Below are 99,995 nucleotides of genomic sequence, written 5' to 3' on the forward strand. Positions count from 1 at the left end.
CGGCCGGGGCAGTCCCGTGCCGCCGCCGACCAGCGCGGCCATCGAGGCGGAATGATGCGGCGCGCAGTACGGCGGCCGTTCGACCAGCGGCTTTCCGGGGGGCAGGGTCCCGCCGACCGAGTGCACGGCGGTGACCTCCAGGGACTCCTGCCGACTGAGCGGGGGCAGCAGCCCCGGCAGCCGCTCGGCCAGCATCGTCTTCCCCGCCCCGGGCGCCCCCTGCAGGAACAGGTGGTGGCGGCCCGCAGCCGCCACCTCCAGCGCCCGGCGCGCGGTGCGCTGGCCGGAGACCTCCGAGAGGTCCGGGGCACGCTCCTGTGCGCTCCCGGCGGAGTACAGCGCGCTGCCGGGCACGGAGAGCCCGGCGAGCAGCGGATCGGGCCGGCCGTCCGCCGCCGTCGGCGCCTCCTCGGGAACCGGTTCACCGGTCAGCACCGCGATCAACTGCCGGAGGCTGCGCACTCCCAGGACCGAGGTGTCCGGCACCAGCGACGCCTCGGCGGCGGTCTGTTCGGCCACGATCACCTGCCGGTAGCCGGCGTCCGCGGCGGCCAGTACGGCCGGCAGCACCCCGCGGACCGGCCGGATCCGCCCGTCCAGACCCAGCTCTCCGATCATCACCAGATCGGCGACCGCCAGGGGGTCGATGCGCTCCGCGGCGGCCAGCACCCCGCAGGCGATGGCCAGGTCGAAGCCGGAGCCCGACTTGGGCACGGCCGCCGGGCTCAGCCCCACGGTCAGCTTCTTCGGGGGCCAGTCCACGCCCGAGTTGACCACTGCGGCCCGTACCCGGTCCCGGCTCTCGCTGAGCGACTTGTCCGCCAGCCCGACAAGCGTGAAGGCGGCCACCCCGGGCTCGAGATCGGCCTGCACCTCGACGAGAACCCCTTCCATCCCGACCAGTGCCACCGAGCAGGTGCGGGCGAACGCCATCAGGCCACCCCCCTGGCATGTTCCACGAGCGGGGCTCCGCGGTGCGGGAGCAGTACCCCGACAAGATCGATGCGCAGGCCGCCCGGTGGAGGTCCGCCGTGCACCGGCAGCCAGCATTCGCTGAGCCACTGCTCCGCGAGCCGGCGCAGCCGCTGTGCCTTGCGGGGGCTCACCGCAGCCATCGGGTGCTGAGGTCCGCCCGCCCGGCGGGTCTTCACCTCGCACACCACCAGCGTCGTCCGCGGCCCGCGGTCCCGGGCCACGATGTCGATCTCGCCGGCCCGGCAGCGCCAGTTGCGCTCCAGAACAGTCATGCCCTGCTCCCGCAGCCGCCGGGCTGCGACCTCCTCGCCGTACCTGCCGAGTGCTCCGCGCTGGTTCATGGCAGCACCACCTCCGCCGACGACTCTGCGGGGGCCGCGCAGCAAGGGCTGCTCCCGGTGGACGGACGGCGGGCTGGGGACAACGCCGTCACGCGTGCGGGGGACCGTCCGCATGTCGCCCGCGGCCCCGGCGGTCCCGTACACTTCAGGTGGCGATTCGGGTCACCGAGTCGACCTCGCATGCCCCGCTGTCCGGTTCTCAGGCCTGGCCTGATGCATCCCGGCGGCCGCGCATCTCGGTCCTCGGAACCACCTGGGTGATCAGGCGGTTCCCGGTACTGCGCGTCGGGGCGTCAGGAGTGTCATCCGGGCAGTCCCCGGGCGGCACTGAAACCGAGCACCATAAGGAGAACGGCCATGGCCGTCGTCACGATGCGGGAGCTGCTGGAAAGCGGCGTCCACTTCGGGCACCAGACCCGTCGCTGGAACCCGAAGATGAAGCGCTTCATCTTCACCGAGCGCAATGGCATCTACATCATCGACCTGCTCCAGTCGCTGTCGTACATCGACCGCGCCTACGAGTTCGTCAAGGAGACCGTCGCACACGGCGGTACCGTCATGTTCGTCGGCACGAAGAAGCAGGCTCAGCAGGCCATCGCCGAGCAGGCGACCCGGGTCGGCATGCCCTATGTGAACCAGCGCTGGCTGGGCGGCATGCTCACCAACTTCTCGACCGTCCACAAGCGTCTGCAGCGCCTCAAGGAGCTCGAGCAGATCGACTTCGACGATGTGGCCGCCTCCGGCCTCACCAAGAAGGAGCTGCTCGTCCTCTCCCGGGAGAAGGCGAAGCTGGAGAAGACCCTGGGCGGTATCCGCGACATGCAGAAGGTGCCCAGCGCCGTCTGGATCGTGGACACCAAGAAGGAGCACATCGCCGTCGGCGAGGCGCGCAAGCTCCGCATCCCGGTGGTCGCGATCCTCGACACCAACTGTGACCCCGACGAGGTCGACTACAAGATCCCGGGCAATGACGACGCCATCCGCTCCGTCACTCTGCTCACCCGGGTGATCGCCGACGGCGTGGCCGAGGGCTTGATGGCCCGCTCCGGCGCGGCCGAGGCGAAGTCCGGGGACAAGGCGGCTGTCGCGGAGCCGCTGCCCGAGTGGGAGCGCGAGCTGCTCCAGGGCGCGGAGGGCAAGGAAGCGGAGGAGAAGCCGGCCGACGAGTCCGCTCCCGCCGCTGAGCCTGCTGCTGCCGAGCCCGCCGCCGAGCCCACTGCCGCTGCTGAGCAGGTTGCCGCTGAGCCTGCCGCCGCCGAACCGGTGGCCGCTGCCGAGCCGGCCGCCGCCGAGGCTGCGGACAAGCCCGCCGAGCAGGTCTGACGTACCACACGTCCAGGGCGACGGCGGGCGGGGAGCACCAGCCCCCGCCCGCCGTCGCCCATAGGTCGCTGCCAGCCCCTCCGACTTCCGGGAAGAGATACACGTAACCATGGCGAACCTCACCGCCGCTGACGTCAAGAAGCTCCGTGAGCTCACCGGCGCCGGCATGATGGACTGCAAGAAGGCCCTCGACGAGGCCGAGGGCGACGTCGACAAGGCTGTCGAGATCCTGCGGGTCAAGGGCCAGAAGGGCGTCGCGAAGCGCGAGAGCCGCACCGCCGAGAACGGCGCCGTGGTCGCGCTCCTGGCCGACGACAATTCCTCCGGTGTGCTGGTCGAGCTCAAGTGCGAGACCGACTTCGTGGCCAAGGGCGACAAGTTCCAGGCCGCTGCCGGTGCCATCGCGGAGCACATCGCGAAGGCCTCCCCGGCCGACATCGGCGCCCTGCTCGCTTCCGAGATCGAGCCGGGCAAGACGGTGCAGGCGTACGTCGACGAGGCCAACGCGAGCCTCGGCGAGAAGATCGTGCTGGACCGTTTCGCCCAGTACACCGGGACCTACGTCGCCTCCTACCTGCACCGGACCAGCCCGGACCTGCCGCCGCAGGTGGGCGTGCTGGTCGAGCTGGACAAGGCGGACGCCGAGGTCGCCAAGGATGTCGCACAGCACATCGCCGCCTTCGCGCCGCGTTTCCTCTCCCGGGACGAGATCCCGGCCGACGTGGTGGAGAGCGAGCGTCGGGTCGCCGAGGCCACCGCGCGCGAGGAGGGCAAGCCCGAGGCTGCTCTGCCCAAGATCGTCGAGGGCCGGGTGAACGGCTTCTTCAAGGAGAACGCCCTCCTGGACCAGCCCTTCGCCAAGGACAACAAGAAGACCGTACGGAAGGTTCTGGAGGGGGCCGGCGTCTCACTGACCGCCTTCGCGCGTTTCCGTGTCGGTGCCTGACACCCGTCTCGCCGCGCCGTCCACGGTGGAACGGGTATCGCACCGCTAGAGTCGGGCGCGAGGCCGTCCGGCGGTGCCGTGCCCGGCCCGGACGACCGCAGTTGTGACGAAGGAGGCCATTGCCGCGCAGGGGACCGCAAGGATCCACCGGCAATGGCCTCCTTCGCATGTGCATGAGGAGATCTCCATGAATCAGGACACCGAAGCCCGGACGCCCGGAAGGGACGGCGCACCCCGTCGCTTCCTCCTCAAGCTCTCGGGGGAGGCATTCGCAGGCGGAGGAGGCCTTGGTGTCGACCCCGATGTGGTGCACAAGGTCGGCCGGGAGATCGCGGCCGTCGTGCGGGACGGCGCCGAGATCGCCGTGGTGCTGGGTGGCGGCAACTTCTTCCGCGGTGCCGAGCTCCAGCAGCGCGGAATGGACCGGGCCCGCTCGGACTACATGGGCATGCTGGGCACGGTGATGAACTGCCTGGCCCTCCAGGATTTCCTGGAGAAGGAAGGCATCGACTCCCGGGTGCAGACCGCCATCACGATGGGGCAGGTCGCGGAGCCCTACATCCCGCTCCGGGCCGTACGGCATCTGGAGAAGGGCCGCGTGGTCATCTTCGGCGCGGGCATGGGGATGCCCTACTTCTCCACCGACACCACGGCCGCCCAGCGGGCCCTGGAGATCCACGCCGAGGCCCTGCTGATGGGCAAGAACGGCGTGGACGGGGTCTACGACTCCGACCCCGCGAAGAACACCGATGCGGTGAAGTTCGATGCCCTCGACTACAGCGAGGTCATCACCCGGGACCTCAAGGTCGCGGACTCCACGGCCATCACCCTGTGCCGGGACAACGGTCTTCCGATACTGGTCTTCGAACTCCTCGTGGAGGGCAATATCGCGCGCGCGGTGAAGGGTGAGAAGATCGGCACGCTGGTGAACACCCAGGGCAGGCGGGCCTGAACAGGTCCGCCCCACACACGAATCAGGAGCACGTGGTGATCGAAGAAGCCCTCCTCGAGGCCGAGGAGAAGATGGAAAAGGCCGTCGTGGTCGCCAAAGAGGATTTCGCCGCGATCCGCACCGGCCGCGCCCACCCGGCGATGTTCAACAAGATCGTCGCCGAGTACTACGGCGCCATGACGCCCATCAATCAGCTCGCGTCGTTCTCGGTGCCGGAGCCCCGGATGGCGGTGGTCACCCCGTTCGACAAGAGCGCGCTGCGGAATATCGAGCAGGCGATCCGTGACTCCGACCTGGGCGTCAACCCCAGCAACGACGGCAATATCATCCGGGTGAACTTCCCGGAGCTGACCGAGGAACGCCGCCGCGAGTTCATCAAGGTGGCCAAGTCCAAGGGTGAGGACGCCAAGATCTCCATCCGGGGCGTCCGCCGGAAGGCCAAGGAAGCGATCGACCGGGCCGTCAAGGAGGGCGAGGTCGGTGAGGACGAGGGGCGCCGGGGTGAGAAGGAGCTCGACGACACCACGGCCAAGTACGTCGCCCAGGTGGACGAGCTGCTCAAGCACAAGGAAGCCGAGCTGCTCGAGGTCTGAGCCGGCCGGGGCGGACGAACGAACGGAACGAATGCGTGAACGAGTCATCCTGGGGTCCGCCTCCGCCTGCCGGTAACCGGGAGGCCCCGGGCACAGGGGAGGGCACGGGGCATACGACTCGGACGCGTCGCGGCCCCGGCGCGCCCGGAGCCGACGGAAGCAGACCGGACGACCAGGAGAGCAGCAGACCCGTGAACCCTCCGTCCGGCAAGAAGCGGGCCGGCCGCGACCTCCGGGCGGCAGTCGGTGTCGGCGCAGGGCTCGGTGCCCTGATCCTCGCGTCGCTCTTCGTCCACAAAGCAGTCTTCGTCGGTGTGATCGCCGTGGCCGTGGCCATCGGCGTGTGGGAGCTCACCACCCGCTTCGCCGAGGCCAAGGGGATCCACGTCCCGCTGGTCCCGCCGGTGGCGGGGGGTGCGGCGACAGTGGTCGCCGGTTACCTGCAAGGGCCGCAGGGCGCCGGCGCGGCTCTGGGGCTCACGGTGCTCGCGCTGCTGGTCTGGCGGATGAGCGCGCCGCCGGAGAACTACCTGCGGGACGTCACCGCCGGAGTCTTCGCGGTGTTCTACGTGCCGTTCCTGGCCACCTTCGTGGCGCTGATACTCACCGCGGACGACGGTCCGCAGCGCGTGCTGACCTTCCTGCTGCTCACCGTCGTCAGCGACACCGGCGCGTACGCGGTCGGCTGGCGCTTCGGCCGGAAGAAGCTCGCCCCCCGCATCAGCCCGGGCAAGACCCGTGAAGGGCTGGCCGGAGCCGTTCTGTTCGCCATGACGGCGGGGGCGCTCTGCATGGAGTTCCTGATCGACCAGGGCACCTGGTGGCAGGGGCTGCTGCTGGGCCTCGCGGTCGCGGTCACCGCGACTCTCGGCGACCTGGGTGAATCCATGATCAAGCGGGACCTGGGCATCAAGGACATGGGAACGCTGCTTCCCGGACACGGCGGGATCATGGACCGGCTGGATTCGGTGCTGCCCACCGCACCCGTCGCCTGGCTGCTGTTCCTGGTGTTCGTCGGCGGGTGACCGGGTGACCGGTGTCTCGGCCGCCGTCCACCACGGAACGGACCGCCGCCGCGGTCTGCGACACTGGTGAGGTTATGCCTGTACCCGGAGAACTCACCTTTGCCGCCCCGCGCGGGGCCAAGAAGCCGCCGCGGCACCTCGCGGACCTCAGCCCTGCTGAGCGCCGCGAAGCGGTCACCGCACTCGGCGAGAAGCCTTTCCGCGCGAAGCAGTTGTCGCAGCACTACTTCGCGCGGTTCGCCGACGATCCCGAATCCTGGTCCGACATCCCGGCCGGCTCCCGGGAACGGCTGGCCGCGGAGCTGATGCCGCGGCTGATGAGTGTGGTGCGGCACATCAGCTGCGACGACGACGCCACCCGCAAGACGCTGTGGCGCCTGCACGACGGGACGCTGGTGGAGTCCGTCCTGATGCGGTACCCGGACCGGGTCACCATGTGCATCTCCTCGCAGGCCGGCTGCGGGATGAACTGCCCGTTCTGTGCGACCGGCCAGGCAGGGCTCGACCGCAACCTCTCCACCGCCGAGATCGTCCACCAGATCGTGGACGGCATGCGGGCGCTGCGTGACGGTGAGGTCCCCGGGGGCGCCACCAGACTTTCCAATATCGTCTTCATGGGGATGGGTGAGCCGCTCGCCAACTACCGGCGGGTGGTCGGCGCCATCCGCCGGCTCACCGACCCGGCGCCGGACGGCCTCGGGCTCTCCCAGCGGGGGATCACCGTGTCCACCGTGGGTCTGGTCCCGGCCGTCAACCGGCTCGCCGACGAAGGGCTGAAGTGCCGGCTCGCGGTGTCGCTGCACGCCCCGGACGACGAGCTGCGCGACACCCTGGTCCCGGTCAACACCCGCTGGAAGGTCCGCGAGGTACTGGACGCCGCCTGGCGTTACGCGGACCTCTCCGGGCGCCGGGTCTCCATCGAGTACGCGCTGATCCGGGACATCAACGACCAGGCATGGCGAGCCGACCTGCTCGGCCGGCTGCTCAAGGGGCACCGGGCGCACGTCAACCTCATCCCGCTGAACCCCACCCCCGGTTCCCGCTGGACCGCCTCCCGTCCGGAGGACGAGCGGGCGTTCGTCGAGGCGCTCCAGGCACGCGGCGTGCCCGTCACGGTGCGGGACACCCGGGGCCAGGAGATCGACGGAGCATGCGGTCAGCTGGCGGCGACCGAGCGCTGACCGGCGTGGAGAGGCCGTGCGCTATCGTGGTGCCGAACATATGAACACTCCGACAGGGGAGCGCTCGCAGCGCTGAGAGTGCGGCAACGTGCCGCAGACCCTCGAACCTCGCCCAGGTCATGCTGGGTAGGAAGTTCGGCGCCACTCTCGTGCTGCCCGCGCACGCCTGGATGAACAAAGGCAGCAGATGAAGCGCACCACGACCACCGCTCTCGCCGCCGCGCTGGGCGTGGTGATGCTTGCCGCCTGTTCCGGCAGCGATGACACCGGCCCGGCCGACGGAGCCGCCGCCCCGGAAGGCGGTGAGACGGTCACCCTCGTCACCCACAACTCCTTCGCGGTCTCGGACGACGCGCTGCAGCAGTTCAGTGACGAGACCGACTACCGAGTGAAGATCCTGCGGGTGGGTGACGGCGGTGTGCTGGTCAACCAGGCGGTGCTGACGGCTGGAAACCCGCAGGGGGACGTGCTGTTCGGCGTGGACAACACCCTCCTCTCCCGGGCTCTCGATGCCGGTCTGTTCGTTCCCCATGAGGCGGCCGGCCTCGACCAGGTTCCCGAGGAGCTTCAGCTGGACTCGGGCGAGCACCGGGTGACCCCCGTCGACACCGGGGACATCTGCGTCAACTACGACCGCGCCTGGTTCGAGGAGCGGGACCTGGCCCCGCCGGAAACCTTCGAGGAGCTGGCCGACCCGGCCTACCGGGATCTGCTCGTCGTCCAGAACCCCGCCACTTCCACTCCCGGTCTGGGCTTCCTGCTGGGGACCGCCGCGGAGTACGGCGACGACGGCTGGCAGGACTACTGGCAGCAGCTCGCCGACAACGGGGTGGAGGTCGTCGAAGGCTGGGAGCAGGCCTATTACGAGCACTTCTCCGGTTCCGGCGGCAGTGAGGGCGACCGGCCGCTGGTCGTTTCCTACGCGTCGAGCCCACCCGCCGAGGTGCTCTACGGCTCGGAGGAGAACCCCGAGCAGGCTCCCACCGGCGTGTCGACCGGTACCTGTTTCCGGCAGATCGAGTTCGCCGGCCTGCTGGACGGCGCCCCGAACCCCGAGGGCGGCAAGCGGCTGCTGGACTTCCTGCTGAGCCCGGCCTTCCAGGAGGACGTGCCGCTGGAGATGTTCGTGAACCCCGCCCGCGCGGACGTCGAGCTGCCCGAGGTCTTCACCACCTACGGGGAGCACATCGAGGAGCCGCGGACCATGGACCCGCAGCGGATCACCGAGAACCGTGAGCAGTGGGTCGACGAGTGGACTTCGCTCGTCGTCGGGTAACCACCGTTGACCACCCGGACCGTGGGTCCGCCCGCCGGCCCGTCCGGGGCCGCCGGATCGGCCCCGTCGCAGCGGCCCGCCAGCGCTCAGCGGACCGCCGCACGACGGAGTGCCGCGGTGCGCCTGGGGCTGACGGTCGTACCGCTCGTCTTCTTCGCGCTGTTCTTCGCCTACCCGGTGAGTGCGATTGTCGGCCGGGGGCTGCGGGAGGACGGAGCCTGGCAGCTCGGCCGGGCCGCCGCAGTGCTGGCCGACCCGGCCATCGGGAAGGTGCTGTGGTTCACCGTCTGGCAGGCGGCGGCCTCCACTGCGCTGACCCTGGCCCTCGCACTGCCCGGTGCCTATGTCCTCGCACGGTTCTCGTTCCCCGGCAGACGGCTGCTGCGGGCGGCGGTCACTGTGCCCTTCGTGCTGCCGACGGTGGTGGTCGGCTCCGCCTTTCTGGCGCTGCTCGGCCGCGGCGGGCTGCTCGACGACCTGTGGGGGGTGCGGCTGGACTCCACGGTCTGGGCGATTCTCCTCGCCCATGTCTTCTTCAATTACGCGGTGGTGGTCCGGACGGTCGGCGGGCTGTGGGCCCAGCTCGACCCCGGGCAGGAGGAGGCCGCTCAGACCCTGGGCGCGAGCCGGTTCGCCGCCTGGCGTCGGGTGACCCTGCCCGCCCTCTTTCCGTCCCTGGCCGCTGCCGCCCTGATGGTGTTCCTGTTCACCTTCACCTCCTTCGGCATCATCAAGATCCTTGGCAGCCCCCGGCACACCACCCTCGAAGTGGAGATCTACCGGCAGACCGCTCAACTGCTCGACCTGCCGACCGCCGCGGTGCTCACCCTCCTTCAGTTCCTGGCCGTCGGCGCCATGCTGGGCGTGCACGCCTGGAGTGCGCGCCGACGGGAGAGTGCGCTGCGGCTGGTGGACGCCGCGCACACTGCCCGCCGGCCGCGGGGTGCGGGGGAGTGGACGCTGCTCGGCGGTGTGCTGGCCTCCATGGCGGTCCTTCTCCTGCTGCCGGCGGCTGTTCTGGTGGAGCGCTCACTTGCCGGGCCGGACGGGTACGGCCTCCAGTACTACCGGGCCCTGGGCTCCACGGAGGGCGGCACCTTCGTGGTGGCGCCCGTGACGGCCATCGTCAACTCCCTTCAGTACGCCGCTGTCGCCACGCTCATCGCCCTGGTGGTCGGAGGGCTGGCCGCCGCCGCGCTGACCCGGCGCGCGGGGCGCTTCCTGCGTGGCTTCGACGCCCTGCTGATGCTTCCGCTCGGTACCTCGGCGGTGACCGTCGGCTTCGGCTTCCTGATTTCCCTCGACGCCCCGCCGCTGGACCTGCGGTCGTCCTGGATGCTGGTGCCCCTGGCACAGGCCCTGGTGGGGGTGCCCTTCGTGGTGCGCGTCATGCTGCCCGTGCTCCGGGCGGTGGACGACCGGCTGCGGCAGGCCGCCGCGGTCCTCGGCGCCTCCCCGCTGCGGGCCTGGCGGGAGGTCGACCTCCCGCTGGTGCGCAGGGCGCTGCTGATGGCTGCCGGTTTCGCGTTCGCGGTGTCCCTCGGCGAATTCGGCGCCACCGTCTTCCTGGCCCGGCCGGACCACCCCACGCTGCCGGTGGCCGTCGCCCGGCTGCTCGGCCGCGCCGGGGAGCTCAACTACGGCCAGGCGATGGCCCTGAGCACGGTGCTCATGCTCGTGTGCGTCGTCACGTTGCTGGCCATCGAACGGATCCGTCCGGTCCGTTCCGGAGAGTTCTAGGAGACGCCCGTGCCGCCATCGGAGGATTCGCTGCTCGAGGTGACCGGAGTCACGGTCCGTTTCCCCGGGCACACCGCCGTCGACTCGGTGGACCTGCGGGTCGCCGAGCGAGAGGTCGTCTGTCTGCTGGGACCCAGCGGCAGCGGCAAGTCCACCCTGCTGCGCGTGGTCGCCGGACTCCAGCCCACCGACAGCGGCCGGGTGCTGCTCGCCGGCCGTGACCAGACGGGGATCCCCGCACACCGCCGGGGGGTCGGGCTGATGTTCCAGGACCACCAGCTGTTCCCGCAGCGGGACGTCGCCGGGAACGTCCGGTTCGGGCTGCGCATGCAGGGCGTCGGCCGGCCCGAGGCGGAGCAGCGGGTGACGCAGCTGCTGTCCCTGGTCGGCCTGCCCGGATCCGGGCGGCGCGCGATCACCTCCCTGTCCGGCGGAGAGCAGCAGCGGGTGGCCCTCGCCCGGGCACTGGCGCCCCGACCGCACCTGCTGATGCTGGACGAGCCGTTGGGCCAGCTGGACCGGTCGCTGCGGGAACGCCTCGTGGTGGAGCTCCGGCAGTTGTTCCGGTCTCTGGGCACCACTGTCCTGGCGGTGACCCACGACCAGGGGGAGGCGTTCGCCCTCGCCGACCGGGTGGTGGTGCTGCGGGACGGCCGGATCGCCCAGAGCGGGAGCCCGGCGGAGGTCTGGCAGCGCCCGGCGTCCGAGTTCGTCGCCCGCTTCCTCGGATTCCACAATGTGGTGCGGTCCCGGACCACCGGTGACACGGCCGACACCGCCTGGGGCGTGGTCCCGGTGCCCGCCGGAGCTCCGCAAGGGCCGGGGCGGCTGCTGATTCGCCCCGGGGGCGTGCGGCTGACTGCGGCGGGGGCCGTCCTGCACTGCACGGTCCGGGCCCGGACCTTCCGCGGCGATCACGTGGTGCTGCTGCTGACCCCGGGAAGAGGGCCGGATCTGGAAGCGTCGTGTTCCCTCCGGGACGCGCCTGCGGAGGGTGAGCGGGTCGGCGTCACCTTCGACCGGGACGAGGTCGTGCCGCTGCCCGGCTGAAAGGCTGCCGGGCAGTGGCTCATCTCCGGCCGTCCCGGCGGCACACCGGGGCAAGTGCAACAAAAAGCCACTCCAAAGGAGTACTGACGGGCTATCAGTTCCGGAAGATGAAAGTTTTCGTCTGGACGGGCCCATCTTGGCGATCTAAATTGTCAGCCGCACGACCGACCGGATTGCCAGCGTCACCTTCCCCCGGAGGGGCCCCCGCATGAGACGGATCCTGCCCACCCTGCTCGCCGGCTTCAGCCTGCTCGTCGGAAGCCTGGTCACCGCCGCACCCGCCCATGCCGCCGCCCCGGACGAACCGCCGGAGCAATGGCGCAGCTACTGGGTGGATGCCTTCAACGAGGGCATCTACCGACCCGACCAGGTCAGCACGCTGATCGAGGACGCGCTGGCCGTCAACGCCAACGCGCTGATCGTCCAGACCGCCCGCCGCTACGACTGCTTCTGCAACCGGGCGCTCTACCCCCGCACCGACGCCGGTATCGACCCCGCGCCCTACGATCCGCTGGATGAGGTCATTGAGCAGGCGCACGCGGCCGGGCTCGAGGTGCACGCCTGGATCAACGTCAACACCATGTGGAACAGCGCGACCCCGCCGCGCTCACCGGACCATGTCTTCAACCAGCACGGACCGTCCGCCGAGGGCACGGACCGCTGGCTGAACAAGAAAGCGGACGGCAGTGAGCTGCAGGGGGCCAACGCGTACATCGACCCCGGGCACCCGGACGCCGCCTCGTACATCGTGGACGCTGTCCGGAGCATCGTGAGCGAGTACGACGTCGACGGCGTCAACCTCGACTACATCCGCTACCCCGACTTCAACGCACAGATCGGCACGAGCGACTGGGGCTACAACGAGGTGTCGCTCGCCCGTTTCCAGCAGGCCACCGGGCGGAGTGACGTGCCCGCTCCGGGTGACGCCGAGTGGACCGAGTGGCGTCGGGACCAGGTCACCAACCTGGTGCGAAGGATCTACCTGGGGGTCTGGGAGACCGACCCGCAGGCCCGGCTCTCGATGGATGCCATCACCTACGGCTTCGGACCGCAGTCCGTCGGAGGCTGGGAAGCCACCCGTACGTACACCGAGGTCCTGCAGGACTGGGCGGGCTGGCTCGACGAAGGAATCATGGACACCGCGGTGACCATGAACTACAAGCGAAACTGGGTCGCCGACCAGGAGCGGATGTTCGCCGAGTGGTCGGAGTTCCTGGCCGACAACCAGGCCGGGCGGCAGGCGGTGAACGGGCCGGCGCTGTACCTCAACTCGGTGGCGGACAGCCGCGCACAGGCCCTGGCCGCGCTGGCTCCCACCTCGGCGGGCAACACGGCAGCCGGGTGGAGCGGCTACTCCTACGCCAACCCGGGCATGACGCACGTGGACGGCTCCTGGGCGGACCGCTCGGCCGAACGCGCCGAGCTGGCAGAGGCGCTGACCACGGGTGAGGACGCGCCGTTCGCCGAGCGGGCGGCCGTGCCGGACATGGCGTGGAAGTCGGCCCCCGCCGAGGGGCATGTCACCGGCCGGCTGGCCCTGCGGGACGGCACGCCGCTCGACCAGGCAGCCGTCACCCTGAAGCCGCTGTCCCACCGGGGTGAGAGCATCACCCGGCCGTCCGACGGGTCCGGCTGGTTCGGATTCGCCCATGTCGAGCCGGGGCTCTACCTCGTCCGGGTGGACCTCCCCCAGGGGGTCGCCGGACCGTCGGTGTCCGCCGTCAAGGTCGGCAAGGGCAGGATCGCCGAGGCGCGGTTCTCCGCGTTCACCGCCCCGCGCTGACCTCTCTGTCGCCGGTCCGGGCCCCCGCTGCCGGGTGGGGCCCGGACCGGTCCCGCGGACCTCTGCCGGGTGGGGCACCGCCACGATGCCTCCGCTACGCCGACAGTGGCCGCGCGCTGACGCGGAGCGGCCGGTCCGGTGACGGGAACGGACCTGCCGGGCACGTCGGACAGATACCGCCGGATGGCCCTGAATCACCGGGGGGAACCGGAAATGATGCGTACGGAAGAGCCTCCGTAGAAGTTTGTTCCAGCATTTACGGTCTGTTGCCGAAAGATTTTTCGCCGCCCGCTCTGTCTCCCGGCGGTGGGGCCGCTTAGGCTGGGAGGCCGTACCCATCGACATGTGCAAGGAGGAGGGGTTACGTGACCACCGAGCTGCGCCGGCTGCGCAACTACATCGACGGTGAGCTCCGGGACGCCCGGGACGGGCGGAGCACGGAGGTGGTCGACCCGACGACCGGGAAGGCGTATGCCACCGCCCCACTGTCCGGTGCCGCCGACGTGGATGCCGCGATGACCGCCGCCGCGACCGCCTTCCCCGCCTGGCGGGACGCCACCCCGGCCACCCGGCAGCTGGCACTGCTGAAGATCGCGGACGCCTTCGAGTCCCATGCAGAGGAGCTGCTCGCCGTCGAGTGCGAGAACACCGGAAAGCCGCTGGAACTCACCCGGCAGGAGGAGCTGCCGATGATGCTCGAGCAGATCCGGTTCTTCGCCGGCGCCGCTCGGATGCTGGAGGGCAAGTCCGCCGGGGAGTACCTGGAGGGCATGACGTCCTTCGTGCGGCGGGAACCGGTCGGTGTCTGTGCCCAGGTGGCCCCCTGGAACTACCCGGTCATGATGGCGGTCTGGAAGTTCGCACCCGCCCTGGCGGCCGGCAACACCGTGGTCCTCAAGCCCTCGGACACCACCCCGGCCTCGGCGGTGTTCGCCGCCGAGCTGATGGGCCGGATCCTGCCCAAGGGGGTTTTCAACGTCCTCTGCGGCGACCGGGACACCGGCCGGCTCATGGTGGAGCACCCGGTCCCGGCCATGGCCTCCATCACGGGCTCCGTCCGGGCGGGGTCCGAGGTGGCCACGAGCGCAGCCAAGGACATCAAGCGGGTCCACCTGGAGCTGGGCGGCAAGGCTCCCTGCCTGGTGTTCGAGGACGCCGACCTCACGGCGGCCGTCGAAGGAATCCGGGACGCGGGCTTTTTCAACGCCGGCCAGGACTGCACCGCCGCCACCCGGGTGCTCGTGCACCAGTCCGTGCACGACGACTTCGTGGACGCCCTCGTCAAGGCAACCGCCGAGGTGCGGACCGGTGACGTCAGCGACCCGGAGTGCACCTACGGGCCGCTGAACAACCCGGCCCACCTGGAGAAGGTCGCCGGCTTCATCGACCGGCTCCCGGCCCACGCCAAGGTCGAGACCGGTGGTCACCGCGTGGGCGAGAAGGGCTACTTCTACGCTCCGACCGTGGTCACCGGGTTGCGGCAGGACGACGAGATCGTCCAGAACGAGGTCTTCGGGCCGGTGATCACGGTCCAGAAGTTCCCCGACGAGGCACAGGCGCTGGAGTGGGCCAACGGCGTGGACTACGCGCTGGCCTCCTCGGTGTGGACCAGGGACCACTCCCGTGCGATGCGCCTGTCGAAGTCCCTGGAGTTCGGCTGCGTGTGGATCAACACCCACATTCCGCTGGTCGGTGAGATGCCGCACGGCGGCTTCAAGAAGTCGGGATACGGCAAGGATCTCTCGGCCTACGGCATGGAGGACTACACCCGCGTCAAGCATGTGATGACGGCGCTCTGACGCCGGCCGCCGCGTGCGGACGCACGAGACCACCGGGTGGGCGGGCTCCTTCCGCGGAGAGGCCCGCCCACCCGGCCCTTGCCGGGCAGGCAGGGGCGCAGTGCGCCCGGGAGAAGAAGTCAGCCCTCCCGGGCGCCGGCCGGCCGGCCGGGAGTGGCGGCCAGCCGGCGCAGCGTTCCGATCCGGTTGGTGGTGATCACGTCCACTCCGAGACCGAGCAGCCGCCGCATGACCCGCGGGCTGTCGACCGTCCAGCCGCCCACCCGGTAGCCCCGCTCCCTCGCCTCCCGCACCGTTCTCTCGTTCAGCAGTCCGAAGCGGTAGTTCAGCAGCCGGGGACGCAGGTCACGCAACAGGGTGGCGCGGATGGGAGCCGTCCGCTTCCAGGTGAGGGCGATCTCCACCGACCCGTCGGCGGCCCGCACCGCGCGCAGCGCCGCGGGATCGCCGGTCCAGCAGACGCGCTCGGCCGAACCGTCCTGCCGGACCGTCTCCACGACGCGGCGCGCGACGGCCGGTGAGGGGGAGGGCAGATCGATCACCAGCCGAGCCGCGAAGGTCTCCGCCAGCACTTCCCGGAGCAGCGGGACGCCACCGCCGGTGAGCGCCCGCACCTCGGCGGTGGTGAGCTCGTCGACCTGCCGGTCGTGCCCCCACAGCCGTTTCAGGGTCGGGTCGTGCAGCAGCACCGGCTCGCCGTCCCGCGTGATGCGTACGTCCACCTCCACCGCGTCGGCTCCCGCTGTGAGCGCCGAGCGGATCGACGGAAGAGTGTTCTCCGTTGCCCGGTAGGGGTCGCCGCGATGGGCGACCACCGTCACTCTGCTCTTCGTAGCCACGAGGACAGGTAACTGTCGATGTCGGCCGAGAGCCGGGATTTCGACGGCGTGTCGAGGAACGAGGCCGTCACCGCGTTCTTCGCCAGGCCGGCCACTCCGGTGGCGTCCAGACCCAGCAGCCTTGCGACGACGGCGTATTCGGTGTTCAGGTCGGTGCCGAACATCGGGGGGTCGTCGCTGCCCACGGTGACCAGCACTCCCGCCTCGACCATGGCTGCGACCGGGTGCTCCTCGAGGGCGGCGACCGCCCGGGTGGCGACGTTGGACGTCGGACAGACCTCCAAGGGGATCTGCCGCTCCGCGAGTTCGGCCAGCAACTCCGGGTCCTGCGCGGAACTCGTGCCGTGGCCGATGCGCTCGGCCCGCAGCGCGGTGAGTGCATCGCGCACCGTCTGAGGTCCGGTGGTCTCACCGGCGTGCGGGACGCTGTGGAGCCCGGTGGCGATGGCCCGGTCGAAGTACGGCTTGAACTGAGGGCGCGGGACCCCGATCTCCGGACCGCCGAGGCCGAACGACACCAGCCCTGCCGGGCCCAGTTCGCAGGCCAGGCGGGCGGTTTCCTCCGCCGCGGGCAGGCCCAGCTCGCCCGGGATGTCGAAGCACCAGCGCAACACGGTGCCGAAGTCGCGTTCCGCAGCCACCCGGGCGTCCTCGATGGCCTCCATGAACGCCAGATCGGGGATGCCGCGGATGACCGACGTGTAGGGCGTGACGGTGAGCTCGGCGTACCGGATCTGCTGCCGCGCCATGTCGCGGGCGATCTCGTAGGTGAGCAACCGCACATCCTCGGCGTCCCGGATCAGCTCGACCACCGAGATGTAGATCTCCACGAAGTGGGCGAAATCCCGGAACGCGAAGTACTTCTCCACCTCCTGAGGGTCCTTCGGCACGGGGGTGTCCGGGTGGCGGGCGGCGAGCTCTGCGACGATCCTGGGGGACGCCGACCCCACGTGATGAACGTGCAGTTCGGCCTTGGGCAGACCCGCGATGAAGGCGGTGAGTTCGGACAAAGGAGCCCTCCGGAAAGAACGGTTGCCCGGACATCGTAAGCAGCGGGCAGGGGGCCGTGCACGGCCCGTAAAGTGTCGCCAACGAGAGTGTGGAGGTCCGGTGACCGCTGAGCAGACCAACCCCTTCCGGCCGCCGGAGGCGGGCGGCCCGGGAATGCCCGTCCTCCGAACGGCTACGCCTCCCGTGCTTGCGGCCCCGTGGGCGAAGGCGTACGCGGGAGCACCGGACTCCCGCGAGTGGTTCCCGGGCCGGGTGCTCCCGGAGCCGCGCAACGGCCTCGGCACGGCCTCGCTGATCGTCGGCGGCCTCGGGATATGGCTGTGCTGGACCTTCGTGCTCGGTCCGGGAGCACTTCTGCTGGGCCTGACCGCGGTGCTTCTCGGGGCCTTCGCCCTGCGGCGGGTGCGCCGAGGGCAGGCCACGAACCGGCACGCCGCGCTCGCCGGGCTGTGGACCGGCGCCGGAGCCGGTGTCGTCGGAGCGGTGCTCAGCGGAGTCCTGGTGTTCCTGTTCACCTGGTTCGTCGATGTCGAGTCGGCCGCCGGCTCGGATCACCTCGCCGAGGAGGGTGATCAAGTCCGTTACGCCGACGGCCTGGTCGTCGTGTTCGACCTCCCGGAGCCGACGGACGGCGGTGGCGCGGTCACCGTGACCGCCCGCGTGGCGAACCAGGGGGAGGACGACCTCGTTCTGCGGGGCGGGAACCTGACCGCGTACGCCGACGGCGAGACGATCACCGCGGGCAGTGTGGAGCGGGACGGACCGGAGCCGGGCCGTCTGGCGGTGGGCGAGGAGGCCACCGTGAGCTGGAGCGTCACCGTGCCCCCCGGCACGGCCTACCTCGGCCTCGACTACGCGCCGGGTCGGGCACACCTACCCGGCTTCTGGGAGCTCGCTCTCAGCGGCGCGCCGCTGTTCGCCGAGGACATCGCCGACGTCTGACGGACTGCCACCGCTCCGCCCGGCGCGAATTCCCCGATATTTCCCCGCGCAAGGGCGTCATGACCCGGGCCCGAGGCGCTCTCCCCTCCTGACGCAACTGGCGCCCCCCAAGGGGCGGATGGAGGAGGACGCACCATGAGTGACCACGCGGGGGCGAGGGCAGCGACGGAGTGGCTGGCGTCGGCGGCGGCGGAGCCGGAGGCGTGCCGGTGGGAGTGGGAGCGGAGCCGGCTGGGGGTGACGCTGCTCCCGGCCGGCCGGGTCTGGGACGTCCTGGTTCTGAGCGGTGCGCTCGGGCTTCCCACACTGGACGTACTGACCCGGTTCACCGGCCGGTTGGGTCCGGTCCTGCGGGAGGCCGAGCAGGACCGGGTCGGCTACTTCGTGCCGCCCGGCACCGTGGCCCGCTGGCTGGGGACGGGCGTCCGCGGGGTGGGTTCCGGGAGCTGGATAGCGGTCCCGCATCCGCTGCGGACCGCCGGCGGCATTCACTGGCTGGTGCCGCCGGACGGCTCAGGCACCTTGAACGACCCGGTGACGCTGGAGCTGGCGATGCACGACGCGGTGGCCCTGGGACGCTGCGACGCCTGAGCCGGTCCGCCCCACCGCCCCGGAGCAAGGGGGAGAGCGCGACACCTGGAGAGGCGAGCTCACCTGTACCAAGGCCGGAACCCCGGCGGTGGGCCACCCACCGCCGGGGTTCCGTGCCGGGGTGGGTTCTCAGAGGCGGGTCAGGGCTCCCTCCAGGATGTCCAGGCCCTCGTGCAGCAGGTCCTCGCCGATGACCAGGGGCGGCAGGAAGCGCATCACATTGCTGTAGGTCCCGGTGGTGAGCACCAGCAGCCCTTCCTGGTGGCAGGCCTTGGCCAGCGCGGCGGTGGCCTTCGTGTCCGGGTTCTTGGTGCCGGGCTCCACCAGCTCGATGGCGAGCATCGCTCCCCGGCCGCGGACCTCACCGATCACCGGGTGGCTCTCGGCCAGCTTCCGTAGCCGCGGCTTCATGATCTCCTCGATGCGCCGGGCCTTCGCGTTGAGGTCCAGCTCACGCATGGTCTCGATCGCGCCCAGTGCGGCCGCGCAGGCCACCGGGTTTCCGCCGTAGGTGCCGCCCAGGCCCCCGGCGTGGGCCGCGTCCATGATCTCGGCCCGGCCGGTGACCGCGGCCAGCGGCAGCCCGCCCGCCATGCCCTTGGCGGTGGTGATCAGGTCCGGGACGATGCCCTCGTCCTCGGAGGCGAACCACTGGCCGGTGCGGCAGAACCCGGACTGGATCTCGTCCGCGATGAAGACGATGCCGTGCTCCCGGGCGAACTCGGCGATGCGCGGCAGGAAGCCCTTCGCCGGCTCGATGAAGCCGCCCTCACCCAGCAGCGGTTCGATCAGAATGGCCGCCGTGTTCCCGGCGCCGACCTGCTTGACGATCTGGTCGATGGCCTGGGCCGCGGCCTCCTCGGCGCAGTGTTCCGGACCGGTGAGCCACCGGAAGGGGTAGGCGACCGGTACCCGGTAGATCTCCGGGGCGAACGGGCCGAAGCCGTGCTTGTACGGCATGCTCTTGGAGGTCAGCGCCATCGTCAGGTTCGTCCGGCCGTGGTAGCCGTGGTCGAAGACCACGATCGCCTGCCGCCCGGTGTGGTAGCGGGCGATCTTCACGGCGTTCTCGACGGCCTCGGCTCCGGAGTTGAACAGCGCCGACTTCTTGGCGTGGTCCCCCGGGGTGAGCTTCGCCAGCTCCTCGCAGACCTCGACGTAGCCCTCGTACGGGGTCACCATCGCGCAGGTGTGAGTGAACTGCGTCAGCTGCGCCGAGGCGCGCCGCACCACGGCCTCGGCGCTGTTGCCGACCGAGGTGACGGCGATGCCGGAACCGAAGTCGATCAGCGAGTTGCCGTCCACGTCCTGCAGCACGCCGCCGCCCGCCCGCTGGGCGAACACCGGCATCACACTGCCGACACCCTGGGCGACGGCGGCCAGCTTGCGGGCCATCAGCTCTTCCGACTTCGGCCCGGGAATGGCGGTGACGAGCTTGCGCTCCTGCGGAAGGCCGGGCCCGCCGGACAGATCGGTCGTCGTGGTCATGGCACGCACTCCTCGGCACGAAACGGACGTTCTTCTTGCTCTGCCTCGCAGGCTAGGGGTCCGTGCCGCCCCCGGGCATGCACCGCCGCGGAGCAGTCGCCGTGTCGTCCTGTACAGCCCGTACACCGGGTGGGTGCCGGTGTGCTCCGACGCGGCTACCGCGCCAGGTCGGGGCGGTGCGCGGGGGCCGGGCACACGCGTGCGCCCTCGCTGTCGAACACGTACAGCTGCTCCAGGTCGAGCAGCAGCGGCACCCGCTCGCCGATGCGCGGCTGCAGCTCCGTTCCGGCTCGCAGCACCAGGTTGTCCGCCGCCTGCGGAATCACCTCCGCCGCGAGCTCGTCCTCCCGCTCCAGAGTGGACACGGCCCGGCCGTGGCGTTCCCCGCCCCGCCCCAGGAGCCGGGCCAGCCCGGACCCGGGGCGGCGGGCGCGTTCCTTGCCGGCCGGCCGGCGCGCGGCCTCCAGACCGGCGACCTCGGCCGACCGGGCGCCGATCCCGACGTGCACCAGCGACTCGTGGCCCTGGAACTCGACGTGTCGCACGATGCCGTTCAGCAGCGCCTCGGAGCCGCGCATCGCCTGCGGGGGCGCGATCCGGACGGCCTCCGAGCGCAGACCGACGGTGATGTCCCGTCCCATCTGGATGCGCAGCATCTGGTGGTCGACGCTCAGCGGCTGCGGCAGCTCCAGCCGCTGAGCGCCGAAGTCGATGCTCATCCGGCCGCCGAGCGGCGCGAGCACCCGGGCCTTCAGCAGGTTGATCCGCGGCGTGCCCACGAAGGCCGCCACGAAGATGTTGTCGGGCAGCCGGTACACGTCGCGCGCGGTACCGGTCTGCTGGAGGACGCCGTCCCGCATCACCGCGACCCGGTCGCCGAGCGACATGGCCTCCGACTGGTCATGAGTGACGTAGACGGTGGTGACGCCCAGCGCTCTGGTCAGGGAGGCGATCTCCGCTCTGAGCCGGTTGCGCAGCTTGGCGTCCAGGTTGGACAGCGGCTCGTCCATCAGGAAGGCGGAGGGCCGCCGGACGATGGCCCGGCCCATCGCGACGCGCTGCCGTTCCCCGCCCGACAACTGGGCCGGGAAGCGGTCGAGCAGGTCCTGGATGCCCAGGATCCGGGCGGCGTTCTCGATCCGCGCCCCGTGGTCCTCCTGCGTGCCCTCCATGCGCAGCGGGAAGCCGATGTTGTTGCGGCCGGTCATGTTGGGGTAGAGCGCGTAGTGCTGGAAGACCATCGCCAGCTGCCGGTCGCCGGGCGCGAGGTCGTTCGCGTACGCGCCGTCGAGGAGGAGGTCACCGGAGGTGGGCTCCTCCAGCCCGGCGATCAGCCGGAGCACGGTCGACTTGCCGCAGCCCGAAGGGCCCAGCAGCACGAGGAACTCGCCCGGGCCGATGTCGAGTGACACCCGGTCCACCGCGGTGACATTCCGCGAGTAGACCTTGGTCACTTCCTGCAGTGAGATGGCGCGGCTCATCAGTCTCCACCGGTTACGCGTCTGCGCGGGAACGAGGAGTCTGGAACGTAGCGCACCCGATGTCCGCGGGGAACGGGTTTGCACCGACTCGTCGATCCGATATCGATTCGATGCGGAAGCCCTGGCAGTGGGCCCGCGCACCGCGGGTCCGGAGTGCGGCAGACGGCCCGGTCCCGGCTCCTCTACATTTGACGGCGACGTGACAGTGAGCCGACGGGCTGTTCAGGGGGCTTGGCACCGATGAGTACGGACGGCACGCAGGACACGCCGCAGGCCCGGGCGGACGGCCCGGCCGGTCCGCCGGCGCGGGCCGTGCCCCCGGCCCCTCGCACACCGCCGGCGGGCGGGGCCGGGGCTTCGCTGACCTCGTGGCTGCACACTCCCCGGCCGCAGGCGGAGCCCGGCATCTGGCGTCCGGGGCACGCTCCGAAGCCGCCGGAGCCGGAGAGCCCGCTCAACGACCGTGAACTGCACGGCGGCGCGTTGCTGGCCCTGCTCGCCGGCCTGCTGGTCTGGTCGCTGTGCTGGAACGGCTACCTCAGGTTCTGGCTGTGGCCGCTGGAGTGGATCACGTTCGACTCGTGGAGCGGCACCCGGTTCCACGTCACCGTCACCTACGCCTACTACGTCCTGTTCGCCGGCCTCCTGGCGTATGTCTTCGGGCGCGTCGGCAACTGGCCGCAGGTGTGGCGGCGCTGGCGCCCCTCGGTCCTGCGGGTGCTGTGCGGGCGCACGGACATCGCTCCGCTGGAGCCCGGGCAGGCCCGGCGGGCCGGAGCGGCCCTGGTGGCCGGGGCCCTGGCGTGGGGGCTCAGCTTCGGCGGGGTCTGGCTGTTCTGGCTGGAGCCGCTCAACGCCGTGGTCCCGGACTCGTGGTGGCGCGAGGGTGACACCACCGCCTATGTGGTCGCCTACAACGTCCACTACCTCCTGTGGACCGTGCTGCTGGCCCTGGTGTCCGGCCTGCTCGGCAACTGGCTCGCGGTGGGCAGACGATACGGCCCCGCCCTGCTGCGCCGGTCCCCGGACAGCACCGGCGGCAGTTCTCCGGCGGATCCGGGCAGGTGGTCCGAGCTGCGGGCCGCGGGTGCGGGGGCCGCGGCCGACCGGCTCGCCGAGGAGGTGCGCTCCGGAACCATGTCGGACCTGGACTACGCCCGGATCGACCGGGCCTGGCGGGAGGTCCGGGCCCGCCCCACCGCGCTGGAGAGGTTCGCCGACGCGGTACTGGCCGACGGTGCCGCGGCCTTCGCGCATCCCTCCGGGGACCGGGACCTGACGGTGCGGGCCGCCCGGCACGACCTGCTCACCCGGCAGGTGCACATCGGACGGGCGCTGGACGACGAGCGCAACCCGTACGAACACCGTGGGGAGGAACTGGCTCTGGACCCGGACGTGCTGGGCACCTCGCTGCTCGCGGTCGGCCCGCCCGGATCCGGCAAGACCGGCCGGATCGTCCGGCCGGTCACCGAGACGATGTGCCTGCAGGCACTCACCGGCCAGGCAGCGGTGGTCGCGGTCGGCCCGCCCAGCAGCTCGCTGGCGCCCGACGACGCCTTCGACGTCATCATCCGGGTCGGTGACCCGGACGCCGTCCACCGGCTCGACCTGTACGGCGGCGCCGAGGGCACCGATGAGGCCGCGGGGCTGGTGGCCGAGGCGCTGATCGGCGGCAGTGCCGCCGACCCCCGGGCCGCGGCGGCCGTGCTCGCCCAGCTGATCGGCCCGTACCGGGCGGCTTACGGGCATTTCCCCGGGGTCCCGGAGCTGCGCGCGCTGCTGGACGGGGCGCCGGCCTTCCTGGCGACCTTGCGGGAAGACCTCGGCCACGCGGGCGCCTGGGACCAGGAGCGGGAGCTGGCGGCCCGGGCCCGGCAGGCGCAGCGTCCCGACGACCTGGGCCCGCAACTCGCCGACCGGCTCGCCCTCCTGGACCGGGCGGGGTTCTCCGCCCCGCCCGCGCGTTCCGCGCGGCGCACCCGGCCGTTCTCCCTGAGCGGGGCTCTGGAGCATCCCCTGCGGGTGCGGGTCGACCTGCCCGGGGGCGGCCACACCGAGGCCGGGCGGATCCTTACCCGGCTGCTCCTCGCCCAGTTCACGGGCGCGGTCACCACCCGGCCCGACCGGTCGCTGTTCGCCTGCCTGGTCCTGGACGACGCGACCGCCGCCCTCACCCCGGAGTCGGTGCGCGGTCTGACCCATCTGCGGCCCGCCAACGCCGGTGCGGTGCTGGCCCTGCGCACGCTGGACGATCTCCCGGAGCCGCTGCGCACCGGCCTGCTGGGGGCGGTGGGCTGCCGGGTCGCGTTCTCCGGAATCACCACCTGGGACGCCGAGCACTTCGCCAGGGCCTGGGGCAAGGACTGGACCGAGGACCGGGACGTCACCAGCACCGCCGACCGCAGCGGGGGCGCGCTCCGGCGCTCGGTGCGCGGGGTGCGCAAACTGTTCACCGGCCGGGACACCACCACCGAGACGGTCACTGTGCGACGTGTGGAGCGGGAACGCTGGTCCGCCTCGGAGCTGGCGCACCGGATCCCGCCGAGACACGCGGTGATCTCCCTGACCACGGTGGCCGGGGAGGCGGGACCGCCGGTGCTGGTCCGGCTGGGCGGGTGAGCCCCCGGCGGACCGCCGTCCGGCTCCCCGCCGTTCGCTGTACGGTGTGCGGGTGCGGGGCCGCGCGCTTCCCCGCGTCGTGTGCTCCGCCCGCTCCACCAGCCCCGGCCTCCAAGGTTGCCCATGCACCCGACGCTTGCCTCGCTCGTGCAGCACACCGCGCTGAAGCTCACTGTGCTCACCGGCGAGGACCGGCTGGGCCGTGAGGTGCGCTGGGCGCACGCCAGCGAACTCGCCGATCCGGCCCCCTACCTGGACGGGGGCGAACTGCTGCTGACCACGGCCCTGAAGCTGGAGGTCGATGATCCGGCGGCGATGGACGACTATGCGGCGCGGCTCAGCGCCGCCGGGGTCGTCGCTCTCGGATTCGCGGTCGGCGTCAACCATTCCGTGGTGCCCGCCGCGCTGCTGGAGGCGGCCCGTGCGCATGGACTGCCGGTGCTCGAAGTGCCCCGCCGCACTCCGTTCATCGCCATCAGCAAGGCGGTGTCGGCCGCGATCGCGGCCGAGCAGTACCGGGCGGTGACCGCGGGCTTCGCCGCCCAGCGTGAACTGACCCGGGCGGCGCTGACCGCGGATGGGCCCGGCGCGCTGCTGGAGAAGCTCGCCGCCCAGATGGACGGCTGGGCGGCGCTCTACGACATCTCCGGGGGTGTCACCGCGGTGGCCCCCGGCTGGGCGGCCCGGCGTGCCGCCAAGCTCGGCGACGAGGTACGCCGGCTGCGCGACCGGCCGGCGCCCGCCACCGCCGTACTCGGTGCCTCCCCGGACGGCGCGCAGGGGGCCGGGGCAGACCGGGTGGAGCTCCAGTCGGTGGGCACCGGCCGGGTGCCGCAGGCTGTGCTGGCCATCGGTACCGGCGTTCCGCCGGGTACCGCCGAGCGCTACACGGTGCAGTCCGCGGTGGCGGTGCTGACCCTCGTCACCGAACGCTCCCGGGCCTTCCACGCCGCGGAGCAGCGGCTGGCCAGAGCGGTGCTGCATCTGCTGCTGAGCGCGGAGCCGGACCACGCGCGCGCGGTCGGCGGCGAGGTCTACGCCGGGCTGCTCGACGCACCGCTGCGGGTCCTGATCGCGGAGGCGGGAGAGGGCTCGGACGCCCTGCGCGACCTTGCGGCGGGCATCGAGACCGCCGCGGCCCGGTCGGGGGAGCCGGTGCTCGCGGTGCCCGACGCCGATCGGCTCGTGCTGCTGGCCGCCGACGGCGGCGCCGTGGTGGCCGCCTGCAGGGAGTACGCCGGCGATGCCCCGGAGGACCGGAGCGACCGGCTGTGCCTGGGGATGTCCGCGCCGTCCGGGCCCACCGCCGTCGACAGCGCCTACCAGCAGGCCCGGCAGGCGCTGCTGGTGGCCCGGCGCCGCGGCCGCCCCGTCGTCGAGCACGACGAGGTCGCCACCGGCTCGGTGCTCCCGCTGCTGGCCGATGAAGCGGTGCGCGCCTTCGCCGAGAGCATGCTGCGGCCGCTGCGCGAGCACGACGCGCACGGCCGGGGCGATCTGCTCGCCTCGCTCCGGGCCTGGCTGTCCCGGCACGGTCAGTGGGACGCGGCGGCGGCCGATCTGGGCGTGCACCGGCACACACTGCGCTACCGGATGCGCCGGGTGGAGGAGATTCTTGACCGTTCGCTCGACGACCCGGACGTGCGCATGGAGCTGTGGCTCGCCCTGAAGACGACCGGCCCCGAGGCCGTCTGACGGGCTGTCGCCAGGCGTTTCCCCGCACGCCTGCGGGTGGGGCGCGGCCCCGGTGGCACGGCAGACGCAGTGAACCGGCCGGAGGGCGCCTTGGCCGCGGAAAAGTATGCAGGTCCCTCTTATCACCCTCTCGGGTACTTCTCCGCGATGGGCCGGTGAGAGGGGACGGGAACGAGCAGGCTTCCCGGGAAACCCACTCCCGAGCGGAAGCGAGAAACGTGTGAGGGGAAAACTCCGGACCAGGATCGGCATGGTCCTGTCCCTGGTGGCGCTGGCCGCGGTCACCCAGTCGGCGGCGGCTGCCCCTGTCGAGAGCCGGCAGGACAGCTGGTCCGACGTCCGCATCATCAACAGCGGCAACGGCGGCCGGCTCGCCGTGTGGGGGGACGCGACCGGCGATCAGGCCACTTCCTGGGCGTCGGTGGAGCGGCGCAACATCCGTTACGCCACTGAGAGGTGGGAGGTCGTCGCCGAGCGCGGTGGCGGATTCTCCCTCTGGAACAGGGGCGGTGGCGGAGACCGCTGCCTCAGCCTGGGAGGGGAGGACGCGGTCTGGGGCACCCTGGTGACGGTCGCTCCCTGCGGCAGGTCGCCGCAGATCTGGAGCATCAGGGCGGTGGGGGACGGCCGGTACCTCATCACCCCGGACCGCACCGGTGACGATACGGCCCTCGCGGTGCACAATCCCGGGCACACGGGCTGGTCGCAGGCGCGCCTCCTCCGGCAGGCGGTGCCGTCCGCCGACCGTACGTGGATGATCAGTCCGCGGTAGTGCGGGTGTTCCTCCGGCGGTGCACAGCCGGAGGAACACCCCCGGTCACCGGCCGGCCCCGGACGGGGGAGCCGGGGCCGGCCGGTGGGTCAGGCGCTGCAGTACTGCTGCTGCTTGCCGATGGAGCGGTACATGCAGTCCGCGTTCTCCATGAGGATCAGCATGGCTTCGCGGTTGCGGGCGGTCTCCCGGTTGATGACGCTGCCCGGCGGATAGAAGCCACCGCCGGCGGCGGAGCGCGGGTACATCTCGAAGGTGTACGAGAAGATCCGCTGCTCGCCCCACATCCAGTCGTTGACCGAGCCGTCCGTCAGGTACAGGTCGCTCGACTGCTGGGGCCGGTAGCCGTTGCTCGCGGCCATCTGCCGGCCGACGGTGGCGAACGCGTCCCGGTCGTCCTGGTTCAGGCCCGGGCCGGTGTCGTTGTAGGTGTAGCCGTAGGGCCACAGGATCAGCTCGCTGTAGCTGTGGAAGTCGATGTGCGCGGCGATCTGCTGCTCGCCGCCGACGATCCGGCTGCGGACGAAGTTCGCGAGGACCCTCGTCTCGGTGCCGGACTCGGGACCGGTGCCGCGGTACACGTCACTGCTCGGGTTGTTCGAGGATCCGCCGCAGCAGCCCCACCGGTAGGCGAAGTTGCGGTTGATGTCCGTGCCGACGGCGGAGGTGGGGGTCGGCTGCCGGTTCTTCCGCCAGTTGCGGAAGCTGCCCGAGCTCATGTCGTAGACCTTGCCGTCCGGGTTGAGGGACGGGATGATCCACAGCTCGCGCTCGTCCAGCATCCGGGTCACCCGGGCGTCCCGCCCGTACTGCGCTCCGAACTCCCGGAGCGTGTAGAGCGCCATCTCGGTGGTGAGGTGCTCCCGGGCGTGCATGTTGTGGGTGAAGAGGATCTCCGGTTTGTTCTCGTCCACCCGCACGTTGGAGCTGACCTTGACCGCCACGATGTCGCGGCCCTGGTAGGACCGGCCGATGACGTGCTTGCGCATCAGGTTCGGGTACTGCCGCACGTAGGAATCGACCGCGGCGTTCATCTGCGCGTAGCTGTGGTACTGCGAGGGGACGTTGGCTGTGCCGAAGTCGCCCTCGTCCGCGTGGCCGTGGTCGTGGTCGTGGGTGCGGGCTTCCCCCGCGGCGGCCGGAACGGCGGTCAGCTGGTAGCCGCGCTTCTCGAGCCGCTCCGCGGTGGCCGCGTCGGCGGTGATGAGCACCGAGTGGTCGAGCACGCTGTCGATGGCCGCGCCGGCCGAAGTGAGCTGGGTCCGCTGTGCCGCGGTGCCCATGCCCGCCACCTCGTACTGGAGGCGCTCGGAGGAGTGTGTGGCCGTTCCGGAACCGGACCGGTCGGAAGAGGAAGGGGGTGCGGCGATGGCCTGCGCCCCGAGGGGCAGGGCAAGCGCCAGGGACAGTAGAGCGGCGGCCGTGGTCCGTCTGCCGCGCCGTGAAGTGCGCATCGCATCTCCTGGGGTGTCCAGTGCGAGCTGGTGGGGGGTGGTGCGTGATCACGCGTGAGCGACATCCTTGCGTACTGGCATGTCCCGGTCAATGGTCAATGCACGGAAAGGCCCTCCTCCAAAGCGGTGCAACTGTTCCGCGCACTGCGCCGCGTCGGACAAGACACCCGCCCGGGACGTGGCCCTACGGTGGGCAGTGCAGGGCAACCACACCATCCCCACCATTTCGGAAGGGCGGGCTGCGCAGTGACGACAGCGACCACCCCTCAGGCGTTCTGGCTCGCCGGCCGGCCGGCCACCGGAGCGCACACCCTCGAAGTGACCTCGCCCTGGGACGGACGAACCGTGGGCGCGGTGAGCGTCCCCACGGCGGAGCAGGTCCAGGAGGCGGTGGCCGCCGCCGAGGCGGTGGCCACCGAGTTCGCCGCGACCCCGGCGCATGTCCGGGCCGCGGCCCTGGACCACGTCTGTGACCGGCTCGCCGAGCGGGCCGAGGAGATCGCCCGGCTCATCTCCGCCGAGAACGGCAAGCCCCTCAAGTGGGCACGCGTGGAGGTCAACCGTTGCCGCTCGGTCTTCCGCTGGGCCGCGGACGAGGCCCGCCGGTTCAACGGAGGAGCAGCGCAGCGTCTCGACACGGACGCGGGCGGCGTCGGCCGGCTCGCCCTGACCCGCCGCTTCCCGTACGGCCCGGTGCTCGGCATCGCTCCGTTCAACTTCCCGCTCAACCTCTGCGCCCACAAGGTCGCACCGGCCCTCGCGGCCGGTGCGCCGATCCTGCTCAAACCGGCTCCGGCCACTCCGCTGTCCGGGCTGCTCATCGGTGAGCTGCTGGCGGGCACCGATCTGCCGGCCGGTTCCTGGAGCGTGCTCCCGGTGCCCAACGAGGACATGCCCGGCCTGGTCCAGGACGAGCGGATTCCGGTCATCTCGTTCACCGGGTCGGCTCCCGTGGGCTGGTCGATCCTGGACTCCGCCCCGCGCAAGCGCGTGACCCTGGAGCTCGGAGGCAACGGAGCGGCCCTGGTGCTCGCCGACTACTCCTCGGAGGCCGACCTGGACTGGGCGGCGCAGCGCATCGCCGCCTTCTCCAACTACCAGGGCGGTCAGTCCTGCATCTCGGTGCAGCGGGTCATCGCCGACGACTCGGTGCACGACCGGCTGCTGCCGAAGCTGATCGCCGCGGTCGAGGCGCTGGGCACCGGGGATCCCTCCGACGAGGCCACCGACGTCGGTCCGCTGGTCAGTGAGGACGCCGCCCGGCGCGTCGAGTCCTGGGTGGAGGAGGCGACCCGGGCGGGAGCCAAGGTGCTCACCGGCGGCACCCGGGACGGCGCGACCTACGCCCCGACCGTGCTGGAAGGTGTTCCCGCCGACACCCAAATCGGCCGCGAGGAGGTCTTCGGTCCCGTCATGTCGGTGACCCGGGTCACCGGCGAGGAGGAGGCATTCGCCGTGGCCAACGACTCGCGGTACGGACTGCAGGCCGGGGTCTTCACGCATGACGTCCAAGCCGCCTTCCGGGCGCACCGGGCACTCGAGGTGGGCGGCGTGATCATCGGTGACGTTCCCTCCTACCGGGCCGACCAGATGCCTTACGGAGGGGTGAAGGACTCCGGGGTGGGCCGGGAGGGCGTGCGGTTCGCCATGGAGGACTACACCTACGAGCGGGTCATGGTCCTCACCGGCCTGGATCTCTGACCGCGGCCGGCCGTCCGCTGAGGCCGGTGGCGGCCGGACCCGCCCAGCGGGGGTCCGGCCGTCATCGGTGCCGGAGAGTCAGCCAGTAGAAAGCGACAATCGTTTTCAGGTACGATGCGCTCATGGCTGTCCCGAAACGCAAGATGTCCCGCAGCAACACCCGACACCGCCGCTCCCAGTGGAAGGCGTCCACCCCCGACCTGGTGCCCGTCACCATCGAGGGCCGGGAGTACCGGGTTCCGCGCCGACTCGTCCGCGCCTACCAGCGCGGCCTGCTCACTCCCGGCGACTGAGGCCGCCGCGGTGGAGCCGGAACTGCTTCCGGATCTGGGGGCCGTCGAGGAGACCATGCTCATCCCGCTCTACGGCCGGGCGCTGGAGTCGCGTGACCCCGAGGGGATCCTGCACGACCCGCTCGCCGTCGAGATGGTCGAACGCATCGACTACGACTTCGCCAGGTTCGACGGTGGCCCGAGTCTGTTCGGCGCCTGCCTGCGGACGGTGCTCATCGATCACTGGGTACGGCGCTTCCTGGACGCACATCCGGACGGCACCGTCATCGAGGTGGGAGCGGGCCTCAACACGCGCTTCGAGCGCGTGGACAACGGCCGCCTGCACTGGGTCGACCTCGACCTGCCCGGTGCCATCGCCCTGCGCCGGCGCTTCATCCCGGACGGCACCGGCCGCCGCACCACCCTCGCCGCCTCCGTTCTGGAGTCCGGCTGGGCGGAAGAGGTGGCGCAGCGCCCCGGGCCGTGGTTCTTCGCCGTCGAAGGCGTGCTGCCGTACCTCGCACCGGAGGAGGTTTCCGAGACGGTGGCCCGGCTGGCCGGGCGCTTCCCGGGCTCCTGGTTCGCCACCGAGACGGTCGCCGCCTCGGTGATCGGCAACCAGCAGGACCATGACGTGATGAGCCGGGTGACCGCGCGCATGCACTGGGCCTGCGACGATCCGCGGATCATCGAGCAGTGGGCCCCGCCCGGCCGCGCGGTGCGGCTTCGGGAGAGTCTGACCCTGGCCCAGCTGCCCCCGGAGCTCCTCGCCGGCTTCTCGGCCGCACGGCAGGAGGCGGTCCGGGCGGCGGCCGTGACCTACGCCGAGCAGCTGGAGACCTTCCGCGTCAACCTCTTCCAGGTCGTGGGCGCCGACTGAGGGCGCCCCAACGTCCCGGGCGGACCGCGGAGCGCATGTCGCGGTCCGCCCGGGGCGCTGCTGCCACGGTCCGGCGCGGGAAGGCGGCAAGGGGCCCGGGCCGTGGCGTGCCCGCCGATGTCAGGACTGTTCCCTGCCCCCTTCTCCGGTGAAGTCCAGACGGGCCAGCCGGAGCGTGCCGCGCAGCAGCAGCTCCAGGTCATGGACGCCCCGCGGCGGCTTCGGCAGCCGGGCGCGGACCGTGCGGTAGCGGTACGGGCCGCCGGTGTCCGGCACGGCCAGCTCGGCGGACGGCAGCCCGCCGGACAGCCGCAGCTCCACCGCGGCCTCTCCCTCACCGGCGACCTCGAGCAGGACCTCCGCAGTCCCCGCCCCGAAGTCGCAGCGGCGGTACAGCAGGCGGGCAGGAGCCGGACCGGCCACGGCGCGCACCGCGTCCCCGCGCTCCTGGTGCCGGTCCACCAGCTCCGTGCCCCGCTGCTCGTCGAAGTCGGCCGCGGCCAGGCCGGCGTCCCGCACCGGCCGGGGGGCCACCGGCTCACCGTCCGTCCGCAGCCGGGCGGCCGCCCGGATGTCCCGGCTGGACGCCCCGGCCTCCAGCACGTGCTCGCCCGGCTCCACCGTCCAGCGTGAGTGCGCGACATCCCAGAAACCGAGTGCCTCGGTGAGCGGCACGGTGAACTCCACCCGGGTCGCCTCGCCGGGCTCCAGGCGCAGGCGGCGGTGTGCCACGAGCACGCGGTGCGGCCGCGGCACGCTCGGGTCCTGGGCCCGGGCGTACAGCTGAACGACCTCGTCGGCGGTGCGGCCGCCGGTGTTGGCCACCGTCAGTTCCGCGGCCAGCGTCCCCGCGTCCCGGCGCACGGTGAGGTCCTGGTACGTGAAGGAGCTGTACGAGAGGCCGTGCCCGAAGGGGTACAGCGGCGTGCCGTCGTAGTAGAGGTAGGTGGAGCGGGAGCCGATGATGTCGTAGTCCCGCAGGTCGGGGAGCTCACTGTCGCCGGTGTACCAGGTCTGCGGAAGTCGCCCGCCGGGGGAGACCTCGCCACTCAGCACCCGTGCGAGAGCGGAGCCGGCGGCCTGCCCGCCGTGCGCGGTCCACAGGAGTGCCGGCAGCATCGCGTCTGCCTCGGGAACCGCGTACGGATAGGAAGACGTCAGCACCAGCACCGTCCGCGGGTTGACGGCGTGGGCGGCGCGCCAGAGCCGGTCCTGCTGCGGGGGCAGCGCCAGTGTGGCGCGGTCCTCGGTCTCCCGGCCGTTGATGTGCGGGTCATTGCCGGCCACCACGATCACCGCGTCGGCACCCGAAGCGGCGGTCCGTACCGCGTCCTCGCCGCGGGCGGTGACCTCCAGGGTGAACGCGTCTCCCCGGTCGTCGACCCGCAGGCCGTCGGCAGTGGCCCGGACGTGCCGGCCGGTGCCCAGGTGGCGCAGCAGGCGCCCGGTGCCGTCCCCCGGCTGGTCCAGGGTGAAGGTCTCCTGGACCACCCAGCCGCCCGGCTGCCGGGCCGAGGCCCGCAGATAGCCGTCGTCCGCGACGGACAGGTACCAGCCGCCGGAGGTCCGCAGCGTCAGAACACCGTCGCCCCAGTCGGCCAGGTGCAGCTCGGTGGCGTCCTCCGCCGCCCCGGTGGTCAGGGGCGGCAGGTCCGTCCGGCCGCGCAGCAGCGCCGGGTCGAGCGCGCCGGTCTCGGCTCCGGCGGGCTCCCCGGGGGCTTCGTCCGGCCCCGGCACCGTCACCCAGCCCGCGGCGCAGCGCAGCCGGACGCGGTCGGTGCCCTCCGCGTAGGTCACCGAGGTGATGCGCGGGTGTGCCCGCAGCGCGTCGAGCGGGCTGGACCGGTGCAGCAGCGCACCGCTGTACCAGTCCAGCTTGCACTCGTCGGCGAGCAGTCCGACAACCGCGATCCGGGAGCCCGCCGGCAGCGGCAGCGTCCCGTCGTTCCGCAGCAGCACCACGGCCTGCTCAGCGGTCTCCCTGGCGAGGCCGCGGTGTTCGGGCGTATCGAAGGCGAGCTCCGCGGGCTGCGCGAACGGGTCGAGCTCCGGGTCGAACTCGCCGAGCCGGAAGCGCATCGCCAGTAGCCTGCGGACCGCTGCGTCGATGTGGTCCGAGGTGATCAGCCCTTTGTCCAGCGCGCGCCGGATCCGGTCCAGGGTGACCGAGGAGTCCTCGCCGTGGTCGGTGAAGCTGTCCACTCCGGCGCGCAGCGCCGCGGCCAGCCCTTCCTCGTGGCTGTCGTAGTAGGCCTCGGAATCCGCGATGTTGCTGGGTGCTCCGGCGTCCGAGCAGACCACCAGCGGCAGCGCGGTCCAGCGGCGCAGCTCCTCCGCCAGCAACGGGGAGAGGTGATTGGGGCGCCCGTTGACCAGGTTGTAGGCCGGCATCACTCCGGCGACGGCCCCGGACCGGACCGGGCCGCGGAACGCGGGTAGCTCGTACTCGTGCAGCACCCGGGGGCGCAGCGAGGTGGAGGCGGTGTCCCGGTCCGTCTCGTGGTTGTGCGCCAGCCAGTGCTTGAGCACCGGCGCGGTACGCCAGTACTCCGGGTGGTCACCGCGCAGCCCGCGGGTGTAGGCGGTGGCCAGAGCGGCGGTGAGCAGCGGGTCCTCCGCGTAACCCTCCTCGTTGCGGCCCCACAGCGGGTGCCGGAGCAGGTTGACGGTGGGGGACCATACGTTCAGGCCGACACGCGGGTCACGGGTGCGCATGGCGCGCACCTCCCGGCCCACCGCCTCACCGACGCGGCGCACCAGGTCGGGGTTCCAGGTGGCACCGAGCCCGACGGCCTGCGGGAAGACGGTGGCCGGCCCCATCCAGGCGACACCGTGCAGCGCTTCCTGACCGGTCCGGAAAGCGGGCAGCCCCAGCCGCTCCACCGCGGGTGCGAACTGGTGCAGCATCGCGATCCGCTCCTCGGGCGTGAGCCTGCCGAGCAGGTCACCGACCCGCTCGGGGACGGATCGCTGCGGATCACGGAAGGGCGGCCGGTCGGCTGTCACAGCAGGGGTCCTCTCGCCGCGACCGGCGGCGCGGGCTGCCGCGGCGGCGCGATTCTCGGTGTCGGATGGGAACGGGTGGAGCAGCTATTGAAGCGCTTCGATGCTGTGTTTCGAAGAGGTCTCCTGTCAAGACCCACCTCGGCAACAACGGCGATTGGCCTAGATCCCCCATGCCTCGTGCGGGTGTGGTGGATGTTGAAGTTTTATGTGGCGAGGTCTTGTGCGGCCCGCTGTGCCGACTTAACCTCAGCGCAACATCGAAGCGCTTCGACCACATGCGTCACAGGTCGCGCGGCGACGGAAGCCTTGCCTCGGGCGCGCACCGAGCTGCACGAGAGTCATCTGCACCAGGAAAGCCTTGAAGGGTTGACGCCATGCCGAACTCCCGATCCGCTCCCTCCCGGAGATCGTTCCTCGCCTCCACCGCCGTAGCCGCGGCGGCCGTGGGCAGCGTGCCCCTGCTGTCCGCGTGCGGCTCGGACAACGGTGGGGGCGGCGGTGGGGGCGGGGGCCGGATCACTGAGGACGAGGCCACCCAGATCCTCCCTTCGTATCAGGCGTCGGACATCGCGGTCGACCCCGACATCCCCAGCGTCAACGGCTCCACTCCGGGGTTCACCAGCTACATCCCGGTCGACGATCTCGGCGTCTCGGTGCCCACTCCGAAGGGCAGCGGGGCCGAGCTCAACATCATGTCGCCGCTGTGGGGCACGCCGCCCAAGAAGGGCAACGGCTACTGGACGATGATGGACGAAGCCATCGGCGTCCGGATGAGCTGGCAGACCCAGGACGGGAACACCTACGGGGAGAAGCTCGGCACCGTCATGGCGGGCAGCGACATCCCCGACCTGGTGTGCATACCGGGATGGAACATGGGCGGGCAGATCCCCCGGGCCATCGAGCAGCGCTTCGCCGACCTCGGCCCCTACTTGTCCGGCGACGCGGTCCTCGACTACCCCAACCTCGCCGCCGTCCCGACCGCCGCCTGGCAGGCGTCCATCTTCGGAGGGGCGCTGCGCGGCCTGCCGATGCCGCAGCCCGTCATCGGCGGCGTGGTGCCCTTCTACCGCGAGGACATCTTCGAGGAGAACGGCTGGTCGCCGCCCACCAGTGCCGACGAGTTCCTGTCCTTCGCCAAGGACATCACCTCCTCCCGCAACCGGGTCTGGGCCTGCGACGACTTCAAGTGGTCCGCCTTCGTCTTCTTCGGGGTGCTGCCGGAGAAGCCGATGTGCTGGCGGGAGGCCGGCGGCAAGCTGGAGCACCGGTACGAGACCGACGAGTACCTCGAGGCGCTGGAGTGGATGCGCCGGATGTACGAGGCGGGCGTCGTCCACCCGGACGCGGTGGCCGGCCAGGGAGACGCCGAGAACCGTTTCACCGCCGGAGAATCGCTGATGTTCAACAGCGGCGACGGTGTGTGGCACGGCATGGTCAGCGAGCAGCGCTCCGGCGGCAACAGCGACTTCCGCATGAACGCCTTCGACTTCTTCCACCATGACGGTGGGGACCCCGTCATCCACGCCGGAAACGGCGCCAACATCTGGACCTTCCTCAACAAGAACCTCTCCGAGGACCGCATCCGGGACGCGCTGGAGCTGGCCAACTTCTGCGCCGCGCCCTACGGGACCCTGGAGAACCGGCTGCGCGGCTTCGGCCTGGAGGGAACGCACTACACCGTCGAGGACGGGATGCCGGTGCGCACCGCGCTGGGCGAGACCGAAGTGGCGCCGGACACCTACGTCTTCATCGCCTCCCCGGAGAAGTCGATCGCCCACCCGGATCAGCCCAAGGTGGTCGAGGACCTCTGCGGATGGCAGCAGCGCATGATGCCGTTCGTGCGGGAGCCGCTGTTCTACGGGCGGCAGATCCAGGAGCCGGACCAGTACGCCAACCTCTCCGACCCCTTCGAGGACCTGGAGGACGACGTGGTGCGCGGGCGCGCCTCGATCAGTGACATGCAGAACGCGGTCACCGAGTGGCGACGCTCCGGTGGCGACGAGCTGCGCGACTGGTACCAGGAGCTGCTGGACGCCGAGGGCGCCTGACCCGTCGGCGGGCAGGCCCTCCGCGTGCCTTCCCGGCACGCGGATCCGGCCGTCGCGGCAGTGAGCACACCGAACAGAGAGGACGCCGTGTCCCAGAGCACGGTCCCGAGTCCACCGCGGACCCGGGAGAACGGCGGTCCGCCGCCCGAGGACAAGAGGGAAGCGCCCCGGCCGCGCACCCGGCGCCGCCGGGACCCGCGGCTCACGGGCGGCATCACCTTCCGGCACCGGCTGCGCCGGGACCGCACGCTGATTCTGATGACGATGCCGGCTGTCGCGCTGCTGCTGGTGTTCGCCTACATCCCGATCGCCGGCAACGTCATCGCGTTCCAGTTCTTCAGCCCGTACGCGGGCGACGGCTTCTTCGACAGCATGGCGAACAGCGCCTGGGTCGGACTCGAGCAGTTCGACCGGATGATCAACGACAGCTATTTCTGGAACGCGGTGCAGAACACGCTGGTGTTCTCCTTCCTCCAGCTGACGCTGTTCTTCCCGCTCCCCATCGCGCTCGCCATTCTGATCAACAGCATCCTGCACAGCAAGGTGCGGGCCTGGTCCCAGGCCGTGCTCTACCTGCCGCACTTCTTCTCCTGGGTGCTGGTCATCACGATCTTCCAGCAGATCTTCGGCGGCGCCGGACTCATCGCGCAGACCGCCCGGAACCACGGATTCGCCGACGGCTTCGACCTGATGACCGACCCGGCCTTCTTCAAGTTCCTCATCACCTTCCAGCTGATCTGGAAGGACGCCGGCTGGGGCATCATCGTCTTCCTCGCCGCGCTTTCCGCGGTCAACCACGAGCTGTACGAGTCCGCCGCGGTGGACGGCGCCAACCGCTGGCGCCGCATCTGGCACATCACCCTGCCCGCCCTGCGGCCGGTGATCGCCCTGCTCCTGGTCCTCCAGGTCGGCAGCGCCCTCACCGTGGGCATGGAGCAGTTCCTGATCCAGCGGACGGCGGTGGGCCCCGGCGCCTCGGAAGTCCTCGACACCTACGTCTGGAACGTCGGTATCCAGAACGGACAGTTCAGTTACGCGGCGGCCGTCGGCATCGTCAAGGGTGTCTTCAGCCTGCTCCTGGTGCTGGCAGCCAACAAGGTCGCCCACGCGATGGGTGAAGCGGGGGTGTACAAGAAGTCATGAGCGTGCTCACACAGGACAAGGACGAGGGCACCAGGCGGCGCCCGCCCTGGGAGGAGGAGCCCGGGAAGGTCGGGCTCACCGCCAAGGGCGTCATTCTGGGCATCGCCCTGCTGGCCATCGTCTTCCCGCTGTGGATCGTGGTGATCACCAGCCTCTCCGACGCGGAGACCATCAGCCGCACCGGCGGCCTGGTGGTCTGGCCGCAGGGCATCACCTTCGACGCCTACCGCGAGCTGCTCAGCGGCGGCCAGGTCGCCCGTTCCATGGTCATCTCCATCTGTCTCACGCTGGTCGGCACGGCGTTCAGCATGACGGTGTCCGTGCTGGCCGCCTACGGGCTCACCCGGATGGGCTCGCTGTGGCACCGCTCGCTCCTGATGACCCTGCTCGCCACCATGTTCTTCGGCGGCGCCGGGCTCATCCCCTCCTACCTGCTGATCCAGACACTGGGGCTGATGAACAGCTACGGCGCGCTGATCCTGCCGATGGCGGTCAGTGTCTTCAACGTCCTGGTGCTCCGGGCCTTCTTCATGAACGTCGGGCAGGAGCTCATGGACAGTGCCCGTATCGACGGGGCGGGGGAGTTCAGGATTCTCTGGCAGATCGTGCTGCCGCTCTCCCGCGCGGTGATCGCGGTGATCTCGCTGTTCTACGCGGTTGCCTACTGGGGCAACTGGTTCAGCGCGTTCATCTACATCACCGACCAGGAGAAGATGCCGCTGCAGAACGTGCTGCAGCAACTGGTCATCGCCGGGGAACGCCCCGCCGGGATGGCCCAGGTGATCGGCACCGGACAGATCCCGTCGATCGCCGTGCAGACGGCGGTCATGGTGCTCGCACTGGTGCCCGTGGCCGTGCTCTCCCCGTTCGTCCAGAAGCACTTCAAGAAGGGCATGCTCATCGGCGCAGTCAAGGGCTGAGCCGCCCACCCCGCACCCCGGGTCCCGCCCCGCCCCCCCAGGGGCGGGGCCCGGCACCACCGCACCCGCCCCCTACCGAGCCGTCAGTGAGGGACCCCAGATGACCGGGCACAGTCACCGCCAGGCCTCCACCACCGCCGTTGCGTCCGCGGACCCGGCCGCTCCGCCGGCCCGGGAAGGCTGCTGATGGCCGCGCTTCCCGACGCCACCCGCGGGCGTCTGCTGTACGGCGGGGACTACAACCCGGAACAGTGGCCGGAGTCGGTCTGGCCGGAGGACATCCGGCTGATGCGGGAGGCCGGCGTCAACCTGGCCACCGTGGGCGTCTTCTCCTGGGCACGCCTGGAACCCCGTCCCGGAGCACGGGAATTCGGCTGGCTGGACCGGGTTCTGGATCTGCTCCACGAAGGCGGCATCGACGTCTGCCTGGCCACTCCCACTGCCTCCCCGCCGCCCTGGATGGGCGCCCGGCACCCCGAGACCCTGCCGCGCGACGAGCACGGCCGGACAGTCTGGTACGGCTCCCGCAATCACTTCTGCGCCTCTTCACGGGTCTACCGCGACTACGCCCGGCGCATCACCGAGGACCTGGCCCGGCGCTACGGCAGCCACCCCGCCCTGCGGCTGTGGCACGTCAACAACGAGTACGGCACGCACTGCTGGTGCGACGGGAGCGCCGCCCACTTCAGGGAGTGGCTGCAGGAGCGTTACGACACCCTCGGTGCCCTCAACGAGGCGTGGGGCACCGCGTTCTGGAGCCAGCGCTACGACTCCTGGGAAGAGATCATCCCGCCCCGCCGGGCGCAGTACCTGAACAACCCCGCCCAGCAGCTGGACTTCCACCGCTTCACCAGTGATGCCCTGCTGGGATGCTTCACCGCCGAACGTGACGTGCTCGCCGCGCACAGCCCCGACATCCCGGTCACCACGAACTTCATGCCGCTGTTCAGCGGCCAGGACGGCTGGGCCTGGGCTTCGGAGGAGGACGTGGTCTCCGTCGACGTGTACCCGGACCCCCGGGCCGGCTGGGAGGACGCCGCCGGTGCCCCGCACGGTGCCCTGGTCCAGGACCTCACCCGCTCCCAGGCCCGCGGCCCGTGGCTGCTCATGGAGCAGGCCGCCGGGCCGGTCAACTGGCGCGGCGTCAACCATCCCAAGCCCGACGGGCTGATGCGGCTGTGGTCCTTGCAGGCCGTCGCCCGCGGGGCCGACGGCATCTGTTTCTTCCAGTGGCGCCAGTCCCGGCAGGGCAGTGAGAAGTTCCACTCCGCGATGCTGCCGCATGCCGGGGAGCACTCCCGGCTGTTCCGGCAGGTGCGGGCGCTCGGCTCCGAACTGACCCGGCTCACCGACGTGGTGGGCGACCAGGTGCCCGCCGGTATCGCCCTGCTGCACGACTGGGAGTCCTGGTGGGCGGACGGACAGGACGGCCGTCCCTCCGCCGGGCTCGACTACCCGGCCACCCTCACCGCCTGGTACCAGGCGCTCTGGGAGCAGAACCTCACCTGCGACTTCGCCCACCCGGAGGCCACCCTCGACGGCTACCGCCTCGTCGTCATCCCGCATCTCTACCTGCTCACCGATGCCGCCCTCGACAACCTCACCGCCTACGTCCGGGCCGGCGGCACCCTGATCTGCGGGTTCTTCACCGGCGTCGCCGACGCGGACGACCGGATCAGGGAGGGCGGGGTGGACAGCCGGCTGCGCCTGCTGCTCGGCCTCACCACCGTCCACGAGTGGTGGCCGCTGGACGAGGACGCCTCGGTACGGCTCGACAACGGCGCGCGCGGCACCGTGTGGAGCGAGGACCTGGAGACGGACACCGCGACCACGCTCGCCGTCTATGCGGAGGGCGAGCTGGCCGGCCGGCCGGCCCTCACCCGTCACACCTTCGGCACCGGCGTCGCCCTGTACGTCTCCACCCTGCTGGAGCGTCCCGCCCTGCGCACCCTGCTCGCCGACGCCGCCGCTGCGGCCGGTGTCCTGCCGGTACTGCCCGGCGCCCCCGCCGGCGTGGAGGCCGTCCGCCGCGGGCCCCTGCTCTTCCTTCTCAACCACAACCGGGAGCCGGTGACCGTCCCGCTGCCACAGCCGGGCACGGACGTCCTCACCGGCACCCGACACGAGGAGGAGGTCACCCTGGACCGCTACGGCGTGGCCGCACTGCGGTCCTGACCCCCACACCGTCCCGTCCCGGACGGGACTTTCGACCGAGCGAGCAGCCCCACCGTGAAACGCACCGCACGCACGCTCTTCCTGACACCGTTCCTCGCCCTGCTGCTGGCCGTGGGCCTCGCGGCTTCCCCCGCACACGCCGCCTCCTGGTCGACCGACGACCGCTGGGGGAACTGGGAGACCGGCGGCTACACCCTGTACAACAACATCTGGGGCTCCGGCTACGGATACCAGGCGATGTGGGCCAACGACCACAACAGCTGGGGTGTGTGGGCCGACCACCCCAACACCGGCGGCATCAAGTCCTACCCCAACGCCAAACGGGTGGTGAACCGGCCGCTGAACCGGATCAACTCGCTCTCCAGCAGTTACGACGTGACCGTCCCCGCGGCCGGTGCCTACAACACCGCCTACGACATCTGGGACGAGCACTACGACCACGAGATCATGCTCTGGATGAACTGGCACGGCCCCGTCGGCCCGCTCGGCTCCTTTCAGACCCGGATCAGCCTGGGCGGTCACACCTGGGACGTCCACCGTGGCAGCAACGGCCACAACCACGTGTACTCGTTCCTGCGCACCGGCCAGTCCACGGCGGGCAGCGTCAACCTGCTGCCCATCCTGCGCTGGATCGCCGATCAGGGCTGGATGAACCACACCGACGTCATCGGTGACGTGCAGTTCGGCTACGAGATCACCTCCTCGGCCGGCGGACTGGACTTCCGTACCAACCGCTTCAGCGTCAGTCACAGCTGACGCGCGGACGCAGAGATCCGGTCAGGAGCCCGGCAGGCAATGCGCCGTTCCGAGGTCAGAAGGCCCGGGCCGGTCCGGTGCTGGCCCGGACGGTCAGCTGCGGAGGCAGCAACTCCACCCGGTCCGCCCCCAGCCCGCCGGGCGCTCCGCCGTTGCCGGCGGTCCGCGAGGGCCGCGCCGCCCGCGCAGTCTTCTCCATCGCCAGCTCCACGGCCCGGCGCCCCATCTCCTGGGCCGGGATGGCCACCGAGGTCAGCGACACGGAGGTCTGCGTCGCCACCTGGTCGGGGCAGACGGCCACCACCGAGACGTCCTCGGGCACGGCTCGGCCCTGCTGGCGCAGCAGGCCGAGCATCGGCCCGATCGCCGCCTCGTTCTGCACGATGAACCCCGTGGTGCCGGGACGCTCGTCGAAGATCCGCGCCAGGGTCCCCGCCATCGATTCGTAGGAGCCGTCACAGGGCCGGTGCAGCAGGCTCAGGCCGAGGCCGGCCGCGCGCTCCCGGACGCCGGCGAGGGTGCGCTCCGCGAAGCCGGTGCGGCGCTCGTACACGGCGGCGGCCTCGCCGACCACGGCGAGCTCCCGGTGGCCGAGCCCGGCCAGGTGCTCCACACACAGCTGCCCGGTGGCGGTGAAGTCCAGATCCACGCAGGTCAGGCCGGTGGTGTCGGCCGGCAGGCCGATGAGCACGGCCGGCCGGGCCGCCTCGTGCAGCAGGGGGAGCCGGTCGTCGTCCAGTTCGACGTCCATGAGGATCATGGCGTCGGCCAGCCCGCTGCCGACCACCCGGCGCACCGCCTCGGGACCTTCCTGGCCGGTGAGCAGCAGGACGTCGTAGCCGTGCTCGCGGGCCGTGGTGGCCACTGCGATGGCGATCTCCATCATCACGGGCACGTACATGTCGGTGCGCAGGGGCATCATCAGCGCGATGATGTTGGACTTGCTGCTGGCAAGGGCCCGGGCTCCGGCGTTGGGGTGGTAGCCCAGCTGCTGGATGCTGTGCTCGACCCGCTCGCGGGTGGGAGCCGAGATGGTCCGCTTGCCACTGAGGACGTAGCTCACCGTGCTGGCGGAGACCCCCGCGTGCCGGGCTACCTCGGCAAGGGTGACCATGGTGCTCTCCAGATGAGTGCCGGGGGCAGAAGGTGAAGCGCTTCGATGCGAGGGTCTCGCGAGCCGGTCCCTACGCGTCTACGGGCTAGGCACAGACCCTAGACCGGACGGGCAGCCCTGTCCAGGGATGCGTCGAAGCGCTTCAACGCCGCCATCGCCCAGACGTCACGCCGTGGAGGAGTCCCCTGTCAGGACTGATACTCCCCGCCCGAATCGGGTACATACGCCCGAGTAGCACCAGCCAGTGGACGTGTCCGCATCTCGACGGCGAGGGAGCGAAGATGACCGCCGCACAAACGGCGTCCGTATCCGAGCAGGAGTCCAGGCAGGTCGCCGAAGCGGCCCGGGACCAGGAGTGGCGCAAGCCGAGCTTCGCCAAGGAGCTGTTCCTCGGCCGCTTCCGGCTCGACCTGCTCCATCCTCATCCGCTGCCCAACGAGGAAGCAGTCCGCACCGGGGAGGAATTCCTCGCCCGGCTGCGGGAGTTCTGCGAGACGAAGATCGACGGGGCGCTGATCGAGCGTGAGGCCCGCATCCCCGACGAGGTGATCCGCGGGCTGAAGGAGCTGGGCGCCCTCGGCATGAAGATCGACCCGGCCTACGGCGGTGTCGGACTCAGCCATCTGTACTACAACCGTGCCCTGGCCCTCGTCGGTTCCGTCAGCCCGGCGGTCGGCGCGCTGCTGTCGGCCCATCAGTCCATCGGCGTGCCGCAGCCGCTGAAGATCTTCGGAACCGAGGAACAGAAGCAGGCCTTCCTGCCGCGCTGCGCCCGCGACGCGATCTCCGCCTTCCTGCTGACCGAGCCGGACGTCGGCTCCGACCCGGCCCGCCTGGGAGCCACGGCCGTACCGGACGGTGACGACTACCTCCTGGACGGTGTGAAGCTGTGGACCACCAACGGGGTCATCGCCGACCTGCTGGTCGTCATGGCAGCTGTGCCCAGCAGCCCCGGCCACCCCGGCGGCATCAGCGCCTTCGTCGTCGAGGCGGACTCCCCTGGGATCACGGTGGAGAACCGCAACGCCTTCATGGGGCTGCGCGGCATCGAGAACGGGGTCACCCGCCTCCACCGCGTGCGGGTCCCCGCGGCCAACCGCATCGGCAAGGAGGGTGAGGGCCTCAAGATCGCTTTGACCACGCTGAACACCGGTCGGCTCTCGCTCCCCGCACTGTGCGTCGGCGCCGGGAAGTGGAGTCTGAAGATCGCCCGCGAGTGGACCGGGGTGCGTGTGCAGTGGGGAAAGCCGGTGGCCAGGCACGAGGCCGTCGGCAGCAAGATGTCCTTCATCGCGGCCACCACCTTCGCGCTGGAGGCACTCCTCGACCTCTCCTGCGAAATGGCCGACGAAGACCGTCGCGACATCCGCATCGAAGCGGCGCTCGCCAAGCTGTACGGCAGCGAGATGGCCTGCCTGATGGCGGATGAGCTGGTCCAGATCCGTGGCGGGCGCGGCTTCGAGACCGCCGAGTCCCTGGCGGCCCGCGGCGAACGCGGCGTCCCTGCCGAACAGGTGCTGCGCGACCTGCGGATCAACCGCATCTTCGAGGGCTCGACCGAGATCATGCACCTGCTCATTGCCCGGGAGGCGGTCGACACCCACCTGAAGGTCGCCGGCGACCTGATCGACCCGGAGAAAGGGCTGGGCGACAAGGGCAAAGCGCTGCTCGCGGCAGGCGGCTTCTACTCCCGCTGGCTGCCGAAGCTGGCCGCCGGCCGGGGCCAGGTCCCCCTGACCTACCGGGACTTCCGGCACTCCGGGCACCCCGACCTCTCACCCCACCTGCGCTACGCGGAGCGCGCCTCCCGGAAGCTCGCCCGCTCCACCTTTTACGCGATGTCCCGGTGGCAGGGGAAGATGGAATCCAAGCAGAGCTTCCTCGGCCGTGTCGTGGACATCGGTGCCGAGCTCTTCGCGATGAGCGCGGCCTGTGTGCGGGCGGAGAGCATGCGCGACCGCGGGGAGAACGGCCGCGAGGCATACCGGCTCGCCGACGCCTTCTGCCGGCAGTCCAGACTGCGGGTCGAGGACCTCTTCACCCGCCTCTGGCACAACACCGATGAGCTCGACCGGAAAGTCGTCCGCGGCATCCTCGACGGCCAGTACACCTGGCTCGAGTACGGCGTCATCGACCCCTCCACCCCCGGGCCCTGGATCGCACCGGCAACCCCCGGCCCCAGCCGGAGGGAGAACGTCCACCGCCGGATCAGCTGAGCGGGCCCCGCCGGGACGGCCCGGTGACCCTGCCCGGAGCCCGGCCGTGTCTGCTGCCCCGTCGGGCCGGGCGGGGTTGTCCGTCCCCTTGCGCGTGGGGGAGGATCGTCCGGTGGCGATCACCGGTGTGCTGTTTGATTTTTCCGGAACGCTCTTCCGCGTCGAGCCGGCCGAGTGCTGGTTGCGCGCGGTGCTGGCGGAAGCGGGCATCGCAGTCCCGGAAGGTGAGCTGCTCCACTGGGCGGACCGGCTGGAGAGGGCCGGCGCGCTTCCGGGCGGGGCAGAGCCGGCTGCCGTCCCGGACCGGCTGCGCCGCCTCTGGGAGCACCGCGACGAGAGCGCCGGGCTGCACCGCTCCGCCTACACCACGCTGTCCCGGGAGACCGGTCTGCCCTGGGACCTGCACGAGGCCCTCTACGCGCGCTCCTCGACGCCGGAAGCCTGGTCGCCGTATCCGGATGCCGCCGAGGTGCTGAGCCTGCTGAAGCAGCGGGGTCTGCGGGTCGGAGTCCTGTCCAACATCGGCTGGGACCTGCGGCCGCTCTTCCGCGCCCACGGCTTCGCCCCGTTCGTGGACAGCTATGTGCTGTCCTTCGAGCACGGCATCCAGAAGCCCGACCCCACGCTCTTCCGCATCGCCTGCGACAAGCTGAACACCGCCCCCGGCGACACCCTGATGGTCGGCGACAGCCGGCGCGCGGACGGTGGCGCTCAGGCGATCGGCTGCGCCTTCCTCCAGGTCCCGCACCTGCCCGTCACGGAACGCCCCGACGCCCTGCGCTCCGTGCTCGGGCTGCTCGACGGGGCGTCGCCGGAGCGGTGACACGGCTCTGAGCCGAGGCGGACAGCCGGGAGCCCGGCGTTGTACCCACCAAGGAGTGGACGCGACGCCGGGCTCCGACGCTCTCAGAGTTTCCGGGTGTCCCGGGGCTCGGCGTAGGGCTCCTCATCGGCGGGCAGGCCCGCCTCGATGGCCCGGCTGCGTTCCAGCTCGGAGTTGAACTCCAGACCGAGAAGGATGGCGATGTTCGAGATCCACAGCCAGACCAGGAAGATGATGATTCCGGCCAGGCTTCCGTAGGTCTCGTTGTAGTTGCCGAAGTTCGCCACGTACAGCGCGAACAGGGCCGAGGCGATGAGCCAGACGACGACGGCCAGCAGTCCGCCCGGGGTCAGCCAGGAGAACTTGCGCTTCACATTGGGCGCGGCCCAGAAGAGCACCGCGAAGATCAAGCTGACCAGCAGTACCATCACCGGCCACTTGGCGATGTCCCACACCATGAGGGCGGTGTCCCCCAGCCCGATGAGGTCTCCCGCACGCTGGGCCAGTCCACCGGTGAAGACCACTCCCACCGCGATGGCGGCCAGCAGGACGACGAGAAGAACGGTGATGCCGAAGCGGACCGGCAGGGTGATCCAGACCGGACGGCCCTCACCGATGTCGTACACGGCATTGGACGCCCGCATGAAGGCGCCGACGTACCTCGATGCCGACCACAGGGCGATCGCAAGACCGATGACCAGCGCGAATCCGGCCGTTGCCCCGGTCTCCTCCAGCTGCTCCAGCATGCTGGTCAGAATGTCCTGGACGGCCCCTGGCGCCAGATCGCCCACGTTGTCGAGAAGCGGGTCGATGACATCGGCGCCCAGCACGCCCAGCACGGACACCAGGGCCAGCAGAGCGGGGAAGATCGACAGCACCCCGTAGTAGGTCAACGCGGCGGCCCAGTCGTTGAGCCCGTCGGCCTTGAACTCCGTCATGGTCCGCTTCAGCGCCTGCCACCAGGACTGCTTGGGCAGATCCGTGGGTCCCTCGGCACGCGCCGGTGCCTCCTCCTCACGGGCCGCGGGTGCGGGCCCCCGGCCGCCTTCCGGCGGTACCGGTGCTGCGGCCGGGCCGGCGGCCCGCTCGGAACCCCGCTCCGGACCCGGCCGGGCGCCCTGCGCGGGCCTCGGCTGCGCCTCCTGACCGGCGGGCGGTGGCCCGGTCCTCCGCCGTGAGCGCTCCTCCGCCTCAGGGCCCGGCGCCGACTCCTGTCCGGGACGCCACCGTGATCCTCCGCCGCGCCGACCACCTCTGCCGCGCTCCGTCGCGTCGTCGCCGTCACCTGTGTGCCGTGCCATGCGATTCCACCACCTGTTCTCTCACCGGCTGTCCCCGGTCCCGGGACGCCTCCCGTACCCGCGTGCGGCCACCGGGTGCGTCCCGGGCCCGGCCCGGGCGCTGACTGCCGTCCGGGTTACCTGAGGGGCGGCTTCCTATTCGCGTGCCTGGTCGGCAACGTTCTTCCCGGCTTCGCGGGCCTCACCGCCGACCTGGCGGGACTGCTCCCGGGCCTCCTCCTTGGTGTGGCGGGCCGTCTGCGTGGCGGTGCCCTTCATGTCCTCCGCCGCCTGCTGCACGGATTCGGTGGCGTCCTCCTTCAGACGCTCGGCCGACTCGGTGGCCTGCGTCCGGAAGGGCGCGGCGAGCTCACCGGCGCTCTCGGAGTGGGCCACCCGCTCCTCGGTCCGGGTTTTCGGCAGGAGCGACGCCGCCAGAAGTCCGGTGCCGAAGGCGATCACACCGGCTGCCATCGGGTTGCCCTGCGTCTGCCGCATGGCCTGATCGGGGGTGTTCTTCACAGCATCACCTGCCTGACGTGCGGAATCCGTGACCTGCCCGGCGCCCTCCTGCAGGGAGTGGGCGGCCTGCCGGGTCCGGTCCTTGGCATGCCCGGTGCTCTCCGACGCCGTTCCCATGACGCGGTTCCGCATCCCGGACATCGCCCTGCCGACCCGGGCGCGGCGCCGGCGTGCCATCTGTTTCGGACTGGCCCGGTCGGCCAGCCGGTTGACATCGGTTGCCAGCTTCTCCCTGGTGGAATCGATATCGGCTCTTACCTGGTCGGGTGACGTGCCCATTCCGCATCCTCCTTCAGCGACTCCACGGTCTGCTCGGGCTTGGGTGAGACCGACTGCATGGTGGAACGGCCCAGCATGTAGAGAACCGCTCCGACAATCGCCCACACCGCGGTGACGATCAGGGCGGCCCAGCCCAGGTCCATCAGGTTGCCGAGGCCCCACATGGCCGCCAGCGACAGGAACAGGGCCACCATGTAGCCGGCGAATCCGGCTCCGCCGTACATACCGGCGGCCTTTCCCGCCTTGACCGCCTCCTCGCGTACTTCCGTCTTGGCAAGCTCCATTTCCTGCCGGAGCAGCTTCTGCACGTCCGAGGTCACCTCGGCCAGCAGCTCACCCACCGAGGCATCCTCCTCGGGGGTCTCCTCCTGACGGGGCCTGGACGACTGCCGCGAAGACATCAGTGCCATGTCACGCCTCCGGAAGGTAGGTCCGCTGTGCTTCGTCGTACGGCTGACTCTCCCGCTCGGCTGCCGGGAGCTGCCGCGGCTGCGCCTGCCCGTCCGGCCCGCCGGAGCCGCTTCCGCCGGCCTTGGCCATCCGGCCGACAGCGAATCCGACGAGCATCGCTCCGCCGAGGAAGGCACCGGGACGCCGGCGCGCGAAGCCCTGCACCTCGTGCAGAGCGCCACGCAGTCCCTGCCGTTCCAGGTAGTCCGCCGCCCGGTGACCGCCGTCGGCGGCCTGCGTGACCAGGTTGCGCGCGGGGGAGTCGCCGGGCGCCTTCTCGGCGAGTGCGGCGAAGTCGTCCGCCCACTGCCGCAGGTTGCCCGCGGTGCGCCGGGTCTGGGTCTGGGCCTCGTCCGTGACGCGCTCGCGCAGTTCCCGCACCACCGACAGGCCGCGCTCCTGTGCCTGTTCCGTCACCGCCTTGGCCTGCTCGGCTGCGGTGGCACCGACCTGGCCGGCCGCCTGCCCCGCCCGGCCGGCCGTGGCGGACGCTTCCTGCTGCGCCGCTTGTCCGGCTTGCTGGGCACGCTCGGCCTTCACGTTCGCTGAGTCACTCATGGGGCCACTCCTCACTCTTCCTTGCGGTCACCGCGGTGCCCCGCGGAGCCGGCGGTGTGCGCTACCGGGTCGGTTCCTCCCCGGCCGACCGGTGCATCGGGCTGGGTGCCTGCAAGCCCGGCGCGCAGTTGCGGTACCGTCCTGCGCTCGCGGGTAGCCAGTCCAAAGGGGTGAAAACCGGAAATGAGCCGCAACAGATCCGCAAATGGAAGAAATCGGGCGGGTGGCGTCTTTGTCCGCGTTGGCAACGGTCCTGCCCGGCCCGGTGCGGCGCACGACCGGGTGTCCGGCGGGCGGGCCGCTTCGCCCGGTCGCGTGGAGCCACGCCGCGGTGTCCAGCCCGGGAGCGGCCGGACTGCCGCGGGCGGCTGGACGGGGGCGCCCGGGGAGGCCCCAGAATAGGGGCCATGACGGAGAGCCCTGCCCCCCTTGCCGACCCGCACCTGCGCCACCCGGAGGCGCTGCCGCCCGACGGCCCGCGGGAGGTGGTGATCCTCGGCTCCACCGGCTCCATCGGTACCCAGGCCGTCGACGTGGTGCTGCGCAACCCGGGACGCTTCCGTGTGACGGGGCTGTCGGCGAACGGCGGGAACCTCCCTCTGCTGGCCGGACAGGCGTACCGGCTCCAGGTCCGGGCGGTGGCCGTCGCCCAGGAGGACAAGGTCACCGAACTACGGCAGGCGCTGCGGGCCCTCTACGGGGTCCGGGAGCCGCTGCCGGAGATCCTTGCCGGCCCGGACGCGCCCGCCCGGCTCGCCGCGAGCCAGTGCCACACGGTGCTGAACGGCATCACCGGGTCGGTCGGGCTGGCGGCCACCCTGGCCGCTCTGCGGGCCGGCCGGGTGCTGGCGCTGGCGAACAAGGAGTCCCTCATCGTCGGCGGTCCGCTGGTGAAGGCGGTCGCCCGGCCGGGCCAGATCGTCCCCGTCGACTCCGAGCACTCGGCGCTGTTCCAGGCGCTCCTCGGCGGAACCCGTCCCGAGGTGGCGAGGCTCGTCGTGACCGCGTCCGGCGGCCCGTTCCGCGGCCGGACGAAGGCCGAGCTCGCCGAGGTGACTCCCGCGGACGCCCTGGCGCACCCCACCTGGGCCATGGGCCCGATGGTCACCGTCAACTCCGCCACTCTGGTCAACAAGGGACTGGAGGTCATCGAGGCACATCTGCTCTTCGACATCCCCTTCGACCGCATCGAGGTCGTGGTCCACCCGCAGTCCTACGTTCACTCGATGGTGGAGTTCACCGACGGATCGACCCTCGCGCAGGCCGGCCCGCCCGACATGCGGGTACCGATCGCGCTGGGCCTGGGCTGGCCGGGACGGGTACCGGGCGCCGCACCGGGATGCGACTGGACGACCGCGCACACCTGGGAGTTCTTCCCGCTCGACTCCGCGGCCTTCCCGTCGGTCGCACTCGCCCGCCACGTCGGTACGCTCGGAGGTACCGTGCCCGCGGTGTTCAACGCGGCCAACGAGGAGTGTGTGGGTGCCTTCCTCGACGGCCGGCTCCCCTTCACCGGCATCGTGGACACCGTTGCCCGGGTCGTCGAGGAGCACGGCACATCCGGTTCCGGAACTTCCCTGACACTCCCGGACGTCCTTGATGCGGAGACCTGGGCGCGACGGCGTGCGCAGGAGCTGACGAAGGAAAACGGTGGAGCATGACCAGCGTGATGTTCTTGGTAGGCATCATCGTCTTCGTCGTCGGGCTGCTCTTCTCCATCGGCTGGCACGAGCTGGGGCACCTGAGCACCGCCAAGATGTTCGGCATCCGGGTCCCGCAGTACATGGTCGGCTTCGGCCCCACGCTGTGGTCGAAGCACAAGGGTGAGACCGAGTACGGCCTGAAGGCGATCCCGCTGGGCGGCTACATCCGCATGATCGGCATGTTCCCGCCCGGCGACGACGGCCGCGTCAGGAAGCGCTCCACCTCCCCGTTCCGCGGCATGATCGAGGATGCCCGCGCCGCTGCCTACGAGGAGCTGCGGCCGGGGGACGAGAACCGGCTCTTCTACACGCGCAAGCCCTGGAAGCGCGTCATCGTCATGTTCGCCGGGCCGGCGATGAACCTCATCCTGGCGGTGACGATCTTCCTGGGTGTGCTGATGGCCTTCGGAGTCAACACCCAGACCACCACCGTGGCGACCGTCTCCGAGTGCGTGGTCTCGCAGAGCGAGCAGCGCACCGAGTGCCGGGCCGGTGATCCGGAGTCGCCGGCCAACGCGGCCGGCCTGCAGCCGGGCGACACGATCGTGGCGTTCAACGGCGAGCCGGTCGAGGAGTGGGGAGCTCTCCAGCAGAGCATCCGGGAGACGACCGGCGAGGCCACCCTCACCGTGGAGCGCGAGGGCCGCACCGAAGTCCTCACCGCCGACCTCATCGAGAACCGGGTCGCCAAGCTCGACGGCAGCGGCGGACAGGTGGAGAACGAGTACGTCACCGCCGGCTTCCTCGGCTTCTCCCCGGCCACCGGCGTGGTCAAGCAGGACTTCCCGCAGGCTGTCGAGCGCAGCGGTGACATCATGGTCACCGGTTTCCAGGCCCTGCTCAACCTGCCGTCCAAGATCCCCGGCCTGTGGGACGCGGCCTGGGGCAACGGGGAGCGGGACCAGGATTCCCCGATGGGCGTCGTCGGCGCGGCCCGGGTCGGCGGCGAGATCTTCACCCTCGACATCCCCGCCAGCCAGCAGATCGCGACCGCGCTGTTCCTGGTCGCCGGCTTCAACCTGTCACTGTTCCTGTTCAACATGCTGCCGCTGCTGCCGCTGGACGGCGGCCACATCGCCGGCGCGATGTGGGAGTCGGTGCGGCGGTTCCTCGCCCGGCTCTTCAAGCGGCCCGACCCCGGCCCCTTCGACGTGGCCAAGCTGATGCCCGTCGCCTACGTGGTGGCCGGGGCGTTCATCTGTTTCACCCTGCTCGTCCTGGCCGCGGACATCGTGACCCCGGTTCGGCTGACGGGTTAGCGCGGAGCCGGCGGGACCGGAGAACATCCCCGGCAGCAGCGGTGGGTGGGGCGGGCTCCGGGTCGGCGGGTGGCGTGCATGCGGGCCACCCGCGGTGGCGTAGTCTCAGTATCCGGAGCCCGCCGAACCCGGGACCATGAGCCGCACCGTGGGGTTGCAAGAACCGATGACAGCCATCTCGCTGGGAATGCCGTCCGTACCGCTGAAGCTGGCAGACCGCAGAGTCAGCCGGAAACTGCAGGTCGGCTCGGTCGCCGTGGGCGGGGACGCCCCTGTCTCCGTGCAGTCGATGACCACCACCCGCACGTCCGACATCGGTGCCACGCTGCAGCAGATCGCCGAGCTGACCGCTTCCGGCTGCCAGATCGTCCGGGTGGCCTGTCCCACCCAGGACGACGCGGACGCCCTGCCGGTGATCGCCCGCAAGTCACAGATCCCCGTCATCGCCGACATTCACTTCCAGCCGAAGTACGTGTTCGCCGCGATCGACGCCGGATGCGCGGCGGTCCGCGTCAACCCGGGCAACATCAAGCAGTTCGACGACCGGGTCAAGGAGATCGCCGACGCCGCCTCCGCCGCGGGCACCCCGATCCGGATCGGGGTCAACGCCGGCTCGCTCGACAAGCGGCTGCTCGCCAAGTACGGCAAGGCCACCCCCGAGGCGCTGGTCGAGTCGGCGCTGTGGGAGTGTTCGCTGTTCGAGGAGCACGGCTTCCGCGACATCAAGATCTCCGTCAAGCACAACGACCCGGTGGTCATGGTCAACGCCTACCGGCAGCTGGCCGCCCGCTGCGACTACCCGCTGCATCTCGGGGTCACCGAGGCAGGTCCGGCCTTTCAGGGCACGATCAAGTCCGCCGTCGCCTTCGGCGCCCTGCTCAGCGAGGGCATCGGAGACACGATCCGGGTCTCGCTGTCCGCCCCGCCGGTCGAGGAGATCAAGGTCGGCAACCAGATCCTGGAATCCCTGGGCCTGCGGGAGCGCGGCCTGGAGATCGTCTCCTGCCCCTCCTGCGGCCGTGCCCAGGTGGACGTGTACAAGCTCGCCGAGGAGGTCACCGCCGGCCTCGAAGGCATGGAGGTGCCGCTGCGCGTCGCCGTCATGGGCTGCGTCGTCAACGGGCCCGGTGAGGCCCGTGAAGCCGACCTGGGTGTCGCCTCCGGCAATGGCAAGGGGCAGATTTTCGTCAAGGGCGAGGTCATCAAGACCGTGCCCGAGTCCAAGATCGTGGAGACCCTCATCGAAGAGGCGATGAAGATCGCTGAGCAGATGGAGCTGGACGGTGTGACCTCCGGTGAGCCCCGCATCTCGGTCGCCGGCTGACACCACCGCCTCGCTCCGCCGCCGGTGCACCGCGGGCAGCGCGGCCGGGGCGGGCGCCGACGCGTCGGAAACACCGGACCGGGCACTCGGCCGGAAACGTTCCCGACCGCCGAAGGTGTTGAGGAGATGTCCCGCCCGGGAAGCCTGACCGGCAAGCTGCGGCAGATGGCCGAGAACACGCCCGAAAGCCGTGACCGGCACATTGATCTGCTCCGCGCGCTCGCCCTGTGCGCGGTGGTCCTCGGGCACTGGACCGCCGCCGTGGTGGTCCACGACGACAGCGGTCTCGACGGATACAACCTGCTCGGAGTACTCGACTGGACTCATCCGTTCACCTGGCTCTTCCAGGTGATGCCGGTCTTCTTCATGGTCGGGGGATACGCCAACGCCGCGTCCCTCTCCTCGCACCGCAGGAAGGGCGGGGACGACACGAGCTGGCTCCTCTCCCGCACCGACCGGCTGCTGCGGCCCACCACCGCCCTGCTCCTGGTGCTGGCAGCGGGCTCGCTGACGGCGTTCCTGGCCGGCGTGGACGGTGACGTGATCGGCACGGTGTCCTGGCTGGCCTCCATTCCGCTGTGGTTCCTCGTCGCCTACCTGGCGATGGTCTTCATGACCCCTCCGGCCTTCGCCCTCCACCGGCGCTGGGGACTGGCCGTGCCGGCCGCCCTCGCCGCGCTGGTCCTGCTCCTGGACGCGGCCCGGATGGGCGGCGGCGTCCCCGTGGTCGGCCAGGCCAACTACCTGTTCACCTGGCTCGCCATCCACCAGATCGGCTTCTGCTGGTGGGACGGGCAGCTGACGCACCGGGCACGCACCTCGGCTCTCGTCGCCCTGACCGGCCTCGGGACCCTCATCCTGCTGACCTCGCTCCCGTTCAGCCCTTATCCGGTCAGCATGGTCGCGGTGCCCGGTGAGGAGCTCTCCAACACCGCGCCCCCGACCTTCGCGCTGTTCGCCCTCGCCGTCACCCAGCTCGGCATCGCCTTGCTGCTGTCCGGGCCCAGCAACCGCTTCCTCCGCCGTACCGGGCCGTGGACGGTGGTGGTGGGCGCCAATACCGTGGTGCTGACGATCTTCCTGTGGCACATGACCGCGGTGATCATCGCCGGTGCCGCCCTCTACTGGACCGGCGTCATGCCGCAGCCCGAGCCGGGCTCCGGCCAGTGGTTCCTGCTGCGGGTCCCCTGGCTGCTGTTCCTGGCCGCTGTCCTCGCCCTGCTGGTCATGCTGTTCAGCCCGATCGAGGGCCGCACCGCCGCGGCCGGCAGCGGACGCCGTGTCGGTGCCACCACCGTGCTGGGCGTCCCGGTGCCGCCGGTGCTGTGGCGGGGCCTCACCGTCATCGCCCTGGCAGCGGTCCTCGTCGGTCTGCTGAACGTCGCCCTCGCCGGGGACGACTACGACGGCCCGGCGGGGCTCCCGGGGTACGCCCTCCTGAGCTATTTCGCCGGCGCGGCTCTGCTGCGCCTGGCCCGCGTCAAAGTCCATGACCGCGCCCCCGGCAGCGGCAACGGGCGGCGCCCGCAGGGGAACGGCCGTTCCGGCACGGGCAGTCGGGGCCGCCCCCGGTCCGGGGAGTGAGGCGGTACAGTCGGGCATCTCCGGTCCTCCTCCTGACCAGCAAGGCCTCGACACGTGCTGACCACTTCCACGACCAGGGTCGTCGAGCCCGCCGAGCTCGGTGACGTCCTCGCCGTACTGAACCGGGACCCGGTGGGCAACGCCTTCGTGACTGCCCGGGTGCTCGAATCCGGCCTCGACACCGTCCGGATGGGCGGCGAGATGTGGGGCTGGTACCACCACGGCCGGCTCTCCGCGCTCTGCTATGCCGGAGCCAACCTCGTGCCCGCCGGCGCCGGCCGGTCCGCGGTCCGCGCGTTCGCCGGACGTGCCCTGCGGGACATCCGCCGCTGTTCGTCCATCGTGGGGCCGGCCGGGCCCACCTCGGCGCTGTGGTCCTGGCTGGAGCCGTACTGGGGCCCGCCCCGGGAGCTGCGGGTCCGGCAGCCGCTGATGACAGCCACCGCCATGCCGCCGGGGATCACTCCCGACCCGCTGGTGCGCCGGATGCGCAAGGACGAGATGGACCTGGTGATGCCCGCCTCGGTGGCGATGTTCACCGAGGAGGTCGGAATCTCGCCACTGTCCGCGGAGGACGGCGGGCTGACCTACCAGGCCAGGGTCGCGGAAACTCTCGGCTCCGGACGCTGCTTCGCCCGGGTCGAGGGCAGCCGGGTGGTTTTCAAGGCGGAGATCGGGGCGGTGACCCCGTACGCCTGCCAGCTCCAGGGGGTGTGGACGGCTCCGGACCGCCGCGGCCGGGGGCTGGCCACGGCCGGGCTGGCCACCGTGCTGCGGCACGCTCTCACCGAGGCAGCGCCGGTCGTCAGCCTGTACGTCAACGACTACAACACCCCGGCGCTGGCGACCTACCGCCGGCTGGGCTTCACCGAGACGGGCGCGCTCATGAGCGTGCTCTTCTGACGCTCCGGCCGTCGCCCGCCCCGGGGACCCGGCACCCTGCCGGGTCCCCGGGGGACCTGCTCAGGGCGTGCCGTGCACCACGTCCCGCTCCTCCGCGAAGTGACAGGCGCTGGCGTGCGGTGATCCCGGCCGGGTCTCCAACGGCGGCTGCACCTCGGCGCAGAGGTCCTGTGCCTTCCAGCACCGGGTCCGGAACCGGCACCCCGAGGGCGGGTTGGCGGGCGAGGGGACGTCGCCCTCCAGCACGATCTCGTCCCGCAGGCCGCGCAGCCTCGGATCCGGTACCGGCACGGCCGACAGCAGGGCCTGGGTGTACGGGTGGGTCGGTGCGTCGTAGATCTCGGCCGCCTCGCCGTACTCGACGATCTTCCCCAGATACATCACCCCGAGCTGGTCGGCGATGTGGTGCACCACCGACAGGTCGTGCGCGATGAACAGATAGGTGAGCCCCATCTCGTCCTGCAACTGCTCCAGCAGATTGATCACCTGCGCCTGGATCGAGACGTCCAGCGCAGAGACCGGCTCGTCGCACAGCAGTACCTCCGGCTCCAGGGCCAGCGCCCGGGCGATGCCGATGCGCTGGCGCTGCCCGCCGGAGAACTGGTGCGGGTAACGGTTGATGTGGTCGGGGTTGAGCCCGACCAGCTCCAGCAGCTCCTGCACCCGCGCCCGGCGCCGGTTCCGCGGCAGCACCCCGGTATGGATCTGGAACGGTTCGCCCACCAGGTCGCCGACGGTCATCCGCGGGTTCAGCGAGGTGTAGGGGTCCTGGAACACCATCTGGATGTTCCGGCGGGCCTCCAGCAGCTCCTTGCCCCGCAGCGCGGTGATGTCCTGGCCGCGGACCCGTATGGTGCCCTCGGTCGGCTTCTCCAGTCCGAGCAGCAGCTTGGCCAGCGTCGACTTCCCGCACCCCGACTCGCCGACGATGCCCAGCGTGCGGCCGCGCCGGAGGTCCAGGCTGAGCCCGTCCACCGCCCGCACCTCACCGACCCGGCGACGCAGCACGATGCCCTGGGTGATGGGGAAGTGTTTGACGAGATCGCGGACCTCCAGCACGGAGTCCCCGGCCGGCGGTTCCCGCCGAGGGCCGGCCGTCCCGGGCCCGCCGTCCGCGTCCGGTGGAACGGTGTTCACGAGTTCTGCACCTCTTCCCAGTAGTGGCACCTGCTCCGGCGGGCCGGGCCGACCCCGTACGCCGGAGGATCCTCGACGGCACAGCGGTCCCGGGAGAACCGGCAGCGCGGCGCGAACGAGCAGCCCGGCGGGACCGCGGTCAGGGTCGGCGGAAGCCCTTCGATGACGCTCAGCTTCCGGCCCCGCCGGTCGACCCGGGGAATCGATTCCAGCAGCGCCTTGGTGTACGGGTGGGCGGGGGAGGCGTAGATGTCGTGCACCGGGGCCTCCTCCACCACCTTCCCCGCGTACATCACCGAGATCTCGTCCGCCACGTCGGCGACCACCCCCATGTCATGGGTGATGAGGATCAGGCCCATGTTCCGTTCGGTCTGCAGCTCGGCGAGGAGCTTCATGATCTGGGCCTGCACGGTGACGTCGAGCGCGGTCGTGGGTTCGTCGGCGATGACGACCTCGGGGTCGAGCGCGAGCGCCATCGCGATCATGACGCGCTGCCGCATGCCGCCGGAGAACTGGTGCGGGTAGTCGTTGACGCGGTCCCGCGCCGCCGGGATCCGGACCATGTCCAGCAGCTCGACGGCCTTGGCCTTCGCGTCCTTCCGGGACATGCCGCGGTGGATGCGGAACATCTCACCGAGCTGGAATCCGACGCTGAACACCGGGTTCAGAGCGGACAGCGCGTCCTGGAAGATCATGGCCAGCGCGGTGCCGCGCAGTTGCCGCCGCTGCTCACGGGGCAGCGTCAGCAGGTCGATGCCGCGGTACATGATCGAGCCGCCCGTGATACGGCCCGGTGGGCTGTCGACGATGCCCATGATCGCCTGAGCGGTGACGCTCTTGCCGGATCCGGACTCACCGAGGATGGCCCGGGTCTGTCCGGGCTCCACGGTGAAACTCACCCCGTTGACCGCCTGGGCGGTCCCGTCCCGGGTGTGGAACTCCACCCGCAGGTCATCGACGGCCAGCAGCGGTTCCCGCGGATCGGCCTTCGGAAGATCTCCCTCCGCTCGGGGGGCCTTGTCGGTCACGCTCTTGTCGGTCGGCATGGCTCACCTCAGCGCAGCTTGGGGTCGAGGGCGTCGCGCAGCGCATCGCCCAGCATGATGAATCCGAGGACGGTGAGGACGAGGAACGAGACGGGCACCAGCAGCAGGTGCGGATAGCCGCTCAGCACATGTGACTGCCCCTGCACGATCATCACGCCCCAGGACACCGTCGGTGCCCGCAGGCCGACCCCCAGGAAGGTCAGGGTGGCCTCCGCCGCGACGTACAGGCCCAGCGCGATGGTGAGGATCACCAGGCCGGGTGCGAGCGCGTTGGGCAGGATGTGCCGGAAGATGATCCGCCGGTCGGAGGCGCCCAGGGACCGGGCGGCGGCGACGTAGTCCAGGTTCTTCGTGGTCAGCACGCTGGACCGGATCACCCGGGCCAGCGTGATCCAGGACAGTGCGACGATGACGAGGACCACCGCCCAGATGGAACGGGACCGCAGCAGGGCCAGGATGACCACGGCGCCCAGCAGGAACGGCAGCCCCGCCACCACGTCGATGAAGCGGGACACCAGGGCGTCGGTCCAGCCGCCGTAGTACCCGGAGAGGATGCCGAAGAGGGTCCCCAGGACCGCTACGCCGATGGTGGCGAAGACCGCGATCTGGATGGACGGCCCGGCTCCGTGCACGACTTGGGCGTAGTAGTCGCACCCGAGATTGCTGAAGCCGAAAGGATGCTCGGCGCTGGGCTTCTCGCGGGCCCGGGAGAGGTCGCAGGCCCGGGGGTCCGCGCTGGTCCACAGCGTGGGGAACAGCACCATCGAGATCATCGTGAGCACGATGGCGGACGCGAGGAGGAACACCGGGTTGCGGCGGAGGTCGTGCCAGGCGTCCGACCACAGGCTCCGGGACGGGCCGCTCCCGCCGCCCGTCAGGGCCGCGGCGCCGGGCTCGTCGGCCTTCTGCACAGGACCGCCCGCGGGGCGGCTTTCGGGGTGGTTGTCAGTCATAGCGGATCCTCGGGTCAAGGACGGCGTAGAGCAGATCCACGAGCAGGTTCACGACCAGGTAGACGATCACGAAGAACGTCACCAGCGAGATGAGGACCGGGCCCTCGTTCTGCCGGATGGCCTGGATCAGCTGGAACCCGACGCCCGGCACGTTGAAGATCGTCTCTGTGACCACCGCTCCACTGATGAGGACACCGATCGACATGCCGAGGTCGGTGATGACCGGGATCAGGGAGTTGCGCAGGACGTGCACCCCGATGACCCGCCGGTGCGGCATGCCCTTGGCGACAGCGGTACGGACATAGTCGGAGCGGAGGTTCTCGATCACGCTGGTACGGGTCAGCCGGGCCGTGGTGGCCAGCCCCAGCGCGCCGAGCACCAGCCCGGGGACGAGGAGACTGAGCCAGGGATAGTCACCGCTGTAGCTGACCCGCACGACGGCCAGCATCCAGTCGGGGGCGTCCCGCGCCTGGAGGAAGTTGCTGGCGGGCACGTTCACGGTGGTCTGCACGACCTTGCCCAGGACGAAGACCGGGAAGGCGATGAGCAGCACGGTGGAGATCTTCACCGCATAGTCGAGGACGCCCTTGTTGCGCAGGCCGGCGAGGATGCCGGCGGACAGCCCGATGATGATCTGGAAGGCCAGGGCGATCAGGGCCAGCCGGAGGGTGACGGGCAGGGACGCGGCGATGATGTCCGTGACCTCCCGGCCCCGGAAGTTGATCCCGAGATCGCCCTGGGCGATGTCGGTGACCCGCCCGACGAAGAGACTCAGGCAGGGGTTGCCCACCTGTTCCAGACAGGGGTCGTCGAGGTTGAACTGGCGCTGGACGGCCTCCAGCAGTTGCGGTGTCGGGCGGCGGTCACCGAACAGGGCACGGCCCGGGTTGCCGGTCAGCTGGATCGCCAGCGAGACCATGTAGTGCAGCAGGAAGAGCGCACCGATGATCGTGGGGACGAACTGCAGCAGCCGCCTGATGATGTAACGGCTCAACGGGGGACTCCATTCGAGCACGGCTCACAGCGGAAAGCCGGCGCGGGCGCACGGGTGTTGCCCGGCGCCCACGCCGGCTGCCGCAGAAGAAGTGTCAGCTGACCTTGAGGTCCACCCACGAGGGGTTGGTCTCGTAGACGTTGTAGATGACGTTCTCGATGGTGTCCTGGTAGATCACCGAGGTACGGCCGAAGAACAGCGGGATGACCGGAACTTCGTTCATCAGGACCTGCTCCGCCTCGAGGTAGCGCTCCTGGGCCTCCTCCAGGGTCGGTGCCTCGTCACCCTCCTGCACCAGGCGGTCGAAGTCCGCGTTGGACCAGCCGGTGTCCGCCGAGCTGCCGTTGGTGTGGTAAAGCGGCCGCAGGTAGTACTCCTGCGAGGGGTAGCTCATGATCCAGGCCGAGCGGTACGGGCCCTCGAGTTCCTCGTCGTCGCGCGCGTTGAGGTGGTCGGCCCACTCCAGTTCGTTGCGGATGTCGAACTCGATGCCCAGGGTGTTCTGGATCTGGATGCCGACGGCCTCCATCCACTCCTCGTGTCCGGCACCCGGGTGGAAGTGCAGCTGCAGCCGCTCGCCCTCGGGCCAGCCACCGGCCTCCTCCAGCAGTTCCTGGGCGCGGTCCGGGTCGAACTCGCAGTGGGTGCAGACACCCTCGGTGTAGCCGGGGATCACCGGTGAGATGACGCTGTCCGCGGGCAGCATGTTGCCGTGCAGCACGGATTCGATGATTTCCTGGCGGTTGATGGCCAGCGAGAGCGCCTGCCGGAGCCGCACGTCCTGGAACTTGTCGTTGTACAGCGGGAGGGCGATGCCGGTGTAGTCCGAGCGGGGCTCAGCGATGAACCGGTCACCGAACTGCTCGCGGGCCTCCGGGAGAAGCTCCGGCGGCGTGACGCGCAGCAGGTCCAGCGTCCCGGCCTGCAGGTCGTTGTACGCGGTGACGTTGTCCGCGTAGATGTGGAAGTTCAGCCGGTCGATGTTGGCGGGGTTGCTCCCCGGGTAGTCCTCCCACCGCTCCAGCGGGATGAGGACGTCGTGCTCCCAGGGGCCGGCCATCCGGAACGGGCCGTTGCCGATCGGCTCGTCGTTGCACGCGTCGACGTCGTCCAGGCAGGCTTGCGCCATCGGCAGGAAGGTGTTGTGGCCGAGTGCCACCTCGAAGGTGGTGAAGGGCGCGGAAAGCGTGACGGTGAAGGTCAGGTCCCCGGTCTTCTCCAGCCCGGAGAGCTCCGTGGCGCCGCCCTCCTCCTGCATCTGGTCGTAGCCCGCGATGCGCTCGAAGAAGAAGTTGGCACGCTGGGCGTTCGGGCCGTGCGCCCCGTAGTTCCAGGCCCGGATGAACGCGTCGGCGTCCACCGGCTCCCCGTTGTGGAACTCCCACCCGTCCTTCAGTGTGATGTCCCAGACCACGCTGTCCTCGGTCTCGATGGACTCCGCGACCTCGTGCACGATGTCACCGCTGTCGAGGTCGAAACTCACCAGCCCGGTGAAGACGTTCTCCAGAACGGAAGCGCCCTCGGACTCGGCGGTGTTGGTGGTGAGCAGCGCCTGCGGGTTGCGCAGATCGGTGTTGATCTCACCCCCGGTGTAGTCCCCGTTCCCGTTGCCGTTCCCTGTTCCGCTCCCGCCTCCTCCCCCGTCGTCGCCATTCGTGCTGCATGCCGAGGCGGCGAGGACCACCGCCCCGGCCAGGGCGGCTATTCGGGTCAGTCTGCGTCGTGTTGCCAAGACAGCTCCTCGGTTGGGCACAGCATTTCGCGCACCAACTCTGCTGCCTACCAGTGGTGTTGTAGATGACCACGAGACGGGAGTTATCGCTTCGAGATCCATCCGAAGCCGAACAATGACCTTCCGGTGACCGGTCCCGCCACTCCGGGCATCCTGCGCCGGAGCGCCGGGCGGAGCGGTCCGCGTCCGGTACCGCGTCACTCGGCCGCCCGGGCAGTCGCACCGCAGGACCTGCCCGGCTTCGGCCCGGGACGGCCCGCGGCCTCCGGTCCAACCCGCGGTGCCGGGAACGGGACTTCTCCGGAGCCCGGGAGATAGCCTCCCGGCATGGAAGATCCCGTCATCGGCCCGCTCGACCTCGCCACCCGGGTGGACGAAGCACTCGCCGTGCAGGCCCTTGCCTTCGGGCTCACCGGGGACGAGATCGCTGTCCGCCGGCAGATCGTGCTGCGCCACCTGACGACTCCGGGAGCCCGGGCGCTCGGCGCCACCACCGCCGCCGGGGGGCTGGTCGGCTTCGTCTACGGGATGCCCTGCGACCGCGGCCAGTGGTGGTCCACCGTGGTCGAGCCGTATCTCCAGCAGGCCGGGGAGGACTCCTGGCTGGACGACTCGTACACCATCACCGAGCTGCACGTGCTCCCCGCTCATCAGGGGCGGGGGATCGGCCGGCGCCTCATCACCACTCTGACCGACGGCGTCCCCCAGCCCCGGTCCCTGCTGTCCGCCATCGACACCGACAGCCCGGCCCGCGGACTGTACCGCCGGCTCGGTTACCGGGATCTGGCCCGGCGGGTGCGCTTTCCGTCCGCCCCCAGGCCGTACGCGGTGATGGGCGCGCCCCTGCCCCTGCGGAGGTGAGGCCCGCGGCGGCACGGCGGCATCCCATCCGGCCGGTGTGTGCCCGCCGGCCCCGCGCGGGCGTACCTGCGGGTCACAACCAGGTGGCGAACTCCAGCAGCGCTTCGCCGTCCTCCCGGTCGCCGGCCGCCAGATGGCGGACTCCCGATTCCACCGCACGGAAGAGGGCCCAGTCGCGCACCCGGTCGCTGTCCAGCTCCACCGCTCCGGCGAGCTTGGTCACCCGACGGCGGGTCTGGGCCGCGGCCCCTGCAGAAGCGACCAGATCGTGCAGGCGGTCCCGGACCAGCCGGGAGAGATCGTAGGCGCGCTCGCCCACCAGCGGCTCCGGGCCGACCGCCAGCCAGCGTGCCCGGTCGGTGTCGGCGGCCAGGACGGCACCCTGACGGAAGTCGCCGTGCAACAGGAAACGCTCCGCCGGGGCGGCCGACCCGCACAGCGCGGCCCGTAGCCGCAGCGCCTCGTCCACCAGTTGCCGCACCGCCGGCGGCGCGGCGGCCCGCATGGACTCCGCCTGGGCGCCCGTACGTTCCGCGACAGTGGGGAACGGATGATCCGTACCGGGTTCGACCCACAGGCGGCGGATCACGGACAGCGCCTCCAGCGTGGCCTTCGCCTCCGGCAGGGACCGCAGCGCCACCTCGCCGTGCAGCCGCTCCAGCAGCAGGGCCCCGGCCTGCGGGTCGCAGCGCAGCGACCGCACGGCCCCAAGACCGCCCCAGCGCTCGAGCGCCGCGTGCTCACTCGCCGCGGAGCTGCCGGGCGCACACAGCTTCAGGGCGGCCGGGGCGCCCTCGGTGGTGCGCACCAGAACGATCATGCTGGTGCGACCGCCCGGAGCCACCACCCGCTCGGCGGTGAGCCGCCACCGGAGCAGCAGGTCGGTCACGAGTTCCGGCAGCCCGTCCAGCCAGTCGCCCGCCGCCCCGCGCTGGGCGCGGAGCAGGCGCGGCGGAGGGGCGAAACGCGGAGCGGACGGCGTCACGTTCAGTTCCGCCCTTCGGCCGGGGAACGGTGCTCGGGGAGGCCGGGGAACGGCACCCCGGCGCCGCGCCACCGTGCGGCGCGGACCGCCGCCGCGGTCAGTGCGCCGGCCGCCTGCCTCCGGGTGCTGCCCCCGGTCGCGCGGACCAGGTCGGCGTAGACCCCGGCGAGGCGGTCCTCCAGTTCGGCGGCGAGTGCCAGCGCGCTGTCACTGTCCGTCACCGGAAACGGCAGGAGGTAGCCCGCGGCGGCGGGTACCGGCGTGGCGCCCAGGTCGCGCACCGCCCGGTGCAGGGCGTCGCGCCCGGAACGGTGGGCGGCGTGTGCCTGCCGGACCTCCTTGGCGCGCTCGCCGTCGATCCGTGCGCCGACCACGCCGTAGCCGTAAAGGGTGGCGTGCTCGGCGGCCAGGGCGGCCTGGGTCGCGGGCAGCTCCGGGTGGCCGGTCTCCTGGGTCATGGACGGACCTCGTTGAGCAGGTAGGTGTGGACCGAGCCGGCGGCCGACAGGGAGGCGAGGAGTCGTGCCAGCTCGGGAGGGGCCTCGGTCAGCGCCCGCAGCCGGACGTGGGAGAGCTGCCGCTCGGCGTCGGCCAGCGCGGCAAGAGCGGCCGCCGGCTCGGCGGGGGCCCCGGGGACGTCGGGGGCGGGTGCGGGGGGCTCCCCGGAGCGCACCACGCTGAGCTGGTCGGCGACGGTCTTGCGCAGCGGTGCCAGCGCCGGGGCGAGTGCAGGGTGCGCGGCGAGTGCGGCGTCGTACCGGGCCAGCAGTTCGGCGCTGTCCTGTGCCGTTCTCCGGCGCAGCCGCGCCGTTTCCGCGGAGCGCTCGCCGGGAGTGGCTTCCTCCTGCGGGGCGGCGCCGTCCGGGTTCCGTCCCGCGCAGCCGCTCAGCGCGGTCGCGAACCCGGCCGCGGCGCAGGCCAGCAGCGCGCGCCTGGGCAGCTCGATGGACACGTTCCCCGCACTCCCCGTCAGTGTGGTGGTCTGGCTCGGGCGGTCTCCGCCGGGCGGAGGGCCACGCGGCTGTCCGCCCGCGTGCGGGGGGCAGTCGTACACAGTTCCGTGCCATCCCACGCGAGGATCACCGCTCGGTGAGCGTACCGGTGTGCGCGGTCTCCTCTCGCGCCGCCCCGTGCCCCGGCGCGTCTGGGGGGCTGTGCGCGCCGGTCGGCGTAACGTGCCGTAGGCGATAGGCTGTGCCGCGAGGCGACGCCCTTGCGATTCCTGCGGGCTTCCCCCCTCCCAGCGACCCCCACACAACAGCAGACGCGGCCGAGGAGTCACCCGGATGAGCACCACCCAGATCGACAGGCTGCGGGACCTGCTGGAACCCCTGGCCGGCGAGCGGGGTCTGGATCTCGAAGACATCACGATCACCCCGGCCGGCAAACGGCGGGTTCTGCAGGTCGTGGTCGACACCGAGGACGGAGTGCACCTCGATGCCTGTGCCGAGCTGAGCCGCGCGGCGTCGGAGGTGCTGGACGAGGCCGACGTGATGGGCGGCACCCCGTATGTCCTGGAGGTCAGCTCGCCGGGGGCGGACCGCCCGCTCACCGAACCGCGGCACTACCGGCGTTCCGTCGGACGGCTCATCCGGGTACGGCTGACGGACGGCGAGGAGCTGACCGTGCGGATCCTCGCCGTCGACGAGGCCGGGCTGGATGGGGAGATTCCCGGGGAGAAGGGGCGCAAGCCCAAGCCGCGGCGGGTGGATTTCGAGGGGATCGCCGCAGCCCGGGGCGAAGTCGACTTCAGCCGCAAGCCCAAGAAGGACGAGGAAGCGTAGCCGTGGACATCGACATGAGCGCCCTGCGGGGTCTGGTGCGGGAGAAGGACATTTCCTTCGACCTGCTCGTCGAAGCGATCGAGACGGCCCTTCTCATCGCCTATCACCGTACCGAGGGCAGCCGCCGCGTCGCCCGGGTCGAGCTGGACCGCAAGACGGGCCACGTGACGGTATGGGCCAAGGAGGACGCCGCCGATCTGCCGGAGCCGGAGGAGGGCGAGGCGCCGCCGACCCCCCGCGAGTTCGATGACACCCCCAGCGGATTCGGCAGAATCGCGGCGACCACCGCGAAGCAGGTCATCCTGCAGCGTCTGCGGGACGCCGAGGAGGACATCACCTTCGGTGAGTACGCCGGGCGCGAGGGCGACATCGTCGCCGGCGTCGTGCAGCAGGGCAAGGACCCGCGGAACGTCATGGTGGACATCGGCAGGCTGGAAGCCATCCTGCCCCCGCAGGAGCAGGTGCCGGGGGAGCAGTACACGCACGGCTCCCGGCTGCGCACCTTTGTGGTCCGGGTCACCAAAGGGGTGCGCGGTCCCTCCGTGACGCTGTCCCGGACGCACCCTGGTCTGGTCAAGAAGCTCTTCGAGCTCGAGGTCCCGGAGATCGCGGACGGCTCGGTCGAGATCGCGGCGATCGCCCGTGAGGCCGGGCACCGCAGCAAGATCGCGGTCCGGGCGGTCCGCTCCGGCCTGAATCCCAAGGGTGCCTGCATCGGCCCGATGGGCGGCCGGGTGCGGAACGTCATGGCAGAGCTGCACGGCGAGAAGATCGACATCGTCGACTGGTCGGACGACCCGGCCCAGCTGGTGGCGAACGCCTTGTCCCCGGCCCGGGTCACCCGGGTCGAGGTCGTCGACGCGATGGCCCGCTCCGCCCGGGTGACCGTTCCGGATTACCAGCTCTCCCTGGCCATCGGCAAGGAGGGGCAGAACGCCCGGCTGGCGGCCCGGCTGACCGGCTGGCGGATCGATATCCGCCCGGACACCGAGCAGCAGGACGGGGAGACCGGCAGCCCGCGGGCCACGACCCGGGAATGAAATCAACTGTGCGAACGCTGGACGGGACGGATGATCCTGTCCCGCATCCGTCCGCGCACCGGCCCGATGACCGGTCGGTGCGCGCGGGGAGGTAGAATCATTGTTGTCTGGCCGGACGCGTGCCCGATCCTGCCCGGAACGCACATGTGTGGGTTGTCGGCAGCGGTCGGCGCAGGAGAGTCTGCTGCGTGTGGTGTTGATCGAGGGCAGATGTGTTCCTGATCAACGCGGTACGCTGCCCGGCCGGGGTGCATATGTACACCCTGCACCGGCGTGTCTTGAGCTGGCGGTCCGCCGTCGGGCGTTCCCCCGGGCCTTCCGGGTCCAGGGGCCGCTTGACACCGCGGATCTGCAGCGGGCGATCAGCCGGGCAACACCGTAAGACGAGCTGCACGGGAAGTCCGTGCGGTCAGGTACCTCGCGAGTCGGAAGTAGGTCGAGATTGCGATGAGCACTCGATGAGTACGCGATGAGTACGCCCATGAAGTAGCGAAGGTCCGGCGGACGACCGACCCCGGACCGAATAAGGAGCGAAGTGGCTAAGGTCCGGGTATACGAGCTCGCCAAGGAGCTTGGAGTGGAGAGCAAGGCCGTCATGGCCAAGCTCCAGGAGCTGGGCGAATTCGTCCGTTCGGCGTCCTCGACGATCGAGGCGCCGGTCGTACGCAAACTGACCGATGCATTTGATGCGGGCAACGGCGCCGGTGGCGCCAGGAAGTCCGCGAAACCCGCCGCGCCCAAGCCGGGCGGGGCTCCCAAGCCGGGCGGTGCCCCGAAGCCGGGTGCCGCGGCCCCCAGGCCCGGCGGTGCCCCGAAGCCGGGTGCCGCGGCCCCCAGGCCCGGTGGAGCCGGCCCCAAGCCGGGCCCCGCGAAGCCGGCTGCCAAGCCGGGCCCCGGTGGTCCCGAGTTCACCGCGCCGGGCGAGCCCGCCCCGAGTGAGCCCGCCGCCGCGTCCGCGCCGGCCGAGCCCGCCACGGGCGAGAGCGCACCGACCCCCCCGGCCGCGGGCAAGCCGTCCGGCGCCCGCCCCGGTGCCGGTACCTCCGGCCCCTCGGGTGCACCCCGCCCGGGCGCCAAGCCCGGTGGTGCCCCGAAGCCGGGCGCCGCGGCCCCCAGGCCCGGCGGTGCCAAGCCCAGCGGTGCCAAGCCCGGCGGCGCCCGCCCGGCCGGCCCCCGCCCGGGCAACAACCCCTTCACCTCCGGCGGTTCCACCGGCATGGCGCGCCCGCAGGCGCCCCGTCCGGGCGGTGCCCCGCGTCCGGGCGGACCGGGACAGGGCACAGGCGGCCCGCGTCCCGGTGGCGGCCAGGGCGGCCCGCGCCCGCAGGCCCCCGGCGGCGGCCGTGCCACCCCGGGCAACATGCCGCGCCCGCAGGGTGCCGGCCAAGGCGGTCCCCGCCCCGGCGGCGGCAACCGTCCGAACCCCGGCATGATGCCGCAGCGCCCGGCGGCCGGCGGCCGTCCGGGAGGCGGTCCCAGTGGCCCCGGAACCCGCGGTGGCGGCGGTGGCGGCCGTCCCGGTGGTGGCGGCTTCGCAGGCCGTCCGGCCGGTCCCGGCGGCGGTGGCCGTCCCGGTGGTGGCGGCTTCGCAGGCCGTCCGGCCGGTCCCGGCGGCGGTGGCCGTCCCGGTGGTGGCGGCGGCTTCGGTGGCCGTCCCGGTTTCGCCGGCCGTCCCGGCGGTCCCGGTGGCCGTGGTGGCACACAGGGTGCGTTCGGCCGCCCCGGCGGTCCGGCGCGTCGTGGCCGCAAGTCGAAGCGGCAGCGCCGTCAGGAGTACGAGGCCATGCAGGCCCCCTCCGTGGGCGGCGTGATGCTCCCGCGCGGCAAGGGCGAGACGGTGCGGCTGTCGCGCGGCGCGTCTCTCACCGACTTCGCGGAGAAGATCAACGCCAATCCGGCGTCGCTCGTCCAGGTGATGCTCAACCTGGGAGAGATGGTCACCGCGACCCAGTCGGTCTCCGACGAGACGCTGCATCTCCTCGGTGAGGAGATGAACTACACCGTCCAGATCGTCAGCCCGGAGGAGGAGGACCGCGCACTGCTCGAGTCCTTCGACATCGAGTTCGGCGAGAACGAGGGTGATGAGGCACAGCTGGTCGCGCGGCCGCCGGTGGTCACCGTCATGGGCCACGTCGACCACGGAAAGACCCGCCTGCTGGACGCGATCCGCAAGACCAACGTGGTCGCAGGGGAGGCCGGCGGCATCACCCAGCACATCGGTGCCTACCAGGCGTCGACCGAGGTGAACGGCGAAGAGCGCAAGATCACCTTCATCGACACCCCCGGTCACGAGGCGTTCACCGCCATGCGTGCCCGTGGTGCCAAGTCGACCGACATCGCGATCCTCGTGGTGGCGGCCAACGACGGTGTGATGCCGCAGACGGTGGAGGCGCTGAACCACGCCCAGGCCGCCGGCGTGCCGATCGTGGTCGCGGTCAACAAGATCGACGTCGAGGGCGCCGACCCGACCAAGGTGCGCGGTCAGCTGACCGAGTACGGTCTCGTCGCCGAGGAGTTCGGCGGTGACACGATGTTCGTGGACGTGGCCGCGAAGCCCGGCATCAACATCGAAGGGCTGCTCGAGGCCGTGGTGCTCACCGCGGACGCCTCGCTCGACCTGCGGGCCAACCCCGAGCAGGACGCGCAGGGCATCGCGATCGAGGCGCACCTGGACAAGGGCCGCGGCGCCGTGGCCACCGTCCTGGTGCAGCGCGGCACCCTGCGGGTCGGCGACACCATGGTCGTGGGCGACGCTCACGGCCGGGTCCGGGCCATGCTGGACGACACCGGCCAGCACGTCGAGGCCGCGGGTCCCGCGACCCCGGTCCTGGTGCAGGGTCTGACCAACGTGCCGGGGGCCGGCGACAACTTCCTGGTCGTCGGCGAGGACCGCACCGCACGGCAGATCGCCGAGAAGCGGGCGGCCCGGGAGCGCAACGCCGCCTTCGCCAAGCGCCCCCGCCGGGTATCGCTGGAGGACCTGGACTCGGTGCTCAAGGCAGGCCAGATCCAGCAGCTCAACCTCATCATCAAGGGCGACGCGTCCGGCTCGGTGGAGGCTCTCGAGTCCTCGCTGCTGCAGCTGGACGTCGGTGAGGACGTCGACCTCCGGGTGCTCCACCGCGGCGTCGGTGCGGTCACCGAGACCGACATCGACCTGGCGACCGGCTCCGACGCCATCGTCATCGGCTTCAACGTGCGCGCGGCGGGTCGCGCCACCCAGATGGCCGAGCGCGAGGGAGTGGATGTCCGTTACTACTCGGTCATCTACCAGGCGATCGACGAGATCGAGGCAGCCCTGAAGGGCATGCTGAAGCCGGAGTTCGAGGAGGTCGAGCTGGGCACCGCGGAGATCCGCGAGGTCTTCCGCTCCTCCAAGCTCGGCAACATCGCCGGTGTCCTGGTCCGTTCCGGCGAAGTGCGGCGGAACACCAAGGCCCGGCTGCTGCGCGACGGCAAGGTGGTCGCGGAGAGCCTCAACATCGTGGGCCTGCGTCGCTTCAAGGACGACGTCACCGAGATCCGTGATGGTTTCGAGGGTGGTATCAACCTCGGCAACTACAACGACATCAAGGTCGACGACGTCATCGCGACGTACGAGATGCGGGAGAAGCCGCGGGCGTGACATGCCGCGTCTGACGCTGCGTGACTGAGCAACGGGCCGGTCGGCGGGTGCGAAATCCGTCGACCGGCCTTGCTCATTCCGATTACGATCATCAGCATGTACGTAGGAGCCCTGTCCTTCGACCTGCTGCTGGGCGACGTACGCTCGCTGAAGCAGAAGCGATCCGTCGTCCGGCCCCTCGTGGCGGAGCTGCACCGCAAGCTCGCGGTCAGCGTCGCCGAAGTGGGCCATCAGGAGCTCTACCGCCGGACGGAGATCGGCTTGGCAGTGGTTTCCGGGGACACCCGGCACCTGACCGATGTCCTCGACCGTGCCGAGCGGCTGGTGGCCGGGCACCCGGAAGTGGAACTGCTGTCCGTGCGGCGGCGGATACACGGCGCCGACGACTGACCGATACCGGCGCCGGCAGGCAACAGCGAACAAGGAGACGGACCAGTGGCCAACAACGCGCGGGCGGACAACCTGGCGAAACTCATCCGCGAGGTGGTCGCCGAGAAGCTGCAGCGCGGCATCAAGGATCCGCGTATCAGCAATCACCAGGTGACCGTCACCGACACCCGGGTCACCGGCGACCTGCGGGAGGGCACCGTGTTCTACACGGTGTACGGCGACGACGCGGACCGCGCGGAGGTAGCCGCGGGCCTGGAGAGCGCCAAGGGCATCCTGCGCTCGGAGGTCGGAAAGGCGGCCGGGATCAAGCACACCCCCAGCCTGGCCTTCCTGCCGGACGCGCTCCCGGAGAACGCCCGGACCATCGAGGATCTGCTCGACGCCACCCGCAGGCGGGACGAACAGCTGCGGCAGCAGGCGGCGGGTGCCCAGTACGCCGGTGAGCCCGATCCCTATGCCACCGGCCCCGACGAGGGCCCGGACGGCGAGGACGTCCCCCGGACATGAAGCGGAACGCCACCGGTCCGGACGGGCTCGTCCTCGTCGACAAGCCCGCCGGGCACACCTCGCACGACGTGGTGGCGAGGATGCGCGGCATCGCCCGCACCCGCCGGGTCGGGCACGCCGGAACGCTCGACCCGATGGCCACCGGAGTCCTGGTCCTCGGCCTCGGCCGGGCCACCCGGCTGCTCGGCCACCTGGCCCTGACCGAAAAGGAGTACGAGGGCGTCATCAGGCTGGGCCAGACCACCGTGACGGACGACGCCGAAGGGGAGATCACCGCCGCAGCCGGCGGCCACGACCTCGACCGGGCGGAGATCGACCAGGGCATCGCCGGGCTGACCGGCGCAGTCCTGCAGGTGCCGTCCAAGGTCAGCGCGATCAAGATCGACGGCAAACGGGCATACCGGCGGGTGCGTGAGGGCGAAGAGGTCGACATCCCGGCCCGCCCGGTGACCGTCTCCTCGTTCACCGTCCACGGTGTCCGCGAGGACACCGCCGCGGACGGCACCCCCGTCACCGACCTCACCGTTCGCGTCGTGTGCTCCTCCGGCACCTACATCAGGGCCCTTGCCCGTGACCTGGGCTCAGGTCTCGGCACCGGAGGGCACCTCACCGCCCTGCGGCGCACCCGGGTCGGACCGTACGGCATCACCGCGGCCCGCACCCTGGAACAGCTGCAGGCGGAGCTGACGCTGCTGCCCCTGGGCGAGGCCGCGGCAGCGGCCTTCCCACGCTGGGACATCGACGAGCAGCAGGCCGAACTGCTGGGGAACGGCGCCCGGATCGCGGCCCCGCCCCTGCCTGCCGGCCCGGTCGCGGTGTTCGCCCCCGGAGACCGCTTCCTCGCACTTGTCGAAGCCCGGCAGGACAAGGCCAGAAGCCTGGCGGTCTTCCACTGACCCGTGGGCTGCCGCAGCGCCGTGCGGGTCACCGCCCCGCCCCGGGCAGCCCGGCGACAAGGCTGTTCCTCCGCCCGGTATTTTGGACCGGCAGATCGTTCCCGACCTGGCACATGACATCCCGCGAGGAGCAGTACCGTGCAGCGCTGGCGTGGTTTGACGGACATCCCCGAGGACTGGGGGCGCAGCGTCGTCACCATCGGCTCGTACGACGGCGTGCACCGGGGGCACCAACTGATCATCGGCAGGACGGTGGCCCGCGCCCGCGCGCTCCGCGTCCCGGCTGTGGTGGTCACCTTCGACCCCCATCCGTCGGAGGTGATCCGCCCGGGGACGCACCCGCCGCTGCTCGCTCCGCATCCCCGGCGGGCCGAGCTGATGGCCGGACTCGGGGTCGACGCGGTTCTGGTCCTGCCGTTCACCAAGGAGCTCTCTCGGGTCTCACCCGCCGACTTCGTCGTGGAGGTGCTGGTGGAGAGGCTGCACGCGCTGTCGGTGGTGGAGGGGCCCAACTTCCGCTTCGGGCACAAGGCCGCGGGCGATGTGGCCACCCTGTCGGAGCTGGGTGCGACCCATGGATTCAACGTGGAGATCATCGACCTGTTCGAGCGGGGCGGAGCCGGTGACGGAGAGCCGTTCTCCTCCTCGCTCGTCCGCCGGCTGATCGCGGAGGGGGACCTCACCGGGGCGGCGGAGGTCCTCGGCCGGCCCCACAGAGTGGAGGGCGTCGTGGTGCCCGGGGCCCGGCGCGGCCGGCAACTCGGCTTCCCGACCGCCAACCTGGACACCGTCCCGTACTCCGCGGTCCCGGCGGACGGCGTGTACGCCGGCTGGCTGACCGCTGAGGGTGCCACCATGCCCGCAGCCGTATCGGTGGGCACCAACCCGCAGTTCGACGGCACGGAGCGCACCGTCGAGGCCTACGCACTGGACCGCACGGACCTCGAGCTGTACGGGAAGACCGTCGCGGTGGACTTCCACGAACGCCTCCGCGGGCAGGAGAAGTTCGACACCGTCGACGACCTGCAGCGGCAGATGGCCCTGGACGTGGACCGGGCCCGGGAGCTCACCCGCTGACCGGACGGGCGGGCGCAGCCTACCGCCGCGGCCCGCCGTCCGGGTACTGGCCGCCCGGATACCCGGGTGCCTGCTGCGGCTGCTGGTGCGGGTAGCCGTAGCCCGGGGGCTGGTGCGGGTAGCCGTACCCCTGAGGCTGTCCGGGAAGCGGCGGTGCCATGTGCGGCGGCATGCCGCCGTCCGGTGTCCACAGCCCCTGCTCCTGCTGGGCGCGCGCGAAGTCCTCGGCGATCAGCGCGGCCAGCTCGAAATACGCCTGGCGGGTCCGGGGCCGCATCAGGTCCAGGTCGAGCTCGGCACCGGCGGCCAGATGCTCGTCGAACGGCGCGACCACCACCCCCCGGCAGCGTGTGCGGAAATGCGCCACGATGTCCTCGACCTTGACCATCTTTCCGGTCTCACGCACGCCGGAGATGACCGTGATGCTGCGCTGGACGAGGTCTCCGTAGCCGTGCGCGGCCAGCCAGTCGAGCGTGGTGCTCGCACTGCTCGCGCCGTCCACCGAGGGCGTGGAGACGATGATCAGCTGGTCCGCGAGGTCCAGGACGCCCCGCATCGCGCTGTACAGCAGCCCGGTGCCGGAGTCGGTCAGGATGAGCGGGTACTGCTTGCCGAGCACCTCGATGACGGCGCGGTAGTCCTCGTCGTTGAAGGTCGTGGAGATCGCCGGGTCCACGTCGTTCGCCAGGATCTCCAGCCCGGAGGGCGCCTGGGAGGTGAAGCGGCGGATGTCCATGTAGCTGTTGAGGTAGGGGATCGCGCCGACCAGATCCCGGATCGTCGCACCGGTCTCCCGGCGCACGCGGCGGCCGAGTGTCCCGGCATCCGGGTTGGCGTCGATCGCGATGACCTTGTCCTGCCGCTCCGTGGCGAGCGTCGCCCCCAGCGCCGTGGTGGTGGTCGTCTTGCCCACCCCGCCCTTGAGGCTGATCACCGCGATCCGGTAGCAGGCCAGCACCGGAGTGCGGATGATCTGGAGCTTCCGCTGCCGCTCGGCTTCCGCCGCCTTGCCGCCGATGCGGAAGCGGGAGCCCTGCCGGCCCGGGGGCTGGGAGCGCTGCTTGTTGCGCCTCTTGTCCTGGAGCAGCCGGTCGGACGACAGTTCCACGGACGCGGTGTACCCCAGCGCGCCGGGCTGGGGACGCGGCGCGTACTGCCGAGGGTCGGGCCACCCGCCCCCCGCCCGGGGATCTTGGGGCGGGTCCGGGTACGGGGGGCCGGCCGGTGACGCACCGGCCTGCGGTGCCGGCGGCTGCGGGCCCGGCGGCTGCGGGTTCGGCCGGCCCGGGGGGTGCGGTGCCTGCTGCGGAGCCACGGACTGGGGGAGTGGCGTCTGCTGCGGCCAGGGAACTCCCGGCTGCGGCTGCTGCTCCGCCGCGGACCGCGGTGCCTGCGGGGCAGCAGGCTGCGCCGCTTGCGGGGGCACCCCGGGCCCGGGCAGGCCGGGGCCGGCGAGGGGTGCCGCCGGGTGCGGGGCCGGAGCAGGCCCGTACTGCGGCGGCGCGGCCGGAGCGGCGGGATGCTGCCCCGGCTGCTGCGGAAGCTGCTGCGGCGAAGGATGTCCGGGGTACTGGGGCGGCGGCCCCTGCGGGCCGGCCGCCGGAGGTGCGGAGCCGGCAGCCGCGTCCCGAGGTTCCACGGCGGGCATGCTGCGTGGGGCGCCCTCAGGACCGACGGCCGGGTCGCCGGACCCCGGCGCCGGAATCTGCTGCTGCGGGACGGGCCCAGGCTCCGGAGGTGCGTCCCGGGGTTCCTGCCGGGCAGCGGCGTCCCGCCCGTGGCCGGACAGAGCCGGCGGCACGGCCTCCTCCCGCTGCTGCGGGGGAACCGGTGGCGGTGTCCCGGGTACCGGGGGCTTCAGCTGGAAGTCCGGGGGCAGCGGCGGCAGTCCGCCTCCGGGCCGGGACGGCGCGGAAGCAGGCGGGGCCGGAGAGAACGGCGCACCGGGCCCGGGGCCGGGCGGTGCCGCCCGCTCCTCGATCGTCCTGCGTACCTCCACCGGGGAGAACCGCATGGTCGCGTTGCTCATCAGGTCACCGCGGGCACCCGTGTCCGGCTCCTGGCCGGCCTCCTCGGCCGGTCCGGTGCGGCCGTCCACGGCGGGGACCTCCGGAGGGCCGCCGGAGGCGTCCGCCGCCCCGGCGGGGCGGGGGGCTGCGGCTTCGGCCGCAGCGGGCGGTCCGGTCCGGCCGCTGTCCTGCGGTCCGCCGGAGCTCTCCGCCGGCACGGCCTCGTGCGGAGGGGGCCCGGGCGTCCGGGAGGTGGTGGAACCCCCGGCCGGTGGGACGGGAGCCGGGGTGGCCGCACGCGCCTCACCCCCCGAATACCAGGCGGGCGGCGTGTAGTCGATGGTGAACTGCCCCGTGCTCTCCGGCTCCTCCTCGAGGAACTCGTCATCGCCCCGTTCGTCGGGGCGTTCGTCACCGGAGATCCCCTCCGCGGTGCGCATCTCGTCCCGCTCGCTGTTCACGACGCCTCCCGCTACTGGTGGTACACCCTGATCCGCCGTCAATGGGCCCTTCACGGATGACGGGCCGGACCCCGAGCGGGTTCCTCCGGCTGGTCCCAGGTTCTGCTGACGGCACTCTCCTGCCGCGCCCGCCTCCACCCTAATCGTCCCTGACCGGTCTCCCCACCCCTCCCCGCCCGGACACCCCGGCAGGCGGCGCCGAGTCCCGGCACGGCGGGCGGGCCGGCCGGGGTCACCCGACGGGGTCCAGCCGGCTCGCACGGCCGAGCACGGCCGTCTCACCCTCGCCGGCAAGCATGCGCACCATCCGGTGGGCCCGGGGCGTGCACCACAACGTGACGTCGTCGGCGAGCACGGACAACCCTTCGACCAGCGGGCCCGGGAGCCCCATGACGCTCCCTGCCCGGCGCCCTTCCTCGGGGGAGACCCGCTGCACCCCCACCAGCGCGGCACGTTCCATCAACCCCGGTGCGACCGGACTCAGGTAGGGCAGCAGCGTCAGCACCGGCTGCCAGGAGGCCGCAGCCGTCCGGCCCCGTGGAGGCCGCATGCCGCAGTCCCGTACCACCAGCACCGGACTGCCGGGCGCGGGCCCCAACGGCGGCACCCGGCCCACCTCGTGCAGCACGAGGCGGTCCCGTCCCCCGCCGACGGCGTGCACCGGGCGGGCCCAGGCCTGCGGCCGGCCGGTCTCCACCGCCACCCGCAGCCCTGCCGCCACGGTGCGCAGCGCCAGCAGCTGAGCCGTCCACAGGCTCCCGATCAGCAGGATGTCGTACGGAACCGGATGATGGACCGGCAGCAGCGCGGGCCGTCCCTCGGTGTCGACGCCGAGGGGGACTCCGTCATCCCCGGCCGGCAGCGACAGACCGTCCACCTGTTCGTCCCGCAGCACCCAGCTCTCCCGTGGCATCAGCGCACGCCTCCCAACGGCAGAGTGGTCAGCACCCCGGTCAACTGCTCCCGGTCCATGGGGGACAGGCCGAGACCTGCCGTCCGTGCGGCTCGCACCAGGGCCTTCCGGGCAGTCCGCAGCTCCGGCTCGCCCAGGCCGGTGACCCGCACCCGCCCGTCCAGCGCCACACTCCCGCGGCCGGCCCTGCGGAGCGTCAGCGAGAAGGTGACGGCGAAGGCCGGCGGAGCCGTCAGCAGAGCGATCAGGCTGTGCAGTGGCCGCGCTCCGCCCCCCAGGGCGGGCCAGCGGGTGATCCGGTAGACGGTGTGCAGACGGTCGTCACAGCGCCACGACCGGGCGCTTTCGGCCGTGCGTCGCGACCGCGGCCCATTGCCCCGGCCCACCAGTGTGGTGATCGCCGGATCCGACCCCGCGCAGGCGGCCACCGCCGACAGCAGTTCTGTCTCCGACAGCACCGAAGCGGAGAACCCGGCTCCGTTCAGACGGCTCGCCAGCTGATCGGCGGCCCGGGTCAGACAGCGTTGCGCCCCTTCCAGGCCGCCGCCCCGCGCCCGCACCGCCGCGACGCACAGCTCGGGATCGAGCCGCAGCGCCACCCAGGTCAGGCGCAGCACCGGCCCGCCCCCTCCCGCCGAAGGGGAACCCGGCCGGGTGTGCTGCACGGCCTGTACCGATTCCAGACGGATGCCGTCGGTGTCCAGCGCTTCCCTCAGCAGCCGCAGCGGCAGAGAGCCCGCCCCGGGCCCCGGTGGCAACGGGCGACCCACCGACTCCACCCGCACCACCGCCGTCAGGGTGCTCCCGTCCCCCGCCATGCCCACATCCCGGCGTTCGCGGCCGGCGAACGAGTAACTCCGCAGGCCGGGAGCGCACTCCGAGGCGAAGGCGAGCAGCGGGTCGGAGCCCGGTGCCGGCGGGCCGGCGGCCCGTGACCGCCTGCGGCGCAGCGCCCGGGCCGCCTCCAGCCGGGCGGGAAGCGAACGCCCCCCGTACCGCAGCACCGCCGCACTCACCAGCAGAACCGCGGCCGGCACCGCCACCGCTCGGCCCAGCGCACTGTCCGAAGCCCAGCCGGCCAGCAGCAGGGCGGCGGCGACCTGCACGCACACCAGCGGCCACCACGCGAACGCCCTGATCCGTGCTGCCCGCACCGGTGGTGCCGCAGCCGTCCCCATCGAGCGCCCCCTCCTGCCCGTGCACACGTCGTCACCCGGCATAGTAGAGCCCCGGTCCGACGACCGGTCCACGGGCACGGGGGAGGAGCAGCCACACGTGGCCTCGCGCAAGGATGAACTCAACGCCTATACGTACGCCAGGAAGCGGACCGTCGCGGCGTTTCTGCAACCGTCGCCCACCGGGACCGAGGAGGGGGCTCCACGGCCCCTGAGAGCGGTCCTGCCCGGCCTGATCGCCGGGGCGCTGATCCTCGCCGGCTTCGGGGCCTGGGGCATGTTCAAGCCCTCGGCGCCCCGCGACTGGAACGATCCCGGCAGAAACGTCATTGTCGGCAGCGAGTCGACGACCCGGTACGTCGTCCTGGAGACCGACGGCAAGGCACACCTGCACCCCGTTCTCAACCTCTCCTCCGCCCGTCTGCTGCTCGACCCGTCAGGGTTCGGCATCGTGAGCGTCGACGAGAAGGAGCTGGACAGCGGCCGGATACCGCACGGCCCGGCGCTCGGCATCCCCTACGCCCCGGACCGGCTGCCGGCCGCCGGGGACGCGGGTGAGGCCAAGCGCTGGGCCGTGTGCCAGCAACCGGACGGCGACGGCCGCAGTGTCCGGCAGGCGGTCTTCGTGCTGGCCGACCGTGACGCCGGCCGGGTCGACGGCCCGCACCGGCTGACCGGCGGTCAGATGCTCTACGTGCAGGGGCCGGACCAGGAGCGGTACCTCGTCGATGCCGAAGGGACCAAGTACCTCATCGGCGGCCCCGATCCCGAGCGGCTGCCGGCCGCGGACCGGTCGCTGCTGCTGCGGTCGCTCGTCGGCGACGGCCCGGAACCCCAGCGCGTCACCGAGGAATGGCTCGCCACCTTCGACGACGGCAGCCCGGTGGAGTTCCCCGCACTGCCCGGCACCGTCGGTGAGCCGGCCGGCGCTCCGGTGCGGGACGCCGGGAACGACCGGGTCGGGACGGTGCTGCTGGCACCCACCGGCGCCGGCCCCCAGCACTACGTCGTGCTGCCGGGCCAGGTCGTACCGGTCTCGGGGTTCACCGCCCGGCTGCTGCTGGACAGCCCGGCCGCCGCCGTGCTCGGCCAGGAGGGTCTGCCCCGCAACGTGGGGGTGCAGGCCTTCACCCCCGCCCCTGCCGCGGAGAGCATCGACCGGCAGTACACCTGGCCCGCCGAGACCGCTCAGCAGGTCAACCGCCCGGACGGCAACGGCAGCCGGGACACCGTCTGCTCGGTGCTGCGCGGCGTGGACCCTCAGGACGGCAGCACCCGGCTCAGCACCTGGGCCGGACCGGCCTACCCCGCGGCTGTCGGGGCCGGTGCGGGCAGCGCGTACGTCACCCCGGGCTCCGGGCTGCTGTACCGCCAGGTCCAGGGCGAACAGGCCGAAGCCGGCGGGGTGTTCCTGGTCACCGACACAGGGCTGCGCTATGCGGTGCAGAGCAACACCGACAGCGGGGGGGAGGACGACACCGGAGACCTGCCCGGCCAGGAGGAGCAGGGCGGAGGCGACGAGGGGGAGGACCCCGCCGGCGTCCCGTCCGGCCGGGCCGAACAGGCGCAGGCCCGCCTCGGCTACGGCGGGGTCGAGCCGGTGCCGGTCCCCGCACAGTGGTCCCGGCTGCTGCCCACCGGGCCACGGCTCGACACGGACAGCGCACGACAGCCGCAGGGCTCATGAGAGCCCGTCGCACGCTGCGCGGAGCACTGGTCCTCGCGGTGACCGCCCTGCTGGCCGGACCCGGAGCGCTCGCCCGGGCGGACGAGGGGCGGTGCACCTTCCCCGCCGATCCGATCGAGGAGCGGCCGTGGTCGCTGCAACGTGTCCTGCTGGACCGCCTGTGGCAGGACACCCGTGGCGAGGGCGTTCTGGTCGCCGTCATCGACTCCGGGGTGGACACCGTCAACCCGCAGCTGACCGACGCCGTGGATCCCGGCCTCGGCGCCGACTTCACCCCGGAGAACCCCGTGGAGGACGACACGCCCCCCACCACCAGCCGGGGCGACGGCACCGAGGACACGGTGGGCCACGGCACCAAGGTCGCCGGCATCATCGCCGCCCGCCCCCACGAGGACACCGGCTTCGTGGGCATCGCACCCGCGGCCACCGTCGTCCCGGTGCGGCAGAACGACGCCTACGGCAGCGGCACCGTCGCCTCACTCGCCCTGGCCGTCGACCACGCGGTGCAGTCCGGCGCACACATCATCAACATCTCCCAGGACAGCGACGAGCCGCTGACCGATGACTCCGCGCTCAAGCGTGCGGTGGACGAGGCACTGGCGGCGGACGTGCTGGTCATCGCCTCGACCGGCAACGACGGCGCCGACGGCCGTTCCCGGGAGACCTACCCGGCCGCCTACGAGGGCGTACTCGCCGTGGCGGCCTCCGACCGCAACAACGAACGTGCGCCGTTCTCCCAGGCCGGAGACTTCGTCGGGATCGCCGCCCCCGGTGTCGACATGGTCTCCACCGTGCCCGGCGGAGGCCAGTGCGTCGACCACGGGACCAGCTTCGCCGCACCGTACGTCACCGGGGTGGCCGCGCTGCTCCGGGCGAAGCACCCGGACCGGTCGGCCGGCGCGATCGCCGCTCAGCTCCAGCAGACCGCGGAGCGTCCCGGCAGCGGCCCCGACCGCTATGTGGGGTGGGGTGTGGTCGACCCGGTGCGGGCCCTCACCGAGGACACCGGCCCGATCGACGCCCCGGCGCCCGACAGCGCGGCAGCCCCGGCGCCGGCGCCGGACGTCCCGCCGCTGGCCACCGGGGAAAGCTATGACGAGCGGGCCGAGCGGCTGGGCACCTACGTGGTTCTCGCCGGACTCACCCTGGCCGCCGTCCTGACCGGCGGCGCCCTGGTCCTCCGCGACTGGCGCCGCCGGACCCGGTAGCGCCGACGCCGGGGCCGACGCCGGAAAACGGGATGCGCCGGGGCTTCCGCCGTGCCCGCGTCACGACATGGACGCATGGTGGTTGACCGACGAACTCGCCCATGCCGGAGCCGAGCACCTCGACCCCGGCGTCGTTGCGGGCTTCGACCGCAAACAGGGCTTCCCCGACCCCGGCCAGGACCTCGCCGTGCTCGGAGCACGGGGCCTGGACGACGCCTCCGTGGTCGTCGACCTGGGAGCCGGAACCGGGTGCTTCGCCCTGGCCGCCGCCGAGCGGTTCGGCCGCGTGGTGGCGGCCGACATCTCCTTGGTGATGCTCGACGTGGTCCGCGACCGGGCGGCGGCATCCGGTCTGACGAACCTCACCTGTGTCCGGGCCGGCTTCCTCAGCTACGCGCACACCGGCCCTCCCGCCGACGCTGTTCACACCCGCCACGCCCTCCACCAGCTCCCCGACTTCTGGAAGTCGCTGGCGCTGGCACGTATCGCCGGCATGCTGCGCCCGGGAGGCGTTCTGCGGGTCCATGACCTGATCTATGACTTCCAGCCGGACGAGTCGGAGCGGGTGTTCGCCGACTGGCTCGCCGGGCCTCGGACGACCCGGCGAGGGGCTGCACCGCGGCCGACTACGCTGAGCACATCCGCACGGAACACAGCACCTACCGGTGGCTGTTCGAGCCGCTGCTGGAGGCCGCCGGGTTCGACATCATCGAGGCGGAGTACCGCGGCCGGCTCTTCGGCGCCTGCACCTGCGTCAGACGCTGAGGGCCGGCCGCACGGCTCACTCGATGTCGAACTCCCCGTCGCGGGCGCCGAGCACGAACGCCTCCCACTCCGCGGCGGTGTACCGCAGCACGGTGTCCGGGTCCGAGGAGTTGCGCATCGCCACGCCCCCGCCGGGCAGATGGGCGATCTCGACGCGCTCCTCCTCCGGACTGCCCGGCGCGCTGAGCCACTCCACCCCGGAGATGTCCAGGCTGTAGAGCTCGTCCTTCTCCCGCTCCTTGCGGGCAGCTGTCTCGGCCGGGGTCTCGGTCTCGCTCATCGGTGGCAGTTCCCTTCAGTCACTGTGCTGCCCGGCAGCCTGTCGGCCACGCACTGTGCGGCATCGTGTACGGACGGGCGCAGTCTACGGTCCGGGGGCAGCCCCGGGTGCGGCCGGCGGACGCCCCCGCAACCAGGGCCAAGGAGAATGGACTTGACGTGGAGCGGTGACGGAGGGTTACTCTCTGTTCGGGGGCGTGCTCGTAGTGGCACGGTCCGGCGGGGGAGCGCAGGAGCGCTTCGCACGCGCGGGCCGGCAGGCCCAGGGCTGTGCGACGGGGGGAAGCATGACATCGATGGATCTGGCGCTGGGAGCCGGTGCGCTCAGCTCGGTGAGGTCCCAGCTGAACGCACTTCTCGAGGACTTGCGTGCGTCTCCGGCATCGCCGGCGCAGGTCCGGGACTGCGGCGTCGAGACCGCCCGGTACGGGGGCTATTCCCCGGCGGTGAGCCGGATCTCCGGGGAGTACCGGGAAGCGGTGGCCCGTATCGAGGTTCTCGCCGAGCTGGTCGAGGATCTGATCGAGGCCCTGGGCATCCAGTCGCTGATCGCCGAGCGGGGCCACCAGGGACTCGACGAGGACACCCGGGCGCGGCTGGCGGAGATCCGCGAGCGGGTCGAGGCTTTCCACGCACCGCCCGCCGAGAGCCGGCCCTGGAACCCCGGCGAGCTGTGGGCCGTGTGAGGGGGCACCATGAGTGAAGCCGGTGATCTCTCCCACTCGCAGTTGGCCGCGATGGTCGAAGCCGGGCAGCCGGAAGTGCTGGCCGCGCGGGGCGCCGCGCTGGAGCGGGCCGCCGAGGCGTTCGGCAGCGTCCGGCCGGTCCTCGACCGGGCTCTCCAGCACGCGGAGTGGCAGGGCGAGGGAGCGGAGGCCTTCCGTGCGTACGGGCAGCGGCTGGGCGGTGACGTCGACAGGCTGGCCCTGTACGCCCGCACCGTGGGCCGGGCCCTCCAGGACGCCGGGGAGGCGCTGCGGTCCGCCCAGACCTCGATGCCGCCTCCGGCGGCGCCGCTCGCCCCCGGTGTTCCGAATGTCACGGAGGACGCACGCCTGCGCCAGGAGGCGCTCGCCGTCGTGGAGCGGCTGAACGCCCACTACTGGCACTCCGCCCACCTCATGGCCGGCGCGGACGAGCCGGACTTCTCCTCGTTCCCGGGCACGGTCGCCGGCCCGGGCGCCCCACCGCCGGGAGGGCCGGGAAGCCCGGCTTCCGCACCCGGCGGAGCCGCCGTGCCGCACGGTCAGGCGGTGGCGGCTCCGCACCCCGGACCGGCGCAGGCCGCGGGCGGTGCGCCCGCCTTCGCCGGCCCGGTGACGGCCGCCGGATCCCCGGTGCCGGGGGAAGCCGCGGCGGGGCCGCAGCAGCCGCTGGGCCCGCCCTCCGCGGCGGCCGGCGGCGGGCCTGCCCCGGATCATCTGGTGCGGACGTCTCTCGACGCGTTGCCCGGCGGTACGGCGCCTCCGGGCCCGGCCGGGCCCGCCGCCCACGCGACGGTGTCCTCGGCCGTCCCCGGGGGTGCCGCGGCGCCGTCCGCCGTACCGGGCGCCGCCGCTCCGCCGCTCAGCGCCCGTCCTCCGCAGTCGGGGGTGCCGGGGGGTGCCCCGGCCGGTCTGACCGGTGGCCGGGACGCAGGGGGCCGGCCACCGGGCCCCCCGGGCGCAGCGCCGCGGGGCGCCGTCCCCGGGGCAGGGGCCGCGGGCGGCGGAAGGCCGCCCGTGCAGAGCCCGGCGGCAGGGCGGCCCGCGGGGGGAGCGGGGCGGCCTCCGGCCGCGGCGGGTCCGTCGGCCCCGGTGGGGCGCCCGCCCGTCGCCGGCGGCCCCGCCGCGGCGTCCTCCCCCGGCGGCCGGGTGGGCCCGGCTCCGCAGCGGGGTCTCGTCGGCGGTACTCCGGTGGCACCACGGCAGGTCCCGGGGGGCACCCGGCTCCCGCAGCAGGGAGTGATCGGCGCCCCCGGCTCCTCCGCGCCGCGCCCCTCGGACCGCGGCGGCCCCGGCGCGGACGGGCGGAGCGGCACCGGAAAGGCGTACGGCGGGCAGCCGATCGGCCTGCCCGGCGGCCCGCCGCGGAGCCCGCACCGCGCTGCCGGGAGCCCTTCACCGGGCCCCGCACACATCATCGGGGGGCGTGCGGAGGAGCAGCGGAAGAGCAGGCCGGGGCGGCTGCCCCGGATACCGGTGATCGGAGCACGCCCACGCGACCCGGCCGGGCCCGAGGACTGAACCGCGGTGCTGCGGGTGGCGGCACCGGAAGACGCTTGACCAGGCAGGACGGACCGAAGGAGAGACAGTGTCAGAGTACGGTTTCGGGGACGGGATCCAGTTCTCCGAGGGCGCGGCGGCCAGGCTGCGGACCAAGCTCGACGAGGTGGAAGCCGTGCTGGACAGGGCGCGGATCACCCTGGAGGAGGAGCGCGAGACCCGGGGGGTGTGGCAGGGCACGTCGGCGGTGACCTTCGCGTCGGTGCAGGGGCAGGAGAACGAGAGCCTGCGCCGGCTGGAGCGGGTCGTCGGTGCCCTGCGGGAGGCCGTGGGAAGCTCCTCGCGGGACACCGTGGCCGCCGACGCGGAGACGGAACAGCAGATGAAACACCAGTCGTCCGGTGAACTGCGCAGCACCCTGGGCCGCTTCGCGATGTGAGGACCCGTGAGCAGCCCCGGGACCGGCACGTGGACAGCGCCCTCGACGGAAGGAAACACCCATGACCATGCCCCACGACTTCGGCGTCGGCATGAAGTACACCCTGCTGGCCGCCAAGGCGGAAACGATCCAGGCACAGGCCAACGCGGTCGACGAGATCGGGGATTTCCTCGACCAGCACGTCAAGGCTTCGGCCCAGGAGTGGGAGGGTGCTGCCGCGCAGGCCTTCCGGGCGGTCGAGCATCAGTGGAGGACCGACATCGCGCAGGTGGCCGGCGCGCTGCGGGGCATCTCGGGGACGATGCACCGCGGTATGGCCGCACAGCAGGCCCAGGACCGGCGCAACGGCCACATGCTGCTGTGAGGCCGCCGGGGTTGCCCGGGGAGGAGCGGGTCCCCGGACGCCCGGCGCGCGATCCGGCATGAGCGGAGAGCCGCGGGCCGGGCGCCGGTACCGGCGGCTCCACGCACCCGGGCGGCCCGTCCCCGCCCGGGCGCCCTGCGCGGACCCGGTCCGCTCAGACCTCGGGTACCCAGCCCAGTTGCACGAGCGGGGTGCCGCGCATGCGGCTGACCAGCGTGGCCCGGCCGGGAGGGAGCGGACGGGCCCGGGTGGAGCCCAGCACGTTGCCGTCCTGCGGGTTGCCGGACAGCACGAGCCCGAGAGGGCTGAGCTCCTTGAAGCGCTGCAGGAAGGAGTCGCCGAAGGTCCGGCCCCCCGCGGCGGCGCTGCACGCGATGACGAAGTGCACACCCGACTCCCGTGCGTAGGGAAGCCACTTGGTCAGCGAGCCCATCGAGATGCCGCTCGCGACCAGCTCGTAGTCGTCGATCAGGACGAAGATCCGTGGCCCGCGCCACCAGCTGAGGTCACGGAGCTGCTGAGGAGTGATGTCAGCCGGGGGCACCCGCTTCTCGAAGATGTGCTCCACCGCCTCAAGGTGCGGCTCCAGCGCGGACGGGGTGGGCGCGTACGCCTCCAGGTGACTCTCCGGCAGCCCGCCGAGCAGCGAGCGCCGGAAGTCCGCCACCAGGAACCTCGCCTGTTCCGGGGGGTAGCGTTCAGCGACCTGCCGCGCGACGAGCCGCAACGCCGCCGACTTCCCGGATTCGCCCTCTCCCACGACGAACAGCAGCGGGTCCCGCTCCAGGTCCAGGAAGACCGGTGCCAGGTCGGTCTCACCGATCCCCACCGCGATACCGCGCTCCGGCGCGGCGGAGCCACCCGGCAGCCGAGTGAGGGGGACTTCCTCCGGCAGCATGCGCACCGCGGGAGCTGTCGTGTCCCCGGTCGCTTCGCGGACCGTCCGTTCCATCGCCGCCGCGGCCTCGGCGAGATCGCCGGCCGAGGTGCGCCCGTCGATGCGGGGGAGCGCCGCCATCCAGTGCAGTTTCTCGGGGGACAGCCCACGCCCGGGAATGTCCGCGGGAACGGCCGCGGCGCTCTTCCGGTCGACCTCGGAGTCCAGCGGGTCGCCCAGCCGCAGTTCGAGGCGGTTGGTGAGCAGATCCCGCATCGAACCCCGCAGGTCCATGTAGCGGGAGCAGGTCACGACCACATGGATGCCGTACCCCAGACCGCGGGAGGTCAGGTCGGTGACGACCGGCTCCAGGGTCATGTCGTACTCCTGGCGGAATGCCGCCCAGCCGTCGATCAGCAGGAAGACATCGCCCCACGGTTCCTCCCGGAGGCCGCCGGTCCGGCGCCTCGCCCGGAAGGTGGCCATGGAGTCGATGCTCTGCTCACGGAACAACTGCTCGCGCCGGGCCAGCACGCCGGCCACCTCTGCGACGGTCCGGCGCACCCGGTCGGGGTCCAGCCGGGAGGCGATGCCTCCGACATGCGGCAGCCCTGAGACGGCCCCCAGCCCGCCGCCTCCGAAGTCCAGCCCGTAGAACTGGACGTCGCCCACCGGATGGGTCAGAGCGAACGAGCTGACCAGGGTGCGCAGCAGGGTCGACTTGCCGGCCTGCGGCCCGCCGACGACGAGCATGTGGCCCGCGGCGCCGGAGAAGTCCGGCACCAGTGGTTCGCGGCGCTGCTCGAAGGGCTTGTCCACCAGCCCGAGAGGAACGGAGAGCGGGGGGTACGCCGTCCCGGTGCGCAGCCCGTCGGGCCCGCCGGTGATCCCGCCCAGCAACTGATCCAGCGTCGGCGGGGAGTCCAGCGGCGGCAGCCAGACCTGGTGCGCCGGAGGACCCTGCCGCTCCAGCCGCCGGACAATGACGTCCAGCACGGTCTCGGCCTGGGCGTCGTGCGGCTGCCCTGGTGCGTCCGACGGGGCGGCCACGTCCGTCCGCTCAGCCGGCCGCGGGGGCAGATCCACCGGTGCCGCGGTGAACGGGACGGGGCGCCGGTGGGCCGGCCGCATGCTGCTGCGCTCCGGCTCACCGGCCGCACGCCCCAGGTAGGGGCCCGACACGTACGCCGCCTTGAACCGGGTCATCTCCTCAGTGCCGGAGGACAGCAGCCCGGAGCCCGGGACCTGCGGGAGGTGGTAGGCGTCGGGCACACCGATCGCGGTCCGGGACTCGGCCGCGGAGAAGGTCCGCAGGCCGATCCGGTAGGACAGGTAGGTGTCCAGACCCTTGAGCCGGCCTTCCTCCAGGCGCTGGGACGCCAGCAGCAGATGCACGCCCAGGGACCGGCCGATGCGTCCGATCTGGATGAACATGTCGATGAAGTCCGGCTTGGCGGTGAGCAGCTCGCTGAACTCGTCGATGACGATCACCAGCGAGGCCAGCGGTTCGAGCGGAGCACCGGCCGCCCGGGCCTTCTCGTAGTCCTGGAGGTTGGCGTAGGTGCCGGCCGTCCGCAGGAGCTCCTGGCGGCGCTGGAGCTCTCCCTTGATGGAGTCGCCCATGCGGTCGACGAGCGTCAGATCGTCCGACAGGTTGGTGATGACCGCGGACACGTGCGGCAGCTTGCTCATGCCCGTGAAGGTGGCACCGCCCTTGAAGTCGGCCAGCACGAAGTTGAGCGTCTCGGAGGTGTGCGTCACCGCGAGCCCGAGCACGAGGGTGCGCAGCAGTTCCGACTTGCCGGAGCCGGTGGCGCCGACACACAGCCCGTGCGGCCCCATGCCGTCCTGTGCGGCCTCCTTGAGGTCCAGCATGACCGGCCGGCCCTCCTCGTCGATGCCGATCGGGACGCGGAGCCGCTCTCCGGCGGTGCGTGGCCGCCAGCTGTGCCTCACCTCCACGCTCCCGGGGTCGCCCAGGCCCAGCAGGTCGGAGAACTCCAGTTCGGCAAGCAGCGGTTCGTCGTGCTCGGTGCCCCCGGCCAGGCGCAGGGGCGCCAGCTGCCGGGCCAGCGCCTCGGCGGCCGGCAGTGGCAGCAGGTCCGGCTCGTCGGCGGTGAACGTGCCGCCGGGCGACTCCAGCCGCAGTTCCCCCGGGCCCGCCCACACGGTGAGCCCTCCGCGCGCTTCCTCGATCCCCGGAACGACGTCGATGATCGTGACTCCCTGGATGCCCTCGCTCCCGGCGAAGGCCGAGTGCGGCGGGATCACGCCGCCGTCGAGCAGCAGCACGACATGCGGCTGGTCCACGACCGGCCTGCCTTCCGGTGCGAAGCGGCCCCGCCCCTCCAGCAGCGGCGTCAGCGCCCCCTCGACCTCCGTCAGCGTGTTGCCGATGAGACGGCGCGCACCGGCGCCGTCGGCGGAACCGGGATGCTGCACGTGCGGCAGCCACTTGGTCCACTCCCAGCGTTCGGCCGCGGGTCCCGGCGCGACCACGGCCAGGAGCAGGTCACCGGGGGCGTGGAGGGCCGTGAGGGAGGCGACGACCGCACGTGCGGTGCCGCGCGCACCCTCCTGGGTACCGCTGAGCGTCAGGTGGTGGAAACCCCGCAGGGACAGCACGGTGGGCAGGCCCCGGACCGTGCCGTGCGTGCCGACGAAACCGCGCAGCGCCCCGCCGGTCAGCGGCTCCAGCTCGTCGACGGGCACCGACTCGTCGGGAACCAGGGGAGTCGCCAGCTGCTGCGTGCCCAGCCCGATGCGCACCTGACCGAAGTCCGGGTCACCCGGCCGCCGTTCCCAGACCCGGCTGCCCTCCGCCACCAGGGCCCACAGCTGGTCGGGCGAAGGGTGGAGGTACCACTGGGCGTTGCGCTGCGCCCGTGCGGTCCTTCCCACCTCGCGCCGGGTCCGGGCCAGGTACTTGAGGTAGTCCCGGCGGAGCCGCGCCATCTTGCCCTGGCTCCCGCGCCGGAAGCGGATGATCATGGCCGTCACCATCGCGACCATCGAGACCATCATGATCATGCCCATGATGCGCATGAAGGGATGCGCTCCCGGCATGAAGAAGAACACCACCATGGAACCCATGCCGAGCATCGGCATGATCTGCAGCAGGACGCCCTCGCGCTCCTCCTTGGGCAGCTCAGGAGCCGGTCGCAGCGGGAGCGGCTGGTCCGGAACCGCCTCGGGCAGGGCCCGCGGCGGACGTTTGATGACGACCTGGCTCACTCTGCTGACCCCCGTGATGAGCGACCTGTGACAGCGGCGGACACCGAAGCACTCCCCGTGCTCCGTCCGGTCGGCCTCAGATTCCGCGCAGCCACCAGTCGGCCGCGAGGACGACGACGAATCCGGCGACCAGGACGGCCATGCCGAGCCGGGTCCGCCCCCGCCGGCTCATCTCGATCACCGCGCCGGACAGCACGAAGGCCGCACCGTAGAGACCGACCGAGAGCAGCGACGACCCGTCCCCGAGCTGCATGACGAGCACCACGGCCATGGCCGCCATCGCCACCGCGCCGATTCCCATGCGCAGCCGCCGGGCCTGCCGGGGGGTGAGTCCCGGTTTCGTCGAACCCTGTCCTGTCGAAGACACGCCCGCAGCATAGTCGTTCGGCCCCTCACCGGGGCAGCCGGTACAGCCGCCCGCAGCCCCGGCAAGCCGCCTCCGCCGCGCGTCCTGCCGGGCTGCTCCGGCAGCGGGCCGCATCCGGAGCTGCCCCGGGGGCACCGGAAGACCGCCCGGCACAGCCGGTAGGGTGACGGACGCCGTCCGTGCGCAGACGCAGTCAGGGGGAGTCTTCGTGAGCACGACCGCAGCCACCGGATTCTGCCGCGTCACGATCGCCGCGACCGGGAAGCGGATCGACCTGGCGCTGCCGGAGGACATCCCGCTCGCCGACCTCTGCCCGGAGATCCTGCGGCTGGCCGACCAGCCCCCGGCCGACGGCGCGCCGGTCGGCTACCACCTGGTGCGCCGCGACGGCACGGTGCTGGACGGTTCCCGGACCCTCGCCGCGCAGCGGGTCCTGGACGGTGATGTGCTGGCCCTGCGCCCGTTCGCCGACTCGCTGCCGCCCCCGGTGCACGACGACGTGACCGAGGCCCTGGCCGAGGCCGTCATGCACGACCGACGGCTGTGGGACGACCGGTCGCTGCGCACCGCGGGACTCACCGGCGCTGCGGTCTTCGCGGCGCTGACGGCGGTGGCGCTGTGGTTCGCCGAACCTGCCCGGCACGACATGCACGGCCTGCCCGGCATCGTCGCCGGGGTGCTGGCCCTGCTGTTCGTCTCCTTCGCCGTGGTGCGGGCCCGGGTGTACGCGGACCGGGCCTGCGCGCTCGCCCTCGGGCTGGCAGCCCTGCCGCACGCGCTGGTCGCCGGCACCGGGGCACTCCCGATGGCCGCCGGGCACGGAGCCGGCCGGCTGGAACTGCTGCTCGGCTGCGTGGCGGTGCTGCTGGTCTGTGTTCCGCTGATGGCCGCGGTACCGGACGCCGGCGGGCCGTTCACGGCCGCAGCCGCGGCCGCCGGTGTCGGGCTGGTGGTCACCTTCGGCGCGATTGTCACCGATGCCCGGCCGGTGGCCGCCGCCGCGGTCTGCGCGCCTGCCGTGCTCGGTGCGCTGGCGTTCCTGCCCGGGCTCTCCGCCCGGCTCGTCCGGCTGCCCATCGGTTACGCCGCCCCGCCGACCGGCTACGACGCGCTGGAGACGGACCCGGCGGCGGAGGCCGGCCCGGTGGATTCCGCGCGCATCGCCGGGCAGGCCCGCCGCGGACATCAGGTCCTGCTCGGCCTCGCCGGCGGCTGCGCGCTGTCGGCTGTCGTGGCGGCCGGAGTGCTCGGCTTCTCCGGTGACGGCTGGGCGCAGCTGCTGGCGCTGGCCACCGGGATCGCCCTGCTGACCCGCGCCCGGCTGTTCCGGTACGCCGTCCAGGTGGCCGCCCTGCTCACCGCGGGTGCCGTGGCGCTGGCGCTGCTGGTCCTCGGATTCGCGGTCGGGACCCCGGCCGGCTCGGGCTCCGCCGAACTGCGCACGGTGTGGCTGACCGCCGTTCTCACCCTCTTCGTCGCTGTCCTCGCGGCGGTCGCGCTGATCGTGCCGCGTTCCGGCCTGACGCCGGTCTGGGGGAGGGTGCTCGACCTCACCGAAGGAGCTGTGCTGCTGTCGCTGGTGCCGTTGGCACTGGCGGTCCTCGACGTGTACAGCGCGGCCCGGGGGCTTACCGGCTGACCGGCGGGCGGGCACCCGGGAGGAGCCGCGGCCCGGGCCCGGCGCACCCGCCCGGATCCGGGCCGCTCCCGGCGAGCCGGGGCATACCCGGCCGGCTGATACGCTGGCCGTGCCTGCAGAGCCTTTCCATACATCCCTGTGAAGAAGACCAGGGGGGCTCCACGGCTTCACACACTCAAGGAGTACGCGTGTCGTCGCTCGATGCCGCAACAAAGCAGAAGATCATCACCGAGTTCGCCACCAAGGAGGGCGACACCGGCTCCCCCGAGGTCCAGGTGGCTCTGCTCTCCCGGCGTATCTCGGACCTGACCGAGCACCTGAAGACCCACAAGCACGACCACCACTCCCGCCGTGGTCTGCTGATTCTCGTCGGCCAGCGCCGCCGACTGCTCCAGTACCTGGCCAAGAAGGACATCCAGCGCTTCCGTGCGCTGGTCGAGCGCCTCGGCATCCGCCGCGGTGCGGCCGGCGCCAGGTAGGAACCCGGACGAGGGAGCGGCCCACCGCTGAGTGGGTCGCTCCCTTCGCCGTATCCGCCCGGTTGCCGCGCTTCGCCGGGCCCGGGGACGCATGACTTTGTAGTCTGGTCCCCACACAACGAGTCGAAAAGACCAGGCGGAGCGTCTCCGCCGCCGGTCCTCGGTAGTGGCTCCCGGGCGTTGCCCCGGGCGCTTCGATCGAAGGCCGGCCCGCAACCGGGGGCGCTCCACCGCCACCGTCCCGCCGCGCGAGGCAGGGACGCAGAAGAGGAGATTTTCCAAGGTGGAGAACGAGACCCACTACGCCGAGGCCGTCATCGACAACGGCGCTTTCGGCACCCGCACGATCCGCTTCGAGACCGGCCGTCTGGCCCGGCAGGCGGCCGGCTCGGCCGTCGCCTACCTGGACGACGAGACCATGGTGCTCTCGGCGACCTCCGCATCGAAGCACCCCAAGGACCAGCTCGACTTCTTCCCGCTCACGGTGGATGTCGAGGAGCGGATGTACGCGGCCGGGAAGATCCCCGGCTCGTTCTTCCGCCGCGAGGGGCGGCCCTCGGAGGACGCCATCCTCACCTGCCGGCTGATCGACCGCCCGCTGCGCCCGTCCTTCCGCAAGGGGCTGCGCAACGAGATCCAGATCGTCGAGACGATCATGGCGCTGAACCCCGATCACCTGTACGACGTGATCGCCATCAACGCCGCCTCCTGCTCCACCCAGCTCTCCGGGATCCCCTTCTCCGGCCCGATCGGCGGCACCCGCGTCGCACTGATCAACGGTCAGTGGGTGGCCTTCCCGACCCACTCCGAGCTGGAGAACGCGGTCTTCGACATGGTCGTGGCCGGCCGGGTGCTGCCCGACGGTGACGTGGCGATCATGATGGTCGAGGCCGAGGCGACCGAGCGCACCATCGAGCTGGTCAAGGGCGGGGCGGAGGCGCCGACCGAGGAGGTCGTGGCCGCCGGCCTCGAAGCGGCCAAGCCCTTCATCAAGGTCCTCTGCCGGGCGCAGTCCGACCTCGCGGCCAGGGCCGCCAAGCCGGTCGCCGAGTTCCCGGTCTTCCTCGAGCACCAGGACGACGTCCTGGAGGCGCTCTCCAGCGCCGTTCGCGACGAGCTCGCCCAGGCGCTCACCATTGCGGGGAAGCAGCAGCGCGAGACCGAGCTGGACCGCATCAAGGCGCTGGCCGCCGAGAAGCTCATCCCCCAGTTCGAGGGACGCGAGAAGGAGATCTCCGCCGCGTACCGCTCGCTCACCAAGCAGCTCATCCGTGAGCGCATCATCAAGGACAAGGTCCGTATCGACGGCCGCGGGGTCACCGACATCCGCACGCTGGCCGCCGAGGTCGAGGCCATCCCGCGGGTGCACGGCTCCGCCCTGTTCGAGCGCGGCGAGACCCAGATCCTGGGGGTCACCACGCTCAACATGCTCAGGCTGGAGCAGATGCTGGACACGCTGTCGCCGGTGAACCGCAAGCGGTACATGCACAACTACAACTTCCCGCCGTACTCCGTCGGCGAGACCGGCCGTGTCGGTTCTCCGAAGCGCCGCGAGATCGGCCACGGCGCGCTGGCCGAGCGGGCGATGGTCCCGGTGCTGCCGACCCGGGAGGAGTTCCCCTACGCGATCCGGCAGGTTTCGGAAGCGCTCGGCTCCAACGGTTCCACGTCCATGGGCTCCGTCTGTGCGGCCACCATGTCCTTGCTCAACGCCGGTGTGCCGCTCAAGGCGCCGGTCGCGGGCATTGCCATGGGCCTCATCTCCCAGGAGGTCGCGGGCGAGACGCACTACGTCACGCTCACCGACATCCTCGGTGCCGAGGACGCCTTCGGTGACATGGACTTCAAGGTCGCCGGCACCCGGCAGTTCGTGACCGCCCTCCAGCTCGACACCAAGCTGGACGGCATCCCGGCCTCCGTGCTGGCCGCGGCCCTCAAGCAGGCCCGCGACGCCCGCCTCCACATCCTCGACGTGATGAACGAGGCGATCGACACCCCGGACGAGATGTCCCCCAACGCTCCGCGGATCATCACCGTCAAGATCCCGGTGGACAAGATCGGCGAGGTCATCGGCCCCAAGGGCAAGATGATCAACCAGATCCAGGAGGACACCGGCGCCGACATCACCATCGAGGACGACGGCACCATCTACATCGGTGCCGCGGACGGCCCGGCCGCCGAGGCCGCCCGCGCCACCATCAACGGCATCGCCAACCCGACGATGCCCGAGGTCGGTGAGCGGTACCTCGGCACGGTGGTGAAGACCACCACCTTCGGTGCCTTCGTCTCCCTGCTGCCGGGCAAGGACGGTCTGCTGCACATCTCGCAGATCCGCAAGCTGGCCGGCGGCAAGCGGGTGGAGAACGTCGAGGACGTCCTCGGTGTCGGCCAGAAGGTCCAGGTCGAGATCGCGGAGATCGACCAGCGGGGGAAGCTCTCCCTCATCCCCGTCCTGGAGGAGGGCGCTGAGAACGGCGACTCCGATCAGGCCGGAGCTGTTGAGCAGAAGGACGACGCGGAGCAGTGACACGCTCGTTCCGCCAGACGGCCCGCCCCACCTCTCCGGAGGGGCGGGCCGTCCCCCGTCCACGGGCCGTGACCAAGACGCTGCTGCAGGGTGAGAACGGCGCGGGCGTCGTCCGCAAGACCGTTCTCCCCGGCGGCCTGCGGATCGTCACCGAGACCGTGCCCACCGTGCGCTCGGTCAGCTTCGGCATCTGGACCCACGTCGGCTCCCGGGACGAGACCCCGGCGCTCAGCGGGACCACCCACTACCTGGAGCACCTGCTCTTCAAGGGCACGCGGCGGCGCAGCGCCCTCGACATCTCCACCGCCTTCGACGCCGTCGGCGGTGAGGTCAATGCCTTCACCGGCAAGGAGTACACCTGCTACCACGCACGGGTCCTCCACACGGACCTGCCGCTGGCGATCGACGTGGTCTGCGACATGCTCACCGGCTCGGTGATACCGCCGGAGGAGGTGGAGGCCGAGCGCGGCGTAATCCTGGAGGAGATCGCCATGACGGAGGACGATCCGGGCGATCTGGTGCATGACCTGTTCGCCCAGACCCTGCTCGGCGACACTCCGCTGGGCCGCCCCGTCCTGGGCACAGTGGACAGCGTGAACGCGCTGACGCGCGAACGGATCATGCGCTTCTACCGGCGGCACTACGATCCGACGCGCCTGGTGGTCGCCGCGGCGGGGCGCCTGGACCACGCCACTGTCGTCCGGCAGGTGCGTGCGGCCTTCGACAGGGCGGGGGCGCTCTCCCGGACGGAGGACCGGCCGGCCGGACCACGCGGCGGGCAGCGAAGGCTCCGGGCCGCGCGCCACGTCGAGCTGCTCGGCCGGAAAACCGAGCAGGCCCACCTCATGCTCGGCGTCCCCGGCGTGTCCCGCCGGGACGAACGGCGCTGGGCCCTGGGGGTGCTCAGCGCGGCCCTGGGCGGTGGTATGAGTTCCCGGCTGTTCCAGGAGGTGCGGGAGAAGCGCGGCCTGGCCTACTCGGTCTACTCCTACACCTCGGGTTTCGCCGACTGCGGGCTGTTCGGCATCTACGCCGGCTGCCGGCCGGGCCAGATCCATGACGTCCTGGCCCTCTGCCGCGAGCAGCTCGCACTGGTCGCCGAGCACGGCCTGAGCGACGAGGAGCTGCGTCGGGCCATCGGCCAGCTCGCCGGGTCCACCGTCCTGGGGCTGGAGGACACCGGGGCGCTGATGCACCGGCTCGGCAAGAGCGAGATCTGCTGGGGCAAGCAGCTCTCCGTGGATGAGATGCTTGACCGGATGGCGGCCGTCACCCCCGACGAGGTGCGGCAGGTCGCCGGTCAGGTGCTGAGGCAGCCCCCGTCCCTGGCCGTCATAGGAGACGTGAACGACCGGCAGGCCGACCGGATGGCCGCGGCCCTCGCCTGAGGGTCTCCGGGCGGCGGCCGGGCTGCCGGAGCAAGTGAAGCACGGACGAAGGACGAGAGTGGTCATGAGCAAGCTGCGGGTCGCCGTCATCGGTGCGAAGGGCCGGATGGGGGCGGAAGCCGTTCGCGCGGTGGAAGCTGCCGAGGACATGGAGCTCGTCGCCGCGGTCGACCGGGACGACAAGCTGGACGCGCTCGTGGAGCACCGCGCACAGGTCGCCGTCGACCTGACGCACCCGGGGGCGGTGATGGACAACCTGGAGTTCTGCGTCCGCCACGGCATCCACGGTGTGGTCGGCACCACCGGCTGGACGGACGACCGGCTCACCGCGGTGCGGGGCTGGCTCGACGACTCCCCGGGGACCGGAGTGCTCATTGCTCCGAACTTCGGCATCGGGGCGGTTCTCACCATGCACTTCGCCCGGCAGGCGGCGAAGTTCTTCGAGTCCGTCGAGGTGGTCGAGCTGCACCACCCCGGCAAGGCGGACGCGCCCAGCGGCACCGCGGTCCGGACCGCTCAGGTCATTGCCAGGGCCCGGGCGGAGGCCGGCTGCCCGCCCCAGCCGGACGCCACCAGCACGGCCCTGGAGGGCGCCCGCGGGGCTCTGGTGGACGGGGTGCCGGTGCACGCGGTGCGACTGCGCGGCCTGGTCGCCCACCAGGAGGTGCTCTTCGGAGACGAGGGTGAGATCTTCACACTCCGGCACGACTCGATGAACCGCAGTTCCTTCATGCCGGGCGTGCTGCTGGGAGTCCGGCGGATCAGCGCGGCTCCCGGTCTGACGTTCGGACTGGAGCACTTCATGGACCTGGGCGGCTGACGGTGCGCGCGCGGCTCACCTACGCTCTGCTCTCGGCTGTCCTGATCGTCTACTTCGTGCTGGTCGGCCACCGGGGAGTCCTGCTGATCCGGCACGGCACCTGGGTGACCGTGCTGTTCGGCCTGGCGGCTCTGGTGCTGCCGTTGATCGGTGCCTGGTTCCTCTGGCACAGCACGCGCTTCGCGCAGCGGGCGAACCGGCTTGCCAGGGAGCTGGACGCCGAGGGCGGCCTGCCCGTCGATGATCTTCCGCGGACCCCGAGCGGCCGGATCGACCGTGGGGCGGCCGACGCGGCCTTCGTGCGGCGGCAGGCCGAGACCGAACAGAACCCCGGGGACTGGCGCTGCTGGTTCCGGCTGGCCATCGCCTACCACGACGCCCGGGACACCCCTCGGGCCCGCAAGGCCATGCAGCACGCCATCAACCTGCGTGCGGGCAGGGACAGCCGGAGGGCCGCGGGTCCGAACCTGACGGGCAGCACCTACTGAGGGCAACGACTGCCGTTCCCGGGGCACCGGCCCCGGCGAGGGCGACACCCCCGAGGCGGACACCCCCTGGGTGCCGGTGACGTCAGCGGTGCTCGGCCGCCCACGCCTCGATCACGTCCGCCGCTCGTTCGAAGGCCTCCGGACGGGTGAGGAAGTCGGAGTTGTGATCGGTGAGCAGCGGCCGCAGCGGCTCCCCCCGGCGCCGTTCGATCACCAGTGCCTGCCCCTGCACGCCACGGGGCAGGCCCAGCCACTTCACCGGTTGCTGCACGGTGCGCACCCGGGTGATCTCCCGCCAGCGCAGCGTGCGGGTGCTGAGGAGGCCGACCCGGCGCAGCCCGCGCGGGCTCACCCAGATCCCCACCCGCAGCATGCGCAGAGCGAGGACGAGGGTCACGGCCGCGAGGACGAAGGTGGCCCTCGCGCCGGCCACCGGCCCCGCCAGGGCGATGATCATGCCCGAAATGAGCATGTAGGCGGCGAGCAGCAGTGCCAGCGCGGCCAGACCCACGCGCCAGGGCCCCGGGCGGTAGGGGCGGCGCCAGCGGTCCGGCTCGGCATGCGGCAACGGCATGTCCGGGTCGGGGCCGTCGGAGTCGTGGTCGGCCGTCATGAAGGGCAGGGACACGGCTGATCCTCGTTCGGGTTCACGGGTGGCGCTGAAGGTGCCCGGTGAGATTACCGCGCGGGAGGGCTTCAGGGCGGCACCGGTCCGGTGTACCTCGGCCGTGCGGGCGAACGGTCACCATTTGCCCGACCCCGGGCCTTGCTTGTCGGTGCCGGCCCGTAAGGTGGGCCCCGCTCCCCGCACTTCACGCGCACTCCCGCTCCACCCCCCACGCGGCTGCGCGGCTCATGCCCTGGAAGGACCCGCCGGTGACCGACAAGCCCAGCTTCCGCAGTGACGTGACCGTCGAGCTGGTCAAGCACAGCGCCACCGACACCGACGTGCTGTGGGCGGCACGGGTCTCCACCGCGGGGGAGCTGTCGCTGGACGAGCTCGACAAGGATCCCGCGCGCTCCAAAGGGCTGATCAACTTCCTGATGCGGGACCGGCACGGCAGCCCGTTCGAGCACAACTCGATGACCTTCTTCGTCAGCGCCCCGATCTTCGTCTTCAGGGAGTTCCACCGGCACCGCGCCGGCTGGTCCTACAACGAGGAGAGCGGCCGCTACCGTGAGCTGAAGCCGGTGTTCTACCTGCCGGACGCGGACCGCAAGCTGGTCCAGCAGGGCCGGCCGGGCAAGTACGAGTTCGTGGCCGGGCCGCCGGAGCAGCACGAGACGGTCACCACCACCATGGAAGCGTCCTACCGGCAGGCGTACGAGGCGTACCAGGAGATGCTCGCCGCCGGGGTGGCCCGGGAGGTCGCCCGGGCGGTCCTGCCGGTCGGTCTTTTCTCGTCGATGTACGCGACCTGCAACGCCCGGTCACTGATGCACTTCCTCGGGCTGCGCACCGAGCACGAACAGGCCAGGGTTCCTTCTTTTCCGCAGCGGGAGATCGCCATGGTCGCGGAGAAGATGGAGGCCGAATGGGCCCGTCTGATGCCGCTCACGCACGCCGCGTTCAACGCGAACGGGCGTATCGCTCCCTGAGTGCGGGGTGGCCCGAAACTTTGAGCGAGGTGTCCGTATTGCCACACTTGGACTGGTTCATCTACGCTGGCGAGACGGGCCCGGTGCTGCCTGAACCCCCGAGCAGGCAGCACCGGGTTCCGTGCATGCGTGACCCGATGGAGCGCCGGGGACCGCGCTGCGAGTAGCGTGGTACCCATGGCTCCGACCTCCACACCGCAGACTCCCTTCGGGCGGGTGCTGACCGCCATGGTCACTCCGTTCACCGCGGACGGTTCACTCGACCTGGACGGCGCGCAGCGGCTCGCCGTCCACCTGGTGGACGCCGGTAATGACGGCCTGATCATCAATGGCACCACCGGCGAATCCCCGACCACCAGCGACGCGGAGAAAGCCGACCTGGTGCGCGCCGTCGCCGAGGCCGTCGGCGACCGCGCCCACATTGTGGCCGGAGCCGGCACCAATGACACCCGGCACAGCCTGCAGCTGGCCCGCGCCGCCGAGGAGGCCGGCGCCCACGGGCTGCTCGCCGTGACGCCGTACTACAGCAAGCCGCCGCAGGAAGGGCTCTTCCAGCACTTCACGGCGATCGCGGACGCCACGGACCTGCCGGTCATGCTGTACGACATCCCGGGCCGCAGCGGTGTGCCGATCAACACCGAGACGATGGTGCGGCTCGCGGACCATCCGAGGATCGTCGCGAACAAGGACGCCAAGGGTGACCTGGGGCGGGCCGGCTGGGCCATCGCCACCACCGGCCTCGCCTGGTACTCGGGTGACGACATGCTCAACCTTCCGCTGCTCTCGGTCGGGGCGGTCGGCTTCGTCTCGGTGGTCGGACACGTGGTGACCCCGGAGCTCCGGGCCCTGGTGGACGCGTACACCAGCGGTGACGTCGCCAAGGCCACGGAGATCCATCAGAAGCTGCTGCCGGTCTTCACCGGGATGTTCCGGACCCAGGGTGTGATCACCTCGAAGGCGGCCCTCGGTTTCCAGGGCCTCCCCGGGGGCCCTCTCCGGCTGCCGCTGGTGGGTCTGACCGACGAAGAAGCCGAGCAGCTCCGGCGGGACCTTGCCGCGGGCGGGGTACACATCTGAGACCCGGGCGCGGCGGAGCGTGGACAGAGACGGCAGGGGCAGTTCCCCGGTCCGCGGCACGAGCGCCGCGACGGCCGTCCGGTGCATGCCTCCCCGCGCTGCGAAATGTGCGAGGGCACGTATCACCGTGCCCGTGCCGGAAGGATTCCTTCCGGCACCGCGACCCCTCGCGACCGGGGTCGGGCCCACCCGCCCGGCCCGGTCGCGACGGGGAAGGTGATAACCGAATACCGACCAGAGCACACAGACACCCGCGCCGGGTGCCCCTCCGGGCACGTGGGGCGGGTGGTCAAGGAGATCCTTTGAGTCATCCGCATCCAGAGCTCGGCGCTCCGCCGAGCCTTCCGGAGGGTGGCCTACGCGTCACCCCGCTCGGCGGCCTGGGCGAGATCGGCCGCAACATGACCGTCCTCGAATACGGGGGGAGGCTGCTCATCGTCGACTGCGGTGTGCTGTTCCCCGAGGAGGAACAGCCCGGCGTCGATCTGATCCTGCCGGACTTCAGCTCCATCCGGGAGCGGCTGGACGACATCGATGCCATCGTGCTGACGCACGGCCACGAGGACCACATCGGTGCCGTGCCGTACCTGCTGCGCGAGAAGCCCGACATCCCGCTGATCGGCTCCAAGCTGACGCTGGCGCTGATCGAGGCGAAGCTGCAGGAGCACCGGATCCGGCCGTACACGCTGGAGGTGAAGGAAGGCGACCGGGAGCTGCTCGGCCGCTTCGACTGCGAGTTCATCGCGGTCAACCACTCCATTCCCGACGCGCTGGCCGTCGCCATCCGCACTCCGGCCGGGCTGTTGGTGCACACCGGCGACTTCAAGATGGACCAGCTTCCGCTCGATGGCCGCCTCACCGACCTGCGGGCCTTCGCCCGGCTCGGGGAGGAGGGCATCGACCTGATGCTCTGCGACTCCACCAATGCCGAGGTGCCGGGGTTCGTCGCTCCGGAGCGGGACATCTCCACCGTGCTCGGCCAGGTCTTCGGCAAGGCGGGGAAGCGGATCATCGTTGCCAGCTTCGCCAGCCATGTGCACCGCATCCAGCAGGTGGTCGACGCGGCCCACGAGCATGGCAGACGGATCGCTTTCGTCGGCCGTTCGATGGTCAGGAACATGGGCATCGCCCGGGACCTTGGCTACCTCAAGGTGCCGGCCGGGCTCGTCATCGATGTGAAGCGGCTGGACGACCTGCCCGAGGAGCAGGTTGTGCTGGTCTGCACCGGGTCCCAGGGGGAGCCGATGGCGGCCCTGTCGCGGATGGCCAACCGGGACCACCATCAGATCCGCATCGTGCCGGGGGACACCGTGATCCTGGCCTCGTCGCTCATCCCCGGGAACGAGAACGCGGTCTACCGGGTGATCAACGGCCTGACCCGCTGGGGTGCGAACGTCGTCCACAAGGGCAACGCGAAGGTCCATGTCTCGGGCCACGCCTCGGCCGGTGAGCTGCTGTACTTCTACAACATCTGCCGGCCGAAGAACCTGATGCCGGTCCACGGGGAGTGGCGGCACCTGCGGGCCAACGCGGAGCTGGGCGCGCTCACCGGGGTCCCCGCCGACCGCATCGTGATCGCCGAGGACGGCGTGACGGTTGACCTCATCGACGGAAAGGCCCGGATCTCCGGCAAGGTGCAGGCGGGTTACGTCTATGTCGACGGGCTCTCCGTCGGTGATGTCACCGAGGCGAACCTCAAGGACCGCCGCATCCTCGGCGACGAGGGGTTCATCTCGATCTTCCTCGTGGTGGACAGCGCCACGGGCAAGATCGTCAGCGGACCGAGCATCCACACCCGCGGCTCCGGCATCGACGACGCCGACTTCGGCCTGGTGCTCCCGAAGGTCCAGGAAGTCGTCACCGCCTCGGCTCAGAACGGGGTGGTCGAGCCGCACCAGCTGCAGCAGCTGATCCGCCGGACGGTGGGTAAGTGGGTGTCGGACACCTACCGACGCCGTCCGATGATCATGCCGGTCGTCATGGACGTCTGACGCCACCAGGCAGCGGGGCGCCCGGATTTGCATCCCGGGGCCCCGCTCCAGTACGTTTACGCCACCGCCACAACGGGAAGCCAGGACAGCTCGCTGTCCGGGCCTCCTGTGCGCCAGAAGCAAGGACCAACAGCCGGAAACGGCAAGGGAATTGAGCTGGTAGGGTGGGAATCACCGAAAGGGAAG

Annotated in this window: 83 protein-coding genes and 1 pseudogene (1 of these 84 only partly in view); 56 read left to right on the top strand and 28 right to left on the bottom strand. The window is 71.5% G+C overall.

What is annotated here, in order from left to right:
* Both PJ985_RS19040 and PJ985_RS19045 read right to left on the bottom strand, forming a co-directional pair.
* On the bottom strand, positions 1-933 hold the 5' portion of the coding sequence (locus tag PJ985_RS19040) for a YifB family Mg chelatase-like AAA ATPase (protein WP_271685052.1). The gene continues 684 nt to the left of window position 1, outside the view; 933 of the gene's 1,617 nt are visible here — the first part of the coding sequence; its start codon is at positions 931-933; the stop codon falls past the left edge of the window.
* Positions 933-1,316, bottom strand: a complete 384-nt coding sequence (locus PJ985_RS19045) for a YraN family protein (RefSeq protein WP_271685053.1) — start codon at positions 1,314-1,316, stop codon at positions 933-935. Before PJ985_RS19045 ends, PJ985_RS19040 begins: the two co-directional genes overlap by 1 nt.
* Positions 1,317-1,673: 357 nt before the next feature.
* On the opposite strand from PJ985_RS19045, the gene rpsB reads away from it, so the two are divergent.
* From rpsB to PJ985_RS19100, 11 genes are all read left to right on the top strand, one after another.
* Positions 1,674-2,639, top strand: a complete 966-nt coding sequence (gene rpsB / locus PJ985_RS19050; RefSeq protein WP_271685054.1) for a 30S ribosomal protein S2 — start codon at positions 1,674-1,676, stop codon at positions 2,637-2,639.
* 109 nt (positions 2,640-2,748) lie between these two features.
* A complete protein-coding gene (gene tsf, locus PJ985_RS19055) occupies positions 2,749-3,585 on the top strand; it encodes a translation elongation factor Ts (RefSeq protein ID WP_271685055.1) in 837 nt (278 codons plus the stop codon).
* A 187-nt stretch (positions 3,586-3,772) separates the two neighbouring features.
* Positions 3,773-4,537: a UMP kinase gene (gene pyrH / locus PJ985_RS19060; protein ID WP_271685056.1), complete on the top strand. Its 765-nt coding sequence runs from the start codon at positions 3,773-3,775 to the stop codon at positions 4,535-4,537.
* A 35-nt stretch (positions 4,538-4,572) separates the two neighbouring features.
* Positions 4,573-5,130: a ribosome recycling factor gene (frr, locus tag PJ985_RS19065; RefSeq protein ID WP_271685057.1), complete on the top strand. Its 558-nt coding sequence runs from the start codon at positions 4,573-4,575 to the stop codon at positions 5,128-5,130.
* Between the two features lie 35 nt (positions 5,131-5,165).
* The gene (locus tag PJ985_RS19070; RefSeq protein ID WP_271685058.1) at positions 5,166-6,155 is read left to right on the top strand and encodes a phosphatidate cytidylyltransferase; all 990 of its coding nucleotides are present in this window, start codon (positions 5,166-5,168) and stop codon (positions 6,153-6,155) included.
* A 74-nt stretch (positions 6,156-6,229) separates the two neighbouring features.
* A complete protein-coding gene (gene rlmN, locus PJ985_RS19075) occupies positions 6,230-7,336 on the top strand; it encodes a 23S rRNA (adenine(2503)-C(2))-methyltransferase RlmN (RefSeq protein WP_271685059.1) in 1,107 nt (368 codons plus the stop codon).
* A gap of 187 nt (positions 7,337-7,523) precedes the next feature.
* Positions 7,524-8,612, top strand: a complete 1,089-nt coding sequence (locus tag PJ985_RS19080; protein ID WP_271685060.1) for a thiamine ABC transporter substrate-binding protein — start codon at positions 7,524-7,526, stop codon at positions 8,610-8,612.
* Positions 8,613-8,729: 117 nt separating this feature from the next.
* Positions 8,730-10,352 carry an ABC transporter permease gene (locus PJ985_RS19085; RefSeq protein WP_271685061.1) on the top strand — a complete coding sequence of 541 codons (1,623 nt, stop codon included), beginning with the start codon at positions 8,730-8,732 and terminating at the stop codon, positions 10,350-10,352.
* Between the two features lie 9 nt (positions 10,353-10,361).
* Complete coding sequence (locus PJ985_RS19090) at positions 10,362-11,402, top strand: ABC transporter ATP-binding protein (protein ID WP_271685062.1); 1,041 nt, start codon at positions 10,362-10,364, stop codon at positions 11,400-11,402.
* Positions 11,403-11,610: 208 nt separating this feature from the next.
* Entirely contained in the window at positions 11,611-13,185 is a 1,575-nt protein-coding gene (locus PJ985_RS19095; protein WP_271685063.1) for a family 10 glycosylhydrolase, read from the top strand.
* Between the two features lie 365 nt (positions 13,186-13,550).
* Positions 13,551-14,984, top strand: a complete 1,434-nt coding sequence (locus PJ985_RS19100) for a gamma-aminobutyraldehyde dehydrogenase (RefSeq protein WP_271685064.1) — start codon at positions 13,551-13,553, stop codon at positions 14,982-14,984.
* Between the two features lie 119 nt (positions 14,985-15,103).
* On the opposite strand, the gene PJ985_RS19105 is transcribed toward PJ985_RS19100, so the two are convergent.
* Together PJ985_RS19105 and PJ985_RS19110 are read right to left on the bottom strand one after the other, a co-directional pair.
* Complete coding sequence (locus PJ985_RS19105) at positions 15,104-15,823, bottom strand: glycerophosphodiester phosphodiesterase (RefSeq protein ID WP_271685065.1); 720 nt, start codon at positions 15,821-15,823, stop codon at positions 15,104-15,106.
* On the bottom strand, positions 15,802-16,953 hold the full coding sequence (locus PJ985_RS19110; protein WP_443033528.1) for an adenosine deaminase: 1,152 nt from the start codon (positions 16,951-16,953) through the stop codon (positions 15,802-15,804). The genes PJ985_RS19105 and PJ985_RS19110 overlap by 22 nt, the downstream gene beginning before the upstream one ends.
* Here PJ985_RS19110 and PJ985_RS19115 point away from each other — a divergent pair.
* Together PJ985_RS19115 and PJ985_RS19120 are read left to right on the top strand one after the other, a co-directional pair.
* Positions 16,934-17,776, top strand: a complete 843-nt coding sequence (locus PJ985_RS19115; protein ID WP_271685067.1) for a hypothetical protein — start codon at positions 16,934-16,936, stop codon at positions 17,774-17,776. The genes PJ985_RS19110 and PJ985_RS19115 overlap by 20 nt on opposite strands.
* 135 nt (positions 17,777-17,911) lie before the next feature.
* Complete coding sequence (locus tag PJ985_RS19120) at positions 17,912-18,367, top strand: hypothetical protein (protein ID WP_271685068.1); 456 nt, start codon at positions 17,912-17,914, stop codon at positions 18,365-18,367.
* A gap of 129 nt (positions 18,368-18,496) precedes the next feature.
* On the opposite strand, the gene gabT is transcribed toward PJ985_RS19120, so the two are convergent.
* Positions 18,497-19,855, bottom strand: a complete 1,359-nt coding sequence (gene gabT / locus PJ985_RS19125; RefSeq protein WP_271685069.1) for a 4-aminobutyrate--2-oxoglutarate transaminase — start codon at positions 19,853-19,855, stop codon at positions 18,497-18,499.
* Between the two features lie 155 nt (positions 19,856-20,010).
* Positions 20,011-21,336 (bottom strand): ABC transporter ATP-binding protein, encoded by a 1,326-nt coding sequence (locus PJ985_RS19130; protein ID WP_271685070.1) that lies wholly within the window; start codon positions 21,334-21,336, stop codon positions 20,011-20,013.
* Positions 21,337-21,576: 240 nt separating this feature from the next.
* Here PJ985_RS19130 and PJ985_RS19135 point away from each other — a divergent pair, with 240 nt between their 5' ends.
* The 3 genes from PJ985_RS19135 to PJ985_RS19145 all read left to right on the top strand — a co-directional run bounded on the left by PJ985_RS19135 (position 21,577) and on the right by PJ985_RS19145 (position 26,422).
* Complete coding sequence (locus tag PJ985_RS19135; protein WP_271685071.1) at positions 21,577-23,955, top strand: ATP-binding protein; 2,379 nt, start codon at positions 21,577-21,579, stop codon at positions 23,953-23,955.
* 123 nt (positions 23,956-24,078) lie between these two features.
* A complete protein-coding gene (locus PJ985_RS19140) occupies positions 24,079-25,650 on the top strand; it encodes a PucR family transcriptional regulator (protein WP_271685072.1) in 1,572 nt (523 codons plus the stop codon).
* Between the two features lie 220 nt (positions 25,651-25,870).
* Positions 25,871-26,422 (top strand): RICIN domain-containing protein, encoded by a 552-nt coding sequence (locus PJ985_RS19145; protein WP_271685073.1) that lies wholly within the window; start codon positions 25,871-25,873, stop codon positions 26,420-26,422.
* An 89-nt stretch (positions 26,423-26,511) separates the two neighbouring features.
* Here PJ985_RS19145 and PJ985_RS19150 read toward each other — a convergent pair whose 3' ends face one another.
* Positions 26,512-27,876: a M14 family metallopeptidase gene (locus PJ985_RS19150; protein ID WP_271685074.1), complete on the bottom strand. Its 1,365-nt coding sequence runs from the start codon at positions 27,874-27,876 to the stop codon at positions 26,512-26,514.
* A 246-nt stretch (positions 27,877-28,122) separates the two neighbouring features.
* Here PJ985_RS19150 and PJ985_RS19155 point away from each other — a divergent pair, with 246 nt between their 5' ends.
* The 3 genes from PJ985_RS19155 (at position 28,123) to PJ985_RS19165 (ending at position 30,729) form a co-directional block, all read left to right on the top strand.
* Entirely contained in the window at positions 28,123-29,577 is a 1,455-nt protein-coding gene (locus PJ985_RS19155; RefSeq protein ID WP_271685075.1) for an aldehyde dehydrogenase family protein, read from the top strand.
* 122 nt (positions 29,578-29,699) lie between these two features.
* On the top strand, positions 29,700-29,870 hold the full coding sequence (gene rpmF, locus PJ985_RS19160) for a 50S ribosomal protein L32 (RefSeq protein ID WP_271685076.1): 171 nt from the start codon (positions 29,700-29,702) through the stop codon (positions 29,868-29,870).
* A 10-nt stretch (positions 29,871-29,880) separates the two neighbouring features.
* The gene (locus tag PJ985_RS19165; protein ID WP_271685077.1) at positions 29,881-30,729 is read left to right on the top strand and encodes a class I SAM-dependent methyltransferase; all 849 of its coding nucleotides are present in this window, start codon (positions 29,881-29,883) and stop codon (positions 30,727-30,729) included.
* Positions 30,730-30,849: 120 nt separating this feature from the next.
* Here PJ985_RS19165 and PJ985_RS19170 read toward each other — a convergent pair whose 3' ends face one another.
* Positions 30,850-33,735 (bottom strand): glycoside hydrolase family 3 C-terminal domain-containing protein, encoded by a 2,886-nt coding sequence (locus PJ985_RS19170; RefSeq protein WP_271685078.1) that lies wholly within the window; start codon positions 33,733-33,735, stop codon positions 30,850-30,852.
* Positions 33,736-34,109: 374 nt separating this feature from the next.
* Here PJ985_RS19170 and PJ985_RS19175 point away from each other — a divergent pair, with 374 nt between their 5' ends.
* The 5 genes from PJ985_RS19175 (at position 34,110) to PJ985_RS19195 (ending at position 40,777) form a co-directional block, all read left to right on the top strand.
* Positions 34,110-35,783 (top strand): extracellular solute-binding protein, encoded by a 1,674-nt coding sequence (locus tag PJ985_RS19175; RefSeq protein ID WP_271685079.1) that lies wholly within the window; start codon positions 34,110-34,112, stop codon positions 35,781-35,783.
* Positions 35,784-35,870: 87 nt separating this feature from the next.
* The gene (locus PJ985_RS19180; RefSeq protein WP_271685080.1) at positions 35,871-36,926 is read left to right on the top strand and encodes an ABC transporter permease; all 1,056 of its coding nucleotides are present in this window, start codon (positions 35,871-35,873) and stop codon (positions 36,924-36,926) included.
* Positions 36,923-37,846: a carbohydrate ABC transporter permease gene (locus PJ985_RS19185; protein WP_271685081.1), complete on the top strand. Its 924-nt coding sequence runs from the start codon at positions 36,923-36,925 to the stop codon at positions 37,844-37,846. The genes PJ985_RS19180 and PJ985_RS19185 overlap by 4 nt, the downstream gene beginning before the upstream one ends.
* 186 nt (positions 37,847-38,032) lie before the next feature.
* Positions 38,033-40,021: a beta-galactosidase gene (locus tag PJ985_RS19190; protein WP_271685082.1), complete on the top strand. Its 1,989-nt coding sequence runs from the start codon at positions 38,033-38,035 to the stop codon at positions 40,019-40,021.
* 54 nt (positions 40,022-40,075) lie between these two features.
* Positions 40,076-40,777, top strand: coding sequence for a GH12 family glycosyl hydrolase domain-containing protein (locus PJ985_RS19195; RefSeq protein WP_271685083.1), 702 nt, complete (start codon positions 40,076-40,078; stop codon positions 40,775-40,777).
* 55 nt (positions 40,778-40,832) lie between these two features.
* Here the strand turns inward: PJ985_RS19195 and PJ985_RS19200 are convergent, their stop codons facing one another.
* Entirely contained in the window at positions 40,833-41,891 is a 1,059-nt protein-coding gene (locus PJ985_RS19200) for a LacI family DNA-binding transcriptional regulator (RefSeq protein ID WP_271685084.1), read from the bottom strand.
* Between the two features lie 281 nt (positions 41,892-42,172).
* Here PJ985_RS19200 and PJ985_RS19205 point away from each other — a divergent pair, with 281 nt between their 5' ends.
* Positions 42,173-44,107 (top strand): acyl-CoA dehydrogenase family protein, encoded by a 1,935-nt coding sequence (locus PJ985_RS19205; RefSeq protein WP_271685085.1) that lies wholly within the window; start codon positions 42,173-42,175, stop codon positions 44,105-44,107.
* Positions 44,108-44,219: 112 nt separating this feature from the next.
* Positions 44,220-44,930, top strand: a complete 711-nt coding sequence (locus PJ985_RS19210) for an HAD family hydrolase (RefSeq protein WP_271685086.1) — start codon at positions 44,220-44,222, stop codon at positions 44,928-44,930.
* An 83-nt stretch (positions 44,931-45,013) separates the two neighbouring features.
* On the opposite strand, the gene PJ985_RS19215 is transcribed toward PJ985_RS19210, so the two are convergent.
* The 4 genes from PJ985_RS19215 to PJ985_RS19230 form a co-directional block, all read right to left on the bottom strand.
* Positions 45,014-45,868 (bottom strand): YihY/virulence factor BrkB family protein, encoded by an 855-nt coding sequence (locus PJ985_RS19215; RefSeq protein WP_333909876.1) that lies wholly within the window; start codon positions 45,866-45,868, stop codon positions 45,014-45,016.
* Positions 45,869-46,366: 498 nt separating this feature from the next.
* Positions 46,367-47,011: a DUF3618 domain-containing protein gene (locus PJ985_RS19220; protein ID WP_271685087.1), complete on the bottom strand. Its 645-nt coding sequence runs from the start codon at positions 47,009-47,011 to the stop codon at positions 46,367-46,369.
* Positions 46,987-47,421: a phage holin family protein gene (locus PJ985_RS19225; protein ID WP_271685088.1), complete on the bottom strand. Its 435-nt coding sequence runs from the start codon at positions 47,419-47,421 to the stop codon at positions 46,987-46,989. Before PJ985_RS19225 ends, PJ985_RS19220 begins: the two co-directional genes overlap by 25 nt.
* Position 47,422: 1 nt before the next feature.
* Positions 47,423-48,019 (bottom strand): hypothetical protein, encoded by a 597-nt coding sequence (locus PJ985_RS19230; protein WP_271685089.1) that lies wholly within the window; start codon positions 48,017-48,019, stop codon positions 47,423-47,425.
* A gap of 407 nt (positions 48,020-48,426) precedes the next feature.
* On the opposite strand from PJ985_RS19230, the gene dxr reads away from it, so the two are divergent.
* The 5 genes from dxr (at position 48,427) to PJ985_RS19255 (ending at position 54,792) form a co-directional block, all read left to right on the top strand.
* Complete coding sequence (gene dxr, locus PJ985_RS19235; protein WP_271685090.1) at positions 48,427-49,680, top strand: 1-deoxy-D-xylulose-5-phosphate reductoisomerase; 1,254 nt, start codon at positions 48,427-48,429, stop codon at positions 49,678-49,680.
* Entirely contained in the window at positions 49,677-50,981 is a 1,305-nt protein-coding gene (locus PJ985_RS19240) for a M50 family metallopeptidase (protein WP_271685091.1), read from the top strand. The genes dxr and PJ985_RS19240 overlap by 4 nt, the downstream gene beginning before the upstream one ends.
* A 166-nt stretch (positions 50,982-51,147) precedes the next feature.
* Positions 51,148-52,305, top strand: a complete 1,158-nt coding sequence (gene ispG / locus PJ985_RS19245; protein ID WP_271685092.1) for a flavodoxin-dependent (E)-4-hydroxy-3-methylbut-2-enyl-diphosphate synthase — start codon at positions 51,148-51,150, stop codon at positions 52,303-52,305.
* A 126-nt stretch (positions 52,306-52,431) separates the two neighbouring features.
* Complete coding sequence (locus PJ985_RS19250) at positions 52,432-53,889, top strand: acyltransferase family protein (protein WP_271685093.1); 1,458 nt, start codon at positions 52,432-52,434, stop codon at positions 53,887-53,889.
* Positions 53,890-53,943: 54 nt separating this feature from the next.
* Positions 53,944-54,792, top strand: a complete 849-nt coding sequence (locus PJ985_RS19255; RefSeq protein WP_271685094.1) for a GNAT family N-acetyltransferase — start codon at positions 53,944-53,946, stop codon at positions 54,790-54,792.
* Positions 54,793-54,852: 60 nt separating this feature from the next.
* Here PJ985_RS19255 and PJ985_RS19260 read toward each other — a convergent pair whose 3' ends face one another.
* The 5 genes from PJ985_RS19260 to PJ985_RS19280 form a co-directional block, all read right to left on the bottom strand.
* On the bottom strand, positions 54,853-55,929 hold the full coding sequence (locus PJ985_RS19260; protein WP_443033530.1) for an ABC transporter ATP-binding protein: 1,077 nt from the start codon (positions 55,927-55,929) through the stop codon (positions 54,853-54,855).
* On the bottom strand, positions 55,926-56,975 hold the full coding sequence (locus tag PJ985_RS19265; protein ID WP_271685095.1) for an ABC transporter ATP-binding protein: 1,050 nt from the start codon (positions 56,973-56,975) through the stop codon (positions 55,926-55,928). The genes PJ985_RS19260 and PJ985_RS19265 overlap by 4 nt, the downstream gene beginning before the upstream one ends.
* An 8-nt stretch (positions 56,976-56,983) precedes the next feature.
* Entirely contained in the window at positions 56,984-57,928 is a 945-nt protein-coding gene (locus PJ985_RS19270) for an ABC transporter permease (protein ID WP_271685096.1), read from the bottom strand.
* Positions 57,921-58,922 carry an ABC transporter permease gene (locus PJ985_RS19275; RefSeq protein WP_271685097.1) on the bottom strand — a complete coding sequence of 334 codons (1,002 nt, stop codon included), beginning with the start codon at positions 58,920-58,922 and terminating at the stop codon, positions 57,921-57,923. Before PJ985_RS19275 ends, PJ985_RS19270 begins: the two co-directional genes overlap by 8 nt.
* A 94-nt stretch (positions 58,923-59,016) precedes the next feature.
* Complete coding sequence (locus PJ985_RS19280) at positions 59,017-60,654, bottom strand: peptide ABC transporter substrate-binding protein (RefSeq protein WP_271685098.1); 1,638 nt, start codon at positions 60,652-60,654, stop codon at positions 59,017-59,019.
* A gap of 327 nt (positions 60,655-60,981) precedes the next feature.
* Here PJ985_RS19280 and PJ985_RS19285 point away from each other — a divergent pair, with 327 nt between their 5' ends.
* Positions 60,982-61,515 carry a GNAT family N-acetyltransferase gene (locus PJ985_RS19285; RefSeq protein ID WP_271685099.1) on the top strand — a complete coding sequence of 178 codons (534 nt, stop codon included), beginning with the start codon at positions 60,982-60,984 and terminating at the stop codon, positions 61,513-61,515.
* Positions 61,516-61,588: 73 nt separating this feature from the next.
* Here the strand turns inward: PJ985_RS19285 and PJ985_RS19290 are convergent, their stop codons facing one another.
* From PJ985_RS19290 to PJ985_RS19300, 3 genes are read right to left on the bottom strand one after another with little or no spacing between them, the layout of a single operon-like run.
* The gene (locus tag PJ985_RS19290) at positions 61,589-62,500 is read right to left on the bottom strand and encodes an aminoglycoside phosphotransferase family protein (protein WP_271685100.1); all 912 of its coding nucleotides are present in this window, start codon (positions 62,498-62,500) and stop codon (positions 61,589-61,591) included.
* 2 nt (positions 62,501-62,502) lie between these two features.
* Positions 62,503-62,958, bottom strand: a complete 456-nt coding sequence (locus PJ985_RS19295) for a ferritin-like domain-containing protein (RefSeq protein WP_271685101.1) — start codon at positions 62,956-62,958, stop codon at positions 62,503-62,505.
* The gene (locus PJ985_RS19300) at positions 62,955-63,452 is read right to left on the bottom strand and encodes a hypothetical protein (protein ID WP_333909877.1); all 498 of its coding nucleotides are present in this window, start codon (positions 63,450-63,452) and stop codon (positions 62,955-62,957) included. Before PJ985_RS19300 ends, PJ985_RS19295 begins: the two co-directional genes overlap by 4 nt.
* A 334-nt stretch (positions 63,453-63,786) precedes the next feature.
* On the opposite strand from PJ985_RS19300, the gene rimP reads away from it, so the two are divergent.
* From rimP to PJ985_RS19340, 8 genes are all read left to right on the top strand, one after another.
* Positions 63,787-64,284 (top strand): ribosome maturation factor RimP, encoded by a 498-nt coding sequence (gene rimP / locus PJ985_RS19305; RefSeq protein WP_271685102.1) that lies wholly within the window; start codon positions 63,787-63,789, stop codon positions 64,282-64,284.
* Positions 64,285-64,286: 2 nt separating this feature from the next.
* Complete coding sequence (nusA, locus tag PJ985_RS19310) at positions 64,287-65,324, top strand: transcription termination factor NusA (RefSeq protein ID WP_271685103.1); 1,038 nt, start codon at positions 64,287-64,289, stop codon at positions 65,322-65,324.
* A 103-nt stretch (positions 65,325-65,427) separates the two neighbouring features.
* Positions 65,428-65,706 carry a YlxR family protein gene (locus PJ985_RS19315; RefSeq protein WP_271685137.1) on the top strand — a complete coding sequence of 93 codons (279 nt, stop codon included), beginning with the start codon at positions 65,428-65,430 and terminating at the stop codon, positions 65,704-65,706.
* A 153-nt stretch (positions 65,707-65,859) separates the two neighbouring features.
* Positions 65,860-68,949, top strand: coding sequence for a translation initiation factor IF-2 (gene infB, locus PJ985_RS19320; protein ID WP_271685104.1), 3,090 nt, complete (start codon positions 65,860-65,862; stop codon positions 68,947-68,949).
* 96 nt (positions 68,950-69,045) lie between these two features.
* Entirely contained in the window at positions 69,046-69,339 is a 294-nt protein-coding gene (locus PJ985_RS19325) for a DUF503 domain-containing protein (protein WP_271685105.1), read from the top strand.
* 45 nt (positions 69,340-69,384) lie between these two features.
* Entirely contained in the window at positions 69,385-69,846 is a 462-nt protein-coding gene (rbfA, locus tag PJ985_RS19330) for a 30S ribosome-binding factor RbfA (RefSeq protein ID WP_271685106.1), read from the top strand.
* Positions 69,843-70,742 carry a tRNA pseudouridine(55) synthase TruB gene (gene truB, locus PJ985_RS19335; protein ID WP_271685107.1) on the top strand — a complete coding sequence of 300 codons (900 nt, stop codon included), beginning with the start codon at positions 69,843-69,845 and terminating at the stop codon, positions 70,740-70,742. The genes rbfA and truB overlap by 4 nt, the downstream gene beginning before the upstream one ends.
* A gap of 138 nt (positions 70,743-70,880) precedes the next feature.
* Positions 70,881-71,819 (top strand): bifunctional riboflavin kinase/FAD synthetase, encoded by a 939-nt coding sequence (locus PJ985_RS19340; RefSeq protein WP_271685108.1) that lies wholly within the window; start codon positions 70,881-70,883, stop codon positions 71,817-71,819.
* Positions 71,820-71,838: 19 nt separating this feature from the next.
* On the opposite strand, the gene PJ985_RS19345 is transcribed toward PJ985_RS19340, so the two are convergent.
* The 3 genes from PJ985_RS19345 to eccE all read right to left on the bottom strand — a co-directional run bounded on the left by PJ985_RS19345 (position 71,839) and on the right by eccE (position 76,380).
* Positions 71,839-74,289 (bottom strand): SCO5717 family growth-regulating ATPase, encoded by a 2,451-nt coding sequence (locus tag PJ985_RS19345; protein ID WP_271685109.1) that lies wholly within the window; start codon positions 74,287-74,289, stop codon positions 71,839-71,841.
* 232 nt (positions 74,290-74,521) lie between these two features.
* Positions 74,522-75,202, bottom strand: coding sequence for a hypothetical protein (locus PJ985_RS19350; protein ID WP_271685110.1), 681 nt, complete (start codon positions 75,200-75,202; stop codon positions 74,522-74,524).
* Positions 75,202-76,380, bottom strand: a complete 1,179-nt coding sequence (gene eccE / locus PJ985_RS19355) for a type VII secretion protein EccE (RefSeq protein ID WP_271685111.1) — start codon at positions 76,378-76,380, stop codon at positions 75,202-75,204. The genes PJ985_RS19350 and eccE overlap by 1 nt, the downstream gene beginning before the upstream one ends.
* Before the next feature lie 97 nt (positions 76,381-76,477).
* On the opposite strand from eccE, the gene eccB reads away from it, so the two are divergent.
* The 3 genes and pseudogenes from eccB to PJ985_RS23490 all read left to right on the top strand — a co-directional run.
* Entirely contained in the window at positions 76,478-78,064 is a 1,587-nt protein-coding gene (eccB, locus tag PJ985_RS19360) for a type VII secretion protein EccB (RefSeq protein ID WP_271685112.1), read from the top strand.
* Positions 78,061-79,272 (top strand): type VII secretion-associated serine protease mycosin, encoded by a 1,212-nt coding sequence (mycP, locus tag PJ985_RS19365; RefSeq protein ID WP_271685113.1) that lies wholly within the window; start codon positions 78,061-78,063, stop codon positions 79,270-79,272. Before eccB ends, mycP begins: the two co-directional genes overlap by 4 nt.
* A gap of 67 nt (positions 79,273-79,339) precedes the next feature.
* Positions 79,340-79,843: pseudogene (locus tag PJ985_RS23490) on the top strand (class I SAM-dependent methyltransferase); the annotation flags it as partial.
* Between the two features lie 210 nt (positions 79,844-80,053).
* Here the strand turns inward: PJ985_RS23490 and PJ985_RS19370 are convergent.
* Positions 80,054-80,317: a DUF397 domain-containing protein gene (locus PJ985_RS19370; protein ID WP_271685114.1), complete on the bottom strand. Its 264-nt coding sequence runs from the start codon at positions 80,315-80,317 to the stop codon at positions 80,054-80,056.
* Positions 80,318-80,603: 286 nt separating this feature from the next.
* On the opposite strand from PJ985_RS19370, the gene PJ985_RS19375 reads away from it, so the two are divergent.
* From PJ985_RS19375 to PJ985_RS19390, 4 genes are all read left to right on the top strand, one after another.
* A complete protein-coding gene (locus PJ985_RS19375) occupies positions 80,604-81,002 on the top strand; it encodes a hypothetical protein (RefSeq protein ID WP_271685115.1) in 399 nt (132 codons plus the stop codon).
* A 9-nt stretch (positions 81,003-81,011) separates the two neighbouring features.
* Entirely contained in the window at positions 81,012-82,541 is a 1,530-nt protein-coding gene (locus PJ985_RS19380) for a hypothetical protein (RefSeq protein WP_271685116.1), read from the top strand.
* A 67-nt stretch (positions 82,542-82,608) separates the two neighbouring features.
* Positions 82,609-82,959, top strand: a complete 351-nt coding sequence (locus tag PJ985_RS19385; protein ID WP_271685117.1) for a hypothetical protein — start codon at positions 82,609-82,611, stop codon at positions 82,957-82,959.
* A 61-nt stretch (positions 82,960-83,020) separates the two neighbouring features.
* Positions 83,021-83,323: a WXG100 family type VII secretion target gene (locus PJ985_RS19390; protein WP_271685118.1), complete on the top strand. Its 303-nt coding sequence runs from the start codon at positions 83,021-83,023 to the stop codon at positions 83,321-83,323.
* A gap of 154 nt (positions 83,324-83,477) precedes the next feature.
* Here the strand turns inward: PJ985_RS19390 and eccCa are convergent, their stop codons facing one another.
* Both eccCa and PJ985_RS19400 read right to left on the bottom strand, forming a co-directional pair.
* Entirely contained in the window at positions 83,478-87,434 is a 3,957-nt protein-coding gene (gene eccCa / locus PJ985_RS19395) for a type VII secretion protein EccCa (RefSeq protein ID WP_271685119.1), read from the bottom strand.
* A gap of 76 nt (positions 87,435-87,510) precedes the next feature.
* Positions 87,511-87,801, bottom strand: coding sequence for a hypothetical protein (locus tag PJ985_RS19400; RefSeq protein ID WP_271685120.1), 291 nt, complete (start codon positions 87,799-87,801; stop codon positions 87,511-87,513).
* Between the two features lie 208 nt (positions 87,802-88,009).
* Here PJ985_RS19400 and eccD point away from each other — a divergent pair, with 208 nt between their 5' ends.
* The 6 genes from eccD to PJ985_RS19430 all read left to right on the top strand — a co-directional run bounded on the left by eccD (position 88,010) and on the right by PJ985_RS19430 (position 95,142).
* On the top strand, positions 88,010-89,440 hold the full coding sequence (eccD, locus tag PJ985_RS19405) for a type VII secretion integral membrane protein EccD (protein ID WP_271685121.1): 1,431 nt from the start codon (positions 88,010-88,012) through the stop codon (positions 89,438-89,440).
* Positions 89,441-89,628: 188 nt separating this feature from the next.
* A complete protein-coding gene (gene rpsO / locus PJ985_RS19410) occupies positions 89,629-89,919 on the top strand; it encodes a 30S ribosomal protein S15 (protein WP_271685122.1) in 291 nt (96 codons plus the stop codon).
* Positions 89,920-90,202: 283 nt separating this feature from the next.
* Complete coding sequence (locus PJ985_RS19415) at positions 90,203-92,446, top strand: polyribonucleotide nucleotidyltransferase (protein WP_271685123.1); 2,244 nt, start codon at positions 90,203-90,205, stop codon at positions 92,444-92,446.
* The gene (locus tag PJ985_RS19420) at positions 92,443-93,834 is read left to right on the top strand and encodes a M16 family metallopeptidase (protein ID WP_271685124.1); all 1,392 of its coding nucleotides are present in this window, start codon (positions 92,443-92,445) and stop codon (positions 93,832-93,834) included. The genes PJ985_RS19415 and PJ985_RS19420 overlap by 4 nt, the downstream gene beginning before the upstream one ends.
* Positions 93,835-93,898: 64 nt before the next feature.
* Positions 93,899-94,654, top strand: coding sequence for a 4-hydroxy-tetrahydrodipicolinate reductase (dapB, locus tag PJ985_RS19425; RefSeq protein WP_271685125.1), 756 nt, complete (start codon positions 93,899-93,901; stop codon positions 94,652-94,654).
* 2 nt (positions 94,655-94,656) lie between these two features.
* On the top strand, positions 94,657-95,142 hold the full coding sequence (locus PJ985_RS19430; protein ID WP_271685126.1) for a hypothetical protein: 486 nt from the start codon (positions 94,657-94,659) through the stop codon (positions 95,140-95,142).
* 82 nt (positions 95,143-95,224) lie between these two features.
* Here PJ985_RS19430 and PJ985_RS19435 read toward each other — a convergent pair whose 3' ends face one another.
* A complete protein-coding gene (locus PJ985_RS19435) occupies positions 95,225-95,770 on the bottom strand; it encodes a hypothetical protein (RefSeq protein WP_271685127.1) in 546 nt (181 codons plus the stop codon).
* A gap of 227 nt (positions 95,771-95,997) precedes the next feature.
* Here PJ985_RS19435 and thyX point away from each other — a divergent pair, with 227 nt between their 5' ends.
* The 3 genes from thyX to PJ985_RS19450 all read left to right on the top strand — a co-directional run bounded on the left by thyX (position 95,998) and on the right by PJ985_RS19450 (position 99,809).
* Entirely contained in the window at positions 95,998-96,741 is a 744-nt protein-coding gene (gene thyX / locus PJ985_RS19440) for an FAD-dependent thymidylate synthase (RefSeq protein WP_271685128.1), read from the top strand.
* 177 nt (positions 96,742-96,918) lie between these two features.
* Positions 96,919-97,818, top strand: coding sequence for a 4-hydroxy-tetrahydrodipicolinate synthase (dapA, locus tag PJ985_RS19445; protein WP_271685129.1), 900 nt, complete (start codon positions 96,919-96,921; stop codon positions 97,816-97,818).
* Between the two features lie 302 nt (positions 97,819-98,120).
* Positions 98,121-99,809 (top strand): ribonuclease J, encoded by a 1,689-nt coding sequence (locus PJ985_RS19450; RefSeq protein ID WP_271685130.1) that lies wholly within the window; start codon positions 98,121-98,123, stop codon positions 99,807-99,809.
* The last annotated feature ends 186 nt before the right edge of the window (positions 99,810-99,995 follow it).

Source organism: Streptomyces sp. ACA25, assembly GCF_028200735.1.
Classification (GTDB): domain Bacteria; phylum Actinomycetota; class Actinomycetes; order Streptomycetales; family Streptomycetaceae; genus Streptomyces.

Bases quoted from the DNA above. Each gene is read 5' to 3' on its own strand.
- dapA (WP_271685129.1), top strand. From the start codon at position 96,919: ATGGCTCCGACCTCCACACCGCAGACTCCCTTCGGGCGGGTGCTGACC.
- PJ985_RS19080 (WP_271685060.1), top strand. From the start codon at position 7,524: ATGAAGCGCACCACGACCACCGCTCTCGCCGCCGCGCTGGGCGTGGTG.
- pyrH (WP_271685056.1), top strand. From the start codon at position 3,773: ATGAATCAGGACACCGAAGCCCGGACGCCCGGAAGGGACGGCGCACCC.
- PJ985_RS19230 (WP_271685089.1), bottom strand. From the start codon at position 48,019: ATGAGTGACTCAGCGAACGTGAAGGCCGAGCGTGCCCAGCAAGCCGGA.
- PJ985_RS19150 (WP_271685074.1), bottom strand. From the start codon at position 27,876: ATGCGCACTTCACGGCGCGGCAGACGGACCACGGCCGCCGCTCTACTG.
- PJ985_RS19285 (WP_271685099.1), top strand. From the start codon at position 60,982: ATGGAAGATCCCGTCATCGGCCCGCTCGACCTCGCCACCCGGGTGGAC.
- PJ985_RS19375 (WP_271685115.1), top strand. From the start codon at position 80,604: ATGACATCGATGGATCTGGCGCTGGGAGCCGGTGCGCTCAGCTCGGTG.
- PJ985_RS19250 (WP_271685093.1), top strand. From the start codon at position 52,432: ATGTCCCGCCCGGGAAGCCTGACCGGCAAGCTGCGGCAGATGGCCGAG.
- PJ985_RS19215 (WP_333909876.1), bottom strand. From the start codon at position 45,868: ATGACGGAGTTCAAGGCCGACGGGCTCAACGACTGGGCCGCCGCGTTG.
- PJ985_RS19380 (WP_271685116.1), top strand. From the start codon at position 81,012: ATGAGTGAAGCCGGTGATCTCTCCCACTCGCAGTTGGCCGCGATGGTC.
- PJ985_RS19205 (WP_271685085.1), top strand. From the start codon at position 42,173: ATGACCGCCGCACAAACGGCGTCCGTATCCGAGCAGGAGTCCAGGCAG.
- mycP (WP_271685113.1), top strand. From the start codon at position 78,061: ATGAGAGCCCGTCGCACGCTGCGCGGAGCACTGGTCCTCGCGGTGACC.
- dxr (WP_271685090.1), top strand. From the start codon at position 48,427: ATGACGGAGAGCCCTGCCCCCCTTGCCGACCCGCACCTGCGCCACCCG.
- PJ985_RS19240 (WP_271685091.1), top strand. From the start codon at position 49,677: ATGACCAGCGTGATGTTCTTGGTAGGCATCATCGTCTTCGTCGTCGGG.
- truB (WP_271685107.1), top strand. From the start codon at position 69,843: ATGAAGCGGAACGCCACCGGTCCGGACGGGCTCGTCCTCGTCGACAAG.
- eccE (WP_271685111.1), bottom strand. From the start codon at position 76,380: ATGGGGACGGCTGCGGCACCACCGGTGCGGGCAGCACGGATCAGGGCG.
- PJ985_RS19390 (WP_271685118.1), top strand. From the start codon at position 83,021: ATGACCATGCCCCACGACTTCGGCGTCGGCATGAAGTACACCCTGCTG.
- PJ985_RS19325 (WP_271685105.1), top strand. From the start codon at position 69,046: ATGTACGTAGGAGCCCTGTCCTTCGACCTGCTGCTGGGCGACGTACGC.
- PJ985_RS19270 (WP_271685096.1), bottom strand. From the start codon at position 57,928: ATGACTGACAACCACCCCGAAAGCCGCCCCGCGGGCGGTCCTGTGCAG.
- PJ985_RS19175 (WP_271685079.1), top strand. From the start codon at position 34,110: ATGCCGAACTCCCGATCCGCTCCCTCCCGGAGATCGTTCCTCGCCTCC.
- PJ985_RS19140 (WP_271685072.1), top strand. From the start codon at position 24,079: ATGCACCCGACGCTTGCCTCGCTCGTGCAGCACACCGCGCTGAAGCTC.
- PJ985_RS19095 (WP_271685063.1), top strand. From the start codon at position 11,611: ATGAGACGGATCCTGCCCACCCTGCTCGCCGGCTTCAGCCTGCTCGTC.
- tsf (WP_271685055.1), top strand. From the start codon at position 2,749: ATGGCGAACCTCACCGCCGCTGACGTCAAGAAGCTCCGTGAGCTCACC.
- rimP (WP_271685102.1), top strand. From the start codon at position 63,787: ATGAGCACCACCCAGATCGACAGGCTGCGGGACCTGCTGGAACCCCTG.
- PJ985_RS19350 (WP_271685110.1), bottom strand. From the start codon at position 75,202: ATGCCACGGGAGAGCTGGGTGCTGCGGGACGAACAGGTGGACGGTCTG.
- thyX (WP_271685128.1), top strand. From the start codon at position 95,998: ATGCCCTGGAAGGACCCGCCGGTGACCGACAAGCCCAGCTTCCGCAGT.
- PJ985_RS19200 (WP_271685084.1), bottom strand. From the start codon at position 41,891: ATGGTCACCCTTGCCGAGGTAGCCCGGCACGCGGGGGTCTCCGCCAGC.
- rpmF (WP_271685076.1), top strand. From the start codon at position 29,700: ATGGCTGTCCCGAAACGCAAGATGTCCCGCAGCAACACCCGACACCGC.
- gabT (WP_271685069.1), bottom strand. From the start codon at position 19,855: ATGACCACGACGACCGATCTGTCCGGCGGGCCCGGCCTTCCGCAGGAG.
- PJ985_RS19295 (WP_271685101.1), bottom strand. From the start codon at position 62,958: ATGACCCAGGAGACCGGCCACCCGGAGCTGCCCGCGACCCAGGCCGCC.
- ispG (WP_271685092.1), top strand. From the start codon at position 51,148: ATGACAGCCATCTCGCTGGGAATGCCGTCCGTACCGCTGAAGCTGGCA.
- PJ985_RS19370 (WP_271685114.1), bottom strand. From the start codon at position 80,317: ATGAGCGAGACCGAGACCCCGGCCGAGACAGCTGCCCGCAAGGAGCGG.
- rlmN (WP_271685059.1), top strand. From the start codon at position 6,230: ATGCCTGTACCCGGAGAACTCACCTTTGCCGCCCCGCGCGGGGCCAAG.
- PJ985_RS19190 (WP_271685082.1), top strand. From the start codon at position 38,033: ATGGCCGCGCTTCCCGACGCCACCCGCGGGCGTCTGCTGTACGGCGGG.
- PJ985_RS19130 (WP_271685070.1), bottom strand. From the start codon at position 21,336: ATGAGCCGCGCCATCTCACTGCAGGAAGTGACCAAGGTCTACTCGCGG.
- PJ985_RS19225 (WP_271685088.1), bottom strand. From the start codon at position 47,421: ATGGCACTGATGTCTTCGCGGCAGTCGTCCAGGCCCCGTCAGGAGGAG.
- PJ985_RS19265 (WP_271685095.1), bottom strand. From the start codon at position 56,975: ATGCCGACCGACAAGAGCGTGACCGACAAGGCCCCCCGAGCGGAGGGA.
- dapB (WP_271685125.1), top strand. From the start codon at position 93,899: ATGAGCAAGCTGCGGGTCGCCGTCATCGGTGCGAAGGGCCGGATGGGG.
- PJ985_RS19220 (WP_271685087.1), bottom strand. From the start codon at position 47,011: ATGGGCACGTCACCCGACCAGGTAAGAGCCGATATCGATTCCACCAGG.
- PJ985_RS19045 (WP_271685053.1), bottom strand. From the start codon at position 1,316: ATGAACCAGCGCGGAGCACTCGGCAGGTACGGCGAGGAGGTCGCAGCC.
- PJ985_RS19185 (WP_271685081.1), top strand. From the start codon at position 36,923: ATGAGCGTGCTCACACAGGACAAGGACGAGGGCACCAGGCGGCGCCCG.
- PJ985_RS19120 (WP_271685068.1), top strand. From the start codon at position 17,912: ATGAGTGACCACGCGGGGGCGAGGGCAGCGACGGAGTGGCTGGCGTCG.
- PJ985_RS19135 (WP_271685071.1), top strand. From the start codon at position 21,577: ATGAGTACGGACGGCACGCAGGACACGCCGCAGGCCCGGGCGGACGGC.
- rpsB (WP_271685054.1), top strand. From the start codon at position 1,674: ATGGCCGTCGTCACGATGCGGGAGCTGCTGGAAAGCGGCGTCCACTTC.